Genomic DNA, 115,343 nt, shown 5'->3' with positions numbered 1-115,343 from the left:
ATACGGCGAGCAGCCCCAGCGGTCGCGGACATTGTGCAAGCTTGCTACGTGGTCCACTAATTGGTGGCGGTGGTCCACGAGTGTCGAGAATAGGCTGCCAAGCCGCGGCTCAGTAGCTTTCTCGTTGCGGGTGATCGAGCGGATCAGCTGGGACTTGATCTGTTGCGGACCAGTTTGTGCGCTCAATTGCAGCAACAGCGAATCAAGGTCCATCTCACCAAGCTTTTGGGCCAGCTCATTCAAGGTGCTGCGGCGCTCTCCCACCACCAAGACACTCTTGCCGTCATGTACCAGCTCCGCAATAGCGTTGATGGCCGTCTGGGTTTGACCCGTTCCGGGAGGTGTGGACACCAACACCGACTCGCCCGTGCGAATCAGGTCAAGTACGTATTGCTGCTGCGGGTCGGCGTCGCACACAAGGATTTCGTCCTCGGGAAGCCTGTCATCGAGCGCCGTGAACTTGGCGAAATCGGGTTCGAGCTCCACCGGCAGGACGTCGTCGTCGCTGTGGCGTTGCAGTTTCTCCAACAGTTCCGAACCCGCCAGCAAAGCGGGATCACGCAAGTTCTCTGCCAGGAAAGCAAACGAGGAAACCAAAAGTTCGTGCTCCACGGAGGCACCGTCAATGGGTGCCAGGAGTGCGCGGAGTTTGTCCAACACAGGTGCCGGGTCAAAGCGGGCGGTGCTGTAGGCGAGCCTGCCCAGGGCGTCGGCGTCGACCCTGATGTTGGCGTGTTTGTTGAGATACTTCACCAGGGCAGGGTTCACCTGGGCCTGCTCCATGAGCTGGAGTTCGTAGTCGTCCTGGCCTGCCCGAACTGTCAGTGCGACGCCGGCCAACAGCACAGGCGCGCACACGTCACCGCTGTTTTGTCCCCCCACAACGGACCACCGGGCAAGCCCGGCGGCAAGGTAGCCGACGTCGATCCCGCGATCGGTGCTCAGTTCAAAGATTTTGGTCCGCAATGATGCCGCCGCGCGTTTGGCGGAGGAATAGTGGTCCGGCTCCCGGATGAGTGTGGACAACCGGGTTTTCCGGCCCGCGAGCAGCTGCGCCAGCCCAGACGGGTGCGCGTGGGTGAGGTCGATACAGCCTGCATCGCTTTTCACGAAGGCCAGAGCGGTGTCCACACCGGCGTAGGAATCCAACCCTGCAAGCCATGTTTGGAGCTCGGCAGAGCTCTTAGCGGGACCTGCGACTTCGGACACGGGTGCCTTCTTCTCTGCATTTGAGCGGAACGGTCTTGACCATACTGACATGCATTTTAGGCTATCTCGCTCAGCCCATTAATGCCCGAACGGCGCACTGGGGAGCACCAAAAAAGCCAGAAATTAGGCTAATTCGATACTCCCCAGTGTTCCTGTGGGAATTACTCCCACTCAATGGTTCCCGGTGGCTTGGACGTGACGTCCAGAACAACGCGGTTGACACCCTCCACCTCATTGGTGATTCGGTTGGAGATGCGAGCCAAAAGATCGTACGGCAGGCGTGACCAGTCGGCCGTCATGGCGTCCTCGGAGGAGACAGGACGGAGCACAATGGGGTGACCATAAGTACGGCCATCGCCCATGACGCCAACACTGCGCACATCGGCAAGCAGCACAACCGGCATCTGCCATACCTCATTGTCCAAGCCAGCTGCGGTCAGTTCGGCGCGCGCAATGGCGTCGGCCTTGCGGAGCAGTTCCAGACGCTCGCCGGTGATCTCACCAACGATGCGGATTCCCAGGCCGGGGCCGGGGAACGGCTGGCGGCCAACGATTTCGGGCGGCAGGCCCAACTCGGCGCCAACAGCGCGGACCTCGTCCTTGAACAAGGCACGCAACGGCTCAACGAGCTCAAAGCGCAGGTCCTCGGGCAGTCCACCAACGTTGTGGTGGCTCTTGATGTTGGCTGCGCCTTCACCACCGCCGGATTCCACGACGTCGGGGTACAGGGTGCCCTGGACCAGGAACTTGATCTCTTCGCCCTCGGAGGCGGCCTCGGCCATGATGGCACGTTCGGCTTCCTCGAAGGCACGAATGAATTCGCGGCCGATGATCTTGCGCTTGGTCTCCGGATCGGAAACGCCGGCAAGTGCGTTCAGGAAGCGGTCCTGCTCGTTGGCAACGTACAGATTGGCTCCGGTGGAGGCTACGAAATCGAGCTCCACCTGCTCGGCCTCGCCCTGACGGAGCAGGCCATGGTTGACGAATACGCAGGTGAGCTGATCGCCCACGGCGCGCTGCACAAGTGCGGCGGCCACGGCGGAGTCAACGCCGCCGGAGAGTCCGCAGATGACCTTCGCGCTGCCGATCTGCTCACGGATACGGTCGACCTGCTCGTCAAGGATGCTGTTGGCAGTCCAGTTCTTCTCCAGCTTGGCGCCGTTGAACAGGAAGTTCTCCAACACCTTCTGGCCGAACTCGGAGTGCTTGACTTCGGGGTGCCACTGCACGCCGAAGAGGCATTTTTCCTCGTTCGCGAAGGCAGCAACGGGGGCGCCTGCGGAGGAGGCGAGGACGTCGAAGCCCTCGGGTGCCTTCTGCACGCTGTCGCCGTGGCTCATCCAGGTGGTCTGTGCTTCGGGGGTGGACGCCAGGATGGAGCGGCTTTCGCCGATCAAGGTGACGTCGGTTGCGCCGTATTCACGCAAACCTGTCTCGGCAACGGTTCCGCCCAAGGCTGCCGCCATGGCTTGGAAGCCATAGCAAATACCCAAGACCGGGATACCGGCTTCAAACAGGTCTGCGCCAACGTTTGGCGCACCCTCTGCGTAGACACTTGACGGTCCACCGGAGAGGATGATGGCAGCTGGGTTTTTAGCCAGCAACTGCGCAGTTGTATAGGTATGCGGAACGATTTCCGAGTACACATTGGCCTCACGCACACGGCGCGCAATCAACTGGGCGTACTGGGCACCGTAGTCCACAACCAGGACGGGCTTCTGGGAAGTCTGGGCCGTAGCGGGATTAGTCACTCTTCAATCTTAACCCACCGCGCCAGCGCGAGTCCCCGGCAGGCTCCCTGGCGTGAGCAGAACCTCTTAAATCTGCCGTGGAGCTCGCCGAAATTAGTATCTTTTAGCGGCTTTGGGGTTCGCGGCAACCTCGGCCAAGACTTCCTTGTGGACCCTGCCTTCAACGATGAATGACAGGAACGGAACCACGCCTCCCAAGGCGATGAGGACAAGCTTGCCGAACTGCCAGCGCATCAGTGTCCACAGCCGGAAATCGGCGATCAGGTAGATCACATACATCCAGCCGTGCACAATGAGCACCATGGTGGACAAATTCAGGCCACCTGTAATTGCCATGACGCCGCCGTCAATGTTGACCATGCCGAAGCCATGCGAGGCGCCCGTGGTGGAGTCGGTGCCACCGGCCACCAGCACACTGTGGAAGCCATAGCGCAATACCAGCTCTGCAACCAGCAGCAGCAACATGGTGCCTGTTGCATATGCCAGTATTTTGTAGAATTTCAGAGCACTGAGGATCTGTGCCGGGGTTCCACCAAAGCGTCGCTTCGGAGCGGCCTTGGGCACCGTCTGATCCGACGCCGTGTTCGTGGGTTCCGAGGTGTTGCTTTCAGTCACTTTGCTTCACTTTCCTAAATCTGGGTTTACGGCATCGTCTTCGTCGTCATGGTCGACGTCGAACAGCTCGTCTTGTTCCCGGCGGTAATCATCAGCCACTAGACGCCACCACAGGAAAACGGCGAATCCGGCGAACACTACCCACTCGATGGAGTAGAAAATGTTCAACCAGTTAATCTTGTTGTTCTGGTCGGTGGCAGTGACAGTAATGGGGACCAGGTCACCATGAGTGGCGTTTGCACCAACGTTGTTGCCGTTGACCTCTTCTTGGAATGACACCACGAACGCGGCGTACGTGGTGGTTTCCCATAGATTGGTCAGCTCTGCCGAGGACAGCGCACCAACTTGGCCTGCGGGGAGGTTTTGCTTCAGGATGGGGCCTTCGGAGTTGAGCAGCCGGCCTTCCAGGGTGAGGTTGCCTGCCGGTGGAGCCTGCGCATGGCTCGGATCCGAGATCCAGCCTCGGGCCACAGGGATCACTACTTCCTCGGTGGCACCGACGCCGCTCAGTTTGGGCGCGCCGTCGACCACAAACGCCGTGACCACCCAGTAGCCAACGTTGCCGCCCTGAACGCGGGACTGCACGATGACCTGTTTTGTGGTGTCAAAATGCCCTGTTGCGCTGATCAACTGCCCTTCTGCGGAACCGAGCAACGGTTCGCCGGGCTGCAGGGTTTTCAGTAGCGGCTGCACCTTCTCAGTGACGGAAGGGGGTGCAACATCCTTCTCGAGGGAACGCGAAAATTGCCATTGACTCAACAAGACAAAGACGGCAGCTACGGCCAGCGCAAATACCAAGGCTGCGATCCATTTTGGTTTTACGGCAGTTTTCAACACCCTCTAACGGTACTTCGTAACCCTGTAGAACAACGAATGCGCCGTTGGCGAGAAGCGAGCGTTGGTAGGGCGTGGGGCCTAGTGGTCGAAGAACACGAGGGAGGAGTTGATGAGTTCGGCGATAACCTCGGTGTCGTGGGCGCGGCGCAGTGATTCCCTGAAATTTTCCTTGAACAAGGAGCGTGCCATGGTGGCGAGGACTTCCAGGTGTTCGGAGAATGAGGTCGCAGGCGTGGCAATGAGCAAGATCACTGTGGCGGGCCCGTCCACGGCACCGAAATCCAGGCTGTGCCCGAATTTGGTGATGCCCACTGCGATGGAGGTTTGTGTGACATAGTCACTGCGCGCGTGGGGTAGCCCGATGCCGCCAGGCAGGCCTGTTGCCAGCTGGTGTTCACGGGCGTTCACGTGACGCAGGAATCCGTCTAGGTCGCTGATGCGCCCCTGTTCAAAGAGTTTCGTGGCTAGTTGTGCCGCGGCGTCCTCTTTTGAGCTGGCTTCCATCTCCAAAATGACCAGTTCAGGATTGGTCAGTTCGGTTTCGTACCGCTCGAGCGAACCGGGTGTCATTGAGTACCTTTCAGGTCCCTGTCGTGCAGGGGGTTATGAGTCCTACATGAGCGGAACAATTCCTGGCGCACCTAGCCGTGCGGCGTCAGCTGATTCGTCGTCGGGCTGTTGTTGGCTGAGTCGCTCGGCTTCAACCCGGGCCAGGTAGTTGGCAACTTCATTGTCCTTTTGGGTTTCACTCCACCCCAAAATATCTCCCATCAGTCTAGCGACTACGGGGGCCGCTGCGACCCCGCGATCCCAGGACTCGATGGAAATTCGGGTGCGTCTTGTCAGGACATCGGCAAGGTGCAACGCGCCTTCATGGGTGGTTGCGTACACCACTTCAGCACCTAGATAGTCGTCGGCACCGGGCAGCGGCTGCCCTAGGTCCGGTGTGGCGACCACCAGCTCTAGGACGTCTTGCGCCATGGAGCCGTAGCGGTTGAGCAGGTGCTCCACCCTCTCAACGTGGACACCCGTTTCCTCGGCAGTCTTGTTGCGCCGGTTCCACGCCGCCTTGAATCCGGTGGCCCCCAGCAGCGGGATGGTTTCCGTGCAGCTGACGGGCACTTTTTCGTCCAGTGTCCGGGTGGCCTCGTCCACCGCGTCTTTGGCCATGACCCGGTAGGTGGTGAACTTTCCGCCCGCAACCACCACCAGTCCGGGGACGGGGTGGGCGACGACGTGTTCCCTGGACAATTTGGCCGTCGAGTCATTTTCGCCCGCCAGCAGGGGTCGCAGGCCGGCGTAAACGCCTTCGACATCTTCCCGGGTGAGTGGGCGCTTGAGTACCTTATTGACGTGTTCGAGCAGGTAGTCGATGTCCTTGCTGGAGGCGGCAGGGTGTGCCTTGTCCAGCTTCCAATCGGTGTCTGTAGTGCCGATGATCCAGTGCCTGCCCCAGGGAATCACGAATAGCACGGACTTTTCGGTCTTCAGAATCAGGCCAACCGTCGATTGGAACCTGTCACGTGGCACCACCAGGTGGATCCCCTTGGAGGCCCGAACCTTGAGCTGGCCACGGTCCGTAACCATGGCCTGCGTCTGGTCCGTCCAAACCCCCGTGGCGTTGATGACCTGCTTGGCCCGAATCTCAAACTCGGTCCCGTCCTCCAGATTGCGCACCTTGGCCCCCACCACCCGCTCACCTTCTCGCAGGAAGTCAATCACCTCGGTCTGGTTGGCGACATGGGCCCCAAAGCTGGCGGCAGTGCGAATCACATTCGCAACCAGCCGCGCGTCGTCCACTTGGGCGTCGTAGTAGCGGATGGAGCCGATCATCGCGTCGTCTTTCAGACTGGGGGCAGCTCTTAGGGTTCCCCTGCGAGTGAGGTGTTTGTGCATGGGAACGCCGCGGCTGTTGCCGCTGGTCAGGCCCAAGGTGTCATAGAGCAAAATGCCGGCGCCTACGTAGGGGCGCTCAATGAATCTCTTACTCAGGGGGTACAGGAAAGGCACCGGGCGCACCAGGTGTGGCGCGATGCGTTGAATGAGCAGACCCCGTTCCTGCAATGCTTCCTGCACCAGGGCGAAGTCAAGCATCTCCAGGTAGCGAAGACCGCCGTGGATCAGTTTTGACGAGCGCGACGACGTCCCTGCAGCCCAGTCGTTGGCTTCCACGAGTCCCACGTTCAGACCGCGGGTGACGGCGTCCAGGGCCGATCCTGCACCGACCACCCCGCCGCCAACGATCAGGATATCTAGTTCCTTGCCGGGCCCCGTGGTGGCTTTCAATGCTTGGAGCGACGCTTCACGAGCCGCCGGGCCCAAGTTGCCGTTGGGCTGGGTTGAGATTGTCATTCGATTCCTCCTGGAGGGCGCCATCAACTGATAGGAAAACCCTACGCGGTTAGCCAGCAGAAAGGCAGGGGGAAACTCATTGTGCGAATTTGTCGCATCGAGTCTGCTGACTATCTTCCAGAGATCGTCGATGCCCTAGCATTGCCGCCACGCCCTCCTGGCTCCTGTGGAGCGTGACAAAGGTGTCAAGCGCAAATGTACGATCGACGATCATAACCGTTCGATTTTGTTCGATTTGTTGACTCGCACATTCTCGATCCCTAGGTTGAAGGGACATCACAGCCAAATCAAGGAGGATTTGTATGCGTTTACGCGCCAAACCGACATCAGCATTGCTTTTGTCCGTAGCGATGGCCGCAGCAACCCTGGCTTCAGGGCCAGCGGCTGTAGCCGACGAACAACCGACGCTAACCGGAATTGTCCAGGTTTCAGACCTTCCATGGACGAGCATGAGCAACGGGTGGGGGCCCGTCGAACGCGATATGAGCAACGGCAGCAAAGAAGCAAACGATGCCAATCGCCAACCGTTGACCGTTGGTGGCGTCGTTTATGCCAAGGGTCTGGGAACGCATGCAACATCCGAGATTACCTACGACCTGAACAAGGCTTGCCGCCAGTTCCTGTCCTATGTCGGAATTGACGACACTCAGGGCAGCAAGGGACGGGTGGACTTCAAGGTGCTTGTCGACGGAATCGAAAAGTTCTCGGCCGAAAGTCGCGGCTCGGACGGACCGATCCTCGTCAATCTTGATGTGGCAGGGGCAAGCACGCTCACCTTGCGCGCCAATGAGGGCTCTGAAGGCAACGGCAATGATCATGCCGATTGGGGCGACGCGAAACTCAACTGCACCGACGCCTACATTGCCAATCCGCTCCAGATTCGGGCAGCCTCCGATACCAGGCTGGACTCCTTGGTTGCCGGTGATCTGGCAACCGTCGTAGTCTCCGGGGTTTTGCCGCAGTCTGCAGTTCAACTCTCCTTCCGCGGAACGAGTGTCAGCACGGCCGTTGCGAATGACTTTGGTGAAGCAACGGCAAAATTTGTTGTCCCGGCCGGCGCTGCTGTCGGTGCAGGCGAGATTCTGGCGACCGGGGTGGGAAAGTTCAACGCTCCAACCAGCGGAACTATCACGGCAGCAGTGACATCCATCTCCACCGGTCAGTACTTCGTTGATTGCTCAGCCGCCATTGAAGGCGACGGAACCAAGGAGGCCCCATATAACTCCTTGAGCCAAGTGAACAGCCATGGATCATTCCTGCCCGGTGAATCCATTAGATTCCGGGCGGGGGTGGACTGTGTTGGACAGCTGGCACCTCAGGGCTCTGGCCTGAAAGGGCACCCAATTTCCGTGCTCGGATACGGCGACGGGGCAATGCCAACCATCAACGGCAACGGGGCAGTCGCTGCCATTCAAATTACAAACGCTAGCTACTGGACCATCAGCGGACTCCACGTGATCAATCCGGCTACCGACCACGCCCGCCGGGTGGGAATCTTGTTCAACGCGACCACCGCAGCCGATCAGGGCGGGGTTGTTGTCACGGAGAATCACGTTGAGGATGTTGCCGGCTGGTCGAACAAGACGGGATCCCAATCGGCAGATTTTCCACTGTCTGCAGGAATCATGGTTCAAGTCCAGTCCGGATCCGGCGCCTATGCAGGAATCACCATTACTAATAACCGCGTCAACGACACCGGTGGCGGCGGCATCAAGCTCGCCGCCGACACAAACAAATACCACACCAACGTGCTGATCTCGGGAAACAAGATCGACTCGGTCGGCGGCGACGGAATCGTCGTGCACAACGCCGACGAACCTTTGGTCGAATACAACTCCGCTCTGAACCTTGGCATGGGAAAGCACCCCTTCGTAGCCGGCAACTTCGCGGGCATGTGGCCTTACAACTCGCGCAACACGATGTTTCAATACAACGTGGTCGGAAACAGCGTCACCTCTACCTATGACTCCACCGCTTGGGATTGCGATATCCAGACGGTGGGAACCTGCACGTTCCAATACAACTACTCCTACGGCAATGCTGGTGGCTTCTATCTCAATTGCGTGTCCGGTTGTGGCAACAGTTCCACCACAACAAAGGTGATCCTGCGCTACAACGTGTCCCAGGATGATTGCCGTCTAGGTGGCGCCAGCGGCGGACCCGGCGTCCATTACATTTACAACAACACGTTCTACTGCCCCTCAAGGGATTTCCTCGACGACATGTCTGGGCCCCGCTATTTCGCTAACAATGCGATCGTCGCGCCGTCAGGAAATCTCAAAAGCGGCTTAGGGACAAACCGGAACAATGCTTACAGCGGTGGGATCAAGCCGCCGTCGGACGAGGTCGGCGCCGTCATTGGTGATCCGAAGTTCCTGGCAGGCGGCAGCGGTCAAACGACGCTTTCCAACAATGGATACCAGCTGCTGGAAGGCTCGCCACTGATCGGCGCAGGCACACCCATGGCTGACAACGGTGGGCGCGACTACTTCGGCAACCCGCTGTCCGACGGCGCCCCCAACATCGGAGCCTACGCTGGTCCAGGCGTTGCTCGGCAGGCACTGACCATGGAGCAGGCGTTTAACCAAACAGCCGTCGCCAGAAGTGCAAATCCACGCAATGGTGCTGTCACCGTGGACCGGCGAACCTTTTCGGCAGAGTCTTTGGCCGATGCCGGCCTCACGATCGGGCAGAGCCGGACCGCCAATGGTGTTGACTTCATCTGGCATGGGACAGCGGTGGGTACGCCCGACGTCGTCAAGGCTGCCGGTCAGCGCATCGCCATCACCGGCCAGGGAAAAACCCTGCTGGTAGTTGGCTTTTCCACCGGTACAAAGGCCGAAGGTGAAGCGACCGTCAACTACACGGATGGGTCTAGCCAGAAGGTCACCATATCCTTGCCCAATTGGCTCAGTACAAACAAATCGGCAAGCACCGGTGTCCTCGCACAATCGGCGTTCCATCAGCGGCATACACAGTCATATGTTGGTGGAGCGGCAACCATTGTCAAGATCACCGAGCCTGCATCGATCTTCACCAACGCAATCCCCCTTGCAGCGGGCCGAACAGTTGCAAGCATCGACCTTCCGGAAGGTAGTCCCCTGGTTGATGAAGGGCTAAGTATCTTCAATTTGGCCGTCGGTAACGCCGCACTGGCTCCGACTGTTGTCGCGCCAGAATCAGCGGTCGCAGGTCAAAGCACCACCTTCACAGGCAAGGGTTTCGCTCCTAACGAGACCGTCAAGGTCTCGTTGTCGACTTCAAACCTCGACCTTGGCACGTTCATCGCGGACAACGCCGGAGTGGTTATAGCCAGCTGGGCCGTACCCGAGGCATTTGCCGCTGGCAGCCAAACAATTCAATTCGAAGGGGTGAGTTCGGGCCTGCGAGGCGAGGCCAGCTTCGTGGTCACCGGTGCGCAAGTCGAGTCGCAGAAGCCCACAGGTCCAACTCCTTCGGGGACAACCAATCCAACGAAAGTTCCAACAAATGGGGCAGACGATCTGGCTGCGACAGGAGCACTGACCGCAGCGCCCTTGGTTCTGGCTCTGCTCCTGCTCCTGGCTGGCGGAGGAGCTTTCGCACTCAAGAGGAGACGGCTAAACAAGCACTAAACCGAAAAGTGCCCCGGTCCGCAAAGGACCGGGGCACTTTTTAATTCGCAAGTTACGGGGAAACCAGCACTTCAACGCGCTGGAATTCCTTCAGATCCGAGTAGCCCGTGGTGGCCATGGAGCGGCGCAAGGCACCAATCAGGTTGGACGTGCCATCGGACTGATGTGCCGGGCCGTGCAGTACCTCGGCCAGCGTTCCCACTGTGCCCATATTCACGCGGTGTCCGCGGGGCAGTTCCTGATGGTGTGCCTCAGCACCCCAGTGCCAGCCCTGTCCGGGAGCCTCAGCTGCGCGGGAGAGCGCAGCACCGAGCATGACGGCGTCGGCGCCCATGGCGATGGCCTTGACGATGTCACCACTGGAGCCCATGCCGCCGTCGGCGATCACGTGAACATACCGTCCACCGGACTCATCCATGTAGTCGCGGCGCGCTGCAGCGACGTCGGAGATGGCGCTGGCCATGGGTGAGCGAATGCCCAGGGCGCGGCGTGTGGTGGTGGACGCGCCGCCTCCGAAGCCGACCAGTACACCGGCTGCTCCGGTGCGCATCAGGTGCAGTGCGGGTGTGTAACCGGCCGCGCCACCAACAATGACGGGCACATCGAGTTCGTAGATGAACTGCTTCAAATTCAACGGCTCGGTGGTTTTGGAGACGTGTTCAGCGGAAACCGTGGTCCCGCGGATGACAAAGACGTCAACGCCCGCTGCAACAACGGTCTTGTAGAACTCCTGGGTGCGCCCCGGCGTCAATGAACCGGCCACGGTCACGCCCGCGGCCCGGATCTCGGCCAGGCGTTGGGTGATGAGTTCGGGCTGGATCGGCGGGCTGTAAAGCTGCTGCAAGCGCAAGGTCGTCTCCGGGTTAACCACGGAGCCCTCTAGCTGTGCGATCTCATCGAGCACAGGCTGCGGATCCTCGTACCGGGTCCACAAACCCTCCAGGTCCAGTACGCCCAGGCCGCCCAGCTTGCCCAAGGCGATGGCAGTCTCCGGGGACATGACGGAGTCCATGGGGGCGCCGATCACCGGCATCTCAAACTGGTAGGCGTCGATCTGCCATTTTACTGACACATCCTTGGGGTCACGGGTGCGTCGGGAAGGAACGATCGCAATGTCATCCAAAGAGTACGCACGACGTCCACGCTTGCCACGGCCAATCTCAATCTCATAAGTCACGCCCCTAGCCTATCCCAGCCACGCGCTTTGGCCTTAAAGCAGCTACGAACTCAGGACTTCTGCAGCGTCCTTGCCGCCTCGGCCTCCAGATCGGCGATGACTTCCACGGCGTTAGCCATGGGAACAAAATCGGGTTCCCCTGCGGCACCAACCAAGGCCGTGAGGTCATCCCAATGCGCAGCGAGCTGGCGGTATTGCACGGCCGCATCGTCCAGAGTGGACGTTTCGACGCCGGATCCGCCGTACGCAGTTGCACCCACCTCCTGCAAAAAATCGGCGTACAAGGGGCGCAGCGCTCCCGGACCAGAGAACCGTCGCCCTGCGAGCTGCCCGTGCAACATGCCCAATCCGGCGGCGGCACGGTCCGGGTCGCCAAACACCCGAGCCCACCCGCGCTTTGAGGAGGTATCTGCCAGCCATCGCGCCCAGGACCTCATGCCGGCAATTCCAAAGTTCTTGGAATAGCCTGGCGGGATCCCTGGAGGGGCACTCGTGGCCAGAAGCGCATCAGCTGTCTGGGCAATGGACTCCCTAAGCACCTCACGAGTCAGCACGGTTCCGACGCCGGGTTCCACGTGCGCCTGCCAATACTTGTCTGCCTTCCGGCTACCCCTCGCCGCGGCCAGGGCAACTGCACTGATGCGCTCAAGGTGGCCGCCGCCGTCGTCCACCAGATAGGTCTCGCCGTCTCGGGCCACCACGGCAATGTCCAGCGAGTCCATGTCGGCCAGTGGGTCCTCGGCGACCCAGGGCAGCTGTCCACGGACCACCCGAACGACGGCGGGCACTCCGGTTTCCAGGGCAGCGTCAAGTCGCGCACGGGCCAATTTGGCACTACTTGTTTGGGCGATAGCGACCGATGCGCCGCTGCGGGCAAGCAAATTCTCCACGTATGGGCCTGGATGAAAGCGGGTGACGACTGAGGCGGTAGTGATGTCTTTGTACTCAAAAGTGAAGATCATGAAGCCAATGCCGCCGCCCAGGCCCGCCAGCATGGCCTCGGTAAAGGGGTCGTCGGTGAAGGGATTCAGGGTGCCCGACGCCGCCAGGACACGGCTCCACATGCCGGAATCCCAATGGGAGATCGGAGTGGCTGGATCATAGGTGGCAGGCATGGCTTGATTGTATCGGGCAGGCCTCCACGGTGTTGCGTGGGGAGGCCTGCCCATGGCAGGTTCCGGATGCCGACTTTATGCTTGTTGATACCGCCGAGGACGCACTCTTGGCGGGGCGATAGGGAAAGATCATCATGGCTAAGAAGCAAGAGCGGGATACGTTGGCGTTTTCTTACGGCACCATAACAGCCCAGCCCGCGCCCATCCCGGAAGTCATCACCCCAACAACTCTGGCGGAGCTTGCCATTCCGGTGGCGCGCCGGCTGGCCTTTGTCCGAGTGGCGTTGACCTTCGGTGTGGCACTTCTTCTTATTTCGGCGGGCCTACTGGTCAGTGGCTACCTTGATCAGGGCCCCGGTTCTGCCGGAGCCTTCGGAGTTCTGGTGACATTCGGGGCTCTCATTCTTGGCACCGCATTGGCGTGTTCATGGATTTTTGGGGCCAAAAAGACCCTGCGACGACCCTCATTCATTTGGCCTGCTAAGACCCCTGAAACTGTTCCCGACGCATGGCTGGGCACGGGAATCATGGCCGCCGTATCGATTGTCATCCTGATATTGGTCGCCATCTTTGGCGGCGACAGCTGGGGAACGAAAATGACCTCTGTGCAGGCCGCACTGCCATTTGCCACTCTTGGGCCGGGGATCATCGCGGTGATTTTTCTGATCACCGGATACACCATGGGGAATCGAGATGCGATTTTTCAGCGCTGGCTACGCAAGCGCCCCCTCGCTGCCGCCGAGTATGACGAACTCCGCAGCCGTATCCAAGACCAGACCGCACAACCGTAAGAACCTTTCGCACTCCCCCGGAGTGATGTTCCGGACAGGGCCCGTATCAGCCTTCGTTTGGGAACTGGCCCAGACCTGTTCGAAGTACGCTTACCGTCCACCCAAGCCTGATACTTTGGGCTTGGAATCCCTAATACGCAACTCTCGCAGAGGTCCACAAAGAATGAACTATTCCAACTATTGGCCCGCCATGGACGGCAGACCCCTCGACTACTGGCTGGATTCTGATGTGGCACGCATGGCCCCTGTACAGACTCAGTCCGCATTACGGGACATCGCTTGGGCGTACGGCCAGTGGCTGGGCTTCAGGGCAGCCGTGGGTGGGTTAGGAGCCACGCTGGTTGGCGCAGGCTTCCTATCCCTAGCCGTAATGGGCGAATCCGTTACCCTCTGGCTGACACTGATCTTGGCAGGTCTCGCGTTGACAACCACCGCCGGGCTGGTAGGGCGGGTGAAACTTGCCAACATAGCGCACGGCAAACAGCCCAGAAGCTCCCGTGCGGCTGGAACTTCAGCGTCCGGAATTGGCCTTGCTCTCTTTATCTCCGCGATCATGTCCGCCATCATGTTCTCGGGATTCTCAGGCTGGCTGTCGCAGGGCCCCGGGCCGGCATTTTCCTTGTTTGCCATTTGCCTGTTGATCCTATGTGGCAGCCTGAGTGTTTTTGCCGCCCCCGGGTACTGTGCCCAGCATGGGCGGCGCTTTTTCCGCAGTCGCATAGACAGCGACCCGAAACTGCGCCAGGAACTCGAAGCAATGTCACTGGCCTGGCGCGACCCAGTGGCCAACAATAGCTTCGGCTCCCTGTAGCTTCCGTCCTCCCCAACCTCCCACGCTCGGCTGGGGCCCCTCGGCCGATAGCGCCTTCCGTCCTCCCCAACCTCCCACGCTCGGCTGGGGCCCCTCGGCCGATAGGCTTAGCCTCATGACTGAGACGGAACTTCGCATGACCGACCACGAACTCCTGGCCTTGCTTTCCATGGCACCCACGGAATCCGCGGCCACCACGCTGGGGCTGTTTCGGCTGGACAAGCTCGCAGAGAACCAACTACTGCAGAATGCTGGTCTCACAACTCTTCTAGTCAGGGGCTTGGCGCAGTCGCAGGGCGAAAAAATTGTTCCTGTCGGGCACTGCGCAGTAGTTGGCACTGTGCTCGCCCAGGCCCAGGAATGGTTGGAAATCTCACTCACCACCCCCACGGCTGAGCATGTTCTTTTCACCGCAGGTTCTAATGTTGGAGCAGTGTTGTTGAGCCTGAGTCCTTTGGGCGTTCACGAAATTCAGCCCATTGAATCCGGTCCCGCAATGCTGGCCCTGGCCCTGCACCTGTGCCGCGAATACCTGACGAGTGCAGCAGAAGGCTTGCCCGCAACGGCCGCCGTCCGGCGCTTGCGCACTGGGCAGGCGCCCGTGGCCGTCACCCTCACGGCGACAGATTCCGGAGATTGGTCGCTAAGAACCGGCCCCGACTCCTTAGCGGTTCCCGTAACCTCCGCTGAAGCGCTGGATCATTTCGAAGCCGCCCTCAACGCATGATTGAGAGCGACTGCCCGGCTCAGCCCTGCTCCAGGGCGACTTTCCGCCGTTGCTCCAACACTGCAACGTTCCGCTTCACATCACGCGGGTAGTAAACGTAAAGGGCGGAGAGCACGGCCGCGTTGATCAGCATGAGGACTACCAAGACCCAGAAAAATACGGTCTGGATGCCAAGTGTGGCAGCCAGAAGTCCCGCACCGATGGAGAACACGGCCCATCCGAACGTTTCAAAGACGTTTAGGAAGATGGCGAAAGCTTGGTTACGCAGTTCCGGGGGAACCACCGCGGCGACGATCGGCCGGTTGGCCGGAGGATTCGAGCCCTGGGCGAAGCCGAGAAAGGCCATGAAGACGGCGTACACGGCAATGCCGTCGTAGCGGTACTGGGTTGCGAAGAATGCTATGACAGCGAAAAGGATTTGAGCCCCTTGCAAGTACACAACACGCCCTTTATAGGGAATCAACTTGTCAAGACGCGCTATGAACAAACCGCCGCCAACCGTCCCAGCAAAATACCCCAAACCAAAGGGAAGTAGAACCATGGCGGCAACTGCGTTGCTGAAGCCGCGCTCGGTTACCAGGAACTGAATGCCGAAGACCGCTATCAGCAGATGCCCCGAGAGCAGTCTGGATAGCATCATGATGGAGAAGGACGGGATCCGGAACAGCGAAAGTACGGATTTCAGAGTGACCTTGGGCGCGATGTTCTCCCGCCCGGAAAGGTCCGCCAGCTGACTTTCGGACGCCCCAACGCCTGGATCCTTGAGCAGGAATGCGACTGGCAGACTAGCAACGATACAGAAGGCGCCGATGGTCCACATGCCATAACGCCACCCCTCCGTCAGACCCGTAAAAAGGGCGATGAGCGGGCCAAGGAAGGAACTGATGAGGCTGACGAAGCCGTAAAAATAGCCGGCGGCCTTGCTCCGCTGGGAGTCTTCAAAGGAGTCGGCGATGATGGCCATGGCGATGGGGCCACCTCCGATGAGTGCCGCCGACATGAGCGAGTTGAAAATTAGCAGCTGAACGAAATTCTGGGAGAAGCCAGCCGCGATGCCGAACACCCCGCCGACAATACTTGTCACGATGAGAGTCTCGCGGCGTCCAATACGTCCGGCCAACCATGCCCAGGCCGGCCCGGCGGGTACCGCAATGAATTTGCCAAGGGCCGCAAGAATGCCCAGATGGCTGCTTTGCAGGTGGAGTGCCGCGGCGATGGTCGGGAACAGCGTGGTGGTTAGCCCTTGTTCGGTGTTGTCGACAACCGTGATACCCGTGAGGGTCGCCAAGTTCCGCCACCGGTGCCGAACCTGTTGTCCTTGCGCGGATCCGGAGGCTTTGTTGGGTGCTGTCGTTGCGGTGTTCATAAGCGGGCTCTGTCTTCTTTGGCAGTTGAATGGAAGTGCGTTGTGGCTGCCCGGAGGCAGCCACAACACCGTGACTATGGCTTAGCTGCCCTTAACAAGTTCTAGAAGTCCATCCAGATCGTCTTCGGCGACCGGGATCATAGGAAACTGGACCAGCTGGCCCAAGCGTGTGCCCATGATCATCCGGTCTCGCGAAGATCCTTCTGGTGCGCCTGATCTAAACGCCAGAAGAACCGGCTCAAGCAGACGCCGCAGGGCGGGCCCACCCACGGGGTGACTGAACCAGTCCCCAATGGTTGACTCCCGGTCAACCATGGCAACGAAGTCCTCACCGTGGATCGCAAGGGTCGAGCTGAGCCTCAGGTCGCGGATTGAGGCCCCAACCTCAAAACTGTACTCCAGCTCCTCCACCAGCCATGCGGCGGCAGCGGAGTCGTAGTACGCAAATTCGCCTCTTGGTACTGTGATGAGAACCTCGGCAGATTCGCCGGGCTGCAAGTGGACGCTGGCGAACCCCTTGAGCTCGCGCTCTGGTCGTTGCACGCGGGATCCGGGGGCTTTCACATAGGCCTGGACCACCTCGCGCCCGGCCCTTGCGCCGCTGTTGCGCACAGTCACTGTCAACTGGGCGCCGCCGTCGGCATCGATGACCCGAAGGTTGGAGTATTCAAAGCTTGTGTAGCTCAGCCCGTGACCGAAGGGGAAGGAAACTGCCAGTTTACGGGCATCGTAGTGGCGATAGCCTACAAACAAGCCCTCACCATAGGTGACGTGGCCGGCCTCCCCCGGGAAGTTTAGATATGCCGGGGTGTCTTCGAGTCGCAGCGGAATGGTTTCCGTCAGCCTGCCAGAGGGGTTGGCCATACCGAACAGCAAATCTGCGATTGCCGAGCCACCTGCCTGCCCGCCCAACCAGCCCTCCAGGATTGCCGGAACGTTATCCGCCCAGGCCGATACCCGCACCACGGAACCGTTGGCAAGCACAACCACCACATTGTTGTTAACTGCAGCAACAGCGTGGATAAGCTCCGTCTGCTCTTGCGGCAATTCGATGTGCTGTCTGTCAAAGCCCTCGGATTCAAAGCTCGCGGGAAGTCCCACGAAGAGAAGAACGACGTCGGACGCCGCGGCGAGCGCCACCGCCTCCTCACACAATGCGGGGTCCACTGCGGCTTCCGGTTCGCCATCAACTGTGAATCCCGCGGCAAAGGCAATACCCGCGTCGCCGGCCAGCCCCCTGATGGCGTCCAGCGCGTTGTCGAGCCGTGTGGGAACCACGGTTGAGCTACCTGCCCCCTGGTATCGCGGAGTGCGTGCGAATTCGCCAATCACGGCAATTTTCTGCCCGGCGGATGGATCCAAAGGCAGGAATGCGCCGTCGTTCTTCAGAAGCACAGCGCCGTTGATTGCGGCTTCACGGGCCAGCGCGTGGTGTTCGCTGGCGTCAAAAGTGGTGCCCGGGCGGGAACCTAGTTCACTCTTCGCAGCCAGCTCGATTAGCCGGCTTGCGCTGCGATCCACGAGTGCCTCATCCAATGCCCCGGACCGGACGGCAGCCGCCACTTGGGCCGGTCCTGCGCCGGACGATGAAGGCATCTCCAGATCCAGGCCGGCGGACAGTCCTTTGACCCTGTCCACCACTGCACCCCAATCGGAGACCACTACGCCGTCGTACCCCCACTCATCACGCAAAACGTCGGTGAGAAGCCACGAGTTTTGAGCCGCATGCAGGCCATTGATCCTGTTGTACGAGCACATGACCGTCCACGGCGTTGCTTCCATGATGACCCGGCGGAAGGCACGCAAGTAGATCTCCTGAAGCGGGCGTGGCGCAATATCTGCACTGACAGTCATGCGCTCAGATTCCTGGTTGTTGGCGGCAAAGTGCTTCAACGAGGCACCCACGCCTTGGGACTGGATCCCGTTGACCCAGGCCACACCCAGTTCCCCGCTGAGCATCGGGTCTTCGGAGAAGTACTCAAAGTTGCGCCCGCACAAGGGGCTGCGTTTGATGTTGATGCCGGGGCCAAGAAGCACGTTGACACCAAAAGATTGGGACTCAATACCCAAGGCAACACCAACACGGTGAGCCAAACCCGTGTCCCAGCTTGAAGCCAGTGCGACGGCGGGCGGGAAACAGGTTGCGGGTGCACTCACAGACAGGCCCAGATGATCCGCGTCAGTTTCCTGGAACCGGAGCCCGTGTGGGCCATCGGACATCACGACGGCGGAAATTCCGGCATCCGGATAGGCGACGGTATCCCACCATCCGGCCCCCGACGTGAGAGCGGCTTTCTGTTCGAGATTGAGAGAGGTGACCTTGTTGACAGTCATGATTGCGTTTTGTCCTTGCTGGGGTTTTCGAAGAATTGATTCGCGGAGGGCTATTTAACCGATTTGACCGGTATCACCGCCAAGGCGCCGAGAACGCCTATGAGTGCGCCGATGGGAAACAACAGCGCGTAGCCGAAGGTGAGCACGATGAGACCGGCGAAAGCCGGGGCAAGGATCTGCGGGAGCGTCACCGCCATATTCACCACGCCCAGATCCTTCGCATAGGATCGGTCCGACGGAAGAACCTCAGAAATCAAGGCGGCGTCTACGGCCTGGAAGCAGCCGAAGCCGAAGCCCGCCAGGCCCGCCAGCAGCAACATTCCAGTCAGAGTTGGAAGAACCAAAGGAATGAACAAGGCAATGGCAACCACAATGCCGGAGACCAGGACGAATACTTTCCTACGTCCCAGATGGTCCGAGAGCTTTCCTGCGGCGATGGTGCTCAGCAGCAGCCCCGCCAAGGAAACGAGTCCGACGATCGGGATCAAGGCAATCGCATCCTTGCCCAGCCCGATGTAGTCCTGGAGGATGTAAAGCTTGTAGCCGACCACCACGAAGTATCCCGTGTACGTCAGCAGCCTGCTGGTAAACGCCCAAAAGAAGTCAGGGTGCTTGACGGGGCTGACCCAAAAGGTGTGGGCAAAGCTTCGCATGACGAACGGTTCCACCACCGCGTCTTTGCTGGAGCGGTCGGGGTTCAAGACGACGAAAAGTGTCAGAACAATGACCGCGAACCCGCCAAGCAGCAGATAAGCCGCAGGGATGTTCTTCGAGAACGAAGAGGCCAAGATTTGGCCACCCAGCGAGCCGAACATGCCTCCAAGGCCGAGGATGGCAGCGAAGGTTCCTCGGAAGGTGCGGGGTACTCTATCGGGCATGATGGCGCTGAGTGGGCCTTGGGCGAAGTTGTAGCTGATCTGCACCATCACCCAGGCGATGATCAAGAAAACAATGTTGCTGGCGAAGGCCATACCAACCAGGGAGAGCCCGCCGCACAGTGCGCCCAAAACTATCCACGGGGCACGCTTGCCGAAACGGCTCCGGGTGCGGTCGGACAGGGCCCCGGCAATAGGCTGGGCGATCATTGCTGCGAAGGCACCAAAGGTTGAGACGAGGGCCAGTATTGCAACCTTGGCGTCGTCGCCGAAGGATTGCTGCACTTGCAGCGCCAACAGGATCGAAGGGACAGCACCCCAGATGAGGGAAATGCTCAAATTGGCCGGGGCAATCGTGGCCATGAGACGGCGGGGAGCTCTGGTCACGGAATCGAGCTCAGACTGATGTGGCAACGGCGATGTGCCGACTGTGGTGTTACCTGACGACGATGTCATGGCGTGGTCCTTGAACGGTTGGGAGGGTGGCTTACGGGGTTTCTTTCGCTAGTTTGCGCTGTCAACGCCCAGCTCAATGGATCTGTTTTGGCCTGCCGCTCCCAGCCATGATGCCGATGGTTTGGGTGTCCGGACGAATGTTTTTCGATCGACGGCGATCAGCCCAAACGTCGGAATGTAGCTTCCCCATTCGTAGTTGTCCAAGGCGCTCCAGTGGTAGTAGCCACGCACGTCGATCCCGTCACCCAGGGCTCCGCGCATTCCCTCAAGGGCACCTGAGGTGTAGGAAATCCTCCGAGTGTCATCGTTTTCGGCAATCCCGTTCTCGGTCACGATAATGGGAGTTCCCGGCACCAGTGCGGCCACCGTGTGGAGTGCTTCGCCCAGTGCGGGCGGGTAGTATTCCCACCCGGTCAACGTCTTGGGCGCCTCGTCGGGAACGGGCAGCACACCTTGAGCGCCGACAAACACCCGGGCGTAGGACTGGACCCCGATCCAGTGATCTCCCTCCGATGCGCGGACAAAGACATCGCGGGCTTGTAGTGCAATCTCGGCAGCAATGTCCTCCCCGCCACCCACCACGTGGTGATTTGCGATTGCGACAGACCAGCCGGTTTGGATGTGCGGGGCGATGTGGCCGAGCACGTCAACGGCCTTCTTGTGTGCCTTGATCAGTGCCTGGGTGGTTGCGGAGTCGTAGCCGTGGTCGGATGCTGCCACGTCCCCGTCTGCACCTGTGATCATCTTGCGCAGGGTGGCGAATCTGGCCACCATGTTGGGTTCATTGATGGTGCAGATACGCTCTACCCCATCTGTGAAGATTGGGGCCGCCGCCTCAACAAAACGCCCAAAGAGCTCAACGGCGTCGTGGGCCAACCAGCCACCCCGCTCATCGAACCACAGGGGAACGGTGAAGTGGTTTAGTGTCAGCATCGGGCGAAGCCCACGTTCGACGGCGCCCTCCACCATGCTGCGGTAGTGGGCAATCTCCGCGTCGGAGAATTCCCCCGGCGCCGGTTCAATCCGGGCCCACTCGATGCTGAATCTGTAGTCGGTAAATCCAAACCCCGCCAGGAGGTCCATATCCTCCGGCCAGCGGTGGTAGCTGTCGCAGGCGTCACCACTTTTATCCTTGAACCGTCCAGCCAGCAGCTCGTTGTGTTCATGGGCCCAAAAGTCGCTGTTGACGTTCATTCCCTCGATCTGGTGTGCGGCGGTCGACGCGCCCCAGAGGAAACCTTCTGGAAGTTCGAAGCTGTTGGACATGGGGTCCTCTCAGTAAATTTGGGCCAATGTCGGCTCTGGCCATTCCCGGAAGTCCGGGCCAGCTGCCGTGAAACGCAAGTGTGATGCGAGACACAAGCGCGGTGTTTTTGAAAACATTACAGTGGTAAGTTTTGATTCACAAGTGGCTTCTCAAGTATTTCCTCAAGAGAATCTCGGCATCCGAGATCCGGGCAGCGCTGCTGGCCTTAAAGAAAAAACGGCTTGCTCCGAACCCAAAGGTCCGGACCAAGCCGTCGTCGCCGCGTTTCCAAAATGTGCGACGGACTTCTAATTCTTATGACAGTGGTCAGCTAGAGGTTTCGACCTTGGCCTCGTCCACCAAGCCAAAGGCCTCAAGCATGTATCCAATGAGCCCCGGCATATCCATATCCCGGTCATAGAGCCACTGCAGTTGCAAGCCATCCGCGGCTGCCAGAATCAGTGCCGCGATCCGCTCCGCATCCAGACTGGCAGGCAACCTTCCCACCGCCTGAAATGCGCGAATCTGTTCCGTCGCAACTTTTCTCAGCTCACGGAATCGCTCTGCAAAGAATTCATGAGCCGCGTTGCCGTCCTCACTCGCTTCCGCGGAAAAGCGAACATAAAGCTGCACCAGTCCGGGGACCTCGGCGTTGGAACGGATTGTTGTCGTTAGATGTTCGGGCGTCCCGACACCGATGCCGGCCTGCTCCGAGCGACCGCGTGAGAGCTCGTCGCGTTTGCGCAAAACCTCCCGAAACAACACGTCTTTCGATCCAAAGTGGTGCATCAGACCCGCGTGGGTGACGCCCGCCCCTTCGGCGATTTCGCGCACCGAACTTCGTCCGTACCCAACTCGACCGACCACTTCCAACGCCGCCGCGAGCAGGTCTTCCTTCGTAGCGACGCCCTTGGCGTACGAACCCCTCTTAACCATGCTCTTGATCGTACCGGCTTGCCCGCTGCCGACTAACCGTGCCGAAAACCCACCCCTCTAGGCCCAGCAACGACGTCGGCCCCGCCTCGAGTTTCGAGGCGGGGCCGACGTCGTTGCTGGGCCCACAGACCCGAGGGTCCCACCCCGATGAACAAGGGAATGGGAGGGTCTGGCTGGGGACTACTTCGTGAGGTAGTTCGGTGCCTCAACCGTCATTTGGATGTCATGCGGGTGGGATTCCTTCAGACCGGCGGCGGTGATGCGCACAAACTTGCCGCGGGCTTTCAATTCCGGAATGGTTGGGGAGCCAACGTAGAACATGGTCTGACGCAGGCCACCCACCAACTGATAAGCCACTGAAGCCAGCGGTCCGCGGTATGCAACTCGGCCTTCGATGCCTTCGGGGATGAGCTTGTCATCGCCGGAGACGTCAGCTTGGAAGTACCGGTCCTTGGAGTAGGAGGTGTTCTTGCCGCGCGATTGCATGGCACCCAGGGAGCCCATGCCACGGTAAGTCTTGTACTGCTTGCCGTTGACGAAAACCAGCTCGCCGGGGGATTCCTCGGTGCCGGCCAGCAGCGAGCCAAGCATCACGGTGTCAGCTCCTGCAACGAGCGCCTTGCCGATGTCACCCGAGTACTGCAGTCCGCCGTCGGCGATCAGCGGCACACCGGCGGGGATCGCGGCCTTGGCGGATTCGTAGATGGCAGTGATCTGCGGGACCCCGACGCCGGCAACCACACGAGTGGTGCAGATGGAGCCCGGTCCCACACCCACCTTGATGCCGTCGGCACCGGCGTCGATCAGGGCCTGAGCACCCTCACGTGTAGCAGCCTGGCCGCCAATGACGTCAACGTGAGCTGCGGACTTTTCGCTCTTCAAACGGGCGATCATTTCCAACACACCCTGGCTGTGACCGTTGGCAGTGTCGACGAACAAGGCATCCACGCCGGCGTCGACAAGTGTCATGGCTCGCTCAAAGCCGTCGCCGAAGAAGCCGATGGCTGCGCCAACACGCAGGCGTCCGGCGTCGTCCTTGGTAGCCAGCGGGTACTGCTCGGCCTTGGAGAAGTCCTTGACCGTGATCAGGCCGCGAAGCACGCCTGCGTCATCGACCAGCGGGAGTTTTTCAATCTTGTTCTTCGCCAGCAATCCGGAGGCGTCTTCGCGGCTTATGCCCACGCGGCCGGTGATCAGCGGCATACGGGTCATGACGTCGCGGACAAGACGCTGGGAGTATTCGCTTTCCGGGATGAACACGGTGTCGCGGTTGGTCACAATGCCCACAAGACGGCCGTCGGCGTCGACAACCGGCAAGCCGGAGACACGGAAGCGTGAGCAAAGCTCATCCAGGTCGGCCAGGGTAGCGTCCGGGCCCACAGTCACGGGGTTGGTGATCATGCCGGACTCGCTGCGCTTGACCAGATCAACTTCTTCGGCCTGGCGTTCGATCGAGAGGTTGCGGTGCACTACACCCAAACCGCCCTGGCGTGCCATGGCAATGGCCATGCGCGACTCTGTCACGGTGTCCATGGCGGCGGACAGCAACGGTGTTTGCACCGTGATCCGCTTGGACACCCGTGAGCTGGTGTCGGCGTCGGACGGGATGACGTTGGTGTGCCCGGGGAGGAGCAGAACGTCGTCGTACGTCAGGCCAACAAAGGCGAACGGATCATGAATTTCGGGCTGGGACACGAAGGCTCCTTGGCGGGGGTAGAACCATTTAGGGGTGTGCATCCGATGACCTGTTCCGTGATTACGGAGCTGGCCTGTGCGTTGGCTACAGTCTAAAACGAAAGCGGCGCAGGCCCTATTCCCGTTCGCTACGTCACAGTGATGGCCTGTGCCATCGCGCGACCATAGTAGTCTCACGATTGAAACACCACGTTTCGTCAGAGAGGCGCTCATGGCATTGCAAATCCGGGTCGTCGCACCCGCCACCCTGCGTGAGTCCGTCCTTACGGCGGCCCGGGACGAGCCGGGCGTTGCCGAGATTACCCTTCTCGAGGGTGCATCGGTGGTGCCCCCGGGCGATGTCATCACCATCTCGGTGGTACGTGAATCAGTTGACGGCCTGCTGCAGACCTTTCACAAACTGGAAATTGCGCGTGTTGGGTCAGTGACCGTCACGGCGCCGGAACTTGTCATCTCCCAGCGTCTGGAGGCCGCAGACAAGGCAGTTCCGGGCGACGGTGCCGATGCCATCATCTGGGACGAAGTGGAGAACGACACCAGCGAAGACGCGAAGCTGACGTGGAGTTTCCTTGCCCTTTTGACAATCGCGGTGCTGCTCGCGGGGATTGGAATTGTCACGGATTCCACTATTGCCATTGTCGGCGCCATGGTGGTGGGCCCCGAGTTTGGACCGTTGTCGGCCTTGTCCCTGGCTCTGGTTAGCCGCAAATGGTCATTGGCGCGGCGGGCCATCGTGACGTTGCTAGTGGCATTTCCCATTGCTATGGCGCTCACAGCGGTGGCGGCGCTGGTGTCCAGGGGATGGGGTTTGTTTGACCCGGCCGACGTCCTCAACGCAGACACCGCCACCGAGTTCATCTACCACCCGGGCCCGTATTCGTTCATTGTTGCTGTTCTTGCAGGCGCCGCCGGAATGCTGTCGCTGATTGGACGCCGTTCGGCAGCCCTGGTGGGTGTGTTCATCTCGGTGACCACAGTGCCCGCTGCCGGATACATTGCAATAGCGATTGTCCTGGATCAGGCTGACCGGGCAGCCGGTTCATTGGCCCAGCTGGTACTTAACATTTCAGGCATCATTGTCTCCGCCGTCGTCGTGCTCTTGATTTACCGGCTGGTGCGGTACATTCGCCCTGCCCCACACCGTCACTCCGCCGAGCACGTAGCGAAACGGGTGCAGCAGCTGGGGATACGCAGCCCGTTCAGACGCTGACTTTTGCAACCGGAAACGAAAAGAGACGGCGCTTGCGGTTAGGGCCGGCGTAATACCGCCGTCTTTAACCGCAAGCGCCGTCTCTTTTCGATGGCAGCTGCCGTTAGTGCTGGTGTGCTGCTTCTTCGTCCTCGGCAGGCTTGTCCGTCACGAGTACCTCGGTGGTCAACACCAAAGCTGCGATGGAGGCCGCGTTGCGCAGGGCCGAACGGGTGACCTTGACCGGGTCAATGACGCCGTCAGAGATCAGGTTGCCGTAGACACCGGTGGCTGCGTTGAAGCCGAAACCGTCTTCGAGCTCGCCAACCTTGTGCACTACAACGTAGCCGTCGTGGCCGGCGTTCTGGGCGATCCAGCGCAGCGGCTGGGCAACAGCCTTGCGTACCAGTTCGATGGCCGTTGCGGCGTCGCCGGTCAGGGCGGCCACGGTGGCGTCGTCGTCGAGAGCCTTGGCGGCCTGAACCAGTGCGGAACCGCCACCGGCCACAATGCCCTCTTCCAAAGCGGCACGCGTTGCGGACACGGCGTCCTCAATGCGGTGCTTCTTCTCCTTCAGCTCAACCTCGGTGGCTGCGCCAACCTTGATCACGCCGATGCCGCCAGCCAACTTGGCCAGGCGTTCCTGCAGCTTTTCCTTGTCCCAGTCGGAGTCGGTGCGCTTGAGCTCAGCATGCAGCTGGGCCACGCGGTCGGCAACGTCCTCGGACGTGCCGGCACCGTCAACAATGGTGGTGTTGTCCTTGGTGACAGTGATGCGGCGAGCCGTACCCAGCACCTCAAGGCCAACCTGGTCCAGGGACAGGCCGATCTCCGGGGAGACAACCTGTGCACCGGTCAGGATTGCAATATCCTGCAGCATGGCCTTGCGGCGGTCACCGAAGCCCGGAGCCTTGACAGCAACAACGTTCAAGGTGCCGCGCAGGCGGTTGACGATCAGCGTGGACAGAGCCTCGCCGTCAACATCCTCGGCAATGATGAACAGCGGCTTGGCTGCGGCCAGTGCCTTCTCCAACAGCGGCAAGAAGTCCTGCAGTGAGGAGATCTTGCCCTGGTGGATGAGGATGAGGGCGTCTTCCATGACAGCTTCCTGGCGTTCTGCGTCAGTGACGAAGTACGGGGACAGGTAACCCTTGTCGAACTGCATGCCCTCGGTGAGGACCAGTTCGGTGGAGGTGGTGGAGGACTCTTCGATGGTGATGACACCATCCTTGCCGACCTTCTCGAATGCCTCGGCGAGCAGGTCGCCGATTTCCTGGCTCTGCGCGGAGATGGCGGCAACTTCTGCCACCTGTCCACCGCCGACCGGGCGGGCATTCTCCAGCAGGCGCTTGGCAATGGCTTCAACCGAAACCTGGATGCCGCGCTTGAGCTCGCCGGGTGCTGCACCTGCGGCTACGTTGCGCAGGCCTTCCTTGACCAGTGCCTGTGCCAAAACGGTGGCCGTGGTGGTGCCGTCGCCGGCAACATCGTTGGTCTTCGTGGCAACTTCCTTGGCCAGCTGGGCGCCAAGGTTCTCGTAGGGGTCTTCTAGCTCCACCTCGCGGGCGATCGTGACGCCGTCGTTGGTGATGGTGGGAGCGCCCCACTTCTTATCGAGCACTACGTTGCGACCGCGCGGGCCGAGCGTCACCTTGACGGTGTCGGCGAGCTTGTCGATACCGGCCTCGAGGGCCTTCCGTGCGCTGTCATTAAATGCAAGCTGCTTTGCCATGCGTTTTTGTCCTTTCACGCAAAGACCCCACGCCGATTCTCGACTTACTCGATGACGGCGCGGGGCTTTACAAAAGTGGTTACTTTACGACGATGGCCAGCACGTCGCGGGCCGAGAGAACCAGCAGCTCTTCGCCACCGGTCTTCACTTCGGTTCCACCGTACTTGGAGTAGATGACGACGTCGCCAACGGCAACATCGATCGGGACGCGGTTGCCGTTGTCGTCAACGCGGCCGGGTCCTACTGCCACAACTTCGCCCTCCTGGGGCTTTTCCTTGGCAGTATCCGGGATAACCAGACCGGAAGCGGTGGTCAGCTCTGCTTCGAGCTGGCGAACAACAATACGATCCTCAAGAGGCTTAATAGAGACCGACACTCGGACCTCTCCTTCACATGAGTAAATTCTATGGATGACTAGAGAGCTTTGCGGCCATGTTGTGAGGATCCCAACCGTCGTCGCGGTGCCGGTGATGATCCCATGGCCAAAAGTTCTGCAAGTTAGCACCCTCATGGTGAGAGTGCTAACACAGACTCTATTGAATCCATTAGCACTCGGTCAAGGCGAGTGCTAAGTTTCTTTACTCTCACCATCGCTCTTTCCCCGCATTCTTGCGGTTGATGGACGACGGCGGCGCCACCATTTTCGCTGTTGGCGCACCCGGGTGCGGGCCGGATTGGGCCTACGCGGCCGTGACTGCGCAGCTGATGCGACTTCCGGCGTTGGAAGTCGCATCAGCTGCCCACTCAGCATGGTTGACGCAGAGAAACAGCTGGCTAGCGCGCTCCGGCGTTCACCAGCAGCTGCGCGACGGCGCCCTGACCTGCTGCCTGCGCGTGTGCCAGCGGTGTGATTCCGTTGAAGTCAGCCAGATTGACGTTTGCACCGGCCGCGATCAGCATCCGGACGACTTCCTGGTGGTCGGGACCGCCAGTTCCAAGAATTACAGCCTCCAATAGACCCGTCCAGCCCAAGTTGTTCACATGGTCAACCGGGACTCCCGCTGCCAAGAGGATGGCCACTGTGCTGACATGGGCATGTTCGCAGGCCGGGATCAGGGCTGTCCCGCCGTAACGGTTGGTACTTTTGACGTTGGCGCCGTGGGTAAGTGTCACCGCCAGGATCTCATCAAGACCCTCAGCGCCCGCGTAGAGGAACGCCGAATCTTGCAAATCATCTTGGGCGTTGACGTCGGCACCTGCCTCCATCAATACTTTCGCTGCCGCCGTCGCGCCGGACTTCGTTGCGGCAACCAAGGGTGAGCGTCCGTAAGCACCTCTAAACTCCAGCCCGGCACCGGCCGCCACTAGGCGGGAAGTTTCGGAGACGTTGTTGCCTTCCGCCGCTGTTATCAATTGTTCGTTCAAGACTGCTTGCTCCTGCGGGGTGGGCGGTTTCTTGCTCGCTATCGGGGAGGGCGCAGGCGAACCATTGGGTGTCGACGTTGGCGCCGCAGTCGGCGTCGCCAGGGCGTCTTCTGGGACATCGCACCCGGACGTGGCCAGTGAAACGGCGACCAGCGCTGTCAGGGCGAGCCGTGTTCCAGTATTGCCGCGGCGCCGGTATTGCACTCGATCCATGCCCGCCAGCCTACCGGTTCACTATGAGGCCACCTTCTGAAGGGTGTTGGGCAAGGGCTGTTGGCAAACACCCAATGGTGCGACGATAGGGCCATGACGAGTACAACAGCACTGGTCCAGGTGCGGGAGTTAGAGAAATCCTATGGCGGCGTCAACGTGGTGGACGGCGTCAGTTTCGACATCCACGAGGGGGAAACGTTCGCCCTGCTGGGCCCCAACGGTGCCGGCAAAAGCACCACCATTGAAATCCTTGAGGGCTACCGGGACAGGAGTGGCGGAGACGTCAGCGTGCTCGGCGTGGACCCCCACCACGGTGGGCTCGACTGGAAAGCTCAACTAGGGATCGTCCTGCAATCCACGGGAGAGAGCGGCAACGTCACGGTGCACGAACTGCTCACCCACTTCGCCAACTACTACCCCCACCCCCGAAAGGTGGGCGAGGTGATCGAGGCGGTGGGTCTTGGCGAAAAGGCGAAGACACGCATCGGCAAACTTTCCGGCGGACAGCGGCGGCGGGTGGACGTTGCGCTGGGAATTATTGGACGTCCCAGGCTGCTATTCCTGGATGAACCCACCACCGGTTTTGACCCGGAGGCAAGGCACCAATTCTGGGGGCTGATCAACCAGCTCAAGGATGAGGGCACCACCATCTTGCTGACCACCCACTATCTGGATGAGGCCGCGACCCTCGCCGACAGGGCGGGGGTCATCATGGGTGGGAAACTGGTGGACATCGGCACCGTGGATGAAATTGGTGGGGACAACGCAAGGATTCCACTCGTGCGATGGCGGCAGGCCGGCGTCGTGCGGGAAGTGCGCACTCAAGAACCGGCAGCACTTGCAGCCAGGCTTTTCGCCGAGTCCGGCGGAGAGGTCGATGGGCTGGAAATAACCCGCCCAAGCCTAGAAGATATTTACCTGCAACTGGTCGGCAGCAACGCGACCCCTGAGGATCAGCCATGAGAACGCTTGCTCTGGGCGCCTCCCGGATCCGGTATGAACTGAGGATCTACTTCCGCCAAGGCGATTCCGTGTTCTTCACCTTCTTGTTCCCCATCTTGATGCTGTCCGTCTTCGCCGTGGCCTTCAGCACCAGCCCAAAGCTGGGAGCCGCCCCTGACGGAAGCGGGGGCATCACCTTTGCCGCGTTCTATTTGCCAGGCATGGTGGCCGCCGGCATGTTGCTCAGCGGCGTGCAGAACTTGGGTGTGGACATTGCCGGGGAAAAGGGTGATGGGACCCTCAAGCGTCTGGGCGGCACTCCCCTACCCGTTTTTTCCTATTTCATGGGCAAGATTGGCATGGTGCTGGTCAGCTCCGTGCTCCAGGTGATCCTGCTGATGCTGGTGGCCCGCTTCGCCTTTGACGTTGCCCTGCCCACTGAAGCCGGAAAGTGGCTGACCTTTGCCTGGGTCTTTTTGTTCGGCGTCATCACTAGCTGTGTCCTGGGCATTGCCCTATCGGCGTTGCCCCGCACCGGCAAAAGTGCAACGGCAGTAGTCATCCCGATCGTATTGCTGCTTCAGTTCATATCCGGCGTCTACCTAAACTTCGCCCAGCTGCCGGGCTGGCTGCAAAACGTGGCCAGCATTTTCCCGCTGAAGTGGATGGCGCAGGGGATGCGCAGCGTGTTCTTGCCTGCGTCGTTCGAGTCCGCCGAACCCGGCGGCGCCTGGAATCTGGGCCTCGTGGCCCTTGTTATGGGGCTGTGGTTGGTGGTCGGATTGGTCCTGTGCAAGATGACGTTCCGTTGGATTCGCAAGGACACCTAGGCGTCGCCGCCGACGACGTCGCAGCTTAGGCGAAGTAGACACCGATCCGGTTGCCGTCGATCTCTTCGATCCGAATGTCAATGTCGTAGACCTCGCGCAATACTGAGCTATGCATCAGCTCGGCAGGTGTGCCCTGCGAGATCAGCTTGCCGTCCTTCATGGCCAGGATGTTATCGGAATAGCAGGAGGCAAAGTTGATGTCATGAATGACCAGAACAATGGTCTTGCCCAGCTCGTCGGCCATTTTCCGCAAGGTGCGCATCATGTGCACCGAATGCTTCATGTCCAGATTGTTCAGTGGCTCATCGAGCAGCAGGTACTTGGTGTCCTGAGCCAACACCATGGCGATGAAGGCGCGCTGACGCTGGCCGCCCGAGAGTTCGTCGACGAACCGGTCTGCCAGAGGTCCCAGGTCAAGATAGTCCAGGGCCTGGTCGATATGCACCTTGTCTGCGGCTGTGGATCGTCCACCATTGTGAGGGAAACGGCCAAAGCCCACCAGGTCCCGTACCGAGAGCCTGACGCTGAGTTGATTTTCTTGGCGCAGGATCGCCATAGTCTGGGAAAGCTCCCGACTGGGCGTGGCGGTCACGTCCAGGCCTCCAACGCTCACGGCACCTGAGTCCATGGGCAGCAAACGGCTGATCATGGACAGCAGGGTGGACTTACCAGCACCGTTGGGGCCAATGATGGAGGTGATGCCGCCTGCCGGGATGGTGGCGCTCACGTTGTCCACCACATTTTGTGCACCATAGGACTTGCTGACGCGGTCGATCTGAATCATTTAAGCGAGCCTTTCAACAGCAGCCCGATGAAAACCAGGCCGCCAATAAATTCAATGACAATGCTCAGGGCACTGTTGAAATCGAAGATGCGTTCAAGCACCAGTTGCCCGCCCACCAGGGAGATAACGCCCAGCAGCACGGCCACGGGAAGCACAGTTGCGTGCTTGAACTTCGGCACCAACTGGTAGGCCAGCGAGGCGACCAAGAGACCGAAGAAGGTGATCGGGCCAACCAGGGCCGTGGAAACGGCTACCAGCACCGAGCAGATGACGAGCGTCTTAGTGACGGCCTTGCGGTGGTCCACACCAAGGTTGATGGCCGTTTCGCGGCCAAGTGCCAGCACGTCGTATTCACGGCGAAGGCGCCAGGCCGGGATGGAGACAAGGGCGACGGCGGCAATCGCCACGAGCAGCAAGGTTCCATCCACCTGATTGAAGGAAGCAAAGAACAGATCCTGCAGGATCAGGAATTCGCTGGGGTCCATGAGTCGCTGCAACAACGCCGAGAAGCCGCGAAACAAGGTTCCGAAAACGATGCCGACCAGCAGCATCAAATGCAGGCTCTTGCCATTGCCTGTAAACAGCCACCTATAGAGGACCAGAGAGAAGGCAACCATCAACACCACTTGGATGCCGAATTTCAGCGGGGTTGCCATGGACAGCAAAACCTGCCCACCCAGCACAAACGTCAGCACTGTTTGTAACAGGATGTACAGCGCGTCAAAGCCCATGATCGACGGTGTCAGGATGCGGTTTGCCGTCACTGTTTGAAACAAGACCGTGGACAAGCCCACGGCGTAGGCAACCAGGATCATGGAGCCCACCTTGATGGCCCTGCGCGGGAGAATGTAGCCCAAGTTTCCGCGCAACTCGATGGTCATGAAAACCACTACCAGCGCAGCGGCTATTACTGCCAAAACTGTCAGGAGGACACCGGAGGACAATTCCAGTTTCCGTCGGCCAGGCTTGCCGGTGTTGATGGACAGAGCCGCCGGAAGCGGATTAGTTGCCATTATTCTTCTTCCTTCCCAGGAGCAAGTACAGGAAGATCAAGCTGCCCACGGCGGAAACAATAATTCCCACCGGGATTTCAAACGGGTACCGGATACTTCGTCCGATGATGTCGCACACCAAGACAAAGGATGCACCGAAGATGGCCACCCACGGGATGGATCGCCGGACGTTGTCGCCGAAAATCATGGACACCAGGTTCGGAACTATCAGGCCCAGGAAGGGAATGGCCCCCACGGAGACCACCACCACGGCACTGATCAAGGACACGATCACCAGGCCCAGGGCCATGATGCGGTTGTAGTTCATCCCCAGGTTGGTGGTGAACTCCTCACCCAAACCGATGACAGTGAATCTGTCAGCGCAAATGTAGCCAACTGCGGTTAGTGCCCCAACAATGTACAGCAGCTCGTAGCGGCCCTGGAGTACGCCGGAGAAATCGCCCACCATCCACGAGTTCAGCGTTTGTAGCAGGTCAAAGCGGTAGGCGAAGAACGTGGTGACGGCCGCGATGACGCCGCCAAGCATGATGCCCACGAGGGGAACGATTAAGGTATTTCGCAGAGGCATGCGGCGCAGGATCAGCAGAAACAGTGCGGTTCCTGCCATGGCAAAAATACTGGCCACACCCATCTTGGTAAACAGGGAGGCGGCAGGAAGCGTCACAGTTACAACCAGGATCCCTAGAGACGCTGACTCCACGGTGCCGACCATGGACGGTTCCACGAACTTGTTCCGTGCCATGAGTTGCATGATCAATCCGGCCACACTGACAGCGGCACCGGCCAAGATCACCGAGATTGTCCGCGGGAAGCGGCTGATCCACAGTACGTGCCAGGCTGCCGGGTCCCCTGCCAGCAAGGCGGGGAGTGAGACGTCACTGACGCCAACAAACATGCTCACAACCGCCAGTACCAACACGGCAGCCCCACCGAGCGCCAGCGTAAAGCCGGGCCTGATGGGGCGTCGTGAAGGGTTCATCTTTTGCACGGTTACATCCGTTGCAAGTGACACAGGAAATCCTTGGGTTTTGTCATTTCTTTCGTTGAGGCAGTGTGCACCAACGGTCGGGGTGTGCCGGGCCAGGCTAACTAGGCTTTGGCTACCGAATCGGAAATGGCGCCAACCATCGCGTCTACGTTGTTCAGGCCGTAGCCCACCAGGTACCAGCTGGCGGGGTCAAGGTAGGTAATGCGATCATTCTTGGCTGCGTCAGTTCCCTTGACAAGTGCGTTGTCCAAAACTGCCTTGGCCGCTCCCGCGGATTCGCCCGTGGCGACGTCGCGGTCAATGACGTATAAGCTACCGGGGTTTGCCTTGGCGATAAATTCGTGGGAGATGGCCTCGCCGTGCGAACCTTCAGCCTTGACGTCGCTCGCCGTCGGCACACCCAGGACGTCGTGGATCAGGCCAAAGCGGGAGCCTGCTCCGTAGGCTGTGAGCTCGCCGCCGCTGGTCAGCACGATCAGGCCTGTTCCGGCCGCTGGGGCCTTCGCCTTGGTGTCAGCGATCTTGGCGTCGATGGCCTTGATCTTCTCGGAGACTACTGCTTCCTTGTCAAAGATCTTGCCCAGGCTCGTGGAAACGGTTTTGAAGGATTCGATCGGAGACTTCGCATCAACGCTCAGGTCGATGGTCGGGGCAATTTTGCTCAGTTCAGCGTAGGAGCCTGCGGTCCGTCCGGAGATGATGATCAAATCTGGGGCGCCGGCGCTGATCGCTTCAAAGTCCGGTTCCTTCATGGTGCCAATGTTGGCAATGTCCTTGGAGCCGTATTCCTTCAGGGCCGCCGGAAGATTGGCCTGCGGAACACCGGCTACGGGTACATCCAAAACATTCAAGGTGTCGAGGACGCCGAGGTCAAAGGTATAAACCTTCTTCGGGTTCAGCGGGACATCCGAGGTCCCCTGGGCATGCGTGATGGATACGGTCCCTGCAGCCTTGTCCTGCGAGCCGGCTGTGGCACCCTGGCCACAAGCGGTCAAGGCAAACACGGCGGCGGTGGCGGCGAGCGTCAGCAGGCGCTTCTTCAACATCAGGTAATCTCCAGAAGTAGGTTAGCTAAGGTAATCCTTACAAGCAGTCCTAAGAATCTATTACGTCAGGGAATAATTACGCAAATCATTAATGAGCTAATACCTGTGACGCTCGCCACTAGCGCATTGACCGCTACGCTTTATTCATGGTTCCTGACGTGATTTCCCCTCTCCTTACCGTCGCAGGCTGGGAACTTTTAGCTTCCCTGGGCCCCTATAGGGAATCCGAGTCACTAAAGCTCAACGAATCGCTGCGGAAGGCCGGTCACTCCCCCGAGCTAGTGGCCGCCGCCCTGACCCAGTCACGTCTAAGGGCTAAAGCGGAGGCGAAGTTTGGCGAGTTTGCCCACCAGATGCTTTTCACGCAGGCCGGGCTGGAGCAAGCCACCCGCTTGAACATCGCGGCGCTCCACGCCCAACGTTTTACGACGGCGGGCATCACCAATGTGGCTGACCTTGGCTGCGGCATCGGCGCAGACTCATTGGCCATGGCCAGCCTTGACATCAACATCACCGCTGTGGAGATGGACGAGACCACGGCCGCTTGCACCACGATCAACTTGATGCCGTTCCCTCATGCAAAAGTTATCTGCGGCCGGGCCGAGGACACCGATCTCGAGGGCATCGAGGGCGTCTGGCTCGACCCCGCCCGCCGTACCACCAACACCTCCGGCACCACCCGCCTTTTTGACCCGGAGGCGTTCTCCCCACCCCTGTCATTCGTGGAAAAACTGGCCGATTCGGGCAAGGCTGTTGGCGTCAAAATGGGCCCCGGTATCCCGCACGACGCCGTTCCGGACACCGCCGAGGCCCAATGGATCTCAGTAAGCGGCGATGTGGTGGAGGCGGGCCTGTACTTCAACGCCCTGGCCCGCCCTGGTATCCGCCGCGCCGCCCTGGTGGTGGGATCGCACGGGATGAACGAGCTCACCAGCGCCGTCGCGTACGACGCCGCCCACCAGGACGTTGAAGTGGGCCCCATTGCCGGGTACCTTTATGAGCCCGACGGCGCCGTCATCCGCGCCGGGCTGGTTGCGGATCTAGCCGCCACCATGGGAGCCCACCTCATTGACGAGCACATCGCCTACATTTGCTCCGACCACCCGGTGGATACCCCGTTTGCGCGCGGCTACAAGGTCCTGGAGGTCAAACCCTTCAATGTCAAGGCACTCAAGGCGTGGGTCAAGGCCAGCAGGATCGGTGTCCTTGACATCAAGAAGCGGGGTATTTCAACCACTCCGGAAGAGTTGCGCCGCCAGTTACTGACCGGCTCGGGCAAGGGCCCCAACAAGGCCACCCTGATCCTGACGAGGATCGGGGATGACCGCGTCGCCGTCGTCGTCGAACCCTATGGCCCCGTTGACGGACCCCGAGCGCTCTAGCAAAACATAGGCAACTGGGTTCGTCAGCTTCGGGAGAATTCCGAGGCGGCCCGGACCAGTTCTGGGCTGGGACGGACCCCTGTGTAGAGCACAAACTGCTCCTCGGCTTGGATGGCAATGACCTCGGCACCGGTGATGACGGGCTTGCCTGCGGCACGGGCCGCCTTGATCAACGGCGTCTCGGAGGGTAGTGCGACGACGTCGAAGACCAGCTGCGCGGCGGCCACCGTTGCGTCTGCAAAGGATTGCACGGACTCGTCGGCTCCGGCCATCCCCAAAGGGGTGACATTGATGAGCAGGTCAGCCGTGGCAGCGTCGACGTCGGACAGCCAGGCAAAGCCGTAGAGCCCGGCCAGGGCTTTCCCGGCGCTTTCATTGCGGGCAACGATCGTCACGTTCACCATTCCGGCGTCGCGCAAGGCGGACGCGACAGCCTTGGCCATGCCGCCGGAGCCTCGCAACAACACCGTAAAGTCGGCGGGGACCTGGTGTTCGGCCAGGAGCCGGGCGATTGCCAGGTAGTCGGTGTTGTACGCGGTCAGGATGCCGCCGTCGTTAACAATGGTGTTGACGGAATCAATGGCGGCGGCGGAGGCGTCCATGACGTCGACCATCGCGATGACCTGTTCTTTGTAAGGCATCGACACCGCAGCTCCGCGAATGCCCAGCCCCCGGATCCCCAATACGGCCTGGGCTAGGTCTACAGGGGCGAATGCCTTGTACACAAAGTTCAGGTCCAAGGCATCGTAAAGGTAGTTGTGGAAGCGCGTGCCGATATTGCTGGGGCGCGCGGCCAGGGAGATACATAACGTCATGTCTTTGTTCAAAATAGGCACACCTCCATTCTGCCCCTATTTCCTGCATTAGAATCAAGAAGCATCCGGCGCCATGCCGTGGACGCGATAATTAGCAGTAAGTAGAGGGGGAAACCACAGTGAAAATTGATTTCGCTAAATCTGAGCAATCCACCCTCGGCCTAGAGTGGGAAATCGCCTTGGTGGACAGTGAGTCCGGCGACCTCACCCCCGCGGCCAACAGCCTTTTGGCCAATGTTGCCCAGGCCCATCCAGAGGTCATGAACGACGGCGAACATCCCCACATCAAGGGTGAAATGCTCTTGAACACGGTGGAGCTTGTCACCGGCATCTGCCACACGGTGGCCGAAGGCACCGAGGACCTGCGCCGCAACCTGAACATTGTCCGCGAGGCGGCCAGGCCGCTGGGGCTGGACCTGCTCAGCGCCGGCACCCACCCCTTCAGTAACCCGCGCACCCAGGAAGTCACCGACAAGGAACGCTACGCGAAACTTGTCGATCGAACCCAGTGGTGGGGCAGTCAGATGCTCATCTACGGTGTTCACGTTCATGTTGGGCTGGACCACGTCTCCAAGGCCATGCCGGTTCTGGACGGACTGGTGAACTACTTCCCGCACTTCCAAGCACTGTCAGCGTCCTCACCGTTCTGGAACGGCGAAGACACCGGCTACGCCTCCCAGCGCGCCCTGATGTTCCAGCAACTTCCCACCGCAGGCTTGCCGTTCCAATTCCCCAATTGGGCCGCCTACGAATCCTATGTGCAGGACATGTTCACCACAGGGGTCATTGACGCCACCAATGAAATCCGTTGGGACATCCGCCCCGTCGCCGGATTGGGCACCATTGAGATGCGCATCTGTGACGGCATGTCCACCTTGGAAGAGATCGGCGCCATTGCCGCACTCACCCAATGCCTAGTCGAGGACTTCTCGAACACCCTGGACGACGGCGGCACCATCCCCACCATGCCGCCCTGGCACATTCAGGAAAACAAGTGGCGGGCCGCCCGCTACGGCATGGACGCCATCATCATCTTGGACGCAGCAGGCAAGGAACAGCTAGTCACCGAGCACACGGTTGAATTGTTGAACAAGCTTGAACCCATTGCCGCCAGGCTCGGCTGCGCCGACGAACTGGCCAACGTGGAAACGATCATCGCCAACGGAGCCAGCTACCAGCGTCAACGCGCAGTGGCCGCCACCGCTGATGGTGACCTGCGCGCCGTCGTTCGGAACTTAGTGGCGGAGATGTCCACCAACTAATCCCCACGCCCTCCCACCGCTCGCAAGCTCGCAGCGGGCCGGGAAATCTTAGTAAGTTCTTAATCGGTGTGCGGAACAGTGGAAGAAAGGCCCCTAAGGCCTTTCCACTGTCCGCCACGATTCGGAGCAACACGTGTCCCATCCCGCCCCGGCCCGCCATGTGCAGGAGCCGACAAATCCATTACACCCCCGGTCCGCCGAGCCAGAGCGGACTCTCCGTTTGGCCGTGTTGCCGCAACCTCGGGCCTGGTTCCTGTGGGTCGTTCTTCTCTCGGCGGCCGTTCTGACACTGGGACTGGTTGCCAAAGACCTGCCCGGATTTACCTCCGGAGAGTTTTCTCTCGACCAGGAGCTAAGCAGGACCCACAACACGGCACTGACCGGCGTAGCGATGACGTTGAACTACGTGTTCTCTCCCCTGGGCGGGTTTGTGATCATTGCGGCCGTGGCGCTCTACTTGCTGGTGGCCCGCAAATCCCCCATAAACGCCTTTGCATTCGGCGGGGTTGCCGCCGCAGGGTGGCTCTCGAGCCAACTCTTCAAGATGATTGTGGAACGCCAGCGACCCAACCCTGCCTTGCTCTTTGACCCCCTGGCCCCGGAAACGGGGTCCAACAGCTTCCCCAGCGGACACGTGGCCCTTGCCGTGGGTTTGGCGTGGGCCTTCTACTTTCTGGCCAGAAACAGCAGGTGGGCCAGAACCGCTGTCATCCTCGGCGTCGGCCTACCCGTCATCGTGGCCTGGTCGCGCCTGTACATTGGCGTGCACTACCCCAGCGACGTGCTGGCATCCTTCCTCGCGGCCACCGCCATGGTGTTTCTCTTCGCAGGCCTGTGGAACCGCTACCAGGAACGCATTTTGCCGCGCATACCGCTGGTGGCTCGTTTTGGCCCCATCACTTCCCCCAACAATTCCTGAAGGGATACCCTATGCATTTGCTTACCAGCGCGCCAGCATTGACTTCAGTCCTTGACCCGGCAGCCCTCCTACAGGGGCTCGGCCCCGCCACCCTCGGCGTGGTGGCCTTGATCATCTTCATAGAATCCGGTGTCCTTTTCCCTTTCCTGCCAGGTGACTCCCTCTTGTTCACGGCAGGTCTGCTGCACCAGCAGTTGAACCTGACCTTGCCCCTACTGATCGGTGTGGTCTCTGTGGCCGCCATCGCCGGGGATCAGGTGGGCTACATGCTGGGCCGAAAGTTTGGCCGGCGCTGGTTCAAGGACGACGCCAAGATCTTGAAGACCACCTACCTGGTACGCACCGAGGAATTCTTTGCCAAGCAGGGTGGCAAGGCGATCGTGCTGGCCCGCTTCGTTCCAGTTGTACGTACCTTCGCCCCGCTTGTGGCCGGCATTGCGAGGTACAACTACAAGAAATTCACGCTCTGGAACATCGCCGGAGCCGTGGGCTGGGCGACCTCAGTGGTGCTACTGGGAACCTGGCTGGGCCACTTTGAGTTCATCGCCAAAAACATTGACGCCATCGCCATCCTCATGGTGCTGATTTCGGTGCTGCCTGGCGCGATCGGGCTACTTCGCTCGCGACGCAAGACCCGGATCGCCGGTCAGGACCCAACGCAGGGTTCCACGCGAGACAATAAGGAACATGCACACCAATGAGCGCCCGCAGCTCCTGCTCGTGGAAGACGATCCCGTCCTGGGGCCGCTCATTGCCGAGTTACTGGCTGCCGACTACCGTGTGACACTGGCTCCGGACGGGCAGGCTGGGCTGCATCTTGGCCTGACGGGCACGTGGGAGGTGATGGTCATTGACCGCGGCCTGCCAGGCATGGACGGGGTGGAACTGGTTCGGGCGATGCGGCGCCAGGGAATCGCCACGCCTGCGCTGATCCTGACTGCGTTGGGCGCCACGGTGGAGAAGATCGAGGGGCTCGACGCCGGTGCCAACGATTACATGACCAAACCGTTCGACGCCGGCGAACTGCGGGCCCGCCTGCGCGCAATCTCCCGCATCTACGCGGCCTCCCCCAACGTGTTCACCATAGGTGATTGGGATTTGGATCCGGCCACCCGGACTATGCGTTCACCCTACGGGGATCATGTTTCACTCACGGCCAAGGAGGCGGAGTTGTTGGGATTGCTTGCCGGGGACCCCGATCGGGTTTTACCCGCCCGGAGATGATGGCGGCCCTGTTCCATGCCGATGATTCACAAACGGTCATTGATACTTATGTGCATTACCTGCGCAAGAAGATCTCAAAGTCGGTGATCAGGACGGTTCACGGAATGGGCTACCAGATCGGGGATGCCTCGTGAATTCAAAAAACACAACACCCGATGCGGATCAATTGCGACGCGCCGCACTGACGGTGGGACTGCGCATTGCCATAGCGTGCGCCGCCATGGTGGTTGTTGTCATTCTCGCGGCGGCCCTTTACATGCTGTACCTGTCGGGGCACCCGGAATCCTCGGCAACGGACCCGTCGTCGGCCCGTGTTTACGTTGAATCCAATGACATGCTCAAGGCCATGGCCGTCGCGGGCCTTGGCGGGATTCTCGCAGCGGGTGCCATCGGCTGGCTAAGTGCGCGCAGCGCCATCCGACCATTGGGCAGGGCCTTGGCCCTGCAGCGCCGGTTCATTCAGGACGCCAGCCACGAGCTGCGTACCCCGCTGACCATTCTTGATGCCCGCGTGCAATTGGCCGAACACAAGGTCGCGGCGGGCAGTGACGCCGCCGCACTGCTGGCCCAGGTTCGCCAGGACACGGCGGCCCTGACCGCAACCGTCCAGGAGCTGTTACTGGCGGCAACCGGGGACGCGCAGTCTCCGGCAGATCCTGTGCATGTCGACGCCGTCATCGACACCGTCATCGCTGATTTACAGGACTTGGCTAGCTCCCGCAGAGTGCATCTTGACGTGAGGCACCACGGCGCCGCCAGGGTCCGGATGCAGGCCAACAGCCTGCGCCGGGCCGTCCTCGGGCTGGTGGACAATGCCTTGAACCACACGCCCGAAGGCGGTCAGGTCACGGTGCAGACGGCGAGCACGGGCCCCGACGTAGTCATCACCGTCAGCGACACCGGCGCCGGTATCTCCGGTATCGACCAGGGGCGGGTTTTTGAACGTTTTGCCCGAACCAGCGAGCCGCTGCCCTCCGGCCGGCGCAGCTACGGCCTGGGCCTGGCGCTGGTCCGGGAGATCGCCGTCGCCGCCGGCGGAACCATCGAGATCCGCTCCACCGGCTCCACGGGCACAATCATGGAACTGACGCTTCCGGCTGCGCGGTAACGGCCGCCACCGCGCTGGCCGGGCAGCTAGAGGCTGATGCTGCTGACCGGCATTGAGGAGTCGGGGGCGAAGTCCAGGTCGCTGGGGGCCACGCCGTTCATCACCAGCTGGGCGCCGAGTGCTGCCACCATGGCCCCGTTGTCCGTGCAGAGCGAGAGTTTGGGCACCAACAAGGTGATGCCGGCTGCCGAGGTGCGCTGCGCCGCCAGTTCGCGGAGCCGTGAATTGGCGGCCACTCCCCCACCCAGCAACAAGGTGGTGATGCCCTGCTCCTTGCACGCAAGCACCGCTTTGGCCGTGATGACATCCAGCACTGCTTCCTGGAACGACGCCGCAACGTCGGCCATCGGAATCTCCTCGCCTCGTACCTCGTAGCCTTCAACGCACCGTGCCACTGCAGTCTTCAGACCTGAGAACGAGAAATCGTAGCGGTGTGGACCGGGAGCTTCGGCGGTTCCCATGTACTTAGGCACTGTTAGCCCCCGCGGGAACCGGATGGCTTTGGCGTTGCCTTGCTTGGCCAGCGCGTCGATGGCTGGCCCTCCCGGATAGCTCAGGCCCAGTATTCTGGCCACCTTATCGAATGCCTCACCCGCGGCGTCGTCAATGGTGGCGCCCAGCAGTTCCACGTCGGAGGCGATGCTGCGCACCCGCAAAATTTCGGTATGCCCCCCGGAGACCAGCAGAGCCCCCAGGTTTGGCGGCAGTGCGCCGGCTCCAATGTTCAGGTCCGCAGCCTGGGCTGCGATTGATTCATCCAGCAGCCCCACCCCCACATGGGCGACCAGGTGGTTGATGGCGTAAAGCGGCTTTCCTGTGGCCAGTGCCAGCGCCTTGGCGGCGCTGACGCCCACCATCAGGGCCCCAGCCAGCCCCGGTCCGCTGGTGACGGCGATTGCGTCCACGTCCTCCAGCGTCACCCCCGCGTCGGCAAGGGCCTGTTCAAGTGTGGGCACAAAGGCGTCCAGGTGGGCGCGGGAAGCGATTTCCGGGATGACCCCACCAAAGCGCACGTGTTCGTCCATGGAGGAGGAGACCGTGTTGGTCAGCAGCTGTGTCCCACGCACCAGGCCTACACCTGTTTCATCACAGGAGGATTCAATCCCCAAAATCAGCGGGTTGCTCTGGTTCATGAGGGGTCCTTTTGGGGTGTTTCCGTTGCTGGTGGTTCGGTCAGTCGTAGACGCATGATCAGCCCGTCTGATCCGTCCCGGTAGTACTTGCGCCGCGTATGGATGTGCTCAAAGCCAAAACGTCGGTAGAGTTCTTGCGCCCGAGGATTGATGGAGCTGACCTCCAGCATCACATCCTGGGCCCCCCGCCGTCGGGCGTCCTCAATGAGTTCTACCATCATTGCCCGGGCGTACCCGCGCCCCTCATACTGTGGGAGCACACCAATGGTCTGGATATCGCCAATCGGTGGCAGGCACATCAGCCCGGCATATCCTGCCATGACCAGGTGCCCGCTCTCGTCCGGCACCTCCACGATGATGTACCGCCGGGTTTCACGTTGCGCCAGCTCGTCAACAAACATGTGCCGCGGCCAGCTGTCCACACCGAAGAGTGTGGCGTCCATGGCGGTGATCGCGTCAATATCCGCCGGGGTCATCTCCCGCAAGACCACATTAGTCTGCGGTGTGGCGTCACCGGCGTCGGCGCTCACAGGGCCCGCTTTCGGGGTCCAGGCACCTTGGCATCGGATTCCCGCAAGTACAGTGGCGTGGTGTCCAGCAGCCCGGCAGCTTCCAAGGACCCAGCCGCGCCGATCCTGCGCACGGCGGACCTGCCCAGCTCAAGGGCCGTGGGCTGAATCTGCGCAAACCCGGCGTCCACCTCGCAGCCGTTTGCGGTCAGCTCGGCCGCGTACAGTCCGGCCCCCGCACCAAAGACCTGCACTGCCGTGATCGCGTCGGCCGGCCCCACGTGCGGACCGTCCAGCAACTGCGCCGCGGCGCTGTACCGGGCCCAGTAGACCTCCTTGCGGCGGGCGTCCGTGGCGACCACGAACTCGCGCACAGCCAACGGCGCCACCGCCCGTCCGGCGTCGTACCGGGGGGTATCAAAGACCTGCTGGGCCAGTGCGTCCAGGCTCATCAGGCCGTACAACGGCACGCCCCAAGTGAAGGCGAGTGTGCGGGCCATGGTGATGCCCGAGCGCAGTCCGGTGAACGGGCCCGGGCCTGTGCCAACAATGATGGCATCCAGGGCGGGGCCCTCCGTGGGCGGATCCTCGAAGAGGGATTTCACTCCGGGGGCAAGCACCTCGGCGTGGCTGCGGGTGTCGGCGGTGGCAAAGTTCGCCTCAACCCTCAAGCTCCGCACCGCGTCCGCAAGGTCAAAGCTCAGTACTGCGGCACTGGCCACGGCCGAGGTGTCAATCGTCAAAATTCGCACTGTGCCAGTCTATTCTGTTGTTTTTGAAGGCCGGTCAAGCCCGGTGAAATCGATCCCAGCCCAGCGTGGACCGACGGCCCGCAGGCGTAAAACGCGGGGTTCGTCGTCGTCTTCATCGTCGAAATCAAAGGTGCCGGCATCGTCCTGCGGGTTTTGCGCCACCACATTCGACGCCGGTCGATCCCCAGCGGGGTGTTCTGGGGTTGGGCTCCCTAGTGCGCGCACCAGCTCTATTTCCAGCCTGCTCGGGGCCAGATGCTCCACCCTGTCGGCACCCCATTCCACCACGGTGACCGAGGAATCCATGGTGTTTTCCAAGTCGATGTCATCAATCTCCGCGGCTGAGGCCAGCCGGTACGCGTCCACGTGCACCAGATCGGGACCACCGGGGTTGGGACCATCGGCGAGGTTCGGGTGGATACGGACGAGTACAAAGGTGGGTGAGATGATGCCAGGACGTACACCCAGGCTTCGTCCCAAGCCCTGGGTGAACGTGGTCTTCCCCGCCCCCAGTTCGCCACTGAGCACAATCAGATCCCCGGCCCGCAAGAGCTTGGCCAGGTTCCCGGCGAGGCGCTGCGTGGCCTCGGCGGTGGTGGTGGAAAATTCCCAATTGGTCATGATGCGCATTTAGTCGCGTCGGCCGGGGCCAGCTCACCAAGGTCGAAGCCGGTGCCGGCGGGTCCACCCACGTAGGTCCTGGGCACGCGCGGGCTGATCCGGGTGACCACCTCATAGTTGAGCGTCCCTGCCGCGGCGGCCCACTGCTCAACGACGGGGCCACCCTTGGCGCCGTCACCGAACAACACGGCTGTAGCACCCAACGCGGATCCTGGGATTTCGGCACCATCAAAGTCCTTGTGGGCGCCTGGCCCTAAATCTATGACCATCTGATCCATGGCGATCCGCCCCACCACCGGGTAGGTTCGGCCATTGACTCGCACCGGACCCCCGGTGGCGACGCGAGGGACGCCGTCGGCGTAACCCAAGGGGATCAACGCCAGCGTGCTGGGATCCGCCGTGACATAGCCCAGACCGTAGGACACGCCCTGGCCGGCAGGGACGTCCTTGCACAAGGCAACCCGGGTTTGCAGCGTCATGGCCGGAGTAAGACCCAATTGCGCCGACGTCTGATCCGCAAAAGGGGACAAGCCGTAGATCCCCAGCCCCACCCGAACCATGTCAAAATGTGCATCCGGGCGTGAAAGGGTTCCAGGGGTGTTGGCAATGTGTCGCACCTCCAAATCGGCGCCTGCATCCTCGGCAATGGCCACCGCCTCGCGGAAGACTTGGAGTTGTTCATCGGTTTCGGGGCGGTGTGGTTCATCCGCCACGGCAAGGTGGCTGAACACGCCGACAACACGCAGCAGCCCCTCATCCTGGAAGGCGATAGCTTCAGCCACCAACGCGTCCCAGTCGGCCATGGTGCTGCCGTTGCGGCCAAGTCCGGTGTCGATCTTCAGGTGAATGCGTGCGGGGCGCTCCTGGGCGCGGGCCGCCTGGGCAATGTGCTGCAATTCCCAGCCCGAACAGCCCAGGTCGATCCCCTGGGCGACCGCGGCGAAGAAGTCAGTGGAGGGTGTGTGCAGCCAGGCGAGGACGGGCACCTCCAAACCTGCTTCCCGGAGCGCCAACGCTTCACTGACGTGGGCTGTGCCCAGCCATTGCGCGCCGGCAGCAACGGCGGTGCGAGCCACCGGCACCGCGCCGTGCCCATAGGCGTCGGCCTTGACCACGGCCATCAGCTTGGCTGGGGCGGCAATGGAGGCAAAAGCTGCGATATTGTGCGAAATCGCGGAAAGGTCAATGATGGCTTGCCGTTCGGGGGCGGTATCGCGGGCCTGAATCGGAGCAGCAGTGGAGTTCACAGCTTCATTTTAGGCCTTCCGGGCCCACCCTCCGGGACAACCACAACGCGCCGCCACCATTTTGCGGCACTCCTCACAGCAAAATTGTCACGCAACCGTGCTGTGGGTGGAAAGATAAGTACGTTATATCCGCTGCAGCCGAGAGGACAATCTGTGCACCAGGTTCGACGCGTTGCCATGCTGTCCCTTCATACCTCGCCCCTGGAGCAGCCAGGCGGGGGCGATGCTGGCGGCATGAACGTCTACGTCCGGCAATTGGCGTTGGAGCTTGCCGCCGCGGGGGTGATGGTGGATATTTACACCCGTCGCACCTCAGCCGGGCAGCCCGACACGGTGGTCATGGCCCCTGCCGTCAGCGTTCACCACATTACTGCGGGCCCCTTTACGAAGGTCTCCAAGGAGGCACTTCCCGAGCTTGTCACCGAAATGGCCGACGCCGTCGCTGCCCACATTTCTGCGCTCACCCCCGCCATCCCGGTGAGCGTGATCCACTCCCACTATTGGGTCTCTGGCATGGCCGGAATTCTTGTGGCCAAGACCCTGGATCTGCCCTTGGTGCACACCATGCACACCATGGCCCGGGTTAAGAACAAGCATCTACAACCGGGGCAGAGCGCCGAACCGGGCATCAGAGAAGACGGCGAACAGCACATCGTGGCGGCTGCCACCCGGCTGATCGCCAACACCACAGCGGAGGCAGCCGAGCTTGAGGGCCACTACGACGGTTGCGAGCAGCGCATCGACATTGTCTCCCCGGGGGTTGACCTGAAAGTGTTCAAACCAGCTTTTCGTGACAGATCCCGGCGGGCGTTGGACATTGCCGACAATGACTTCCATGTGGTGTTTGCCGGCCGCATGCAGCGGCTGAAGGGCCCCCATGTTTTGGTCAAGGCGGCCGTCATTTTGCGCCAGGAACGCCCCGATATCCCTTTGCGCATGACCTTTTTGGGCGCCAGCAGCGGCAGCGATAAATATGATCTACCCCAGTTGCTTGCCGACGCCGAACTCAGCGCGCAGGCCGCAGTACTCCCACCCGTCGGTCCGGAAGATCTGGCGAATTGGTACCGCAGCGCCGACCTTGTGGCCGTCCCCTCAGCGAGCGAATCGTTTGGACTGGTGGCACTTGAAGCACAGGCCTGCGGCACAGCCGTTATCGCCACCAATGTGGGAGGCCTCCCCCAAGCCGTGAGTGACGGGCGTACGGGGCTGCTGGTCGACGGAAGATCCCCACGGCTCTGGGCCGCAGCCATCGCCTCCCTCTACGACTTCCCTCAAACCAGGATCGACATGGGCCGGGCAGGCTCCGTGTTTGCCGAGTCATTTGGCTGGGCGAGAACGGCAGCACAGACCATGGCTAGCTATGATCTTGCGCTGACTTACCAGTACGTCGTCCCACCTGGCTGCTAGCAGGGATTTAGAAGCGGAACGCCTGCGCCTGAATAGCCACCGCCGCCGCGCCCCGTGCCCACTCGGTAAAGTCCGCCGAGGCGACCCGGATGTTGACCGAACCTGCCTCCGGGTCCCTGTCCACTTGCAGCGCGTCCCGCACCGTTGATTCGGTGGCGGCGAAGAGGGCAACCCCTTCACCTCCTAGCACAACTGTGTTAACCATTGTCAGGTTCACCGCCGCGGCCATCAATTTGCCCAAGGCCTTTCCTGCTGCCGTAAGGACAGCAACTGCCACCTTGTTGCCAGAAGCGGCAAGCGCCAAGGCCTCATCGTAGTCAACGGGTCTGCCCAAAGCGGTGGAAATCTGCGCACAGACGCTGGGGATGGACAGCATGGCGGTCGAACAGCCCCTGTGCCCATCCATGCACAGCGGACCGTTGACATCCAGCGGGAAGTGGCCGCCCAAGCCCAGTCCGGTGTCGGGCGTGCGAATGACATGATCGCGGATGACTATGCCGTAGCCCACGCCAGCACCCACGGTGATGACAGCAAAATTCTGGGTGTCCTTTCCTGCGCCGAACCACTGCTCGGCGGCGGCCAAGGCGGTCACGTCGTTATCAACCACCACGGGCATGCCGAGTCGTTCCGCCAGAAGCGCACCGAGGGGAACGTCCTTCCAGGCAAGGAAAGGGGCCCGGTGCACCACGCCGTCGGGCCTGACCTGCCCGCCCAAGGAAACGCCAACCCCCGTGACCGTGACATTTTCCTGAACACCAAGGGCCTGAGTCAGTTCGACAATACCGTCCACCACGGTGTCAACGGTTGTATCGGACAGCTCCTTGGTGGCAACCGCCAAGACCGTGGCCCTGACATCTGTCACTGCCGCCTGAAGGAGATCCCCGGCGATCTTGACGCCCACAAAGTGGGCACTGTCGGCGCGCACATCAAGGAGCCTGACGGGACGGCCCACCGTCCCGTCAACCAAAAGCTCACCTTCAATGAGCAGCCCGGAATCAAGCAGCGGCTTGCTGAGCCGGGTCAGGCTCGCAACGCTCAGCTTCAATTCCCGGGCAAGATCCCCCCGGGAAATCGGCCCGCGCACCAGTACGAGCCGCGCAAGTTCCAGGGCTGAATCTGCGAGCGCAGCGTGGGTTTCGGCGTGCCTGGAATGGAGCACAGCCACGGGGAGGACAGAGTTCATAAGGGCAAGTTTATTGCAGAACGAAGATAATTCCAGTTCAACACCGTCAAACAGCGGTAGGGAGCCGCAAATATGTGATCCTTGACATGGTAATTACTTTTGCGATAAAACTATTCAATGAACTTGTCACCTCTTCCTTTCCCCCAGCAGATGCAGCTGCACCGCGGAGGGACGTCCGTCATCGTCGACCTCGCCACCGCAGGTTTGCCCGCCATCATCCATTGGGGGCCAGACACCGGCGAATTGTCCGCTGACGAACTTGCATCCTTGGCCATCGCCAGCAGCCCCCAGCGGGTATCGGGTGGCATCGACGTCCCGGCCCGGTTGACACTGCTGCCGCAGGAAGTGTTTGGCTGGCAGGGCTCACCAGCACTCACGGGACAGCGCAGTGGTGCCGCCTGGTCCAGTGCGTTGAGTACGACGTCGGCCACAGGGGACGGGCATTCCCTCACCATCAGCTCGGCGGACCAAGCGGCGGATCTGCAACTTGTCAGCGAACTGTCCCTGACTGGTTCCGGGGTCCTGAAACAGCGGCACACCCTGACAAACAGCGGCGCGACTGACTACCAGCTTCACCAACTCATCACAGTCTTCCCGCTGCCCGCAACGGCAGCTACCGTTCAGGACACCACCGGCAGGCATTTGAAGGAGCGCACCGCACAGCAACGCCCCCTGACGGTTGGCGCCCATGTGCGTGAAAGCCGCCGCGGCCGCCCAGGAGCCGACGCCACACTTCTGATGCTGGCGGGATCGGCCGGCTTTGGCCACCGCACTGGCCTGGTCCACGGCGTTCACGTCGCATGGAGTGGGAACCACAGGACCAGCGCCGAACGCACCATCACCAGCGACAACTTCCTAACCGCCGGGGAACTACTGCTGCCTGGCGAGGTGGTTCTGGCGCCAGGCGAGAGCTATTCCACACCCTGGGCATTGGGCTCATGGGGTACCGGGCTGGATGAACTCGCAGCACGCTTCCATCAGGACCTGCGGGGACGCGAACAGCACCCAACCCGGCCCCGCCCCGTTACCCTCAACACTTGGGAGGCCGTCTACTTTGACCATGATCTCTCAACGCTGGCGACGCTGGCGGACAAGGCAGCCGCCATTGGGGTGGAGCGTTTTGTGCTCGACGACGGCTGGTTCCTTGGCCGCCGCGACGACACCGCCGGCTTGGGCGACTGGTTTGTTGATCCTGGCGTTTGGGCAGACGGGCTGGGTCCCATCATCAACCACGTCCGTGGGCTCGGCATGGAGTTTGGCTTGTGGTTTGAGCCGGAGATGGTCAACCCCGACAGCGAACTCGCCCGCAACCACCCCGACTGGATTCTGCACACGGCTGGCAGGTGGCCCGTCAGCGCACGGCAACAACAGGTGCTCAATCTTGCCCACCCCGACTGCTTCGACTACCTCCTGGCCCGCATCGACGCCATCCTGAGCGAGTACCCCATCAGCTACATCAAGTGGGACCACAACCGGGATCTGCTCGATGCTTCCGATCCCCGAACCGGCCGTGCAGCCGTCCGTGACACCACCTTGGCGTTGTACCGTTTGCTGGCCGAATTGAAAGCTCGGCACCCAGGTTTGGAAATTGAAAGCTGCGCCTCCGGCGGAGCCCGTGTAGATCTGGGCATTCTGGACTACACGGACAGGATCTGGACCAGCGACTGCATCGACCCCCTGGAGCGCCTCGACAACCAGGCCAACACCTCCCTCCTTGTCCCCTACGAGCTCATGGGCGCCCACATTGGCGGCCCCAAGTCTCATTCCACCCGCCGCCAACACAGCCTGGGTTTCATGGCCCGCACAGCCATCTTTGGCCATTTCGGCATCGAATGGAACATCGCTTCCATCAGCGATGCGCAAACGGCCGAGCTTGCCGGCTGGGTGGAGTTCCACAAAGAAAACCGTGACCTGTTCCACACCGGAACCTCGGTTCACGCCGATCTGCCCGACCCTGCCCTTGATGTGCGCGGTGTGGTGGCAAAAGACGGCGAGCGCGCCATCTTTGCCCTTACCCAGCGGGTTGCCTCCACCACCTACCCATCGGGGCGAATCACCTTGCCCGGACTGGTACCCGAGCTGCGTTACAGGGTGGCGCTGTCCCATCCTCTCGACGACGAATTAGGCAACGGGCAATCCCCCCTTGCCTGGCCCCTGCACCAGACGGTGCTCCCGGGCATCGTCCTGGGCACAGTGGGGATCGCCGCCCCCGTCCTTTTCCCCGAACAATCAGTGCTCATCACGCTCACCAGGGTCGACGTCGATCCTGCGCAGGCCATCTAAGGAGTCCACATGAGAGAACCACAACGCCAGCGTCAGCGGAACAGACCGCTGACGGCCCTGGCAAGTGCCGCCGTCGTCCTGTCCCTAGCCCTGAGCCTGAGCGGTTGCATCGGTGCAGGTGACGGCCGCGTCAAACTCGATTTCTTCCAGTACAAGCCCGAGGCAGTGGGCCAGTTTGAGAAGATTGTTGCCGATTTTGAGACTGCGAACCCGGGCATCGACATTGTCATCAACAACGTCCCGGACCCGGATACCGCCATCCGCACCCTGCTGGTAAAAGGCAAGACACCCGATGTTCTGACGCTCAACGGCAACGGAAATTTTGGTGACTTGTCCAAGGCTTGTGTCTTCGCGGACCTGTCCGATTTGCCGTCAGCGTCGCGAGTAAACTCCTCGGTGCAGGGAATCCTCAACGGCCTGGGCACGTGTCACGACGATGAAACGAACGGACTGCCGTTTGCCAACAACGCCAGCGGGATTCTGTACAACCCCGAAATATTCGCCAAGTACGGCGTCAGCGTTCCACAAACCTGGGATCAACTCATCACGGCCGCCGACACGTTCAAGGCCAACGGCGTGAACCCGTTCTTCATGACCTTGAAAGACGCCTGGACTGTGCAACCGTCATACGTGAACCTAGCAGGCAACCTCATGCCCGCCACCTTCTTTGACGATGTTCGGTCGGCTGGCTGGACCCCCACCACCGGCAAATTCAGTTTTGAAAAGAACGGCACCGAAGCCGCCACCAAACTGGCAAAGCTGTTCAGTTACGCTCAGCCGGGTGCCGAAAGTGCAGGCTACAACGACGGCAACGCCGCCTTTGGCGCCGGCAAGTCCGCAATGTACCTCCAGGGGAGCTTTGCCATCCCCGCCATCCGTGCAGCGAACCCCCATGCCTCGATCAAGTCCTTCCCGTACCCCACCACCAACGATCCTGCCAAGAACACCCTCGTCTCGGGTGTGGACGTGGCGCTGGCCATCGGCAAGGAAACCAAACATCCGGCCGAAGCCAAGAAATTCGTTGAGTACCTCATGTCACCGGCAGTCCTGAATTATTATTCGGCAGCCCAGTCGTCCTTGACCCCTGTCAAGGATGCGGCGCCGAGCACGGACCCGGCGCTTGCCGGCATTCAAGGCTTCTTCAATGAGGGGCGGATCATCGGCTACTTCGACCACCATGTGCCTCCCAGCATTCCGCTGGGTCCGCTTCTGCAGCAGTTTGTTCTGGACGGTAATGAGCAGGCCTTCCTCTCCCGCATGGACCACGAATTTGAAAAGGTCGCCGCCCGCACCATTACCAAGAAAGTGGACTAGATCATGACCACCACCGCGGCCAAGGCAATGAAGCCCCGCACCACGGCCGGACTCCAACGCCGGCGCCCATCCCGGGCACACAAAACGTTTTACTGGATGGTTGTTCCAGCCCTGGTGCTGTTCGTCATCTTGCACACCATCCCCACACTGACAGGCATGTTCTTTAGCTTCACCAACTATGCCGGCTACGGCGAGTGGGATTTTGTGGGGCTCTCCAACTATGTGAACTTGTTCAAGGACGACCGCATCATGGCGTCCTACGGTTTCACGTTCCTCTTTGCCGTCACCACCACCATTGTGGTGAATGTGGGCGCCCTGTTCATCGCCATCTTGCTCAACTCTAAGATCAAGTTCCAGACAACGTTCCGCGGGATCTTCTTCATTCCCAATATTCTCTCGGTACTGATTGTTGGCTACGTCTTCAACTACTTGCTCTCCAACAACCTGCCCCTGATCGGCCAGGCGCTGGGCATCAAATGGCTCTCCACCTCAATCCTGGCCAACCCGGACCTGGCCTGGCTGGGCATCGTCGGGGTGACCGCCTGGCAGTCCATCGCCTTCAGCGTCATCATCTACCTGGCAGGACTGCAAACAGTTCCCGGCGAACTCTACGAAGCCGCGGGACTGGATGGAGCATCTCCGTGGCGCCAATTCTGGTCCATCACGTTCCCGCTCATCTCCGGCTTCTTCACCATCAACATGGTGCTGGCCCTGAAGGGCCTGTTGCAGGCCTTCGACCAAATCGTGGCCCTGACCAACGGCGGTCCCGGCACGTCCACCGAATCGGTGGCCATGGTCATTTACCGCGGCGGCTTCCAAGGCGGGGAATACGGCTACCAAATGGCCAACTCCGTGGTGTACCTGGTGGTCATCGTGGCTCTGTCCCTACTGCAGATGCGCGTCCTTGGGCGCAAGGAGGCTGACTTCTCATGAGCACACTCACCCAACACACCCCCGAACTGGCAGCGGGCACAGCACCCAAGAAACGCCGTCGTTCCTCGGTAAACGTGCCGCTAACCCTCCTGGTAACGGTGCTGTCGCTGACAGTACTGATCCCGCTGTACTTCACCATCGTCACGGCGCTCAAGTCCCCCGACCAGCTGGGTGGCAACGGTTTGGCCCTTCCCACAAGCATTCACTTGGAGAACTTTTCCAACGCCTGGAAGCTGACGAATTTCCCCAATGCGCTGCTGATTTCCGGCATCGTTACCTCCGTCGCCGTGGTGCTGACCATCCTGACGAACTCTCTGGTGGCCTATGCGATTGCCAGGAACATGCACCGCCCATTCTTTAAGGCGTTGTACTACTTCTTCATCGCCGCCTTGTTTGTGCCGTTTCCGATCATCATGTTGCCGGTGACCAAGGAAATGGCCGTGCTGGGTCTAGACAACCCCGTCGGGCTATTCCTGCTTTATACGGTGTACGGCTTGAGCTTCAACGTTTTTGTATACACGGCGTTCATTAAGTCGATCCCGGCTGAGCTGGAAGAGGCCGCCATCATGGACGGTGCCAGCGTCTGGACAACGTTCAGAAAGGTCATCTTCCCCATCCTGACGCCCATCAACGCCACCGTGGGCATCCTGACCTGCCTGTGGGCGTGGAATGACTTCCTGCTGCCGCTGGTGATCCTCTCGGACCCCAACACCCGTACCCTGCCCCTTGTCCAGTACGTCTTCCAGGGCCAATTCAACACCGACTACACAACAGCCTTTGCTTCCTACCTCATGGCCATGGCACCGTTGCTCTTGGTCTACCTATTCGCCCAGCGCTGGGTCATCTCCGGCGTCATGAGAGGATCCATCAAATAATGTCCACACTTTCACCCGATTCCGCTTGGTGGCGCCAGGCCGCCGTCTACCAGATCTACCCGCGCAGCTTCTCCGACGCCAACGGCGACGGCATGGGTGATCTGCCCGGCGTCACGGCCCGGATGGGCTACCTTTCAGCCTTGGGAATCGACGCTATTTGGCTCAGTCCCTTCTACCCGTCGGCGCTGGCTGACGGCGGGTACGACGTCGACGACTACCGCAACGTTGATCCGCGCCTTGGGTCACTGTCCGACTTTAATGCCATGGTCTCAGCTGCGCACGCCTCCGGTATTCGCGTGATTGTGGACATTGTCCCCAACCACTCCTCCAACCGCCACGAATGGTTCCAGGCAGCCTTGGCGTCCGCCCCCGGTTCCCCGGAACGGGCCCGTTATCACTTCCTTGACGGGCTGGGAGCCGACGGCGAGCTTCCGCCGTCGGACTGGCCCTCCCACTTTGGCGGGCCAGCCTGGACCCGGGTACCCGACGGCCAGTGGTACCTCCACCTGTTCGCCACCGAGCAGCCCGACTTCAACTGGGACCACCCCGAGGTGCGCGAGGACTTCCACACCACGCTGCGGTTCTGGGCGGACCGCGGCGTGGACGGCTTCCGCGTGGACGTGGCGCATGCGCTCATCAAGGACATGTCGCTGCCGTTGCGTTCCAAGCCTGCGTTGGAGATCCTGGTCGACGACGGCACTGACCCGCTCTTTGACAGGGACGAGGTGCATGAGGTCTTTGCCGGCTGGCGTTCCGTACTCAACGAATATGATCCGCCGAAGGCCGCAGTGGCCGAGGCGTGGGTGCCGTTCACCAACCGCCGCCTGAAGTACGCCCGCCCCACCGAACTGGGCCAGGCGTTCAACTTTGACCTGTTGCAGGCCCCGTTCTCGGCCGTCGAATTCCGTTCAATTGCCGAAAAGTGCCTGTCCGAGGCCGACGCCTCCGGGGCATCATCCACCTGGGTGTTTTCAAACCACGACGTCGTCAGGCACCCCTCCCGCTATGCATTGCCCGACGGCAGCACTTTGGCGGACCTTGAGGCGTGGCTACTGGCCGACGGCGCCACCCCCGTGGTGGATCTTGCCCGCGGTCTGCGACGGGCACGGGCCGCAACACTGTTCATGCTGGGTCTACCGGGCTCCGCATACCTCTACCAGGGCGAGGAACTGGGACTCTTTGAGGTGGCAGATCTGCCAGCCAGCTCCTTGCAGGACCCCACCTGGTTCCGCACCGGGAACAAGGTCAAGGGCCGTGACGGCTGCCGGGTGCCCCTTCCTTGGTCGGCTTCAACGGCCAACTTTGGTTTTGGCGGCACGCCGTGGCTGCCCCAGCCGGAGTGGTTTGGCGAGCATGCTGCGGACGTGCAGGACGGCGTTGCAGGGTCCACGCTTGAGATGTACCGTGCGGCCCTGAAGCTGCGCGGCACGCTGCAAACGTCTGAGTCCCTTGAATGGCTCAGCTCGCCCGGGGCCTCCGTGGTCCACTATCGGCGACCCAACGGCTGGGAAGTACTAACCAACTTTGCCGCGGTTCCCGCTGCGCTGCCGGCCGGCGTCGACCTATCCAAGGTGGTGCTCAGCTCCGGTGCCCCGGCAACAGAAAGCATCCCTGCCGAAACCACCCTCTGGCTCGCCCCCTAAAGACGCGGTATCACTTTTGGCGCGTTTCCCACCAACGCCGTATCACTTTTGGCGCGCTATGGGCCAACGCCGTATCACCATTGGCTGTGGCTGTTCCCGGTCACAGCCAATGGTGCTGGCTCGCCTGTGGATAACTTCCGGCGCGGAATCCTAATGTGCGCCAGACTAGCTTCATGGCACCCCATGGAGCGTTCGGCATCCCCGAAATCCCCTTCACCGCGGGCGAGGCTCGTGCCCGCGGCCTTACGCGTGCGGAACTCCGGGGTCACGCGGTCACGGGTGTCAGCCATGGCCTGTACCGTCCGGACGGGTGGGACTTCACGCTGCGGGAGGCGGCCCGGGCCTTGTGCGCGGCCACCCCTGGTGCATGGATTTCGCATTCCACTGCAGCCAGGTTGCACGAACTTGTCCTGCCGCCCTGGTTGGCAGATTCAAATGAGTTGCACTTCAGTAAGGCTCGAAAACTGCCGCAAATACGCCGGAAAGGCATTACCGGCCACAGAGTGACGTCCTTCAGCAACGAGGTGGAAACTGACGGGGAGTTCCACATCAGTACCAGGGCGCGCACTTGGCTAGATCTGGCACGTATCCTGCCCACTAGCGACCTAGTGTGCATGGGCGACCAGCTCATCCGCATCCCACGCCCGGAATTTGAGAGCCGGCAGATGCCCTACGCCACGATGGAATCCCTCCGGGACATGGTGGGGTGGCACCGAAACCTGCAGGGAATCGTCCGGGCGAGGGAAGCGCTTGAGCTCATGCGCGTTGGCGCCGATTCACCGCCTGAAACCCTCCTGCGTCTGGCTATGGCCGACGCCGGCCTGCCGGAACCCGAATTGCAACTCACCCTAAGGAAAGGTCGTGGCGCCCCCTCTGCCGATGCCGGCTACCGGTCACGGCGCATCGCACTTCAGTACGACGGTGCCCATCACCTGGACGAGGTGCAGCGGCGCAGTGACCGGCGCAGGGACAAGGCATTTGAGGCTGCCGGCTGGACCGTGCTCATTTTCACCGAGGCGGATCTTGCCGACGGGTTTGAAGCCGCAGTCCGCCGCATCAAGGCCGCCCGCCAGCATGCCTGGACGGATCCCGCCATCGAGTCTGGTTTCGCATCAGGCAACTGATGTCCTGGCAGAAGACCGTTAAATGCCGAACGCCCCCTCAACAAATGAGAGAGCGTTCGGCACTAATCAACCAAAGGTGATACCGCGTTCAGGAAAAACGCACCAAAGGTGATACGGCGTCTAGACGTCGCCGCGGATGAAGGCCTCAACCTTTTCGTGTGCGATGTCGTCCGCGTACTGCTCCGGCGGGGACTTCATGAAGTAGCTGGACGCGGAAAGGATGGGTCCGCCGATGCCACGGTCCAGGGCGATCTTCGCCGCACGGATGGCGTCGATGATGACACCTGCCGAGTTGGGTGAGTCCCAAACCTCAAGCTTGTATTCCAGGGACACGGGGGCGTCACCGAAGTTGCGGCCTTCGAGGCGGACAAAGGCCCACTTGCGGTCGTCCAGCCAGGCAACGTAATCGGACGGGCCGATGTGAACGTCGTCGGCTGCCAACACTGCAGAGGTGTTGGAGGTGACGGCCTGAGTCTTGGAGATCTTCTTGGATTCCAGGCGCTCACGCTCGAGCATGTTCTTGAAGTCCATGTTGCCGCCAACGTTGAGCTGGTACGTGCGGTCCAAGATCACACCGCGGTCCTCGAACAACTTCGCCATGACACGGTGCGTGATGGTGGCACCGATCTGGCTCTTGATGTCATCGCCCACGATCGGCACGCCAGCGGCGGTGAACTTGTCGGCCCACTCCTTGGTGCCGGCAATGAAGACAGGCAACGCGTTGACGAAGGCGACGCCGGCGTCGATGGCGCACTGGGCGTAGAACTTCGCGGCAGCCTCGGAGCCAACGGGCAGGTAGCAAACCATCACGTCGACCTGGGCGGCCTTGAGGGTGGCAACAACGTCCACCGGCGACTCATCGGATTCCACGATGGTCTCACGGTAGTACTTGCCCAGGCCGTCCAGGGTGTGTCCACGCAGCACGGGGACGTCCAGGTTCGGCACGTCCGCGAGCTTGATCGTGTTGTTCTCGCTGGCGCCGATGGCATCGGAGAGGTCGAGCCCCACCTTTTTGCTGTCGACGTCGAACGCGGCCACGAACTGCACGTCATTGACGTGGTACTGGCCAAATTCAACGTGCATCAAGCCCGGGACCTTCACGGTCGGGTCGGCGTTGTGGTAGTACTGGACGCCCTGCACCAGGGACGAGGCACAGTTACCCACACCGACAATGGCAACCCGAATAGGATGATTGGACACGGAACTCCTTCATAAAACTCACACGGGTCCGGCTCTCACACATTGCGGTGATGGGTCGGCGCATGTCTTCATTTCTTACACAAAGACACAACGCACGGCTATTCAACCGGACCTGACGCCCCAACGGCGCCCTTAACCATTCTAGTCAACTCCCCTTGCCTCGGAATTGTTCCCTCAGGCAAGGAATGTCTCGCAGTTTTGTCACACAAGCGTGCCCACGGCACGCAAAAGGCTACTTTTGCGCCCACCTATTGATATCGGATTCGACGGCGAACTCGTCGATTGCTGTGAGTTCGGCATCCGTGAAGTCCAAGTTGTTGATAGCGGCCACATTGTTTTCCAGCTGCGCAACGCTTGAAGCGCCGACCAGGGCCGAGGTCACGGGTGTCCCCTTGACCTGGTCCCGGAGGATCCAGGCGATTGCCATCTGGGCCAGCGATTGCCCGCGGGAGGCGGCGATGTCGTTCAGTGCCCGCACACGGCCCATCTTGTCCTCGGTGAGGTCGTGCTCGTGCAGGAAGTGCTCCTTGGCGGCCCGGGAATCCGACGGGACACCATTGAGATACCTATCGGTCAGCATTCCTTGTGCCAACGGTGAGAACGCAATAGAACCCGCGCCCACGGCGTCGAGGGCTTCATAAAGGTTCGGCTCCCCGTTCTCCGTCCAGCGGTTCAGCATCGAGTATGACGGCTGGTGGATGAGCAGCGGCGTGCCCATTTCCTTCAGGATCCGGGCGGCCTCCAGGGTTTGGGCTGGCGTGTAGGAGGAGATGCCGGCGTACAGGGCTTTACCCGATCGAACCGCGGTGTCCAAGGCGCCCATGGTTTCTTCCATGGGGGTCTCCGGATCGGGGCGGTGGCTGTAGAAGATGTCCACATAGTCCAGTCCCATGCGGCCCAGCGACTGGTCCAGGCTGGCGAGCATGTACTTGCGGGAGCCCCATTCGCCATACGGTCCCGGCCACATGTCGTAACCGGCCTTCGTGGAAATGATCAGCTCGTCACGATACGGCGCGAAATCGTCCTTCAGGTGGCGGCCAAAGTTCGTTTCGGCGCTCCCAGCGGGCGGGCCGTAGTTGTTGGCCAGGTCAAAATGGGTAACGCCAAGGTCGAAGGCGCGGCGCAAGATGGCGCGCTGGGTCTCAAAATTCTTGTCGTCACCAAAGTTGTGCCATAGGCCCAGCGAAATGGCAGGCAATTTCAGCCCGCTGCGCCCAACACGGCGGTAGGGCATGGTCTCATAACGGTCGTCCGCTGCATGAAAAGTCATGCTTCTTATCTTGCCACCCTGGCGACTGTGACTGCAGCCATATGGGTGGCCCTGCCAGACACCCCCTTAGCCGCTCAGGCGGAGGGCGCGACGGCGGCACTCAGCTGCGATCTGGAGCCCGCAACACCAGCACCGACCGCCCGGCGACGGCCACCACGTTTCCGGCCGCAAATTCCGCGGCGCTGACACCGTCCGTATGGATCTCCACCACCCACTTCTCGGCATACTCATCGCCTGGAAGAGTGAAGTCCACGGCGTCCTCGCCGGCGTTGAACAACAGCAGGAAGCAGTCATCCACCACTTCCCTGCCCTGGGCATCGCAATCGGGGATGCCGTCACCATTGAGGAACACACCAATGCTGCGGCCAAATCCGCTGTCCCAGTCGGCCCCGGTCATCGCCGCCGAATCCGGCCGCAGCCAGATTATGTCCGCCAAAGCGCCGTCGTCCCCGCGTTCCACGGGGTGGCCGTCGAAGAAACGACGACGCCGGAACACCGGATGGGCTGCGCGCAACCGTCCCAGCCGGGAGACAAAGTCCACGAGTTCCAAATCGGCCGTGTCCCAGTTGATCCAGGTCAGCGGCGAATCCTGGGCATAGGCGTTGTTGTTGCCGTTTTGGGTGCGTCCGAGCTCGTCACCGTGCAAGATCATCGGGACTCCCTGGGACAAAAGCAGCGTGGTCAGGAAATTGCGTTTCTGTCGGGCACGCACCGCCAGGATTGCTGCGTCGCCGGTAGGTCCCTCGACCCCGAAATTCCAGGAGCGGTTGTGGGACTCACCGTCGCGATTGTCCTCACCATTAGCCTCGTTGTGCTTGCTGTTGTAGCTGACAAGGTCTGCCAGGGTAAAGCCGTCGTGGGCGGTGACAAAGTTGATGGAGGCCACCGGACGCCGGCCCGAGTGGCCGTAGAGATCCGATGATCCGGTGAGGCGGGAGGCGAACTCGCCCAAGGTTGCGGGCTGACCGTGCCAGAAGTCTCGGATCGCGTCCCGGAACTTGCCGTTCCATTCGGTCCATTGCGGCGGGAAGTTCCCGACTTGGTATCCGCCGGGTCCCAGATCCCACGGTTCAGCGATGAGTTTGACCCGGGATACCACCGGATCCTGTTGCACCATTTCAAAGAAGGTGGAGAGCTTGTCGACGTCGTAAAATTCCCTGGCCAGGGTTGCTGCCAGGTCAAATCGGAAGCCGTCCACGTGCATCTCGCTCACCCAGTACCGTAGCGAGTCCATGATCAGTTGCAGTGCGTGCGGTTGCCTGACGTTGAACGAATTTCCCGTGCCGGTGTAGTCAAGATAGTGTTCCTTGTCCTCGTCCATGAGCCGGTAGTATGCGTCGTTGTCGATGCCCCTAAATGACAGTGTGGGACCAAGATGATTCCCTTCGGCCGTGTGGTTGTAGACCACGTCCAGGATGACTTCCAGCCCGTTGCGGTGCAATTCCTTGACCATCGCCTTGAATTCGCGAACCTGCTCGCAGGGGTCGCTGGCGGCCGCGTACTCATTGTGGGGTGCAAAGAATCCAATCGTGTTGTAGCCCCAGTAGTTGCGCAGGCCCCTGGCTGCGAGCGCGTCATCCTGGACGAACTGATGAATCGGCATCAGTTCGACGGCGGTCACGCCCAAGTTCTTCAGGTGGCTGACAACGGCCGGGTGGGCCACACCGGCGTAGCTGCCTCGCTGGTGCTCCGGGACTTCCGGGTGTAGCGCGGTCAGCCCCTTGACGTGGGCCTCGTAGATAACGCTCTGGTGGTAGGAAACGTCCGGGCGTACTTCCGGTCCTCCATTCTCGCCCGACCAGTCGAAGGTGTCGTCGGTGACCACGGAACGGAAAGTCTGGGGCGCGGAGTCTTCGTCATTGCGGGTTAGCGGTTGCCCGAAGTCATAGGCGTAGAGTGGCTGGCCCCAGGAGATCTGACCGCCCACGGCCCGTGCATACGGGTCAAGCAGCAGTTTGTTGGCGTTGAAGCGCAGACCTTGGGTAGGGTCCCACGGCCCCTCCACCCGGTACCCATACTCCTGCCCCGGCCCTATTCCCGGGACGTATCCGTGCCACACATAGGCGTCCACCTCGGTCAGTGGGAGCCGGCTCTCAAGACCGTCTGCGTCAAAAAGACACAAGTCCACTGCCTGTGCGCCGTCGCTAAACAAGGCGAAGTTGGTGCCGTTACCATCGGAGTGGGATCCCAAGGGATGCTGCCGGCCGGGCCAAAGTTCCACAGGGTCTCCCTCGGGTTAGTGCGCAAGCCCTGCCCAGATGGCTGGGATCCGCGCGGCCAACTGGCCGGCGTTCAGGGGCGCGTCGTCCTGCGCCAGTCTGCCATGCAAAACTGCTGCCAGTGCCGCGGTTATGGCCAGTGTGTCCGCCGCGCCGCCGTCCAAGCCTTCTAGATGTGGACGTTCGGCCCGCATGGCGAGCAGTGCCACCAAGATCCCGGCCAGGGTGTCACCGCTTCCTGCCGTAGCTAACGACGGCGCGCCGTCGGCCTGGGTGAAGACCCTTCCGCTGGGTGCCGCCACCACTGTGGTGGGGCCTTTCAGCAGCACCGTGGAGCCCGTGACGCGTGCGGCCAGGCGGGCCGCGGCCAGCGGTGCAGCCTCGATCTCGGCGCGAGATTTGGCAATTCCGTGCCGAGCAAAGAGCGAGGAAAGTTCTCCTGCGTGCGGGGTCAGGACAAGCTGCGTGTTGTGCGGGCTCCCGGCTCCCCCCGTCGCCGCTTCCGGTTTTTCCGTTGGTCTCCCGCTGCCAAGGAGTGCCAATGCCGCGGCGTCCACCACCGTGGGAACCCCGGAATCCATGGCTTCCCTAGCCCGTCGCAAAGCGTCGTCGTCGCCGTCTATCCCCGGACCTACCAACCACGCTTGGACCCGAACGTTGGTGGGAAACTCTTGGGAACAAACTACCTCGGGGTTGCGCACATGGATCGCGGCGCACACTTCGGGCGCTCCGAGATACCGAACCATCCCCGGCCCACAGGCGGAAGATGCCGACACCGCGAGGAGACCCGCCCCGGGGTACCTCGCCGAACCGGCCACAATCCCGGCCACACCCCGGGTGTACTTGTGATCGGCCGCAACAGGGCGGGGCAGCAGCTTCGCTACATCGCAGCTTTCAAGTCGGAGAACATCGGCATCTCCGAGGAACTCCGTGATACCGATGTCCACCACGGCCACGGTGCCGCAAAGCTGTTCGGCCGGGGCGGTGAGCAACCCGGTTTTGGCCGCCCCGAAGGTGACAGTGAGATCTGCTGGGAGCACGGGGGACATGACTTCACCGGTTGTGGCGTTGACTCCGCTGGGTAGATCGCAGGCCACCACTGCCGGCCCATCAACGCCCGCCACTATCTCGCACAGCTGCGCTACAACGGCTGCCACCGGCCCCTGCAGCCCGCCATGCCCTCCGGTCCCCAGCAAGCCGTCAACGATGACGTCGGCGGAGTCTGCTTCCGCAAGGAAAGCCTGCTGGGCGCCTTCTCCCCTAGCGGGGTACGACGGCGGCGCCTGGCCGGGACTCGAAGCTGGCACTGTAGCGGGAAGCGGCATGTTCATGGACCGCCCACCCGCTTTGATGAACGCAGCTAAGGCGTCAGGATGGGTTCGTTCACTGGCAAGCAACGCCGTCGCACGCACCCCGCGGGAGGCAAGGTAAGCACCCGCGTAAAGCGCGTCGCCGCCGTTGTTTCCGGAACCGATCAGCAGCACCGCGCGTGAACCATAGACTCGTTGCCCGCGAGAACGCAGCACGGAGACCACACCGAGCGCCAGCCCATACGCAGCCCTCCGCATCAGGGCGGGGCCATGTCCGGCGTCAAGGAGTGGCTGTTCCGCGACTCGGACGGCCACGGCAGTGTAGGCGCGGAGCATGTCAGCTCTCGGCTATCACCATGGCGGTGGAGATGCCGCCGTCGTGGCTCATCGACAAGTGCCAGTGCTTGATGCCTTTCGCCTTCGCCACGGCAGCCACTGTGCCCTTGACGTTGATCGTTGGACCGTTTTCATCCAAGCCAATCCAGCAGTCCTGCCAGTTCATGCCGGCAGGGGCGCCGAGCGCCTTGGCCACAGACTCTTTGGCGGCAAACCGAGCCGCCAACGACTGGGTGTTCAGTCCCCGTTCGGCCGGTACGAACAGCCTGTCGCGCAGACCGGGAGTGCGCTCCAGCTGCCGGCCGAAGCGTTCAATGTCAACAACGTCCACACCAATGCCAATAATCATGATCCCAGCCTATTCCCCAGTTGCTCCCCCGGCTCGCAAGCTCACCGCGGGACCCTCGCAGCTGTGGGCCCAACCAGTTGCCCTCGGCTCGCAAGCTCACCGCGCCTAGGCATAAACGCAAAGGGACGGCGCTTGCGGTTGAGGCCGGTGGTCTACCACCGGCCTCAACCGCAAGCGCCGTCCCTTTTCACAGGCGGACCGTTCTGGCTACTCGACGGTGACCGACTTGGCCAGGTTGCGGGGCTGGTCGACGTCGTAGCCTTTGGCGGTGGCAAGCGCGAGTGCAAAGATCTGCAGCGGCACGGTGGTCAACAGCGGCGCCAACAACGGGGTCGTCTCGGGGATGTAGAAGACGTGCTCGGCATGCTCGCGCACTGACTCGTCGCCTTCCTCGGCGATCACGATGGTCTTTGCGCCGCGGGCCCGGACTTCCTGGATGTTGGAGACAACCTTAGAGTGCAGGGAGTCGCGGCCACGGGGCGAGGGAACCACCACGATGACCGGCTGGCCCTCCTCGATCAGGGCGATGGGGCCATGCTTAAGCTCGCCAGCGGCGAAGCCTTCGGCGTGAATGTATGCCAGTTCCTTCAGCTTAAGGGCGCCTTCCATGGCCACGGGGTAACCCACGTGGCGGCCCAGGAACAACACCGTGCGGGTGTCGGCCATACTGGTGGCCAGTTCTTTGATTTGCTCGGCGTTGTCCAGGACCTTGGCGATCTTGGCCGGCACCTTGGCGAGATCAGCCAGGATGTCCTTGATCTGTCCCTGGAACAAATTCCCGCGCAGCTGTGCCAAATACAAGCCCAGCAGGTAGGCGGCGGTGATCTGGGCTAGGAACGCCTTGGTGGAGGCCACCGCGATTTCCGGACCGGCGTGCGTGTACAGTACGGCGTCGGACTCGCGCGGGATGGTGGAGCCGTTGGTATTGCAGATCGAGACCGTCTTGGCGCCCTGTTCCTTCGCGTAACGAACGGCCATGAGCGTGTCCATCGTCTCCCCCGACTGCGAGATGGAGACAATGAGCGTCTTCTCATCCACGATGGGGTCCCGGTAGCGGAATTCGTGGGAAAGTTCCACCTCGGTAGGAATGCGGCACCAGTGTTCGATGGCGTACTTGGCAACCTGCCCGGCGTAAGCGGAGGTCCCACAGGCCAGCACAATGATCTTGTTGATGGTCTTGAGTACTTCGGCGTCGATCCGCAACTCATCCAGGATCAGTTTGCCGTCAATGTCAGAACGGCCAAGAAGTGTCTGGGCCACAGCCTCAGGCTGGTCGTTGATTTCCTTCTCCATGAAGGACGGGTAACCGCCCTTCTCAGCGGCGGCCGCATCCCAGTCAACCAGGTACTCCTTGCCCTGGGCAGGCGCACCATAAAAGTCGGTGATCTCCACAGAGTTCGCAGAAATAGTGACAACCTGGTCCTGCCCCAGCTCCACGGCGCGGCGAGTGTAGTCGATGAAGCCTGAAACATCCGAGCCGAGGAAGTTCTCGCCGTCGCCCAGACCCACTACCAGCGGCGAATTGCGGCGTGCCGCAACAACAATTCCGGGCTGTCCTGCATGCGTGGCCAGGAGGGTAAAGGCGCCCTCTAGACGCTGGGCCGCAAGCTGCATCGCCTCAGTCAGAAGCGCTCCGGTGCCCTCGCTCCCCGCGGCGCCTTCCACCTCTGTGAGCGATCGGTAAATGTCGCCGAGCAAGACGGCAGCCACCTCCGTGTCAGTCTCGGAGACAAAGGTATAACCCTGCTTCAGAAGATCTGCCTTGAGCGGAGCGTAATTTTCGATGATGCCGTTATGGATGACGGCCAGTTTTCCATCGTCCACAACATGAGGATGGGCGTTCTTGTCGGTGGGTCCACCGTGGGTCGCCCAGCGGGTGTGGCCAATTCCCGTCATGGACGCAGGCAGAGGGTTGGCGGCAAGCTCGGCGATGAGGTTGGCAAGCTTGCCCGACTTTTTGGCCATGGAGATGCCGTCAGCAGTCACCACGGCAACGCCTGCGGAGTCATAGCCGCGGTACTCAAGCCGCCGCAAGCCTTCCATCAGAACGTCCAAGGCTTGATGAGAGCCAGCAGTAAAACTTCCATTGGCCGGGGCAGTACCGACGTATCCCACAATTCCACACATGAAAAACAATCATAATGCCTTGCGAATTCAGAGGACGTTCTACCTCCTGCGGGGAAATGGTCGTGAAAATGTGTCACGTGCGATTCTTCGCTGGCGCACGATTATTTCGCGCTCAACAACAAACAGGGCAGAATCGAGTGTGTGACATCGCAAAAATCCGAGTCCAGCAATGGCGAAGGCGCCTCCCCTTTTGTGGAACTGGACCGCCAAACATGGTCGCGTCTTGCCAACAAGATTGAGCAGCCCCTCAATGAAGAGGACGTCCAACGGCTCCGCGGGCTGGGTGACCAGCTCAACATGCGTGAGATTCGCGATGTTTATCTCCCGCTTTCACGGCTGCTGAACCTCTATGTGGGCGCCGCAGGTCATCTTCATAGTGCCACCACCACATTTTTGGGTGAACGCGGCAGCCGCACACCCTTTGTTATCGGCGTGGCCGGTTCCGTCGCCGTGGGTAAGTCCACCACTGCCCGTGTGCTCAAGGAGATGCTGCGCCGCTGGCCAGACACGCCCAACGTGCAGTTGGTGACCACAGATGGCTTCTTGTATCCGAACGCCGAGCTGGAGCGCCGCGGGCTCATGGGCCGCAAAGGTTTCCCCGAATCTTATGACCGCCGGGCGCTGCTGCGATTTGTCAGCGCCGTCAAAAGTGGAGCCGACGAGGTGCGGGCACCCATGTACTCTCACCTGACATACGACATCCTGCCCGGCAAGGAAGTGGTGGTCCACCGCCCGGATGTGCTGATTGTGGAAGGGCTGAACGTGCTGGCCGCTGCCCGTCCACGCACCGATGGTCGTTCGGGTCTTGCAGTGAGCGACTTCTTCGATTTTTCCATCTACGTTGATGCCAAGACCAAGTACATCGAGCAGTGGTACATCGACAGGTTCCGGTCCCTGCGCAGCGGTGCGTTCTCGGACCCGGATTCATATTTCCGCCGCTACGCCGACCTCTCTGATGTCGAGGCTGCCGCCACAGCGGCCCGGATCTGGAAGAGCATCAACGAGCCCAACCTGCTCCAGAACGTGCTCCCAACCCGGGGCCGCGCCCAGTTGGTGCTCACCAAGGACTCCGACCACTCCATCCGACGGATGCTGCTGAGGAAAGTCTAAGTGCCCGACGCCGGTTCCCAGCAGGCCCATCGTCCGCGCCGAACACGCGCAGACCGGCTGCGGGCAACGCTGTCGTGGCCAAACCCTGCCGGCATTCTCATCTCAATCGTCGGGTCAGCCGTGGTGTTCATGGGCGCCATGTCGATTGCTGAGGAGCCCGCAGAACCCAGTACGACGACGGCCAGCAGCGCGGTGTCAGCAACCCTGCCGTCATCTCCCGAAAGCACCGCCCGCGGCGACGCACCGACGGCGCAACCGGAAAGTTCGCCGTCGACCATTACAGCCAGCCCGATGCCCCAGCCAACGCCCGCCCCATTGATTCAGGGGGCCAGCTCCGATGCGCCCATCCAACAGCTCTTTGCCACTGGCACAGCGGCACCCACCGATCGCCTGCTGTGGAACATAGCCAACCCCACCAGTCCCCTGGTGTTGGTGAACAAGCACAATCCCATGGTGCCGGCAGACTACCTGCCTGCTGACCTCCGGGCACCAAATGTTCCGCTCGGCAGCGGGGAACCAGCGCTGCTACGGTCCGAGGCGGCGGCCGCCGTGGGGCGCATGTTTGCCGCAGCTAGCGCCGACGGCGTGCACATCACCATCATGAGCAGCTTCCGCTCTTATGAAACGCAAAGTACCGTCTACAACGGTTACTTGGCGCAAAAGGGGCAGGACCTTTCGGATACCTCTTCCGCCCGGCCTGGATTCTCTGAACACCAGACCGGTTTCGCCCTGGACATTGGCGACGCAACTGTCAGCGCAGCCTGCGAATTCACTTTCTGTATGGCCGACAGCCCCGCAGGAAAGTGGGTGGCTGCCCATGGCGCAGACTACGGCTTTGTCATCCGCTATCCGATGGGAGAAGAACCTGTCACAGGGTACGCCGCCGAGCCGTGGCACCTGCGTTTCCTGGGAATTGCAGTGGCCCAGGACATGAGTGTTAGGGGTATTTCCAGCTACGAGGCATACCTGGGCGTTCCCGCTGCCCCGGATTATAAGTAGCCGCGTCAAAACCCGCTCGAGAAAGATTCCTTAATTCTGTGCTTAGTCCACTAATTTGCGGTACTTTTGGTGCATGTTAAAGGGATTTAGAGATTTCATAATGAAAGGCAATGTCGTAGACCTTGCCGTCGCAGTCGTCATCGGTGCAGCGTTCGGGGCCGTCGTCACTTCCTTGGTGGGAAACATACTCATGCCGCTTATTGCAGCATTGGTGGGCTCCCCCAACTTCGACAGCTTTGGCAAGGTCACCATCAATGGCAACGACATCCTTTTCGGGTCGTTCCTCACCGTTCTGGTTAATTTCATTCTGGTAGCAGCCGCCATCTATTTTGTGGTGGTTGTGCCTATGAACCACATGATCGCCCGCCGCAACGCCAAGCTGGGCATCAAGGAAGAAGCGCCGCCTGTGGATCCTCAGATAGAACTTCTTACCGAAATTCGTGACGCACTCAGGTCCGCCCCATCACACGGGCAGCACTAGCACCGAGTACTCATACGAAGAGGGCGGCAACTCCATTGGAGTTGCCGCCCTCTTCTCGTTAGATCTTGTCCGGGCTAGAGCGTGAGTTCCGCTCGCACCACATCGACGAGGTCGTCACAGATTCGCTGGGCGGTTTCAAGGTCTCCTGCTTCCACCATGACCCGGACCAGCTGTTCGGTTCCTGAGGGTCGCAACAAGACACGGCCGGTGTCGCCAAGCTCGTTCTCCGCTTTGACTACGGCCGCCTTGATGGCGGGCACGATCCCCGCACGGGTCTTGTCTACGTCCTTGACGTTGATCATGACCTGCGGCAGCTTGGTCATCGCAGACGCCAAGTCCTTAAGCGACTTACCGGTCTTGGCGAGCTGCGCGGCAAGCTGCAAACCCGTCAACAGTCCGTCACCGGTGGTAGCAAATTCGGAGAAAATGACGTGCCCGGACTGCTCGCCTCCGAGCGAATAGTTGCCCCGGCGCATTTCCTCAAGGACGTAGCGGTCACCCACAGCGGTTTCGCGGATGGTGATACCGGCCTTACGCAAGGCAATCTTAAGGCCAAGGTTGCTCATGACGGTGGCAACCAAGACGTCGTCCTTGAGCTGGCCCGCTTCTTTCTGGGCCAAGGCGAGAACTGCCATGATCTGGTCGCCGTCAATAACATTGCCCTCATGGTCCACGGCCAGGCAGCGGTCGGCGTCACCGTCGTGGGCTATGCCCAGATCTGCGCCGGTGGCAAGAACCTTCTCCTGCAACTTCTCCAAGTGGGTGGAGCCAACACCGTCGTTGATGTTCAGCCCGTCGGGGTCGGCACCAATGACATGAATTTTGGCACCGGCATCGGTGAAGACCTGCGGCGAGCAGCCGCTGGCGGCACCGTTGGCACAGTCAAGGACAATTGTCAGCCCATCAAGCCGGTTCGGCAGGGTTCCCAGCAAATGCAAAATATAGCGGTCCTCAGCATCGGAGAAACGCTGGATACGGCCAACTTCCACACCTGTGGGCCGGAAAGCATCCCGCTGGAGTTGTTCCTCGATAGCGTCTTCGAGGGCATCATCAAGCTTGGTGCCGCCACGGGCAAAGAACTTAATCCCATTATCGGGAGCGGGATTGTGCGAGGCAGAGATCATGACGCCGAAGTCTGCGCCCAGGTCGGCGATCAGGAACGCGGCGGCGGGGGTGGGCAGCACGCCTGCGTCATAGACGTCGACGCCGGCACTGGCAAGCCCCGCTTCCACGGCAGCAGAAATGAACTCACCACTGGCGCGGGGGTCGCGGGCCACCACGGCGCGGGGACGTTTGCCGTCCGCAACCTGGTCATGGCCAAGCACTATGGCGGCCGCTTGGGCCAGTGACAAGGCAAGTTCTGCCGTCAGCAAGCCATTGGCCAAACCGCGGACACCGTCTGTTCCAAATAATCTAGACATCCTGACAAGTCTAAATCATTCGAGTGTAAATAATGTCCTCACGCGATTTCGCACTGCTGATCCGGCATTTATGCCCTGAAGGCAAAAAACCCCGATCGCAAGCGAACCGGCGGCCCTTTTTGTGAGAACATCCGATCCAGCGCTTGTGGAGCCAAGCGCTAAATCCAGCGCCGGGACCCAAAAAATCCCCGGCTCGCAAAGCGAGCCGGGGATTTTTAGGGGAGCAACTAATCTAGCGCGGATGGAGCCAAGCGCTAGGACGAGCCGAGGGCCCCGTGCCGAGGCACGAGGCCCGGGAAGGCTTGGATTAGCGCTTGGAGTACTGCGAAGCCTTACGAGCCTTCTTGAGACCGGCCTTCTTGCGCTCGATGACGCGAGCGTCACGAGTCAGGAAGCCTGCCTTCTTCAAGATGGCGCGGTTGTTCTCGACGTCGATCTCGTTCAAGGAACGAGCAACGCCCAGACGCAAGGCACCGGCCTGGCCGGAGGGGCCGCCACCGTGGATGCGGGCCCAAACGTCGTAAGCACCTTCGAGGTCCAGAAGGCGGAACGGGTCGTTAACTTCCTGCTGGTGCAGCTTGTTCGGGAAGTAGTTGGACAGCTCGCGGCCGTTCACAATCCACTTACCGGTGCCGGGTACGACGCGAACGCGGGCAATTGCCTGCTTGCGACGGCCAACAGCAGCGCCGGAAACCGTCAGGGCCGGGCGCTCCTTTTTGGGAGCTGCATCGGATGCAGCTGAGCTTTCGCTGGTGTAGCTGGTCAAAACTTCTTCCTCAGCCACGACGGCTTCGGTGTTCAGCTCTTCAGTATTCTGAGCCACGATTCTCCTTGATAAAATTTAGGTTGGTGGCCAGGACTACTGGGCGACCTGGGTGATTTCAAACGTCTTGGGCTGCTGCGCGGCGTGCGGGTGCTCAGCACCGCGGTAAACCTTCAGCTTGCCGATCTGGGCTGCGCCCAGCTTGGTCTTCGGGAGCATGCCAGCGATGGCCTTCTCCACTGCACGAACCGGGTTTTTCTCCAACAGTTCGGCATAGTTCACGCTGGACAGACCGCCCGGGTAACCGGAGTGGCGGTATGCACGCTTCTGCTCGAGCTTGGCGCCGGTCAGGGCAACCTTCTCGGCGTTGATGATGATGACGAAATCGCCCATGTCCATATGGGGAGCGAAGGTCGGCTTGTGCTTTCCACGCAGCAGTGTTGCGGTCTGGCTGGCAAGACGGCCCAGGACAACGTCATTGGCATCAATAATGTGCCACTGACGGTCGATATCGCCGGGCTTCGGGGTATACGTACGCACGGTTTTTGCCTTCGTTTCTTGTTCTAGGTGGTGTCACAGATGGTTGACACCTGCTATCTATGCGTTTACCGGAACAGAGGTGAGGGCTCTAACACCAGTTATCCATACACTTCCCGATCACGCCTGCCGAGGTGGTGATCCTGCAACCGGATCTTCAGCGGGCGCGTGGTATCGAGATAGGACACGCACAACGACTACCTACGATACCGTTAATACAGCCACCGGGTCAAAGCGAGGATCGAATACGCTCCCGGCCCTGTCAAGACGCTACTTCAGGTGTGGCCCTCCGCGCCCGAGTCAGCGACGCCCTATCAAGCATTGCGGTCTCGTGCGGATAGTGCACTTCCTCTAGAATCAGCGGATGCGGGGCCGATAAGACGGACTTCGCATCCCTGACGCCGGCGAGTAAACGCTGATGCATCCACTCGGGAGCCTCTTGCCCCTCCCCCACCCGCAGGGATGCCCCAATCAGGGCACGAACCATGTTGTGGCAGAACGCGTCGGCCTGGACGTTGACATTAATCACACCGTCATCCTCGAGGCCAAAGTCAAAACGCTGCAAGGTTCGTACAGTGGTGGATCCTTCCCGCGGCTTGGCAAAGGCACGGAAGTCCTGCAGCCCCAGCAGGGGTAGCGCGGCCTGGTTCATCAGATCGACGTCGAGCTCGCGCTCGTGCCACAGCGTCACGGCACGCTGCAGGGGGTCCCGGCGGGTAACGCCGTCGGCAATGCGATAGCTGTAGCGTCGCCATAAGGCGGAGAATCGGGCGTCGAAACCCACGGGCGCCCGTGTGGCGCCAAGGATCTCCACGGTGCCCCGCAGCTCCCTCAGAACCATCCCCAAGGCCCCGTTGAGGCGCCGCTTGAGTGAGTCTTCAGGTACGACGTCGTGGCCTCGCCTTAGTCCGTCCCACTCCTCGGGTGTGACGTCAAAATGGGCTACCTGACCGCGCGCGTGCACTCCGGCGTCCGTTCGCCCGGCCACGGTAAGCCGGACGGGTCGGCGCAGGATCGTGGCCAGCGCTTCCTCGATGACGCCTTGGACCGTGAGTTCAACGGTTTGGATGCCCCAACCACTGAAGGGGCCGCCGTCGTACGCTATGTCCAGGCGTGCACGAATCAGGCCAAGATATTCGGGCGCCAGTTTTGGGTTGTGCATGAGCTCAATTCTATTGGGATCACGGGTGACTAAGGGGCAAGCAAAAGGACCCGCCCCCTAGTAGGGAGACGGGTCCAAAAGCGAAAGACTAAAGCTAGAGCTTAGGCCTTACTTGGTTTCTTCGGCAGCAACCTCAGCCTCGGGAGCAGCTTCAACAGCCACTTCCTCGGTCTCGACAACTTCCTCAACCGGAGCAGCCTTGACAGCAGCAGCGGTAGCTTCCTTCACAACGGCCTGCTTGGCGCTGACCGGCTCCAGAACGAGTTCGATGACAGCCATGGGAGCGTTGTCGCCCTTACGGTTGCCGATCTTGGTGATGCGGGTGTAGCCGCCGTCGCGGTTCTCTACAGCCTTGGCGATGTCGGTGAACAGCTCATGGACGATGCCCTTGTTGCTAATCAGGCCGAGAACGCGGCGACGTGAAGAGAGGTCTCCACGCTTTGCGAAAGTTACCAGTCGCTCTGCGTAGGGGCTCAGGCGCTTGGCCTTGGTCAACGTGGTGGTGATCCGCTTGTGCTCGAACAGAGCAGCGGACAGGTTCGCGAGCATCAAACGCTCGTGAGCCGCTCCGCCTCCGAGGCGGGGACCCTTGGCGGGTGTAGGCATGGTGTTTCTCCTCAAGTGTCAGCCGGACCGAGTGCAAGCACATCTGGCGTGTTTGCCTCGGCCGGCTAAGAAAAATGTTGTTCGTCTTTAGAGTTCGTCGTCGCCGTAGGCGTCGTCGTTCTCATCAATGGCTGCGGCACGGGCGGCCAGATCAAACCCTGGAGGGGAATCCTTCAGGGACAGACCCAGCTCAACCAGCTTTGCCTTTACCTCATCGATGGACTTCGCACCAAAGTTACGAATATCCATCAGGTCAGCCTCGGAGCGAGCAACGAGTTCACCCACAGAGTGGATGCCCTCACGCTTGAGGCAGTTGTAGGAACGAACCGTCAGGTCCAGGTCCTCAATCGGCAGGGCCATGTCTGCGGCAAGAGCGGCATCCGTCGGGGACGGGCCAATCTCAATACCTTCGGCGGCTGTGTTCAGCTCGCGGGCCAGACCGAAGAGTTCAACCAGCGTGGTGCCGGCAGAGGCGATGGCATCTCGGGGAGAGATAGCCTGCTTCGTCTCTACATCAACAATCAGCTTGTCAAAGTCAGTGCGCTGCTCGACACGGGTAGCCTCCACGCGGAAGGTCACCTTCAGAACGGGAGAGTAGATCGAGTCAACCGGGATACGGCCGATCTCTGCATCTACGTTCTTGTTCTGTGCGGCCGAAACATAGCCGCGACCGCGCTCGATGGTCAGCTCGAGTTCGAACTTGCCCTTCGAGTTCAGTGTGGCAATGTGCATGTCCGGGTTGTGGAATTCCACACCGGCCGGCGGGGCAATGTCTGCAGCCGTAACGACGCCGGGACCCTGCTTGCGCAGGTAGGCGACGACGGGCTCGTCATGCTCCGAGGACACTGACAGGCCTTTGATGTTCAGGATGATCTCAGTGACATCTTCCTTCACACCGGGAACCGTGGTGAACTCGTGCAGCACGCCATCCAAGCGAATGCTGGTGACAGCAGCGCCGGGGATGGAGGACAGCAGGGTTCGACGGAGGGAGTTTCCCAGGGTGTAACCGAAGCCGGGCTCCAGGGGTTCAATAACGAACCTGGAACGGTTTTCGGAAACTACTTCTTCAGATAAGGTGGGGCGCTGTGCAATGAGCACTGGGGTTTCCTTTCAGCGAGCATCCGCTATATGACGCAACACAGGTAGTGGAAATGGCGGCTAACGATGTTAACGGCGGCGAAGTTGGCCCCCGGTGAACGCTTGCCGGAAGTACCGGAAACGTTCACCCGAAGGCCAACCAACGCAACATGTCCTCGTTAGACGCGACGGCGCTTGGGCGGACGGCAACCGTTGTGGGCGCTGGGGGTGACATCCTGAATGGAGCCAACCTCAAGACCAGCAGCCTGCAGCGAACGGATAGCCGTTTCGCGGCCCGAGCCCGGACCCTTTACAAAAACGTCAACCTTACGCATGCCGTGCTCCTGTGCGCGCTTGGCAGCTGCTTCAGCAGCCATCTGTGCAGCGTACGGAGTCGACTTGCGAGAGCCCTTGAAGCCAACTTCACCGGCGGATGCCCATGAGATGACTGCACCGGACGGATCCGTGATGGAAACGATGGTGTTGTTAAAGGTGCTCTTGATGTGCGCCTGGCCCAGCGCAATATTCTTTTTATCCTTGCGACGCGGCTTACGAACCGCTCCACGAGTCTTTGGGGGCATTTTATTCTCCTACGAAAGTTTATTAAGGGCGGTGGGCGCTTGGGCCCACGCTAGCCGGGTTCCTAAGGAATTGCTCAGCAATTAACTAGGAAGGTAGTGGTGACTACCTGCCGGCCTTCTTCTTGCCTGCGACGGTGCGCTTCGGGCCCTTGCGGGTACGAGCGTTGGTCTTCGTGCGCTGGCCATGCACGGGCATGCCACGACGGTGGCGGATACCCTGGTAGCTACCGATTTCAACCTTGCGGCGGATATCAGCTGCAACCTCGCGGCGAAGGTCACCCTCAACCTTGTAGTTACCCTCGATGTTGTCACGCAACTGAACGAGTTCAGCGTCGGTCAAGTCCTTGACGCGGACGTCCGGGGAGATCCCCGTGTCGGCCAAGACCTTTGTTGCACGGGTCTTGCCCACGCCGTAGATGTATGTAAGCGCTACTTCCAACCGCTTTTCGCGGGGAAGGTCTACGCCAGCGAGACGTGCCATAGTGGCTGCTCCTTGTGTAAACCGGAGGTCGTAGACAGTACACCCGCATTAGTGACTAATGCGGCCCCGGCCTCCGACCGGGGGTCCGTTGGCCGGTTGCGGATTGCTCCGCCTTCGTCCAACTTGTGCTGCCTTATTTATTGTCTTACGTGAGCAACTGCTCAGGGATTTCCTCTAAGAGGAAATTAGCCCTGGCGCTGCTTGTGGCGCGGGTTCTCGCAGATCACCATGACTCGACCGTTACGGCGAATCACCTTGCACTTGTCGCAGATCTGCTTGACGCTCGGCTTAACCTTCATGGCGTTCCTTTGCGTGATTACAGTTGTGGTTATTTGTAGCGGTAGACGATACGACCACGGGTGAGGTCGTAAGGGCTGAGCTCCACCACAACTCGGTCCTCAGGAAGGATACGAATGTAGTGCTGGCGCATTTTTCCTGAGATATGGGCAAGAACGATATGCTTGTTCGTCAGCTCAACACGAAACATCGCGTTGGGCAGCGCTTCAGTCACAACGCCCTCGATCTCAATGACCCCGTCTTTCTTGGCCATATCCTCCGCTAACTTTGTTGCGCCAACCCCGCCCTGTCCGGAATGGACACAACAAGATCAGCATTGGCTTTACTACTAATTTATTGCTCGTCTGAATTTTCGGTGCTGCTCCCGGCGCTAGGCCGATCACGGCACCACACCCCAAAACCTAGCGGGCACAGACAACCAACAACCTACTCTACGTCAAAGCGCGAATTAAGTTAAATTGGGGCGCCGGTTTGTGCTGTGAGTTTAAGCTCAGGCGGCGGGGAACGGATCCCATTGGCCAGCCGGCGTTTTCACACTCGTGGCACTGGCGACACCATCACAGATTGCCAGCCTGACGGCTTCGGCGGCAGCGCTTTGCATCTCGATCATTGCCGCGACAGGTACCTGCGGGTTGGGGATGAGCCTCTGGGTTCCCGTAGCCAGGGTGAAGATGGTGTCACCGTCTGCCAAGGTATGGACGGGGTTAAGGGCGCGCGCCATGCCGGCATGAGCCGCCGTGGCCGTCCGTTTTGCTTCGGCCACGGTCAGAACTGCGTTGGTTGCGACCACCACCAAGGTGGTGTTCAACCCTGCACCCGGTGATGGCGGCACCGCACCCGGTCGCCAAGGGACGCCAGCGGCATTGACCACTGCCAGGGCACCCACTACTACAGCGCTGTTTTCCCCGGAAAGCCTGACGGAGGCGGTGCCCACCCCGCCCTTAAATGTCCCTGCCCCAATCGCAGCGCCGGTTCCGGCACCAACATTGCCGCGTACGACGTCGGCCCCTTCCGCGCTGCCTGCTGCGTCTAGTGCCGCCTCATAGCCCATCTGCGCGCTGGGCCTGGCCGCAAAGTCGCCTCCCCTGCCAAGGTCAAAGATGGCGGCGGCTGGCACGATCGGCACCACTCCCCCGGGAACGGCGAACCCCCTGCCATTTTCCTCGCACCACCGTTGCACGCCGCCGGCAGCGGCAAGCCCGTAGGCGCTCCCGCCCGTCAACACCACGGCATCGACGGTGGGGACCATGGTGGATGGGTCCAGCGCGTCGGTCTCATGAGTTCCGGGGCCGCCGCCGCGAACGTCCACCGAGCCGATGGTTCCCGGGGGCGGCAGGACCACGCTGACTCCTGTCAGCCAGCCGTCGTCCTGCCGCTGGGTCTGTCCGACCCGGATGCCGGGGACATCGGTAATGGAACCTGTCCCGGCTGCTTCATGGTGATCTGTCATGCTCGGCACCCATTCTCGTCTCGTAGCCATTGCCTTCTACGATTATGGATGGCCGGGAGCCCATTTCGCATCCAGGTCCCGGCAGGCGTGCTGGATCAGCTCTTCAGCTTGGGCTTCACCGTCTTGTTGTAGATGCCATCAAGCTTGTCTTGGAGGGCGCCGAGGGTGGTGGCGACATCGGCCTTTTCGTTCATGATCTTCGCTGCGGCGTTGGCCATTTCCAAATCCGCGCCGGGCAAAAATACCCGGCCGTAGTCTTGGCTGCGCGTGACCTTCAATTGGTCCAGTGCCACCTGAATCTGTGGCGTGGTTGCCAACACCGCCGACATGTCCGCATCCGTGCGCACCGGCATGTAGCCTGTTGCGGCGGAGAATTTTGCGGTGTTGGCGGCGTTGGTCATAAAGGATACGAACGTGGCTGCGGCCAGCTGCCGTTCGGGAGACGTCTTGGCGGCGATGACCAGTCCGGCACCGCCCGTGGGGCATACTGGCGAGGCTGATACGGAGCCGCCGGGCAGGAACCCGACACCGATGTTCATGTTGGCCGTTTGGGCCGCCTTGAGGGTTCCCACCAGGTCGCCGGTGGAGCTTACGGTGGCACTGATTGCGCCAGCTGTCATGTCCGAGACGGCGTCCTTGGAGGACACCCCGGCCCAGCCGTCTTTGACGATGGTGTCCTGCACCCAAGTCATCGCCTTCACAGATGGTGCCGAATTTGCCGTCAAGTCCCATTCCTTGGACCAGCCGCCGCCTTGACCCCACAACACGTTCTGGAGTGTCCATCCCGCATAGCCGGCCAGCGCAGGGTACTGGTAGGCGTGCTGGTAGCCCGGCTTGCTGGCATTTGCGGCCTGAATCTTGGGTGCCCAGGTAGCAAATTCGTCCCATGTGGTGGGGGCGCGGTCCGGCAGGCCGGCGGCTTTGAAGTGATCCTTGTTGTAGTAGAACAATGGGGTGGAGCGCGCGTAGGGTACGGCCCAGTGCTTGTCGGTGTAGTTGTAGTCACCGAAGAGTGTTGCATTGAATCCTGCAGTCTTGTCCCCTACTGCCTTCAGGAGATCATCCATCGGCACCACGGTGTCGGCAATGGCGTAGCGGAACCACCAAACATCTGAAGCCACGACGACGTCGGGCACGTTGTTGCCTGCCTGGGCAGTCTGGAACTTCTGGGCGACCTCCTCGTAGTTGGCGCCACCGGTTACCAGATCGACCTTGATGCCGGGGTTGGCCGACTCAAAGTCCTTGATGAGTGCCGCCTCGATGTCCGCTGACTTGCCGGGGTGGCTGGACATGAACGTGATTTTGGCGGCGGGTGTCACCTTGGACCAATCGGTGCCCGCTGAGGTGACAGCGGTGCCTGCTGTGCTGGGGCCTCCACAGGCAGCCAACGCAGCGGTGCCGAGACCAAGGCCTGTGACGGCGAAGAAGTTTCGGCGATTTAGAGTTCGTGACATGGTGAATTTCTCTTTCTTTAAGGAACGGCTTGCGGGAAGGGAAAATTGGTTTTTGTTATCCGGTGACGGAGCCCTGAGTGAGCCCGTCGACGATGAATCGCTGGAGTGCGGCGAAAACGATCAGGATGGGGACGATCACAATCACGGCCCCCGCCATGAGCACACCCCATGCCTGTGCTGTGGAGTCGCTGTTGGCGAGCAGTGTCAGGCCCACGGGCAGGGTCATCATCTCCGGCTTGTCGGTGACGATGAGCGGCCAAATGTAGTCATTCCATTCGCCCACCACTGTCACCAACGCCACTGTTGCGATGCTGGGCCCGGAGATGGGAACCACCACCTGCCATAGGCGGCGCAGGTGTCCAGCCCCGTCTATCTCGGCAGCCTCCAAGATGGAGGGCGGCAATGTCAGGAAGTGCTGGCGCAGCAGGAAGGTGCCAAATGCGGTGCCCAGTCCGGGCAGGATGATTCCCCAATACGTGTTCAATCCGTCCAGTCCGGCAATGAAGATGTAGTTGGGCAGCACCGACACCTGGGGCGGAACCATCAGAGCCACCAGAATGGCCAGGAAGATGGCCCGTTTGAACGGGAACCGAACAAAGACCAGAGCGTAAGCGGTCAGAATCGCCAGAAGGCATTTGATGGTTGAGCCGACTACGGTGACCACCACGCTGTTGATGAAGAATCGGACAAATGGCACAGTGGTGGCCGCTTGCGCGTAGTTATCAAGCGTTGGATTGCGTGGCAGCACGGTGAGATCCGTGGTGATGATCTCGCCGGGCCCCTTCAACGAAGAGATCACCATCCAGGCCAGTGGCGCCACGACTACCAGCGTGGCAAGGATGAGGGGCAGATAGCCGGTGGCAATTGTCCGGGCCAGATTGCCCCATGAAAGGGCATGCGAGCGACGGCCAGTCCCCCGCGGTCCCGAAGGTCCCGGCAGGCTTTGGGCTTCGCCAGAGGGGCCTCGGGCGTTGTGTTGGCGAACCAGGGGCCCGACGTCGGCGCTGACAGTGATTTGGGTGCTCACGCGTAGTGCACCTTTCGTTCAACGAAGCGTAGTTGTAACCCCGTCATGACCAGCAGCAGCACAAACAGCACCACCGAGATGGCGGCCGAATAGCCGGCCCTGTTGTAGGCGCCGAATGCCTGCAGGTACGCCTCGAAGATCAACGTGCCCGTTCCGTTGCCAGTGGGCGTCATGATCTTGATGATGTCGAAGGCCTGAAGTGAGCTCAGCAAGCTGGTGATGAGCAGGAAAAAGGTGGTCGGCGATAGCAGTGGGAAGACGACCAGGAAGAACCGCCGGATGGGGCCTGCCCCATCGAGGGCTGCCGCCTCCAGGACGTCCTGTGGCATGGATTGCAGGCCTGCCAGGTACACGATGGCGCAATAGCCCAAGTTCTTCCAGACGTAGACAATGATGACCATCAGCAAGGAAAGATTGGGGTCGTTGATCCACTGTGGGCTGGCCAGCCCAACTCCCCGCAAGACCCACGAGAGAACACCGTAGACGGGGTCAAAGATGAACAGCCAGACCATGCCCACGCCGACTCCCGAGAGGACATAAGGGGCGAACACGGCCGACCGTGCCACTGTGCGGCCGGGTATCTTCTGATTCAGGGCCACGGCAACGGCCAGGCCCAAGATCATGGACCCGCCTACTGTGGCAAGTGTGAATACGGCCGTGGTGCCCAGCACCGATCCGGCGTCGCCGGAGGTGAAGAACTCCAGATAGTTGCCCAGCCCCACCACTGTGGCGTCTGTGGAGCCCAGGGTCCAATCCAGGGTGGAGTAGTACATGTTCACGAGCAGGGGCCGATATGTGAAGAACGCAATCAGCAGCAGATTCGGCAGGGCCAGGGCCAAAAACACCCAGGCCTCCCTGCGCACACGCGCTGAGTGATGCTTCTTAGGTGGCGGTGCGGGCAGGCTGCCTGTACCGCGGGCGGCGCTGTGTGTAACGACCATTACCGGCCCAGCGGCAGTGTTGCGAGCGAGTTGCGAATGAGGAGGGGATCATCGGTGCAGAGGGCATCAACGCCGAGATCCAAAAGTTCTCTGGCTCGGGCGGGGTCGTTGACAGTCCATGCCCACACCTCCAAGCCTCGCGCGTGGATTCCCTCAATAGTCCTGAGATCAAGGCACCCTTCCCAAACGGACACCCCGGTTCCCTTGAGTCTGGCAGCGAACTCCGCCGCGTCTTCGAGCGTTCCTTGGCCATCGGGGTTGACTGCCACGCCTAGGGTGGTCGGGTAGCAATCGGCGCCGGGGGCCAGCCGCGCCATTTCGGCCAGCGCATCCCAGTCACTCGAGGACGCAAACCAGTCAAGGTCTGGGTGGGCGGATCCCACTTTCAACACTGGGCCGACGGCGGCAATGTCCTTGAGTTCAATGTTGACCCGCACCTTGCCTGCCGCGAGGGCCAGGACAGCCTCCAGAGTGGGCACGTGCTGCCGGTGACCGGCGTCGAGCAGACCGAGCTGCTTGGCGGTAAAGTCCGACACCGAGCCAATCCCGTTGGTGGTCCGGTCCACGCTCTCGTCATGGATGACAACTGCAATCCCGTCACCGGAGACGTGGACATCTAGTTCAATGCCCTCAACTCCAAGATCGATCGCCTTGGCAAAGGCCGCCAGAGTGTTCTCTGGGTAGTGTGCGGAAACCCCTCTGTGGGCATAGATGCGCATATGCTTTGGCACCCTCTCGAATTGGTGCCACGGCGGTCCGGCCTGCTGTGTTGCAGTGCCTGCCGTGGTCTCATTGACCACGGTAGGCAACCTTCTTCGGCCTTTGGTGTCCGGAAAGTGGACGGAAGTGAACGAGAGGTTAAACAGTTGTTCCCCAGACCTGGCGAAAAATTCGCAAGATCCGGGGAACACGATGTTGGAGCCGACTTCTGGGCCCACACGCCAGAGGGACCCAATTGTCTGTACCGAATTGTTGGGCCCCCGCTTGCCAGGTTCCCAAAGAAATCGCGCCAGCGATTTATTTGGGCCGGCAAGTGGGGACTATCCCAGTGGCACCGGGACGACGCCTAACGGCGCAAGGCGCTCCGCCCCGCCGTCGGCCGCGGTCAGCACCCAAATGCCCTTGGCATGGACCGCGACTGAGTGCTCCCAATGCGCGGCGCGGGACTTATCGACCGTTACCACTGTCCAATCATCGGCGAGGGTCTTGGTTTCCAGTCCACCGCGCACCAGCATGGGCTCCAGGGCAAGGCACATGCCGGGCTTGAGCTTGGGCCCGCGGTGCTTGGAGCTGTAGTTGAGGACATCCGGAGCCATATGCATGGCCGAGCCAATTCCGTGGCCCACATAGTCCTCAAGGATGCCGAGTTCTGGCCCCTGCTGTGAGGTGACATATTCGTCGATGGCGTCTCCGATGTCCCCAATGTATTTGGCACTGGCCATCGCGGCGATCCCCCGCCACATGCTTTCCTCGGTGATGTCGCTCAGGCGGCGGTCCTTCGGGTCCTCAGCGGCGGCTCCACCGACAATGGTGGTCCGGGCGGAATCCGAGTGCCAGCCTTCCACAACTGCACCACCGTCGATGGAGATGATGTCTCCGGCCTCCAGGACGCGGGCGCCAGGAATGCCGTGAACGACTTCCTCATTGACCGAGGCGCAGATCGATGCCGGGAAGCCGTGGTAGCCGAGGAAGTTCGAGGTGGCACCGGCCTTTTTCAGCAGGGCGGCGAAGATTGCGTCAAGCTCCCCTGTGGTGATCCCGGGACGAACGGCAGCAATGGTTTGGTTCAGGGCATCATCAAGGATGAGGCCACTGCGATGCATGATGCGCATCTGGTCAATGGTTTTGTATTCAATCCGTTGCTGGCCAAACGCCATGGCGGGATCCCTTCACTTGAAAAAGTTTGAGGGCTCCTTCCCATACTGCGGGAAGGAGCCCTCCTATCAGGTCGGTACAACGTTCGTACCGGCAAAACTGTGGTGCACGTTAGCTAGACGTTCTTGATGGCTTCCATGATGCGCTTGGTGACATCATCCATGTCCCCGAGCCCGTCGACCTTGGCAAGAATGCCGCGCTCCGCATAGCGGGCAACTACCACTTCGGTCTGCTCACGGTAGAGGTCAAGCCGGTGACGGATGACCTTTTCGTTGTCGTCGGTGCGTCCGGTTTCCAGGGCCCGGCCCAACAGACGCCGTACCAGTTCCTCGTCGTCGGCGGTCAGCTGGACAACTACGTCAAGTTTCACGTGCGCCTGCGCCAAAATGTCATCGAGTTCGTCCACCTGGCCGCTGGTGCGCGGGTAGCCGTCCAGGAGGAAGCCATTTGCGACGTCGTCCTGGGCAAGCCGGTCACGAACCATCCGGTTGGTCACGCTGTCAGGAACAAAGTCACCGTTGTCGATGTACTTCTTTGCTTCCAGGCCCAAGGGGGTTTCGCCCTTGACATTGGCACGGAAGATGTCGCCGGTAGAAATGGCAACAATCCCCAGTTCGACGCAGATGCGCTCGGCCTGTGTTCCTTTACCTGACCCGGGAGGTCCAATGATCAGCATTCTTGTCATCGCAATAACCCTTCGTAGTGGCGCTGCTGGAGCTGTGCATCAATCTGCTTGACCGTCTCCAACCCGACTCCAACAATAATCAGGATCGACGTGCCGCCGAACGGGAAGTTCTGGTTTGCCCCGATCAAGACCAAGGCAATGAGCGGGATCAGGGCAACGATGCCCAGGTAGAGCGATCCCGGCAGGGTGATTCGAGAAATAACGTACTGCAAGTAATCTTGGGTGGGCTTGCCGGCACGAATACCGGGAATGAACCCGCCGTACTTCTTCATATTGTCGGAGACCTCTTCAGGGTTGAAGGTGATCGCGACATAGAAGTAGGTAAAGCCAATGGTCAGCAGGAAATACATCAACATGTAGACCGGGTGATCGCCACGTGTGAGGTAGTTGTTGATCCATTCAACCCAGCCCGGAACATTTCCACCGTTTTTTGGTGTGGCGAACTGAGCCAGCAACGCTGGCAGGTACAGCATCGAGGAGGCAAAGATGACAGGAATAACGCCGGCCATGTTGACCTTGATCGGGATGTACGTGCTGGTGCCGCCCATGGTGCGGCGACCGATCATGCGCTTTGCGTACTGAACAGGGACGCGGCGCTGAGACTGTTCAACAAACACTACGAGGGCAACAACCACTAGGCCGATGGCCATGACAAGCAGGAATGTGCCCCAGCCCTGAGTCTTCAAGATTGCACCCAAGGAGGTCGGGAACTGAGCGGCGATGGCCGTGAAGATCAGCAAGGACATGCCGTTTCCGACACCCTTTTCGGTGACGAGCTCGCCCATCCACATGATCAGTCCGGATCCTGCTGTCAAGGTGATGATCAGCAGCAAGATCGTAATCAGGCTGTCATTGGGAATCAACGGGGTGGCGCTGCCAGCAGCACCACAACCGGCAAACAGCTGACCGGAGCGGGCAAGCGTTACCAACGTGGTGGCATTGAGGAGACCCAAGGCAATTGTCAGGTAGCGCGTGTACTGGGTTAGCAGGCCCTGGCCCTGGGCACCTTCAAGGTGAAGTTCCTGGAACCGGGGAATAACCACGCGCAGGAGCTGAACAATGATGCTCGCGGTGATGTAGGGCATGATTCCCAAAGCGAAGATGGAAACCTGAAGCAAGGCGCCGCCGCTGAACAAATTCACAAGCTGGTAAATACCCTGGCTTGTGTCAGCAGCATTCACGCACTGTTGGACATTTCGGTAGTCAACTCCGGGCGAGGGGATAAACGCACCCAAGCGGAAGATAGCGAGGATTCCCAGCGTGAACAACAACTTGCGTCGCAGATCAGGCGTGCGAAAGGCGCGGCCAAATGCGGTAAGCAAGCGTCCTCCTGATGTGTAGTGATGAAGGTGGGTTCACAATTGAAGCCCAAGGAAAGATTCTAGTGGGTGATCTGTCTCGCACTGAAACCGGAATTGAAATCCGTCCAGAAACGATGGCGGCAAAAAACCACCGGATACGCAAAAGACTCCTGGCGGGCGGAACTTATGCTCCGCCCGTCAAGAGTCTAATCGCTAGATCTGCACATCTTGAACTTTTTACAGTCCGGTGGTGGTTCCACCTGCGGCAGTGATCTTTTCAACGGCACTGGTGGAGAATGCATGAGCGGAGATATCAACCTTGACGGTGATGTCGCCGGTGCCCAGCACCTTGACGAGCTGGTTCTTGCGAACGGCACCCTTCTCAACCAGAGTCTCGACGGTGACAACGCCACCCTCGGGGAAGAGCTCGTTCAGCTTGTCCAGGTTTACAACCTGGAACTCAACGCGGAACGGGTTCTTGAAGCCACGCAGCTTCGGCAAGCGCATGTGCAGCGGCAACTGGCCGCCGGCAAAGCCAGCCTTGATCTGGTAGCGAGCCTTGGTACCCTTGGTACCGCGGCCTGCGGTCTTACCCTTGGAACCCTCACCACGGCCAACACGGGTTTTAGCCGTCTTGGCGCCGGGTGCGGGACGCAGGTGGTGGACCTTCAGTGCATTCTGCTTCTCAGCAGTTTCTACAGTCTTCTTCTCAGCAGCCACTTTACTTAGTCTCCTCAACCTTGATCAGGTGCGGAACCGTGTTGACCATGCCTGCGGTCACTGCGTCAGCGGTGCGAGTCACGGTGTGACCGATACGCTTGAGACCCAGTGAACGAAGGGTGTCCTTCTGGAACTGCTTGGCGCCAACGACGCCCCGGATCTGAGTGATTTCCAGCTTGTTCTCGGAAACCTTAATGTTCTTCGGTGTAGTCATTACAGACCTGCCTTTTGCATGTTGCGCAACAGAACGGCCGGAGCAACCTCGTCCAAGGGCAAGCCGCGGCGAGCCGCAACAGCCTTGGGGTCTTCCAAACGCTTCAGTGCATCAACGGTTGCGTGAACAATGTTGATGGCGTTGGAGGAACCGAGTGACTTCGAGAGCACATCGTGAATACCAACGCATTCCAGGATGGCGCGAACCGGGCCACCGGCGATAACGCCGGTACCGGCTGCAGCCGGACGCAACAGGACGACGCCGGCAGCGGCTTCACCCTGTACGCGGTGCGGAACAGTCTTGCCGATGAGCGGAACGCGGAAGAAGGACTTCTTAGCTTCTTCAACACCCTTGGCAATGGCTGCGGGAACTTCCTTAGCCTTGCCGTAGCCAACGCCAACCATTCCGTTGCCGTCGCCGACGATTACCAGAGCGGTGAAGCTGAAGCGACGACCACCCTTGACAACCTTGGCAACGCGGTTGATGTTAACAACGCGCTCGATGAACTGGTTCTTCTCAGCCTCGCGGCCACCATCGCGTCCACGGCCACGGCCGCCGTCGCGACCGCCTTCGCGGCCTCCACGAGCACCGTCGCGGCCACCGCGGCCACGGCCGGCGTCAGCTGCTGCGGCGTCGGTCTTTGCAGCCGCTCCGTCAGTTGCAGTTGCTTCTGACACAGTGTTCTCCTTGTTAATGTTTTCGGTCACAGTGCCAGACCGCCTTCACGTGCGCCGTCAGCGATAGCTGCAACACGGCCGTGGTAGCGGTTACCACCGCGGTCGAAAACGACAGCTTCAATGCCAGCAGCCTTGGCGCGCTCGGCAACGAGCTCACCAATGCGCTTGGCCTTGGCAGTCTTGTCGCCGTCGAAGGCGCGCATGTCTGCTTCCAGGGTCGATGCCGAAGCCAGGGTCAGACCCTTGGTGTCATCGATGACCTGAACGAATACGTGACGGGCAGAGCGGTTAACTACCAGGCGCGGACGCGCGGTGGTGCCGCTGACGCGCTTACGAACGCGCAGGTGACGACGGCCGCGTGCTGCGGCCTTGGACTTTCCTCTAACGGACAGTGCCATGGTTACTTACCAGCCTTTCCGACTTTACGACGGATAATCTCGCCAGCGTAGCGAACACCCTTACCCTTGTACGGGTCAGGCTTACGCAGCTTGCGGATATTGGCAGCAACTTCGCCCACCTGCTGCTTGCTAATACCTGACACGGAGAGCTTCGTGGGGCTCTCTACGGCCAGTGTGATGCCTTCCGGGGCCTCAATGAGGACCGGGTGGCTGAAACCGAGAGCGAACTCAAGGTCCTTGCCCTTGGCAACTACGCGGTAACCGGTACCAACGATTTCCAGCTTCTTCTCGTAGCCAGCAGTGACACCGATGATCAGGTTGTCAATGAGCGTACGAGTCAAACCGTGGAGAGCACGTGAATTGCGCTCGTCGTTGGGGCGGCTAACCGTGATGGTGTTTTCTTCAATGGCTGCCGTGATGGGGCTGGCGATCGTGAGATCCAGCGTTCCCTTCGGGCCCTTGACGGAAACAAGGCTGTCTTCAATCTTGACCTCAACGCCGGCAGGCACGGAGATGGGGAGACGTCCAATACGTGACATAAGTTCTTTCCCTTCTCTCTCTGCTACCAGACGTAGGCGAGGACTTCCCCACCCACGCCCTTCTTGGCAGCCTGACGGTCGGTCAAAAGACCAGAAGACGTCGACAGGATTGCGACACCCAAACCACCCAAAACGTTGGGGAGGTTCGTGGACTTCGCGTAAACGCGCAGTCCCGGCTTGGAGATACGGCGCAGGCCAGCGATTGAACGCTCGCGTGCGGGGCCGTACTTCAAGTCGATGGTCAGCTTCTTGCCAACCTCAGCGTCTTCAACCTTCCAGGCAGCAATGTAACCCTGTGCCTTGAGGATGTCGGCGATGTGGCCTTTGAGCTTGCTAAACGGCATGGACACGGTGTCGTGGTGTGCCGAGTTTGCGTTGCGCAGACGCGTAAGCATGTCTGCGACAGGATCTGTCATTGTCATTTGGGCGCTTGCCCTTCCTCGAAACGGTTTCCTTCGCGGCGATTAGAAGCGCTGGCAGCAAGTGCCAACCCTTCATACCCGCAGAACGGACCTGTTACGTAGATTATTTATCTTCGGATTTGAACGGGAAGCCAAGCGCCTTAAGCAGCGCGCGGCCTTCGTCATCGGTCTTTGCGGTGGTCACGACAGTGATGTCCATGCCGCGAACGCGGTCAATGTTGTCCTGGTCGATCTCGTGGAACATAACCTGTTCGGTCAAACCGAAGGTGTAGTTTCCGTTGCCGTCGAACTGCTTGCCGCTCAAGCCGCGGAAATCGCGGATACGGGGCAGTGCCAACGTGACCAAGCGGTCCAGGAATTCCCACATGCGGTCTCCACGCAACGTAGCGTGGCAACCGATCGGCATGCCTTCGCGCAGCTTGAACTGTGCGATCGACTTGCGGGCCTTGGAAACCTGAGGCTTCTGGCCGGTGATGGCTGTGAGGTCGCGGACGGCGCCGTCAATGATCTTGGAGTCCTTAGCGGCTTCTCCAACACCCATGTTGACAACGACCTTGACCAGGCGCGGAACCTGGTTGACGTTCGCGTACTTGAATTCCTCAACCAGCGACGCCTTGATTTCCCCTGCATAGCGGGTCTTCAGGCGAGGCGTGATCTTAGGTGTGTTCTCTGCAACTACGGCGCTCATGCCAGATCCTTCCCCGAGGTCTTGGCAACACGGATGCGTACTTGACGCTCGCGGCCGTCGCGCTCAACGGTTTCGGTGCGGTAACCAACGCGAGTCGGCTTCTTGGTGGACGGGTCCACCACAGCAACGTTTGAGATGTGAATGGGAGCCTCGACGATTTCAATGCCACCAGTGTTGGTGCCACGTTCCGTCTGGCCAGCCTTGGTGTGCTTGGTGACGCGGTTTACGCCTTCAACCAACACGCGGTTGGTCTCGGTGTATACCTTCAGGACTTTGCCCTGCTTGCCACGGTCGCCGCCACGTTCGGCCTTGCCACCTGTGATGACCTGAACCAGGTCACCCTTTTTGATTTTCGCCATGAGTTACAGCACCTCCGGGGCCAACGAGATGATCTTCATGAACTTCTTGTCCCGAAGTTCACGGCCAACCGGGCCGAAGATACGGGTTCCACGGGGGTCCCCGTCGTTCTTGAGAAGCACAGCGGCGTTCTCATCGAACTTGATGTAGGAACCGTCTGAACGACGACGTTCCTTCTTGGTGCGAACGATGACAGCCTTGACGACGTCACCCTTCTTTACGTTTCCGCCGGGAATTGCATCCTTGACGGTAGCGACGATTGTGTCGCCAATGCCTGCGTAGCGGCGCCCAGATCCACCGAGAACGCGGATTGTCAAGATTTCCTTGGCACCCGTGTTGTCGGCGACCTTAAGCCGCGACTCCTGCTGAATCACTAGTGTCTCCTGTTCGTCGCGCCGGTTCTTGGCCATAAACCATCTATGGATAAGCCTTGCGGAACGTATTGATCGGGATGTCTCTCGACGTGCCTGGATTTTGCCAAAACACGCCTAAATACTTCATGCCAACTGCACTTTCCGTACCGGTTGTGCGGATAATTCCGCAGTCCGAACGGCAGTTTGTAGTGGCACGAACATTTACGAGGTAATTGCGCACCCACTGCCACTGCCGAAAACGGCGGCACAGAAAAGGCGCAGCAATAAACAATCCTAGCACGACGGCGTTACCACACGGCACGCTGCCAGCCCGCCAAATGAGTTACTTCGCGCACATCACGCACCTGCGGTGGTATCGGCATTCTCGCGGCGGCGGGGCGGGTGTTCTCGTAGGCTGCGTCAGGGAGAGCCGAGGCCGCCCGCGGCCGAGGCTCGGAAAGCAGCCGAGAGAATGCCGGCTTCGCCGCCGGTGGCCAACCACCGCAGGAGAGCAACGCCGTCGGACATTGAGGGTTAAGCCGTCGGACGTTGAGGGTTAAACGGCGTTGGGCCCGCCGCCACAAGTGGCAACGGGCCCAACACTTTAGTAATCAACCACGCACAAGTGCGTGAGTGGCTTACTTAGCCTTCTCTACGATCTCAACCAGGCGGAAACGCTTGGTTGCGGAGAGCGGGCGGGTCTCGGCGATGATGACCAGGTCGCCGATGCCGGCGCTGTTCTCTTCGTCGTGAGCCTTGATCTTCTTGTTGCGACGCAGAACCTTGCCGTACAAGGCGTGCTTCACACGGTCTTCGACCTCAACAACGATGGTCTTTTCCATCTTGTCGGAGACGACGTAGCCGCGAAGCTTCTTGCGCTCGTTGCGGACAACTGCATCCGCGCCTTCTTCAATGTTGTTTACAGAATCGCTCACTTGGCGTCCTCCTCAGATGTTTCAGCCTTCTTGGAGGCCTTCTTGGCTTCCTTGTCAGCCTTCTTGGAGGCCTTCTCCACGGGTGCTGCGGCAACGACGTCCGGGCGAATGCCCAGCTCGCGCTCACGCATCACTGTGTAGATACGGGCGATGTCACGCTTTACAACGCGCAGGCGACCGTGGCTTTCCAACTGACCGGTGGCCGACTGGAAGCGCAGGTTGAACAGCTCTTCCTTAGCCTTGCGGAGTTCTTCAACAAGACGCTCGTTGTCGAACCCGTCAAGCTGTGCGGGTGCAAGATCCTTAGATCCAACTGACATCTCTACTCACCACCTTCGCGACGCACGATGCGTGCTTTCAACGGCAGCTTGTGAATTGCCAGGCGCAATGCCTCGCGAGCTACCTCTTCTGATACACCGGAGAGTTCAAAGAGAACGCGACCGGGCTTGACATTCGCAATCCACCACTCGGGCGAACCCTTACCGGAACCCATGCGGGTTTCGGCAGGCTTCTTCGTCAAGGGACGGTCAGGGTAGATGTTGATCCACACCTTTCCGCCACGCTTGATGTGACGAGTCATGGCGATACGAGCGGACTCGATCTGGCGGTTGGTGACGTAAGCAGGCGTCAGGGCCTGAATGCCCCACTCGCCAAACGAAACCGTGGTGCCGCCAGTAGCCTGACCGGAACGACCCGGGTGGTGCTGCTTGCGGAACTTTACTCGACGTGGGATAAGCATTTAAGCCTGTCCTCCTTCTACTACCGGAGCTGCAGTCTCTGCAGCTACAGGAGCCTCAACCGCGGCAGCAGCTTCGGGGCGGTCGTTACGACGACGGTCGCCACCGGCGCGGGGAGCGCGAGCTCCACGGTCATCGCCGTCACGACGCGGGCCACGGCCACGGGCAGGGGCTGCGGCTGCCTGAGCAGCCAATTCCTTGCTCGTGACATCGCCCTTGTAGATCCAGACCTTGACACCAATACGGCCGAACACGGTCTTGGCTTCGAAGAAGCCGTAATCGATGTTGGCACGCAGGGTGTGCAGGGGCACACGACCTTCGCGGTAGAACTCGGTGCGTGACATTTCAGCGCCACCCAAGCGACCGGCACAAGCGACACGGATGCCCTTGACGCTGCCAGTGCGCTGTGCGGACTGCATGGCCTTCTTCATTGCGCGGCGGAAAGCCACACGTGAAGTCAGCTGCTCTGCGATGCCCTGGGCAACGAGCTGAGCGTCAGCTTCCGGGTTCTTGACTTCCAAGATGTTCAGCTGAACCTGCTTGCCGGTGAGCTTTTCGAGCTCGCCGCGGATGCGGTCTGCTTCTGCGCCACGACGACCGATAACGATACCGGGGCGTGCGGTGTGGATATCCACACGTACACGGTCACGGGTGCGCTCGATCTCAACCTTGGAAATACCGGCGCGGTCCATGCCCGTGGACATGAGTGCGCGGATCTGGATGTCTTCTTTTACGAAGTCCTTGTAACGCTGACCGGGCTTGTTGCTGTCCGCGAACCAATGTGAACGGTGGTCCGTGGTGATCCCGAGACGGAACCCGTGCGGGTTTACTTTCTGTCCCACTTAGCGAGCCTCCTCTTTCTCGGGTGTAGCGACAACCACTGTTACGTGGCTGGTGCGCTTCTTGATCTGGAACGCACGACCCTGAGCACGCGGTTGGAACCGCTTCATGGTCGGGCCTTCGTCAACGAAGATCTCGCTGATGTACAGATCATTTTCGTTGAACGCGATGCTGTCGCGATCAGCCAGAACGCGGGCGTTAGCCACTGCGGACTGTACTACCTTGAAAACTGGCTCCGAAGCTGCCTGGGGGGCAAACTTCAAAATCGCCAATGCCTCATTCGCCTGCTTGCCACGAATCAGGTTGACGACGCGCCGGGCCTTCATAGGCGTAACGCGCAGATGACGCGCACTTGCCTTGGCTTCCATTGCTATCCTTCTCTCGTCTTAGCCGTATGAGCCAAGCGCCTAGCGGCGCTTGCCCTTACGGTCGTCCTTGACATGGCCGCGGAATGTCCGCGTAGCGGCGAATTCGCCGAGCTTGTGCCCGACCATCGACTCAGTAACAAACACGGGGATGTGCTTGCGACCATCGTGTACGGCGATCGTGTGTCCCAGCATGTCCGGGATGATCATCGATCGACGTGACCAGGTCTTAATAACGTTCTTGGTGCCCTGTTCGTTTTCCCTAGCTACCTTTACAAAGAGGTGCTGGTCAACGAAGGGACCCTTTTTCAGGCTACGTGGCATGTCTCCAGGCTCCTATCGCTTGTTCTTGCCAGTACGACGGCGACGAACAATTAGCTTGTCGCTCTCTTTGTTGGGACGGCGGGTACGGCCTTCGGCCTTACCGTTCGGGTTGACCGGGTGACGTCCACCGGAGGTCTTACCTTCACCACCACCATGAGGGTGATCAACCGGGTTCATGGCTACACCACGGACGGTCGGGCGTACGCCCTTCCAGCGCATACGGCCAGCCTTACCCCAGTTGATGTTGGACTGCTCAGCGTTACCGACCTCGCCGATCGTCGCGCGGCAGCGGACGTCAACGTTGCGGATTTCGCCGGAGGGCAGACGCAACTGAGCGAAGCGGCCTTCCTTGGCGACGAGCTGAACGGATGCTCCTGCGGAACGGGCCATCTTGGCACCGCCGCCGGGACGCAGCTCCACAGCGTGGATAACAGTACCCACGGGGATGTTGCGCAACGGCAGGTTGTTGCCAGGCTTGATGTCCGACTCGGGGCCGGCTTCAACAAAGTCGCCCTGCTTGAGCTTGTTCGGAGCGATGATGTAACGCTTGGTGCCATCAACGTAGTGCAGCAGCGCAATGCGAGCGGTGCGGTTGGGATCGTATTCGATCTCAGCAACGCGAGCGTTTACGCCATCTTTGTCGTGACGACGGAAGTCAATGAGGCGGTACTGGCGCTTGTGGCCACCACCCTTATGACGTGTCGTGATACGACCGGTATTGTTACGGCCACCCTTTTTGGGCAGGGGACGAACCAGAGACTTCTCCGGAGTCGACCGCGTGATTTCAGTGAAGTCGGCAACGCTCGAGCCGCGACGGCCCGGGGTTGTCGGCTTGTATTTACGGATTCCCATAGTATATTTCCTCGTTAAAGTGGTCTCCGCTTAAGAAAGCGGACCGCCGAAGATGTCGATTGTGCCTTCTTTGAGGGAGACAATGGCGCGCTTGGTGCTCTTGCGCTGTCCCCATCCGAATTTGGTGCGCTTGCGCTTACCGGCACGGTTGATGGTGTTGACTGAGTCGACCTTGACGGAGAAAATTTTCTCCACGGCCAGCTTGATCTCGGTCTTGTTTGAGCGGGGGTCAACCAAGAAGGTGTACTTACCTTCGTCGATCAAGCCGTAGCTCTTTTCCGAGACGACGGGTGCAAGCACTACGTCGCGCGGATCCTTGATGGTGACGGCGCTCACTTAGCGTCCTCCTCAATCGTCTGGGCAGCTTCGCCGCCGGCGGGAACAAAGCCTGCGGCCTTGGCTTCCTCAACGGTTGCGAACCAAACCTCGGCCACAGTGGCGTCATACCAGCGTGAACCAGGCACGTGGTACTTCATGGAGTCCTTGTTGCCCTTGATGGTGCCTTCGGCATCATCGGCATCGCTCTCGAAGATCACTTCTTCGACCAACAGCATGCTGGAAGCAAATGCTTCAGCAGCGGCGCGGCCGGAGACGAAAACGTCGTAAGCTGCCTGGGTGAAGACGATGTCATCAGAAACAAGCACGTCGTAGGTGTTGAGCTGGTCAACGTACAGAACGTGGATGTTCGTGATGTTGCGAACGCTCAATGCTGCAACGTCGTTGGCGCGCTCGATAACAACCAAGAGGTTCTTACGATCGGAAACGCCGGCGAGAGCAGCCTTGGCAGCCTTGGTGGACGGCGTGGTGCCGGAAACCAATTCAGCAAGAACGTGGATACGGCCGTTGCGAGCCCTGTCGGAGAGAGCGCCGCGCAGTGCAGCAGCCTTCATCTTCTTGGGGGTGCGCTGGCTGTAGTCGCGAGGGGTCGGACCGTGGACAACGCCACCGCCGGTCATGTGAGGGGCGCGGATGGAACCCTGACGGGCACGGCCGGTACCCTTCTGTGCGAACGGCTTGCGGCCTGCACCGGATACTTCGGCGCGGGTCTTGGTCTTGTGGGTACCCTGGCGTGCAGCAGCGAGCTGAGCAACGACGACCTGGTGCAACAACGGCACGTTGGTCTGAACGTCGAAGATCTCTGCAGGCAGATCAACCTTTACAGTAGCCATTTACTTATGCTCCCTTCACGGCGGTGCGTACCAGGACGACCGAGCCGCGGGCGCCGGGAACGGCACCCTTGATCAGCAGCAGCGACTTCTCGGCGTCTACACCGTGAACCGTCAGGTTCATGGTCGTGACACGCTCAGCACCCATACGGCCAGCCATACGGACACCCTTGAAAACGCGGCCTGGGGTGGACGCGCCACCGATGGAACCGGGCTTACGGTGGTTCTTGTGGGCACCGTGAGATGCCGGAGCACCCTTGAAGCCGTGACGCTTCATAACACCGGCGAAACCCTTACCCTTTGAAGTGCCGACGACGTCGACCTTCTGGCCGGCTTCGAAGATCTCAACGGAGAGCTCCTGGCCGAGGGTGTAGGTGTCGGCGTCTGCGGTGCGCAGCTCAACGACGTGGCGGCGAGGCGTAACGCCAGCCTTTTCAAAGTGACCAGCCAACGGCTTGGTGACCTTGCGGGGATCGATCTGGCCGTAGCCGATCTGAATGGCGACGTAGCCATCAATATCTGCGTTGCGCAGCTGTGTGACAACGTTTGAGTCAGCCTGGACGACGGTTACAGGAACAAGCTTGTTGTTCTCGTCCCAGACTTGGGTCATGCCGAGCTTCGTGCCCAGGATGCCCTTAGAATTTCGGGTCGCGGTCATAGTTTCTCAGCACCTCCCTACAGTTTGATTTCGATGTTCACGTCGGCCGGCAGGTCGAGACGCATAAGCGAATCCACCGCCTTGGGCGTGGGGTCAATGATGTCGATCAGACGCTTGTGCGTGCGCATTTCAAAGTGCTCGCGGCTGTCTTTGTACTTGTGAGGCGAACGAATTACGCAGTAAATGTTCTTCTCGGTGGGCAGCGGCACGGGGCCAACTACTGTTGCGCCTGCGCGCGTGACCGTCTCAACGATCTTCCGAGCCGAAACGTCAATGACCTCGTGGTCATATGACTTCAGCCGGATGCGGATTTTTTGTCCCGCCATGGCGTCGTGACTCTCTTTCCTGTAACGAAGCATCCTGATAGGAGCGATGCTGTTGACGTAAACGCTGTTTACTTTTCCTGTTCAAATGTGGCACTTCCAGCCACGCTTCCAATCGACTGAATCCGGATAGTTCCGGGTTCCTCAATCAACCGAAGCTCCGACCCCCGCGGTCGGGCGTGTCGCGATCAGATCACGCACGTACCCGCATGTTTTGCGAAGGTGGGTTATGTTTGGGCTTCAACTTGGACCCTGCATCGAGCATTATCTCGACCGGGACACGAAAAAGCACTTGAACAACTCAATAAGTATGCCGGAATATCGGCGCAAACGCCAACTGCCGGGGTTGTAGGCTCCCCAACTCCGCACAGTCGGCCCTGTATTGACGGGCATGAGAAGCTACAGGAGTGAGCAATGTCACCAATAGTGATGCGGTGTTTGATCCCGCGCAAATGAAGTCGCTGTCCGCCGTTCCCACCCGAAGGGTCAGCGGCCGATGGATCACACTCTTCGCGCTGAGCTGGCTTGGCGTTTGGATTGCGCAGCTGACGCCGGTGCAGCTGCTCCTGCCCTTGCAAGTTGAGCGCTTCCTGGACGCTTCTGACTGGGTTCAAAATGTTCTGGGTTTCGGCTACATTTCGGGTATCGCCGGGGCGTTCGCGCTCATTGCGTACCCGCTCACCGGCGCGCTTTCGGACCGCACCACATCCCGCTTTGGACGACGACGGCCCTGGATTGCGTTCGGTACCGCGGGCTTCGCCGCCGCGCTGATCATTTTGGGCCTACAGACCTCGCTCCTGGGCATCGGGATTTGCTGGGTCGTTGCCAGCACGTTCTTTTGTGTGCTGACGGCGGCGTTGACGGCGACCATCTCGGATCAGGTGCCCGTCACCCAACGAGGCTACGTCTCAGGTTGGATTTCCGCGCCGCAGGCAATAGGCATCATCGCCGGATTGGTCCTTGTCACCGCACTGGCCTTGAGTACCTTTGCCGGCTACGCCCTCATGGCGGGTCTGGTGGTGCTACTGGGGCTTCCGTTCCTCTTGCTCGTCCCTGATGCGGTTCTCCCCCGTGGTCTCATGGCGCCGTTGACCTTTCGCTCGCTAATCGACGGCATGTGGATCAGCCCGCGCCGGTTCCCCGATTTTGGCTGGACCTTGCTTAGTCGCGTGCTGGTCAATCTTGGCAACGCCTTTGGTACGAGCCTGCTGCTGTACTTCTTGATGTACGGGCTCCATATGGACGACGCCGAGAACTCGCTCATCATTCTCACGCTTGTTTACATGGTGTTCGTCATTGTTGCCTCGCTGTGGCTTGGCAGGTTGTCGGACCGTTTGGGGCGACGGCGCTCCTTTGTCTTCATCGCATCGGTGCTGCAGGCTGTGGCCGCCTTGATCCTGGCCTTTGTGCCCACCTTTGGAGCTGCCACCGTGGCGGCCGCGCTGCTAGGTCTTGGCTATGGTTGCTTCCTCTCGGTGGACCAGGCCCTGGCCACGGAAGTTCTGCCAGATCAACTCTCCCGCGGCAAGGACCTTGGCATTATGAACATTGCTTTGACAGTTCCCCAAGCGTTCGCGCCCATGCTGGGGGCCTTGGTGGTCAGCGCTACTGGCGGATTCACCTGGCTATTTCTGGTCTCCGGCATCACGGCGCTGGCTGGAGCCATCGCCGTGGGCCAAGTCAAGGGCGTCAAATAGCGTCTCCGGGACTCTGCCCGCTGGGAACGGTCCCGGGCGGCGGAGTTCCGGTGACGGCGTCGTGCGGCTTCTTCCGATTCAGGCGCCAGACGGCCAAGCCAATCAGAGCCAGGGCCAGTACTGCCAACAGAACAAAGGTGAAGCCCCGCCAGTACCAGAGCACGGACACCACAACACCTATTGCGCCCCATATTGTGAACATACGTTCATCCACGCTCAGGCCCACCACCAGAAGTGCCACGAACAATAGCAGCGACACTAGCTGCGGGAGTGGCTCGCCGCTAAACATCGTCAGCAACCCACCAAAGGACGCCAGCGATCCTGATGCCATCAGCAAAGCCCGTCCGGCCCGGGGTTGCTTGGCTACATACCGCAGGAGCGCGAGTGCGCCGAGGGCCACGGCGCACCACTGGACAAACCAAAACACACCAAGGTCAACGTAGACGGTACTGGCAATGAACCAGATCAACGCCGTTGCAACAATAGAAATATCAATAGTGGTTTTACGCCACAGCGGTGGCGCCTCAAAGCAGGCCAGGACGGCCACGGCCGTGAAAGCAACGGCACCGCCAAGGATCACACCCCGATCGGCCATGGCGAGAACAGCGAAGATCACACCTCCACCCAGCGCAACCACCACCAGGCTCCAGCGCTGCGCCGGCACAGCCGTGGGCAGATCCCAGAGAAGCAGCCTAGCCATGTACAGCCCGCCCACCACCATGACAAAGCCCGCCAATGCGGCCACGCCCAAGGCCTGGCCCAGTTCAAGTAGCTGCCCACGCACCAGGATCGCAGCGAGAAAGACCATCACGGCTCCCGGTAGCGTCAACCACGGCAGCCGTTGGACCTGCTCGGCGGCAACAAAAGCCAGCCCTGAGACAAACCACATGACCGCAAAGGCCCCGGGCGGAGCCCCGCTGTCCACAACCACGGCAGTGAGCAAGAATGCCGCCGTGGCAGCCAGCCAATACCAACGCATCTCCGTGGTGGTGGGCACGTGGAGGCAACGCCACACGATCGCTGCCACACAAATACCAGCCAATATCAACGTGGTGATACCCGGCCAGAGCACCGGAGCCATGACGGACGCAGCGCCCACCACCGCGAGGATACCCAGGTATGACGCTCCACGCTGGCCAAACGCAGACTGGGCCATGAGAGCTGAGACGGCCATAAGGATCAGCTCCAAGACGACCACCCAGCGGTAGCCGGAGCCTTGGGGTTCAAGTCCTCCAGTGGCAGCAACATAGGCAATGGGGGCAATCACCTGCGCGGCCAAGAGCAGCCACAAACTTATTCGCACTACCCGGGGCTCCCCCACGACGGCTGCCACGGTTGGAACTACAGCCATCCGCTGCGCACCCAGCTGGACAAGCATCACGGCACTGAACACCAGGGCGGCTGTGGTGGGACTGTCCGTCATCGCGGTGGCCACAACAACAATCAGTGCGCTCGCCACGGCCCTTGCCAACAGGAAGTGGACACTGCGGATCCGGTGACCGAGTCCGCGGCGAGCACAGAGGGCGGAGGCCGCCACCATGAGTGCCGCAGCAATCTCGAAGGTGAAGGTGGTCTGCAACGTCATGGATGCGACAGCTACCGTGGCCAGAGGTGCCACCCACTGGGCCGGGTCAGGACCCGGTGAACGCAGCGCGTAAGCGCAACTCAGCAGGCCCAGAGCAGCCACGACTAGACCGATCGAAAGCGTTTCGCTCCATTGGCCACTGACGCCGAACACGATCTGCGTCCATGCCACCACCACTGTCAGGGCAGCGGTGAAGAAAACATCGAAGGAGAACGCATCGTTTGTGCGGGAGTTCCACTTCGCCGCGGCCAAGATCATCAGCTGCCCCGCAAGGACAGCCAAGAGCAGCATGCCAAGGGAAACGTCAGCGTTTCCTATTGATGGTGCTCCTTCGTGCTCTTGCCACAGCGCGAACATGGCGACTGCCAACAGCAAAGAGGCCGCCCTAGCTCCCCACCAATACAACCATCGATGCATGGGCATTGCCTCCGCACGCAGGCGCCATCCTGCGGTCGCCAGGAACAGCGTCAAACCACCCACGCCAATGCTGGCCCCGGCGGCGCCGAAGACAGCTCCTGCACTGAAACTGGCCACCACCAAGAACACCGGAGCCATGATCTCGGCAACGGCATACCGTCCATCCCGTGGCAGGAACACCGCCGAGTGTGTGCAGACGGCGGCGCCCATGGCGAGAACGGCCAGCAAAAAAGCGAGCTGGAGTGCAAGCCCCAAAGAACCAGCGCTGGCCAGCGTTACTGCTGTAGCGGCACCAGCTAGGCCCACCACCAGAACAGTGCCCAACACGGCCCAAACAGTGCCGGAGACTGCCGTCACTGGATTCGCAATGCCATATTTTCCAATCAAGGTATCTGCAACGAGCTGGCCGGCAGCGATTACCGCGATCACCGCAACGATGACCTCAGTCTTGCCCGCCTGCGCTGGTATCAAGGCAGCCATGGAGGAGGCTATCAAGCCTGTGACAAGAATCCGGGCAGCAAATAGCATCGTGCGCCGGATCCAGACGACCGAGGACGTCAGGAACCGGGTCACGGTGTATACCAAGGCGATAGCCAAAATCAGTGCCCAATCTTGAGCACTCAACATGTCACTAACCAGGATTGGAGCGGCCAGCGCCGGTAAGGGTAGCCACTCTCCTCGGGGCAACCAGGCCGGAACGGCCGCCATGACCGCAAGCAAGCCAACGACCAATGGCACTGCGGGGCTCCAGACCCAAGTGCCGGCGTCGTTCGCAGAATGTCCAATCCCGATGCTCCAAACAACTGAGAGTACCGCTGTCAGCGGAACGCAAAGATAGACGTCGTACCTAGGCCAACTCGGTGTCCCCAAGCCACTACCTATGGCTTTGCGCAGATACGAAACGATCACCAGCTGTGCAGCCAATCCAAGCGTCGCGGCACCTGCAGCGAACACGAAAGACCCACCAAGCATCCACCCGATAAACGGGGCAACCAGCGTCAAGGAGAAACGAAGGCCAAGATAGTTCCAGCGGCGCAGCGCCGGAGCATCCACCCAAATCATGACTGCGTAATAGAGCGCACCAGCGAGCAGGACCAGGGCGTGATCGGCCGCGTTCAGGGTCAGAGAGAACACGAGGGAACTCACTAGGCCCACGGGGGCAAACCACGGTCCAAGCTCGGAAAGCGGCTTAGTCAAGAAGCCGATCCTTGACGACCCGCCGCCCGTGCGCTTGTTCAGAATGTGCCCGGTCAAGGACAACAACGCCGAGATGAGGATCAGTGCAGTGAAGTACCAGGAAAGGGCCGCGCCCAGCACGGCGCCTGAAGACCACGCAGTAGATACCAGAAACGCCATGGACAGGTAAACAACGAGCCGACTTTCCAACTTCACCGCAGCCGCGAAGTACGCCGCCGTTCCGATCACGGAGGTGAACAGCCAGACACCGGGGGCGTTGGGGAAACCCAAATCATAGGTGGCCAGTCCGGCAAACGGGACAATCGCCAGTGCAGTCCCAACAAACGCGACGGCCGCGGGGCGCAAGCGGGCGACGCTCGAATGGAGCACCAGACCGGCCCCATAAAAAACTGCTGTCCCGAGCCAGACTCCCACCAACCTGGCCGGCACTGGCAAGGAACTTGCCACAAAGAGCGCTGCGGCAGCAACCATGAACAGGCTGGCAATGTACAAGGTGATATTGATGTTCTGGGTTTCACGCTTGGACTTCGCAGCAGCCAGTGCGGCCGAATCCGCGGCGGCAGGTGGCGTGACAAAAGACTGTGGCTGTGGCTGTGGCTGTGGCTGTGGCTGTGGCTGTGGCTGTGGCTGTGGCTGTGGCCGAAAACTATGCGGCTGTTGGCCTTGGAAGAACGGCTGCTGCATGGGGGCGGGCTGGTAGTGCTGGGGCCGTGCCGGGATCGGCACCGTGGTTCCTGGCAGCCTCTGCTGTGCCTGTGCAGCTTTCACGGCTTGGAGTGCGGAGGGTTTTGGTGCAACCGCGTCCCGCCAGCCAGCCAGGTGCCCGTCGAGATAGCCACGGCGATACGCCTCGTTGAGCTGTGCCGAGGATAAGCTCGCGGCTGGTAGCCGTGGCTCTGGCGGTCGTTGGCTCATTCTTCATCCCCTTGTTAAGACTGCAGCGCTAGCTTGGGTCTTTCAACCCGCCAAACACCATAAGACTATCAAGTGGAGTAAAGCCCGCGGATCACCTTCGACTCACTCCATGTCTGCCTATTCCAGCGCCTTGAACTCTGCCACGAGGACCGGGTTCTGGCACGCCCTGGCAAACGCCGTCATACGCCGTTCAATCTCCCGGCCAAGCAGCCAGGCACCCACGGGCTCGGCGACCCAACGCAGCCAAGCCGGCCGGCAGGAGAAGGTGTATTTCCAGACGGCCTTGGTGCCACCCTTGGCGGGCGTGAACCGCCATCCCCCACCGAACTGTTCAAAGAACCAGGGGCCCTGGACCATCTTCATGCCGACATTCTTGGGCGGAAGGTAGGAAACGTACTCGCTCACCATCAGCAGCCCCATCCTCGAACGCGTCCGGGTGCGCACACCCTTGCCCGCCTTGGCGGCACCGTCCAGGAAGCCCTGCGCATGGATGAAGGGATCCCATCGCAGTCGAAAGGCCCCTGTGGTTTGGGAGAGCGCGAAAGCAGTCTCCGGGTCTATGTCAATGAAGCGTTCTGCCACTACTTGGGGCATCACAGGGTCCTTATCTCAAACGGTTGCATGGGCCACGGAATTCTTTGCCATCAGTTCCAGTTGGCTCGCGATGGGCAAAAAAGTAGGGTCCCCAGCCGGAGCTGGGGACCCTACTTTAGCGATCTAAGTAATTAATTACTTGATGATCTTGGTGACACGACCTGAACCAACGGTGCGGCCGCCTTCGCGGATAGCGAAGCCGAGGCCCTCTTCCATGGCGATCGGCTGGATCAGCGCGACAGTCATTTCGGTGTTGTCGCCAGGCATAACCATTTCCGTGCCCTCAGGCAAGGTGATGACGCCGGTAACATCCGTGGTGCGGAAGTAGAACTGCGGGCGGTAGTTGGAGTAGAACGGGTTGTGACGCCCGCCCTCATCCTTAGCCAAGATGTAGACGTTGGCTTCGAAATCGGTGTGCGGGGTAATGGAACCCGGCTTCACGATAACCTGGCCACGCTCTACGTCTTCGCGCTTGATGCCGCGGAGCAGCAGACCACAGTTCTCGCCGGCCCAAGCCTCGTCGAGCTGCTTGTGGAACATTTCGATACCGGTAACCGTGGTCTTCTGGACCGGACGGATTCCGACAATCTCAACCTCAGAGTTGATCTGAAGGGTTCCACGCTCGGCGCGGCCCGTAACAACGGTTCCACGACCGGTGATGGTGAAGACATCTTCGACCGGCATCAGGAACGGCTTGTCCTTGTCGCGGATCGGGTCCGGAACGTGGTTGTCCACTGCATCCATCAAGTCCTCAACGGACTTGACCCATACGGGATCGCCTTCGAGAGCCTTCAAGCCGGAAACGCGGACAACAGGTGCCTCGTCGCCGTCGAAGCCCTGTGAGGAAAGAAGTTCGCGAACTTCCATCTCCACGAGGTCCAGGAGCTCTTCGTCATCAACCATGTCGGACTTGTTCAGTGCGACCAGCAGGTAGGGAACGCCAACCTGGCGGGCCAACAGAACGTGCTCGCGAGTCTGGGCCATCGGGCCGTCAGTCGCAGCAACCACCAGGATAGCGCCGTCCATCTGGGCAGCACCGGTGATCATGTTCTTGATGTAGTCAGCGTGGCCGGGGGCGTCTACGTGTGCGTAGTGGCGCTTCTCGGTCTGGTACTCAACGTGGGAGATGTTGATCGTGATACCGCGCTGCTTCTCCTCGGGAGCCGAGTCGATGGAGCTGAAATCACGCTGCTCGTTGAGTGTCGGGTACTTGTCGTACAGTACCTTGGAAATGGCAGCCGTCAACGTGGTCTTACCATGGTCAACGTGACCGATGGTGCCGATGTTAACGTGCGGCTTGGTCCGCTCGAACTTTGCCTTTGCCACAGGTTCCTCCTAGAACATTTTAGAAAACTTACTCTCAGTAGCGCTGTTCGCCACTGAAATCAAAATAAGTCTACTGGGGGCTTTTGATATTTAAGAAATTGCTTGGTGTTGGGGTCTGTTTCGGCCTAGGCCTCAACAGACCCCAACAACAGGTGCGACTACTCGCCGCGTGCCTTCTGGATGATTTCGTCGGCTACAGCCTTCGGAACCTCAGAGTAGCTGTCGAACTTCATCGAGTACACGGCACGACCCTGGGTCTTGGACCGCAGATCGCCGATGTAGCCAAACATGCCGGACAACGGAACCAGGGCCTTGATGACCTTGACACCGCTGGCGTCCTCCATGGACTGCATCTGGCCACGACGAGAGTTGATGTCACCGATTACTTCACCCATGTATTCCTCAGGGGTGCGGACTTCAACTTCCATCAACGGTTCAAGCAGAACCGGGTTGGCCATCCGAGCGGCTTCCTTGAACGCCATGCGACCGGCGATCTTGAAGGCCATTTCGGAGGAGTCAACATCGTGGGACGCGCCGTCGAGCAGCGTGGCCTTGATGCCAACCATCGGGTAGCCGGCCAGCACGCCATCAGGCAGTGCGGACTGGATGCCCTGGTCAACGCTGGGGATGTATTCGCGAGGAACACGGCCACCGGTGACCTTGTTCTCAAACTCGTACATTTCGCCTTCAGCAGTATCCATCGGCGCAATAGCGATCTGGATCTTAGCGAACTGACCTGAACCACCGGTCTGCTTCTTGTGCGTGTAGTCGTGCTTGGCGACGGCGCGCTTGATGGTTTCGCGGTACGCAACCTGCGGCTTGCCAACGTTGGCTTCAACGTTGAATTCGCGACGCATGCGGTCCACAAGGATGTCCAAGTGGAGCTCGCCCATGCCGCCAATTTCGGTCTGGCCGGTGTCTTCGTTGAGGTTGACGGTGAACGTCGGGTCCTCAGCGGAGAGCTTCTGGATAGCCGTGGAGAGCTTCTCCTGGTCACCCTTGGTCTTCGGCTCAATGGCAACGAAGATCACGGGAGCGGGGAAGGTCATCGACTCAAGAACGATCTGGTTTGCCGGATCGCACAAGGTGTCACCGGTGGTGGTGTCCTTGAGGCCGATCACTGCGTAGATGTGACCCGCGTGGATCTCATCTACAGGCATTTCCTTATTGGCGTGCATCTGGAAGAGCTTGCCAATACGTTCCTTCTTACCCTTGGTCGAGTTCATCAACTGGGTACCGGAAGTTGCCTTACCGGAGTACACGCGGATGAAGTTCAACTGGCCGAAGAACGGGTGCGTGGCGATCTTGAAAGCCAAAGCCGAGAACGGCTCGGTTTCACTCGGCTCGCGCTTGATCTCGATGGACTCGTCGCGAGGATCGTGACCGATCATTGCGCCAACATCCAACGGGTTCGGCAGGAAGTCAATGACAGCGTCAAGCATGGGCTGCACGCCGCGGTTCTTGAAGGCAGAACCACAGAAGACCGGGTAGATCTCGGAGTTAACCGTCAGCTTGCGAATGCCAGCCTTCAGCTCCTCGATGGACGGTTCAATGCCCTCGAGGTACTTCTCCATGAGCTCTTCGGAGGACTCGGCAGCTGCCTCTACGAGGGCTGCACGGTACTCTTCGGCACGCTCCTGAAGATCGGCGGGGATCTCCTGGATTTCGTAGGCGGCACCCATGGTGACGTCACCCTTGGAGTCACCGGCCCAGACGAATGCCTTCATGGTCAGCAAGTCAACGACGCCGGTGAATTCGCTCTCGACGCCGATCGGCAGCTGCATAACCAACGGCTTGGCACCGAGGCGGTTGATGATGGTGTCTACCGTGAAGTAGAAATCAGCACCGAGCTTGTCCATCTTGTTGACGAAGCAAATACGCGGAACGTTGTACTTGTCAGCCTGACGCCAAACGGTCTCGGACTGGGGCTCAACGCCCTCCTTGCCGTCAAAAACAGCAACGGCGCCGTCGAGAACACGCAAGGAGCGCTCAACTTCCACCGTGAAGTCAACGTGGCCGGGGGTGTCAATGATGTTGATCTGGTTCTTGTTCCAGAAGCAGGTCACGGCGGCAGACGTGATAGTGATGCCGCGTTCCTTCTCCTGCTCCATCCAGTCGGTCGTCGAAGCGCCGTCGTGGGTTTCGCCGATCTTGTGGTTCACACCCGTGTAGAACAGGATGCGCTCAGTCGTAGTGGTCTTGCCAGCATCAATGTGGGCCATGATGCCAATGTTGCGGACCTTGTTAAGGTCTGTAAGCACTTCCTGTGCCACGTTGTCTCCCTTTTCTAGAGATGAGCTTGCGTGTGCCTACGGGGTCGCCGTAGGCACACATCCGGCTCTAGTTACCAGCGGTAATGGGCGAAGGCCTTGTTGGACTCGGCCATCTTGTGGGTGTCTTCGCGGCGCTTTACAGCGGCACCAAGACCGTTGGAGGCATCCAAAACTTCGTTGCGCAGACGCTCGGTCATGGTCTTCTCGCGGCGAGCCTTCGAGTAACCAACCAACCAGCGCAAGGCCAGTGCAGTCTGACGGCCGGGCTTGACCTCAACCGGAACCTGGTAGGTGGCGCCACCAACACGGCGGGACTTCACCTCGAGGCTCGGCTTGATGTTTTCCATGGCCTTCTTCAGAGCGGCAACGGGATCGCTGCCGGTCTTCTCGCGAACACCTTCGAGTGCACCGTAAACGATGCGCTCTGCGGTGGACTTCTTGCCGTCAACGAGAACCTTGTTGATCAGCTGAGTGACCAACGGGGAGCCGTATACGGGATCTACAACTAGCGGCCGCTTGGGGGCCGGACCCTTGCGAGGCATATTACTTCTTCTCCATCTTTGCACCGTAGCGGCTACGAGCCTGCTTGCGGTTCTTAACGCCCTGGGTATCCAATGCGCCACGGACAATCTTGTAACGAACACCGGGAAGGTCCTTAACACGGCCTCCACGGACGAGCACGATGGAGTGCTCCTGGAGGTTGTGGCCTACACCGGGGATGTAAGCGGTAACTTCCACGCCACCGTTAAGGCGCACACGTGCGACCTTACGCAGAGCCGAGTTCGGCTTCTTCGGGGTGGTGGTGTAAACGCGCGTGCAAACGCCGCGACGCATGGGGCTGCCCTTCAATGCGGGAGCCTTGGTCTTTGTGACCTTGGGTGTCCGGCCCTTTCGGACCAGCTGGTTAATCGTAGGCACTTTCGTGTTCTCCGTTGTTTTCTCGAGTTGTTTCTCGTGTCGCTTTCCCTCGGGTTCGAACAACCGCTACACACGGGGCGTAACCGTCACTAAACCGTCAAGGAAGAGCCATTTACTGGTAGTCGCAGACTCGGCGACTTCACAGCGCCTAGGCATGCAAAAATGTGGCATCTGCTGTACAAGAACCGTACAACCCGGACCCGTATCCGCTTTGAACGCCTGAGCGTCAAAACTAATACTCTTATCCACTGCCACACTAACAATTACTCACTACATTACCATGGCCTCACGCCACGGAGCGAATCGGTACCACAGATCTACTTGACACCTGACTCACACCGGCGCAGTCTCTAATTACTCCATGCCGCCGGCAGGCCTGGTTTGACGGCGACACCCCTCTATGGAGCGGCACAAAAGTAGAGCTCAGGTGCGTCATGGCTGATGCAGATTTGGTCCTTGAAGGCGGCGGAGTCAAAGGCTCCGGATTGGTGGGCGCGGTCACGGCCCTTGCCAACCACAGCGATCCTTACAATTTTCACCGTGTTGCTGGCACCTCAGCGGGTGCTATCGTGGCCAGTTTCCTGGCAGCCGGAATTAGCCCGGCCGGGGTGAAAGACATCATGGATCAGCTGGACTTTTCACAATTCGAAGACCGCGCCGGGCTTCTGAAGAAGGTTCCGCTGCTGGATGACGTGGCCGGGCTCCTCATCCATGAGGGACTGTTCGCCGGAGAATTCATGCACCAATGGATTTCCACAACACTGGCCGCGCATAATGTCCGCACGTGGGGAGATTTGAAGGACTCCGATCCGGGCAGTTCCCTACCCCCGGAACAGCAGTACCGGCTGGTGGTGATAGTCTCCGACGTTTCACGCGGCCTGATGCTACGCCTCCCCTGGGACTTCGCAACACTGCTTGGTGTCGACCCGGATTCCTTGCCCGTGGCGGACTCCATCAGGGCCTCGGCCTCTATCCCGTTCTTCTTCCGTCCGTGGCAGATGCTGGCGGATTCAGCCGTCACCGGTCACGACCACATTGTGTGCGTGGACGGCGGTCTGCTTTCTAACTTCCCCCTGTCCATCTTTGATCGAACGGACGGGAAGCCTGCACGGTGGCCAACTCTCGGGGTAAAGCTCGCCGGGCCAACCAGTATTCGCACCGAAGACTGGCGCCCGGACAGCAACAACATTGAGCTTGCCAAGTCATTGCTGAGCACCATGATGAGCGCCCACGACAGTGCCTATGTCGATAATCCGCAGGCCAGCTCGCGGACCATTTTCGTTGACACCTCCCCCTACCAGGCCACTGACTTTCATCTTGCTGCCAGCGACAAGTCCACCCTGTTCACCAAGGGCCTGGGCAGCGGCAACAAGTTCCTTGGCACCTGGGACTGGCAAAAGTGGCAGGCCGGCAATTACACCATGTAGCCGCCGGTGAGCCAGCGTTTTGTTAAAGCACGACGGCGGTGACCCACCCGCGAAGGGTGACTCACCGCCGTTCGTGCAACTGCTGGGCCCCGCGTCCTAAGAGGGCGTGTGGGCCCACAACTCCGAGGGGTCCCCGTTACTGGGTCGCTAGCGACCCAGTAACGGGGAGGAGTTGGGGACTAGCCGGAGAAGTTGGTTCCCAGATCGTAGTCATCCAGGGGGATGGCACGGAACTCGGCACCAAGATCGCCTGCGCCGCCCACGTAGTCGAAGTCGCTGAATGCGCTCGGACCGGTGAACAGATTGGCCTTGGCTTCTTCGGTCGGCTCCACCGTAACGTTGGTGTAGCGCGGCAGACCCGTACCAGCCGGGATCAGCTTACCGATGATGACGTTCTCCTTCAGACCCAACAGCGGGTCCGACTTGCCTTCCATTGCCGCCTGCGTCAGGACGCGAGTGGTTTCCTGGAAGGAAGCAGCGGAGAGCCAGGACTCGGTAGCCAAGGAAGCCTTGGTGATACCCATGAGCTCGTTACGGCCCGATGCCGGCTTCTTGCCCTCGGACACAACGCGACGGTTTTCCGTCTCGAAGCGGCCGCGCTCGGCAAGCTCACCGGGCAGCAGGTTGGAATCGCCGGACTCGATGACCGTCACGCGACGGAGCATCTGGCGCACGATAACTTCAACGTGCTTGTCGTGGATACCTACACCCTGGCTGCGGTAAACGCGCTGAACTTCCTCAACGAGGTGCTTCTGTGCGGCACGCGGGCCCAGGATACGCAGAACCTGCTTGGGGTCAACAGCACCCACAACCAACTTCTGACCAACCTCAACATGCTCGCCATCGACAACCTGCAGGCGGGCACGGCGCAGAACCGGGTAAGCGATCTCTTCGGTACCGTCGTCCGGTGTCAGGATCAAACGCATGGTGCGCTCGGACTCATCAATGTTGATGCGACCGGCAGCCTCAGCGATCGGCGCGACACCCTTGGGGGTACGTGCTTCGAAGAGCTCCTGGATACGGGGCAGACCCTGGGTAATATCCTCGCCACGGCTGGCAGAAACAGCACCACCGGTGTGGAAGGTACGCATGGTCAGCTGGGTACCGGGCTCACCAATGGACTGAGCAGCGATAATACCGACAGCCTCACCAATGTCAACCGTCTTACCGGTTGCCAAGGAGCGGCCGTAGCACAGTGCACAGGTTCCAACAGTTGATTCACAGGTCAGCACGGAGCGGACCTTGATCTCGGCAACACCGGCAGCGAACAGCTCGGCGATGAGAACGTCTCCGACGTCGTCGCCAGCCGAAGCCAGCACCTTACCGCTTGCATCCACAACTTCGGCAGCCAAGGTACGAGCGTAAACGCTGTTCTCAACTTCCTCGTGCAGCTGCAACTCGCCCATGGAGTCAACCACGGCGATCGGCAGAGTCAAGCCACGCTCGGTGCCACAGTCGTCTTCACGAACAATGACATCCTGCGAAACGTCAACCAGACGACGCGTCAAGTAACCGGAGTTAGCCGTACGCAGAGCCGTATCGGCCAGACCCTTACGGGCACCGTGAGTAGCAATGAAGTACTCCAAAACCGACAGGCCCTCACGGTAAGAGGACTTGATCGGGCGAGGAATAATTTCACCCTTCGGGTTAGCTACCAAGCCACGGATACCGGCAATCTGGCGAACCTGCATCCAGTTACCACGGGCACCGGAAGAAACCATCCGGTTAATCGTGTTGGACTCGGCGAAGGACGCACGCATCGCATCAGCGATCTCGTTCGTAGCCTGGTTCCAGATGTCAATCAGGTCCTGACGACGTTCCTCATCAGCGATGAGGCCCTTGTCGAACTGGGCCTGAACCTTAGCGGCCTTGACCTCGTAACCTTCAAGGATGGCCGGCTTGGATTCCGGAACCTTGATGTCGGAGATAGCAACGGTGACACCTGAGCGGGTTGCCCAGTAGAAACCGGCATCCTTCAAGTTATCCAATGTTGCAGCCACAATGACCTTCGGGTACCGCTCCGCGAGGTCGTTGACGATCTCGGAAAGCTGACCCTTGTCGGCAACTTCCTCAACCCACGGGTAGTCGGCAGGCAGGGTCTCGTTGAAGATAACCTGTCCCAGCGACGTCGCCACGATGGCCGGCTGACCGGGCTCCCAGCCTTCAGGGGCTTCCCATCCGGCGCTCGGCACAAAGTTAGTCAGGCGGATCTTGACCTGCGAGTTCAAGTGCAACTCACCGGCGTCGTGCGCCATGATGGCCTCGGCAGAGGTGGAGAAGATGCGGCCTTCGCCAACTGACCCAACACGCTTGGTGGTCAAGTGGAACAAGCCGATGATCATATCCTGCGAAGGCAGGGTAACCGGGCGGCCATCTGAAGGCTTCAAAATGTTGTTGCTGGACAGCATCAAGATGCGAGCTTCAGCCTGCGCCTCGGGGCTCAGCGGCAGGTGAACTGCCATCTGGTCGCCGTCGAAGTCAGCGTTGAAAGCACCACAAACCAGCGGGTGAAGCTGGATGGCCTTGCCTTCAACAAGCTGGGGCTCGAACGCCTGGATACCCAAACGGTGCAGGGTAGGTGCACGGTTCAGCAATACCGGGTGCTCGGTGATGATCTCTTCGAGAACATCCCACACCTGGGGGCGGAAACGCTCAACCATGCGCTTGGCGCTCTTGATGTTCTGTGCATGGTTGAGATCAACCAGGCGCTTCATCACGAACGGCTTGAAGAGCTCCAGGGCCATCTGCTTGGGCAGACCACACTGGTGCAGCTTCAGCTGCGGACCAACAACAATGACGGAACGGCCGGAGTAGTCAACGCGCTTACCCAGAAGGTTCTGACGGAAACGACCCTGCTTGCCCTTGAGCATGTCGCTCAAGGACTTCAACGGACGGTTGCCCGGCCCGGTGACGGGACGGCCACGACGACCGTTGTCGAACAGGGAGTCAACAGCTTCCTGCAGCATGCGCTTCTCGTTGTTGACGATGATCTCCGGAGCACCCAGATCAAGCAGACGCTTGAGACGGTTGTTGCGGTTGATCACGCGACGGTAGAGATCGTTCAAGTCCGAGGTGGCGAAACGGCCACCGTCGAGCTGAACCATGGGGCGCAGTTCCGGCGGGATGACCGGGACGGCGTCCAGGACCATGCCCAGCGGGCTGTTGTTGGTGGTCAAGAACGCGTTGACAACCTTCAGACGCTTCAGGGCACGCGTCTTGCGCTGGCCCTTACCGTTCTGGATGATGTCGCGCAGGATCTCGGCTTCGCCGGCCATGTCGAAGGTCTCGAGACGCTTCTTGATAGCTTCGGCACCCATGGAACCTTCGAAGAACATGCCGTAACGGTCACGCAATTCGCGGTACAGGGCCTCGTCACCTTCGAGGTCGGCAACCTTCAGGCCCTTGAAACGGTCCCAAACCTGCTCCAGGCGGTCGATGTCGGCATCCGCACGCTTGCGCACGTTTGCCATCTGACGGTCCGCAGAGTCGCGGGCCTTCTTCTTCTCGGCTGCCTTTGCGCCTTCGCCTTCAAGGCGCTGCAATTCGCCTTCCAGGTCGCGGGCGATCGTGGCAATGTCAGAGTCACGCATATCAACCATGCGCTTCTTCTCCAGGTCGTGCTCAGTCTGGAGGTTCGGCAGCTCGGCGTGACGGGCGTCGTCGTCAACACTGGTGATCATGTAGGCAGCGAAGTAGATGACCTTTTCAAGGTCCTTCGGTGCCAGGTCCAAGAGGTAACCCAAGCGCGAGGGAACGCCCTTGAAGTACCAGATGTGGGTTACGGGAGCGGCAAGCTCAATGTGGCCCATGCGCTCACGGCGCACCTTGGCGCGGGTGACTTCAACGCCACAACGCTCGCAGATGATGCCCTTGAAGCGCACGCGCTTGTACTTACCGCAGTAGCACTCCCAGTCGCGGGACGGGCCGAAGATCTTCTCGCAGAAGAGGCCGTCCTTCTCGGGCTTGAGCGTGCGGTAGTTGATGGTTTCCGGCTTCTTAACTTCACCGTGTGACCAGTCGCGGATATCAGCCGCGGTGGCCAGGCCGATTTGCATGAGGCCGAAGGAGGATTCGCTGGACATATGGGTCCTGTTCTCTCTAATTCTCTAAGTCTGAATGTCTAAGCGGGTACGGGAAGAAGTGAGGGTTCGACGGCGGTGGGCTGGCCACCGCCGCCGACTCACTAAACTTCTTCGACAGAGTTCGGCTCGGCCCGTGAAAGGTCGATACCCAGCTCTTCCGCGGCCCGGAAGACTTCTTCATCCGAGTCACGCATCTCAATCGTGGTTCCGTCAGTGGAAAGAACTTCCACGTTCAGGCACAGCGACTGCATTTCCTTGATAAGAACCTTGAAGGATTCCGGGATACCCGGCTCCGGGATGTTCTCACCCTTGACGATCGCCTCGTAAACCTTCACGCGACCGTGAATGTCATCGGACTTGATCGTGAGCAGTTCCTGCAGGGTGTACGCGGCACCGTAAGCCTCCAGGGCCCACACTTCCATCTCACCGAAGCGCTGGCCACCGAACTGTGCCTTACCACCCAGCGGCTGCTGCGTGATCATGGAGTACGGGCCGGTGGAGCGGGCGTGAATCTTGTCATCCACCAAGTGGTGAAGCTTCAAGATGTACATGTAACCCACGGAAACCGGGTCCGGGAACGGCTCGCCGGAGCGGCCGTCGAACAGACGGGTCTTACCTGAGGAATCGATCAGGCGTTCGCCGTCACGGGTCAGGTTCGTGGAGTCCAGCAGGCCGGTGATTTCCTCATCACGAGCACCATCGAACACGGGGGTGGCAACCTTGGTCTGACCGATTTCACGCGGCAGGTTCGGAAGCTTCTTGGCCCACTCCGGATCGCCCTCGATCTTCCAACCGGTCTTGGCAACCCAACCGAGGTGGATTTCCAGGACCTGGCCGACGTTCATTCGACCGGGAACACCCAAGGGGTTCAGAACGATGTCAACGGGGGTACCGTCGGCAAGGAACGGCATATCTTCGATCGGCAGGATCTTGGAAATGACACCCTTGTTACCGTGACGGCCGGCAAGCTTGTCACCATCGGTGATCTTGCGCTTGTTGGCAACGTACACGCGAACCAGCTGGTTCACGCCGGGAGGCAGGTCGTCGTCGGAGTCGCGATCAAAGACGCGGACGCCAATGACGGTTCCGGACTCGCCGTGGGGAACCTTCAAGGAAGTGTCGCGAACTTCGCGAGACTTCTCACCGAAGATGGCGCGCAGCAGACGCTCTTCCGGGGTCAGCTCGGTTTCACCCTTGGGGGTGACCTTACCTACCAGGATGTCGCCGGCTTCAACTTCCGCACCGATGTGGATGATGCCGCGCTCGTCCAGGCCAGCAAGGATTTCCTCGGAAACATTCGGGATATCCCGCGTGATTTCCTCGGCACCAAGCTTGGTGTCGCGAGCGTCGATCTCGTGCTCTTCGATGTGGATGGAGGAGAGTACATCCTCAGCAACAATGCGCTGCGAAAGGATGATGGCATCCTCGTAGTTGTGACCTTCCCAGGACATGAAGGCAACCAAGAGGTTCTTACCCAAGGCAAGCTCGCCCATGTCCGTTGCCGGACCGTCGGCGATGATGCCGCCAACTTCCAGGCGCTGGCCCTCAGAGGCCAGAACACGCTGGTTGTAAGCGGTTCCCTGGTTGGAACGCTGGTACTTGGCGATCGGGTAGTTGGTCTCGGTGCCGTCGTCGTTCAACATCACAACGATGTCTGCGGAGACCTCAGAAACCACACCGGCCTTCTTGGCGATGACGACGTCGCCGGCGTCAACAGCGGTGGCGCGCTCCATGCCGGTACCCACGAAGGGGGCCTCGGACTGGACCAGCGGCACAGCCTGACGCTGCATGTTCGCACCCATCAAGGCGCGGTTAGCATCATCATGCTCAAGGAACGGGATCAGGGCCGTAGCCACAGACACCATCTGGCGCGGGGAAACGTCCATGTACTCGACCTCGTCGGCCGGGATCAGGACGGGCTCTCCACCACCACCGCGCTGGCGAACCAGTACGGAGTCCTCGGAGAAGTGGTTGTCATCGTTCAACGGCGCGTTTGCCTGAGCAATCACGACGTCGACCTCATCGTCAGCTGTCAGGTAATCAACTTCGTCGGAAACGAAGCCGTTCTTGACACGACGGTAGGGGGTTTCGATGAAACCGAAGGGGTTGATGCGTCCGTAGGATGCCAAGGAACCGATCAGACCAATGTTGGGGCCTTCAGGGGTTTCAATGGGGCACATACGGCCGTAGTGCGACGGGTGAACGTCTCGAACTTCCATGCCTGCACGGTCACGGGACAAACCGCCCGGGCCCAGCGCGGACAGGCGACGCTTGTGCGTCAGACCGGCCAGCGGGTTGTTCTGATCCATGAACTGTGAGAGCTGGGACGTTCCGAAGAACTCCTTGATCGCTGCCACAACGGGACGGATGTTGATCAGTGTCTGCGGCGTGATGGCCTCGACGTCCTGCGTGGTCATACGCTCGCGAACAACGCGCTCCATACGGGACAGACCCGTGCGGACCTGGTTCTCGATGAGCTCGCCCACGGCGCGGATACGACGGTTACCGAAGTGGTCGATGTCGTCGACGTCGACGCGGAGGTCAACTTCGGCGCCGTCGCGCTGGCCCTTGGTGGTCTTGCCACCGGCATGCAGGGTGACCAGGTACTTGATCATGGCGACGATGTCGTCCACGCTCAGCACTGATGCCTTCTCATCGCTCAGCGGCAAATCGATGCCCAGCTTGCGGTTGATCTTGTAACGACCAACCTTGGCCAGGTCGTAGCGCTTGGAGTTGAAGTACAGGTTGTGCAGCAGCGCGTCGGCGGCGTCAACTGTGGGCGGCTCGCCCGGACGCAGCTTGCGGTAGATGTCCAAGAGCGCATCTTCGCGGCCGGTGGTGGCATCCTTTTCCAGCGTGGCACGGATGGAGTCGAACTCGCCGAACTCCTCCAAGATCTGGCCTTCGGTCCAGCCGAGGGCCTTCAGCAGTACGGTGACCGACTGCTTGCGCTTGCGGTCAAGGCGGACGCCAACCTGGTCGCGCTTGTCAATCTCCAGCTCGAACCATGCACCACGTGAGGGGATGATCTTTGCGGTGAAGATTTCCTTGTCACTGGTCTTATCCGCGGTGCGCTCAAAGTAAGCACCCGGGGAACGGACCAGCTGGGAAACAACAACACGCTCGGTGCCGTTGATGACGAACGTACCCTTGTTGGTCATGAGCGGGAAATCGCCCATGAACACGGTCTGTTGCTTGATTTCACCGGTGAGGTTGTTCATGAACTCAGCCTTGACGTACAACGGTGCGGCGTATGTGGCGTCGCGGTCCTTGCACTCGTCAACTGTGAACTTGGGGTCGGCGAACTCCGGTTCCGTGAAGGACAGGGACATGGTGCCCTGGAAGTCTTCAATCGGGGAGATCTCTTCGAAGATGTCAGACAGACCAGAGGTTACGGCCACGCTGTCATCGCCAGCATCCACAGCCGTCTGCATGCGGTTCTGCCAGCGCTCGTTGCCGACGAGCCAGTCAAAGCTCTCGGTCTGGAGTGCAAGCAGATTCGGCACGTCAAGCGGCTCGTGAATCTTTGCGAATGAGAGGCGACTCTTTGCACCGTCAGTGCTGTTTGAATCGATAGCGGTTGCAGCGTTATTTACATTAGAGGTGCTCGAGGCGACCAAGAGGGATCCTTCCACAGACCTGCAGGCTTGTTCTTGTGAACCCTCACCCGATTCGCCACTTGGTCATCAAACCAAGGCGAACGCTGGTCAAGTAACTTGTCAGCCACGCACCGAAAAGCGGCCAAAACGGCCCGTTCGATGCGTCTTTCCAAGCTCTTGTCCTAAGCAAAGCCCACCGCTATATGAAGGCTGAAGGTTAAGAGGGATACGCAAAGAACTACATTACAGGTAAAAGGGGTCGCGTGTCTACCCCACGTTCGAAAAATACGCAAGTATCAATGTTCACCCGCCGGTGCGAAGGATCTTTTCGCCGTCATCGAAGGCAATGCCCGAAGGCAATATTGTGGAAATTTTCTTCCCGCTCGTACTGTTAGATTCTATAGAAACCTATGCACACGTCAACGGTGATCTGTGCAGGTGATGCTTTAAGGAGTGGCTCGCAATGGCTGTAGCAGCAAACGATGTGGTAATCCTCGCAGGTGCACGCACCCCGCAAGGACGACTCAACGGCCAACTGGCGAGTTTCACCGCCGTCGAACTCGGTGCCAAGGCTATCGCAGCCGCACTTGAGCGATCGGGCGTTTCGGGCTCAGAGGTTGATCACGTCATCATGGGCCACGTCCTCCAGGCCGGGGCCGGGCAGAATCCGGCCCGTCAAAGCGCCGTGGGCGCCGGAATCAGTTGGAATGTGCCCGCCGTAACCATCAATAAGGTGTGCTTGTCCGGCCTGACGGCGGTGATCGATGCCGCCCGCATGATTCGCAGCGGCGACGCCACCGTGGTGGTGGCTGGCGGCCAAGAGTCCATGACACGCGCCCCCCACCTGCTTCCCGGCTCACGCCAGGGCTGGACGTACGGCTCAGTGCAGGCCCTGGACGTCGCAGCCCACGATGGTCTCACCGACGCCTTTGACGGTGAATCAATGGGTTTGTCCACCGAACGCGGCAACATTCGCCTGAACATTAGCCGTACGGCGCAGGACAAGGTTGCCGCAGCGTCCCACCAGCGGGCTGCCGCCGCCCAGGAAGCCAACGTGTTTGACGGCGAGATTGTGCCGGTTTCCGTGCCGCAGCGCAAGGGTGATCACGTGATTTTGACGCAGGACGAAGGCGTCAGGGCTGCCACAACTGTGGAAACCCTTGCCGGTTTGCGCCCGGCATTCACGGCCGACGGCGCCATCACCGCAGGCAACTCCTCTCCCCTGTCGGACGGCGCAGCTGCCCTGGTGCTGACTACCCGCGCCTACGCCGACGAACACGGCCTTGCCTGGCTTGCTGCCGTGGGCGCCCCGGGCCAAGTTGCCGGCCCCGATAACTCTCTGCATTCACAACCGTCCAACGCCATACTCAGCGCCCTGGCAAAGGCAGGCTGGAGCACCTCCGATCTCGACTTCATCGAGATTAACGAGGCCTTTGGCTCGGTGGCCGTCCAGTCGCTGCGGGATCTTGACTACCCCCTGGAGAAGTGCAATATCCACGGTGGCGCCATCGCGCTGGGTCACCCCATCGGTACCTCCGGCGCCCGGCTGGCACTGCATGCCGCGTTCGAACTGAGCCGCCGCGGCTCAGGCAAAGCTGCGGTGTCGCTCTGCGGTGGTGGCGGGCAGGGCGAGGCCCTGTTGCTGTTCCGAGACGCCGAGTGAGCGTGTCAGCAGAGGGTCACGCCAGAGTTGCTGCCGACGCGCAGGAGCGCGGCTTGGACGTGGAGATCTTCGCCCGCCCTGCGGCGAATTCTCTTGCGGAGGCCGCAGCCTTGATGGGCATTGAGCCGTCGGACATCGTCAAGTCACTCGTGGTCAAGCGCAGCGACGACACCTTCCTCTTTGCCTTGGTCCCTGGCGGCCGGTCAATCTCCTGGCCCAAGCTCCGCCAGGTGGTGGGCGTGAACAAACTCCAGCTGCCCAAGCCCGACGTCGCCTTGGC

Annotated in this window: 107 protein-coding genes and 1 pseudogene (2 of these 108 cut by a window edge); 28 read left to right on the top strand and 80 right to left on the bottom strand. The window is 60.4% G+C overall.

All coding sequences use genetic code 11. The features are described from left to right. The 6 genes from CXQ94_RS03005 to CXQ94_RS02980 all read right to left on the bottom strand — a co-directional run. A protein-coding gene (locus CXQ94_RS03005) for a DUF4011 domain-containing protein (RefSeq protein ID WP_104086714.1) crosses the window boundary here: on the bottom strand, nt 1-1,260 show its 5' portion. It extends 2,859 nt beyond the left edge of the window; only the first 1,260 of its 4,119 coding nucleotides appear in the window; its start codon is at nt 1,258-1,260; its stop codon lies beyond the left edge, outside the window. A 110-nt stretch (nt 1,261-1,370) separates the two neighbouring features. Continuing rightward, nucleotides 1,371-2,960: a glutamine-hydrolyzing GMP synthase gene (gene guaA, locus CXQ94_RS03000; RefSeq protein ID WP_104086713.1), complete on the bottom strand. Its 1,590-nt coding sequence runs from the start codon at nt 2,958-2,960 to the stop codon at nt 1,371-1,373. Nucleotides 2,961-3,053: 93 nt separating this feature from the next. Further along, nucleotides 3,054-3,524, bottom strand: coding sequence for a DUF3817 domain-containing protein (locus CXQ94_RS02995; protein ID WP_258066618.1), 471 nt, complete (start codon nt 3,522-3,524; stop codon nt 3,054-3,056). A gap of 57 nt (nt 3,525-3,581) precedes the next feature. Then, nucleotides 3,582-4,412: an SURF1 family protein gene (locus CXQ94_RS02990; protein WP_104086711.1), complete on the bottom strand. Its 831-nt coding sequence runs from the start codon at nt 4,410-4,412 to the stop codon at nt 3,582-3,584. A 78-nt stretch (nt 4,413-4,490) separates the two neighbouring features. Next, entirely contained in the window at nt 4,491-4,982 is a 492-nt protein-coding gene (locus CXQ94_RS02985; protein WP_104086710.1) for a PTS sugar transporter subunit IIA, read from the bottom strand. A gap of 42 nt (nt 4,983-5,024) precedes the next feature. Next, a complete protein-coding gene (locus CXQ94_RS02980; protein WP_104086709.1) occupies nt 5,025-6,764 on the bottom strand; it encodes a glycerol-3-phosphate dehydrogenase/oxidase in 1,740 nt (579 codons plus the stop codon). A 302-nt stretch (nt 6,765-7,066) separates the two neighbouring features. Here CXQ94_RS02980 and CXQ94_RS02975 point away from each other — a divergent pair, with 302 nt between their 5' ends. Next, nucleotides 7,067-10,378: an NPCBM/NEW2 domain-containing protein gene (locus CXQ94_RS02975; protein ID WP_104086708.1), complete on the top strand. Its 3,312-nt coding sequence runs from the start codon at nt 7,067-7,069 to the stop codon at nt 10,376-10,378. A gap of 52 nt (nt 10,379-10,430) precedes the next feature. On the opposite strand, the gene CXQ94_RS02970 is transcribed toward CXQ94_RS02975, so the two are convergent. Continuing rightward, on the bottom strand, nt 10,431-11,555 hold the full coding sequence (locus CXQ94_RS02970; RefSeq protein ID WP_104086707.1) for a GuaB3 family IMP dehydrogenase-related protein: 1,125 nt from the start codon (nt 11,553-11,555) through the stop codon (nt 10,431-10,433). 50 nt (nt 11,556-11,605) lie between these two features. Further along, entirely contained in the window at nt 11,606-12,670 is a 1,065-nt protein-coding gene (locus CXQ94_RS02965) for a BtrH N-terminal domain-containing protein (protein ID WP_181034048.1), read from the bottom strand. Nucleotides 12,671-12,804: 134 nt separating this feature from the next. Here CXQ94_RS02965 and CXQ94_RS02960 point away from each other — a divergent pair, with 134 nt between their 5' ends. The 3 genes from CXQ94_RS02960 to CXQ94_RS02950 all read left to right on the top strand — a co-directional run bounded on the left by CXQ94_RS02960 (nt 12,805) and on the right by CXQ94_RS02950 (nt 14,999). Continuing rightward, complete coding sequence (locus CXQ94_RS02960) at nt 12,805-13,461, top strand: hypothetical protein (RefSeq protein ID WP_104086705.1); 657 nt, start codon at nt 12,805-12,807, stop codon at nt 13,459-13,461. Nucleotides 13,462-13,624: 163 nt separating this feature from the next. Continuing rightward, the gene (locus CXQ94_RS02955) at nt 13,625-14,272 is read left to right on the top strand and encodes a hypothetical protein (protein WP_146070214.1); all 648 of its coding nucleotides are present in this window, start codon (nt 13,625-13,627) and stop codon (nt 14,270-14,272) included. 115 nt (nt 14,273-14,387) lie between these two features. Further along, a complete protein-coding gene (locus tag CXQ94_RS02950) occupies nt 14,388-14,999 on the top strand; it encodes a hypothetical protein (RefSeq protein WP_104086703.1) in 612 nt (203 codons plus the stop codon). A 19-nt stretch (nt 15,000-15,018) separates the two neighbouring features. Here the strand turns inward: CXQ94_RS02950 and CXQ94_RS02945 are convergent, their stop codons facing one another. The 6 genes from CXQ94_RS02945 to guaB all read right to left on the bottom strand — a co-directional run bounded on the left by CXQ94_RS02945 (nt 15,019) and on the right by guaB (nt 23,907). After that, complete coding sequence (locus CXQ94_RS02945; RefSeq protein WP_104086702.1) at nt 15,019-16,365, bottom strand: MFS transporter; 1,347 nt, start codon at nt 16,363-16,365, stop codon at nt 15,019-15,021. Between the two features lie 81 nt (nt 16,366-16,446). Further along, nucleotides 16,447-18,699, bottom strand: coding sequence for a glycoside hydrolase family 3 C-terminal domain-containing protein (locus CXQ94_RS02940; RefSeq protein ID WP_104086701.1), 2,253 nt, complete (start codon nt 18,697-18,699; stop codon nt 16,447-16,449). 50 nt (nt 18,700-18,749) lie between these two features. After that, entirely contained in the window at nt 18,750-20,030 is a 1,281-nt protein-coding gene (locus tag CXQ94_RS02935) for an MFS transporter (protein WP_104086700.1), read from the bottom strand. Between the two features lie 48 nt (nt 20,031-20,078). Next, entirely contained in the window at nt 20,079-21,296 is a 1,218-nt protein-coding gene (locus CXQ94_RS02930; RefSeq protein WP_104086699.1) for a glycoside hydrolase family 1 protein, read from the bottom strand. A 307-nt stretch (nt 21,297-21,603) separates the two neighbouring features. After that, on the bottom strand, nt 21,604-22,212 hold the full coding sequence (locus CXQ94_RS02925) for a TetR/AcrR family transcriptional regulator (RefSeq protein WP_104086698.1): 609 nt from the start codon (nt 22,210-22,212) through the stop codon (nt 21,604-21,606). A gap of 180 nt (nt 22,213-22,392) precedes the next feature. Next, nucleotides 22,393-23,907 carry an IMP dehydrogenase gene (gene guaB, locus CXQ94_RS02920; RefSeq protein ID WP_104086697.1) on the bottom strand — a complete coding sequence of 505 codons (1,515 nt, stop codon included), beginning with the start codon at nt 23,905-23,907 and terminating at the stop codon, nt 22,393-22,395. A gap of 211 nt (nt 23,908-24,118) precedes the next feature. Here guaB and CXQ94_RS02915 point away from each other — a divergent pair, with 211 nt between their 5' ends. Further along, nucleotides 24,119-25,117 carry a DUF389 domain-containing protein gene (locus CXQ94_RS02915; RefSeq protein WP_104086696.1) on the top strand — a complete coding sequence of 333 codons (999 nt, stop codon included), beginning with the start codon at nt 24,119-24,121 and terminating at the stop codon, nt 25,115-25,117. Nucleotides 25,118-25,220: 103 nt separating this feature from the next. On the opposite strand, the gene groL is transcribed toward CXQ94_RS02915, so the two are convergent. The 3 genes from groL to CXQ94_RS02900 all read right to left on the bottom strand — a co-directional run bounded on the left by groL (nt 25,221) and on the right by CXQ94_RS02900 (nt 28,406). Further along, nucleotides 25,221-26,828 (bottom strand): chaperonin GroEL, encoded by a 1,608-nt coding sequence (groL, locus tag CXQ94_RS02910; protein WP_104086695.1) that lies wholly within the window; start codon nt 26,826-26,828, stop codon nt 25,221-25,223. A gap of 79 nt (nt 26,829-26,907) precedes the next feature. Further along, nucleotides 26,908-27,204, bottom strand: coding sequence for a co-chaperone GroES (gene groES, locus CXQ94_RS02905; RefSeq protein WP_038464523.1), 297 nt, complete (start codon nt 27,202-27,204; stop codon nt 26,908-26,910). Between the two features lie 398 nt (nt 27,205-27,602). Next, on the bottom strand, nt 27,603-28,406 hold the full coding sequence (locus CXQ94_RS02900; protein WP_104086694.1) for an ankyrin repeat domain-containing protein: 804 nt from the start codon (nt 28,404-28,406) through the stop codon (nt 27,603-27,605). 93 nt (nt 28,407-28,499) lie between these two features. On the opposite strand from CXQ94_RS02900, the gene CXQ94_RS02895 reads away from it, so the two are divergent. Together CXQ94_RS02895 and CXQ94_RS02890 are read left to right on the top strand one after the other, a co-directional pair. Continuing rightward, nucleotides 28,500-29,369, top strand: coding sequence for an ABC transporter ATP-binding protein (locus CXQ94_RS02895; RefSeq protein ID WP_104086693.1), 870 nt, complete (start codon nt 28,500-28,502; stop codon nt 29,367-29,369). Continuing rightward, entirely contained in the window at nt 29,366-30,178 is an 813-nt protein-coding gene (locus CXQ94_RS02890; protein WP_104086692.1) for an ABC transporter permease, read from the top strand. The genes CXQ94_RS02895 and CXQ94_RS02890 overlap by 4 nt, the downstream gene beginning before the upstream one ends. A gap of 25 nt (nt 30,179-30,203) precedes the next feature. On the opposite strand, the gene CXQ94_RS02885 is transcribed toward CXQ94_RS02890, so the two are convergent. From CXQ94_RS02885 to CXQ94_RS02870, 4 genes are all read right to left on the bottom strand, one after another. Continuing rightward, complete coding sequence (locus CXQ94_RS02885) at nt 30,204-30,962, bottom strand: ABC transporter ATP-binding protein (protein ID WP_104086691.1); 759 nt, start codon at nt 30,960-30,962, stop codon at nt 30,204-30,206. Continuing rightward, entirely contained in the window at nt 30,959-31,975 is a 1,017-nt protein-coding gene (locus CXQ94_RS02880; RefSeq protein WP_104086690.1) for an iron chelate uptake ABC transporter family permease subunit, read from the bottom strand. Before CXQ94_RS02880 ends, CXQ94_RS02885 begins: the two co-directional genes overlap by 4 nt. Continuing rightward, nucleotides 31,965-32,987, bottom strand: coding sequence for an ABC transporter permease (locus CXQ94_RS02875; protein ID WP_306418890.1), 1,023 nt, complete (start codon nt 32,985-32,987; stop codon nt 31,965-31,967). Before CXQ94_RS02875 ends, CXQ94_RS02880 begins: the two co-directional genes overlap by 11 nt. A 77-nt stretch (nt 32,988-33,064) precedes the next feature. Continuing rightward, on the bottom strand, nt 33,065-34,009 hold the full coding sequence (locus CXQ94_RS02870) for a siderophore ABC transporter substrate-binding protein (protein WP_181034047.1): 945 nt from the start codon (nt 34,007-34,009) through the stop codon (nt 33,065-33,067). Nucleotides 34,010-34,155: 146 nt separating this feature from the next. Here CXQ94_RS02870 and CXQ94_RS02865 point away from each other — a divergent pair, with 146 nt between their 5' ends. Continuing rightward, on the top strand, nt 34,156-35,391 hold the full coding sequence (locus tag CXQ94_RS02865) for a class I SAM-dependent methyltransferase (protein WP_104086689.1): 1,236 nt from the start codon (nt 34,156-34,158) through the stop codon (nt 35,389-35,391). A 23-nt stretch (nt 35,392-35,414) separates the two neighbouring features. Here the strand turns inward: CXQ94_RS02865 and CXQ94_RS02860 are convergent, their stop codons facing one another. After that, nucleotides 35,415-36,227 (bottom strand): shikimate 5-dehydrogenase, encoded by an 813-nt coding sequence (locus CXQ94_RS02860; RefSeq protein ID WP_104086688.1) that lies wholly within the window; start codon nt 36,225-36,227, stop codon nt 35,415-35,417. 98 nt (nt 36,228-36,325) lie between these two features. Here CXQ94_RS02860 and CXQ94_RS02855 point away from each other — a divergent pair, with 98 nt between their 5' ends. From CXQ94_RS02855 to CXQ94_RS02835, 6 genes are all read left to right on the top strand, one after another. Beyond that, the gene (locus tag CXQ94_RS02855) at nt 36,326-37,468 is read left to right on the top strand and encodes a glutamate--cysteine ligase (protein WP_104086687.1); all 1,143 of its coding nucleotides are present in this window, start codon (nt 36,326-36,328) and stop codon (nt 37,466-37,468) included. Nucleotides 37,469-37,694: 226 nt separating this feature from the next. Then, nucleotides 37,695-38,387 (top strand): phosphatase PAP2 family protein, encoded by a 693-nt coding sequence (locus tag CXQ94_RS02850; protein ID WP_258066583.1) that lies wholly within the window; start codon nt 37,695-37,697, stop codon nt 38,385-38,387. Between the two features lie 11 nt (nt 38,388-38,398). Then, nucleotides 38,399-39,088 (top strand): DedA family protein, encoded by a 690-nt coding sequence (locus tag CXQ94_RS02845; protein ID WP_104086686.1) that lies wholly within the window; start codon nt 38,399-38,401, stop codon nt 39,086-39,088. Beyond that, nucleotides 39,075-39,611, top strand: a complete 537-nt coding sequence (locus CXQ94_RS02840; protein WP_258066582.1) for a response regulator transcription factor — start codon at nt 39,075-39,077, stop codon at nt 39,609-39,611. Before CXQ94_RS02845 ends, CXQ94_RS02840 begins: the two co-directional genes overlap by 14 nt. Next, on the top strand, nt 39,608-39,745 hold the full coding sequence (locus tag CXQ94_RS23020; protein WP_306418889.1) for a winged helix-turn-helix domain-containing protein: 138 nt from the start codon (nt 39,608-39,610) through the stop codon (nt 39,743-39,745). The genes CXQ94_RS02840 and CXQ94_RS23020 overlap by 4 nt, the downstream gene beginning before the upstream one ends. Next, nucleotides 39,742-40,719 carry a cell wall metabolism sensor histidine kinase WalK gene (locus CXQ94_RS02835; protein WP_258066581.1) on the top strand — a complete coding sequence of 326 codons (978 nt, stop codon included), beginning with the start codon at nt 39,742-39,744 and terminating at the stop codon, nt 40,717-40,719. The genes CXQ94_RS23020 and CXQ94_RS02835 overlap by 4 nt, the downstream gene beginning before the upstream one ends. Nucleotides 40,720-40,745: 26 nt before the next feature. Here CXQ94_RS02835 and tsaD read toward each other — a convergent pair whose 3' ends face one another. Genes tsaD through alr form a run of 5 tightly spaced genes read right to left on the bottom strand, consistent with a single transcriptional unit; the run spans nt 40,746 to nt 44,981 of the window. Then, nucleotides 40,746-41,852, bottom strand: coding sequence for a tRNA (adenosine(37)-N6)-threonylcarbamoyltransferase complex transferase subunit TsaD (gene tsaD / locus CXQ94_RS02830; protein ID WP_104086685.1), 1,107 nt, complete (start codon nt 41,850-41,852; stop codon nt 40,746-40,748). Then, complete coding sequence (gene rimI, locus CXQ94_RS02825) at nt 41,849-42,382, bottom strand: ribosomal protein S18-alanine N-acetyltransferase (RefSeq protein ID WP_258066580.1); 534 nt, start codon at nt 42,380-42,382, stop codon at nt 41,849-41,851. The genes tsaD and rimI overlap by 4 nt, the downstream gene beginning before the upstream one ends. Continuing rightward, nucleotides 42,379-43,113, bottom strand: a complete 735-nt coding sequence (gene tsaB, locus CXQ94_RS02820; RefSeq protein ID WP_104086684.1) for a tRNA (adenosine(37)-N6)-threonylcarbamoyltransferase complex dimerization subunit type 1 TsaB — start codon at nt 43,111-43,113, stop codon at nt 42,379-42,381. Before tsaB ends, rimI begins: the two co-directional genes overlap by 4 nt. 9 nt (nt 43,114-43,122) lie before the next feature. After that, on the bottom strand, nt 43,123-43,734 hold the full coding sequence (gene tsaE, locus CXQ94_RS02815; protein WP_104086683.1) for a tRNA (adenosine(37)-N6)-threonylcarbamoyltransferase complex ATPase subunit type 1 TsaE: 612 nt from the start codon (nt 43,732-43,734) through the stop codon (nt 43,123-43,125). Then, nucleotides 43,731-44,981, bottom strand: coding sequence for an alanine racemase (alr, locus tag CXQ94_RS02810; protein WP_104086682.1), 1,251 nt, complete (start codon nt 44,979-44,981; stop codon nt 43,731-43,733). The genes tsaE and alr overlap by 4 nt, the downstream gene beginning before the upstream one ends. Before the next feature lie 153 nt (nt 44,982-45,134). Between alr and CXQ94_RS02805 the strand changes: the two genes are divergently transcribed. Next, on the top strand, nt 45,135-46,388 hold the full coding sequence (locus tag CXQ94_RS02805) for a glycosyltransferase (RefSeq protein WP_104086681.1): 1,254 nt from the start codon (nt 45,135-45,137) through the stop codon (nt 46,386-46,388). Nucleotides 46,389-46,395: 7 nt separating this feature from the next. Here the strand turns inward: CXQ94_RS02805 and CXQ94_RS02800 are convergent, their stop codons facing one another. Then, complete coding sequence (locus CXQ94_RS02800; RefSeq protein ID WP_104086680.1) at nt 46,396-47,571, bottom strand: ROK family transcriptional regulator; 1,176 nt, start codon at nt 47,569-47,571, stop codon at nt 46,396-46,398. 117 nt (nt 47,572-47,688) lie between these two features. Between CXQ94_RS02800 and CXQ94_RS02795 the strand changes: the two genes are divergently transcribed. The 6 genes from CXQ94_RS02795 (at nt 47,689) to CXQ94_RS02770 (ending at nt 55,743) form a co-directional block, all read left to right on the top strand. Continuing rightward, nucleotides 47,689-49,854, top strand: a complete 2,166-nt coding sequence (locus tag CXQ94_RS02795) for an alpha-galactosidase (protein ID WP_258066579.1) — start codon at nt 47,689-47,691, stop codon at nt 49,852-49,854. 9 nt (nt 49,855-49,863) lie between these two features. Further along, nucleotides 49,864-51,168 (top strand): ABC transporter substrate-binding protein, encoded by a 1,305-nt coding sequence (locus CXQ94_RS02790; protein WP_104086678.1) that lies wholly within the window; start codon nt 49,864-49,866, stop codon nt 51,166-51,168. A gap of 3 nt (nt 51,169-51,171) precedes the next feature. Further along, nucleotides 51,172-52,101: a carbohydrate ABC transporter permease gene (locus CXQ94_RS02785; RefSeq protein WP_258066577.1), complete on the top strand. Its 930-nt coding sequence runs from the start codon at nt 51,172-51,174 to the stop codon at nt 52,099-52,101. Then, the gene (locus CXQ94_RS02780; protein WP_104086677.1) at nt 52,098-52,976 is read left to right on the top strand and encodes a carbohydrate ABC transporter permease; all 879 of its coding nucleotides are present in this window, start codon (nt 52,098-52,100) and stop codon (nt 52,974-52,976) included. Before CXQ94_RS02785 ends, CXQ94_RS02780 begins: the two co-directional genes overlap by 4 nt. Then, entirely contained in the window at nt 52,976-54,619 is a 1,644-nt protein-coding gene (locus CXQ94_RS02775; protein ID WP_104086676.1) for a glycoside hydrolase family 13 protein, read from the top strand. The genes CXQ94_RS02780 and CXQ94_RS02775 overlap by 1 nt, the downstream gene beginning before the upstream one ends. A gap of 173 nt (nt 54,620-54,792) precedes the next feature. Further along, nucleotides 54,793-55,743, top strand: coding sequence for a DUF559 domain-containing protein (locus tag CXQ94_RS02770; protein ID WP_104086798.1), 951 nt, complete (start codon nt 54,793-54,795; stop codon nt 55,741-55,743). Nucleotides 55,744-55,863: 120 nt separating this feature from the next. Here CXQ94_RS02770 and CXQ94_RS02765 read toward each other — a convergent pair whose 3' ends face one another. The 6 genes from CXQ94_RS02765 to glmS form a co-directional block, all read right to left on the bottom strand. Then, on the bottom strand, nt 55,864-56,943 hold the full coding sequence (locus tag CXQ94_RS02765; protein ID WP_104086675.1) for an inositol-3-phosphate synthase: 1,080 nt from the start codon (nt 56,941-56,943) through the stop codon (nt 55,864-55,866). Between the two features lie 232 nt (nt 56,944-57,175). Beyond that, nucleotides 57,176-58,213: an L-glyceraldehyde 3-phosphate reductase gene (gene mgrA, locus CXQ94_RS02760; RefSeq protein WP_104086674.1), complete on the bottom strand. Its 1,038-nt coding sequence runs from the start codon at nt 58,211-58,213 to the stop codon at nt 57,176-57,178. A gap of 100 nt (nt 58,214-58,313) precedes the next feature. Continuing rightward, nucleotides 58,314-60,434 (bottom strand): glycogen debranching protein GlgX, encoded by a 2,121-nt coding sequence (gene glgX / locus CXQ94_RS02755; RefSeq protein ID WP_104086673.1) that lies wholly within the window; start codon nt 60,432-60,434, stop codon nt 58,314-58,316. Between the two features lie 15 nt (nt 60,435-60,449). Beyond that, nucleotides 60,450-62,078 carry a bifunctional ADP-dependent NAD(P)H-hydrate dehydratase/NAD(P)H-hydrate epimerase gene (locus CXQ94_RS02750; protein WP_104086672.1) on the bottom strand — a complete coding sequence of 543 codons (1,629 nt, stop codon included), beginning with the start codon at nt 62,076-62,078 and terminating at the stop codon, nt 60,450-60,452. A gap of 1 nt (nt 62,079) precedes the next feature. Then, nucleotides 62,080-62,427 (bottom strand): holo-ACP synthase, encoded by a 348-nt coding sequence (locus tag CXQ94_RS02745; RefSeq protein WP_104086671.1) that lies wholly within the window; start codon nt 62,425-62,427, stop codon nt 62,080-62,082. A 207-nt stretch (nt 62,428-62,634) separates the two neighbouring features. Then, nucleotides 62,635-64,554, bottom strand: a complete 1,920-nt coding sequence (glmS, locus tag CXQ94_RS02740; protein WP_104086670.1) for a glutamine--fructose-6-phosphate transaminase (isomerizing) — start codon at nt 64,552-64,554, stop codon at nt 62,635-62,637. 141 nt (nt 64,555-64,695) lie between these two features. Between glmS and coaA the strand changes: the two genes are divergently transcribed. The 3 genes from coaA to mscL all read left to right on the top strand — a co-directional run bounded on the left by coaA (nt 64,696) and on the right by mscL (nt 67,144). Beyond that, nucleotides 64,696-65,664, top strand: a complete 969-nt coding sequence (coaA, locus tag CXQ94_RS02735; RefSeq protein WP_104086669.1) for a type I pantothenate kinase — start codon at nt 64,696-64,698, stop codon at nt 65,662-65,664. Next, nucleotides 65,665-66,663: a M15 family metallopeptidase gene (locus CXQ94_RS23015; protein WP_258066574.1), complete on the top strand. Its 999-nt coding sequence runs from the start codon at nt 65,665-65,667 to the stop codon at nt 66,661-66,663. A gap of 73 nt (nt 66,664-66,736) precedes the next feature. Beyond that, nucleotides 66,737-67,144, top strand: coding sequence for a large conductance mechanosensitive channel protein MscL (gene mscL, locus CXQ94_RS02725; RefSeq protein ID WP_104086668.1), 408 nt, complete (start codon nt 66,737-66,739; stop codon nt 67,142-67,144). Nucleotides 67,145-67,218: 74 nt separating this feature from the next. Here mscL and glmM read toward each other — a convergent pair whose 3' ends face one another. From glmM to rpsJ, 38 genes and pseudogenes are all read right to left on the bottom strand, one after another. Next, the gene (gene glmM, locus CXQ94_RS02720) at nt 67,219-68,565 is read right to left on the bottom strand and encodes a phosphoglucosamine mutase (protein WP_104086667.1); all 1,347 of its coding nucleotides are present in this window, start codon (nt 68,563-68,565) and stop codon (nt 67,219-67,221) included. Nucleotides 68,566-68,872: 307 nt separating this feature from the next. Then, a complete protein-coding gene (rpsI, locus tag CXQ94_RS02715) occupies nt 68,873-69,388 on the bottom strand; it encodes a 30S ribosomal protein S9 (protein ID WP_104086666.1) in 516 nt (171 codons plus the stop codon). Between the two features lie 36 nt (nt 69,389-69,424). Beyond that, the gene (gene rplM, locus CXQ94_RS02710) at nt 69,425-69,868 is read right to left on the bottom strand and encodes a 50S ribosomal protein L13 (protein WP_104086665.1); all 444 of its coding nucleotides are present in this window, start codon (nt 69,866-69,868) and stop codon (nt 69,425-69,427) included. 259 nt (nt 69,869-70,127) lie between these two features. Next, nucleotides 70,128-71,027 (bottom strand): tRNA pseudouridine(38-40) synthase TruA, encoded by a 900-nt coding sequence (locus CXQ94_RS02705; protein WP_104086664.1) that lies wholly within the window; start codon nt 71,025-71,027, stop codon nt 70,128-70,130. Between the two features lie 108 nt (nt 71,028-71,135). Continuing rightward, on the bottom strand, nt 71,136-71,633 hold the full coding sequence (rplQ, locus tag CXQ94_RS02700; protein ID WP_104086663.1) for a 50S ribosomal protein L17: 498 nt from the start codon (nt 71,631-71,633) through the stop codon (nt 71,136-71,138). Nucleotides 71,634-71,720: 87 nt separating this feature from the next. Continuing rightward, the gene (locus CXQ94_RS02695) at nt 71,721-72,731 is read right to left on the bottom strand and encodes a DNA-directed RNA polymerase subunit alpha (protein WP_062007535.1); all 1,011 of its coding nucleotides are present in this window, start codon (nt 72,729-72,731) and stop codon (nt 71,721-71,723) included. 158 nt (nt 72,732-72,889) lie between these two features. Continuing rightward, nucleotides 72,890-73,291 carry a 30S ribosomal protein S11 gene (gene rpsK, locus CXQ94_RS02690; protein WP_104086662.1) on the bottom strand — a complete coding sequence of 134 codons (402 nt, stop codon included), beginning with the start codon at nt 73,289-73,291 and terminating at the stop codon, nt 72,890-72,892. A 103-nt stretch (nt 73,292-73,394) separates the two neighbouring features. Beyond that, the gene (gene rpsM, locus CXQ94_RS02685) at nt 73,395-73,772 is read right to left on the bottom strand and encodes a 30S ribosomal protein S13 (protein ID WP_062007537.1); all 378 of its coding nucleotides are present in this window, start codon (nt 73,770-73,772) and stop codon (nt 73,395-73,397) included. Between the two features lie 185 nt (nt 73,773-73,957). Then, complete coding sequence (rpmJ, locus tag CXQ94_RS02680; protein WP_011775570.1) at nt 73,958-74,071, bottom strand: 50S ribosomal protein L36; 114 nt, start codon at nt 74,069-74,071, stop codon at nt 73,958-73,960. A 29-nt stretch (nt 74,072-74,100) separates the two neighbouring features. After that, a complete protein-coding gene (infA, locus tag CXQ94_RS02675; RefSeq protein WP_009358723.1) occupies nt 74,101-74,322 on the bottom strand; it encodes a translation initiation factor IF-1 in 222 nt (73 codons plus the stop codon). Nucleotides 74,323-74,559: 237 nt separating this feature from the next. Beyond that, nucleotides 74,560-75,519: a P1 family peptidase gene (locus CXQ94_RS02670; RefSeq protein WP_104086661.1), complete on the bottom strand. Its 960-nt coding sequence runs from the start codon at nt 75,517-75,519 to the stop codon at nt 74,560-74,562. Nucleotides 75,520-75,614: 95 nt separating this feature from the next. After that, nucleotides 75,615-76,973, bottom strand: a complete 1,359-nt coding sequence (locus tag CXQ94_RS02665) for an ABC transporter substrate-binding protein (RefSeq protein ID WP_104086660.1) — start codon at nt 76,971-76,973, stop codon at nt 75,615-75,617. 55 nt (nt 76,974-77,028) lie between these two features. Further along, nucleotides 77,029-77,913, bottom strand: a complete 885-nt coding sequence (locus CXQ94_RS02660; protein ID WP_258066613.1) for a carbohydrate ABC transporter permease — start codon at nt 77,911-77,913, stop codon at nt 77,029-77,031. 83 nt (nt 77,914-77,996) lie between these two features. After that, nucleotides 77,997-78,941 carry a carbohydrate ABC transporter permease gene (locus tag CXQ94_RS02655; RefSeq protein WP_181034046.1) on the bottom strand — a complete coding sequence of 315 codons (945 nt, stop codon included), beginning with the start codon at nt 78,939-78,941 and terminating at the stop codon, nt 77,997-77,999. Beyond that, entirely contained in the window at nt 78,941-79,741 is an 801-nt protein-coding gene (locus CXQ94_RS02650; RefSeq protein ID WP_104086659.1) for a glycerophosphodiester phosphodiesterase family protein, read from the bottom strand. Before CXQ94_RS02650 ends, CXQ94_RS02655 begins: the two co-directional genes overlap by 1 nt. Before the next feature lie 240 nt (nt 79,742-79,981). Then, nucleotides 79,982-80,818, bottom strand: a complete 837-nt coding sequence (gene map / locus CXQ94_RS02645; RefSeq protein ID WP_104086658.1) for a type I methionyl aminopeptidase — start codon at nt 80,816-80,818, stop codon at nt 79,982-79,984. 113 nt (nt 80,819-80,931) lie between these two features. Continuing rightward, nucleotides 80,932-81,492: an adenylate kinase gene (locus CXQ94_RS02640; protein ID WP_181034053.1), complete on the bottom strand. Its 561-nt coding sequence runs from the start codon at nt 81,490-81,492 to the stop codon at nt 80,932-80,934. A gap of 5 nt (nt 81,493-81,497) precedes the next feature. Next, nucleotides 81,498-82,823 (bottom strand): preprotein translocase subunit SecY, encoded by a 1,326-nt coding sequence (gene secY, locus CXQ94_RS02635; protein ID WP_104086656.1) that lies wholly within the window; start codon nt 82,821-82,823, stop codon nt 81,498-81,500. A gap of 216 nt (nt 82,824-83,039) precedes the next feature. Continuing rightward, a complete protein-coding gene (gene rplO / locus CXQ94_RS02630) occupies nt 83,040-83,522 on the bottom strand; it encodes a 50S ribosomal protein L15 (RefSeq protein WP_104086655.1) in 483 nt (160 codons plus the stop codon). Nucleotide 83,523: 1 nt separating this feature from the next. Further along, complete coding sequence (gene rpmD, locus CXQ94_RS02625; protein WP_104086654.1) at nt 83,524-83,736, bottom strand: 50S ribosomal protein L30; 213 nt, start codon at nt 83,734-83,736, stop codon at nt 83,524-83,526. Next, entirely contained in the window at nt 83,736-84,443 is a 708-nt protein-coding gene (rpsE, locus tag CXQ94_RS02620) for a 30S ribosomal protein S5 (protein ID WP_104086653.1), read from the bottom strand. The genes rpmD and rpsE overlap by 1 nt, the downstream gene beginning before the upstream one ends. Beyond that, the gene (gene rplR, locus CXQ94_RS02615) at nt 84,440-84,811 is read right to left on the bottom strand and encodes a 50S ribosomal protein L18 (protein ID WP_104086652.1); all 372 of its coding nucleotides are present in this window, start codon (nt 84,809-84,811) and stop codon (nt 84,440-84,442) included. The genes rpsE and rplR overlap by 4 nt, the downstream gene beginning before the upstream one ends. Nucleotides 84,812-84,813: 2 nt before the next feature. Then, on the bottom strand, nt 84,814-85,350 hold the full coding sequence (gene rplF / locus CXQ94_RS02610) for a 50S ribosomal protein L6 (RefSeq protein WP_104086651.1): 537 nt from the start codon (nt 85,348-85,350) through the stop codon (nt 84,814-84,816). Nucleotides 85,351-85,373: 23 nt separating this feature from the next. Further along, nucleotides 85,374-85,772, bottom strand: a complete 399-nt coding sequence (rpsH, locus tag CXQ94_RS02605) for a 30S ribosomal protein S8 (protein ID WP_104086650.1) — start codon at nt 85,770-85,772, stop codon at nt 85,374-85,376. A gap of 103 nt (nt 85,773-85,875) precedes the next feature. Next, the gene (gene rplE / locus CXQ94_RS02600) at nt 85,876-86,460 is read right to left on the bottom strand and encodes a 50S ribosomal protein L5 (RefSeq protein WP_104086649.1); all 585 of its coding nucleotides are present in this window, start codon (nt 86,458-86,460) and stop codon (nt 85,876-85,878) included. After that, on the bottom strand, nt 86,457-86,819 hold the full coding sequence (gene rplX, locus CXQ94_RS02595) for a 50S ribosomal protein L24 (RefSeq protein ID WP_104086648.1): 363 nt from the start codon (nt 86,817-86,819) through the stop codon (nt 86,457-86,459). Before rplX ends, rplE begins: the two co-directional genes overlap by 4 nt. 3 nt (nt 86,820-86,822) lie before the next feature. Beyond that, the gene (gene rplN / locus CXQ94_RS02590; protein ID WP_104086794.1) at nt 86,823-87,191 is read right to left on the bottom strand and encodes a 50S ribosomal protein L14; all 369 of its coding nucleotides are present in this window, start codon (nt 87,189-87,191) and stop codon (nt 86,823-86,825) included. A 617-nt stretch (nt 87,192-87,808) separates the two neighbouring features. After that, complete coding sequence (gene rpsQ, locus CXQ94_RS02585) at nt 87,809-88,084, bottom strand: 30S ribosomal protein S17 (protein WP_306418891.1); 276 nt, start codon at nt 88,082-88,084, stop codon at nt 87,809-87,811. A gap of 17 nt (nt 88,085-88,101) precedes the next feature. Continuing rightward, nucleotides 88,102-88,425, bottom strand: coding sequence for a 50S ribosomal protein L29 (rpmC, locus tag CXQ94_RS02580; RefSeq protein WP_104086647.1), 324 nt, complete (start codon nt 88,423-88,425; stop codon nt 88,102-88,104). 2 nt (nt 88,426-88,427) lie between these two features. After that, on the bottom strand, nt 88,428-88,844 hold the full coding sequence (gene rplP / locus CXQ94_RS02575) for a 50S ribosomal protein L16 (protein WP_104086646.1): 417 nt from the start codon (nt 88,842-88,844) through the stop codon (nt 88,428-88,430). Beyond that, nucleotides 88,845-89,684, bottom strand: coding sequence for a 30S ribosomal protein S3 (gene rpsC / locus CXQ94_RS02570; RefSeq protein WP_104086645.1), 840 nt, complete (start codon nt 89,682-89,684; stop codon nt 88,845-88,847). Next, complete coding sequence (gene rplV / locus CXQ94_RS02565; protein WP_044576432.1) at nt 89,685-90,050, bottom strand: 50S ribosomal protein L22; 366 nt, start codon at nt 90,048-90,050, stop codon at nt 89,685-89,687. A gap of 39 nt (nt 90,051-90,089) precedes the next feature. Beyond that, nucleotides 90,090-90,371, bottom strand: coding sequence for a 30S ribosomal protein S19 (rpsS, locus tag CXQ94_RS02560; RefSeq protein WP_104086644.1), 282 nt, complete (start codon nt 90,369-90,371; stop codon nt 90,090-90,092). 12 nt (nt 90,372-90,383) lie between these two features. After that, complete coding sequence (gene rplB / locus CXQ94_RS02555; RefSeq protein WP_104086643.1) at nt 90,384-91,223, bottom strand: 50S ribosomal protein L2; 840 nt, start codon at nt 91,221-91,223, stop codon at nt 90,384-90,386. A 30-nt stretch (nt 91,224-91,253) separates the two neighbouring features. After that, a complete protein-coding gene (gene rplW, locus CXQ94_RS02550; protein ID WP_104086642.1) occupies nt 91,254-91,559 on the bottom strand; it encodes a 50S ribosomal protein L23 in 306 nt (101 codons plus the stop codon). A 239-nt stretch (nt 91,560-91,798) separates the two neighbouring features. Then, a pseudogene (gene rplD, locus CXQ94_RS02545) lies at nt 91,799-92,392 on the bottom strand (50S ribosomal protein L4); the annotation flags it as partial. Between the two features lie 4 nt (nt 92,393-92,396). Beyond that, the gene (rplC, locus tag CXQ94_RS02540; RefSeq protein ID WP_104086640.1) at nt 92,397-93,047 is read right to left on the bottom strand and encodes a 50S ribosomal protein L3; all 651 of its coding nucleotides are present in this window, start codon (nt 93,045-93,047) and stop codon (nt 92,397-92,399) included. Between the two features lie 17 nt (nt 93,048-93,064). Next, nucleotides 93,065-93,373: a 30S ribosomal protein S10 gene (gene rpsJ / locus CXQ94_RS02535; RefSeq protein ID WP_038464699.1), complete on the bottom strand. Its 309-nt coding sequence runs from the start codon at nt 93,371-93,373 to the stop codon at nt 93,065-93,067. Between the two features lie 404 nt (nt 93,374-93,777). Between rpsJ and CXQ94_RS02530 the strand changes: the two genes are divergently transcribed. Beyond that, a complete protein-coding gene (locus CXQ94_RS02530; protein ID WP_258066563.1) occupies nt 93,778-95,067 on the top strand; it encodes an MFS transporter in 1,290 nt (429 codons plus the stop codon). Here the strand turns inward: CXQ94_RS02530 and CXQ94_RS02525 are convergent. The 6 genes from CXQ94_RS02525 to rpsL form a co-directional block, all read right to left on the bottom strand. Continuing rightward, nucleotides 95,060-99,181, bottom strand: a complete 4,122-nt coding sequence (locus CXQ94_RS02525) for a hypothetical protein (protein ID WP_181034044.1) — start codon at nt 99,179-99,181, stop codon at nt 95,060-95,062. The genes CXQ94_RS02530 and CXQ94_RS02525 overlap by 8 nt on opposite strands. A 117-nt stretch (nt 99,182-99,298) precedes the next feature. After that, entirely contained in the window at nt 99,299-99,775 is a 477-nt protein-coding gene (locus CXQ94_RS02515; RefSeq protein WP_104086637.1) for an SRPBCC family protein, read from the bottom strand. Nucleotides 99,776-99,910: 135 nt separating this feature from the next. Further along, complete coding sequence (gene tuf / locus CXQ94_RS02510) at nt 99,911-101,101, bottom strand: elongation factor Tu (RefSeq protein WP_104086636.1); 1,191 nt, start codon at nt 101,099-101,101, stop codon at nt 99,911-99,913. A 158-nt stretch (nt 101,102-101,259) separates the two neighbouring features. Further along, nucleotides 101,260-103,374, bottom strand: coding sequence for an elongation factor G (gene fusA / locus CXQ94_RS02505; RefSeq protein ID WP_104086635.1), 2,115 nt, complete (start codon nt 103,372-103,374; stop codon nt 101,260-101,262). A 71-nt stretch (nt 103,375-103,445) separates the two neighbouring features. Further along, the gene (gene rpsG, locus CXQ94_RS02500) at nt 103,446-103,916 is read right to left on the bottom strand and encodes a 30S ribosomal protein S7 (protein WP_062007566.1); all 471 of its coding nucleotides are present in this window, start codon (nt 103,914-103,916) and stop codon (nt 103,446-103,448) included. A gap of 1 nt (nt 103,917) precedes the next feature. Beyond that, entirely contained in the window at nt 103,918-104,292 is a 375-nt protein-coding gene (gene rpsL / locus CXQ94_RS02495) for a 30S ribosomal protein S12 (RefSeq protein WP_038464715.1), read from the bottom strand. A 434-nt stretch (nt 104,293-104,726) separates the two neighbouring features. Here rpsL and CXQ94_RS02490 point away from each other — a divergent pair, with 434 nt between their 5' ends. Next, a complete protein-coding gene (locus CXQ94_RS02490) occupies nt 104,727-105,719 on the top strand; it encodes a patatin-like phospholipase family protein (protein ID WP_104086634.1) in 993 nt (330 codons plus the stop codon). A 179-nt stretch (nt 105,720-105,898) separates the two neighbouring features. Here CXQ94_RS02490 and CXQ94_RS02485 read toward each other — a convergent pair whose 3' ends face one another. Together CXQ94_RS02485 and rpoB are read right to left on the bottom strand one after the other, a co-directional pair. Further along, a complete protein-coding gene (locus CXQ94_RS02485; RefSeq protein ID WP_104086633.1) occupies nt 105,899-109,801 on the bottom strand; it encodes a DNA-directed RNA polymerase subunit beta' in 3,903 nt (1,300 codons plus the stop codon). A gap of 101 nt (nt 109,802-109,902) precedes the next feature. Beyond that, complete coding sequence (gene rpoB / locus CXQ94_RS02480) at nt 109,903-113,421, bottom strand: DNA-directed RNA polymerase subunit beta (protein ID WP_104086632.1); 3,519 nt, start codon at nt 113,419-113,421, stop codon at nt 109,903-109,905. A gap of 442 nt (nt 113,422-113,863) precedes the next feature. On the opposite strand from rpoB, the gene CXQ94_RS02475 reads away from it, so the two are divergent. Together CXQ94_RS02475 and CXQ94_RS02470 are read left to right on the top strand one after the other, a co-directional pair. Continuing rightward, nucleotides 113,864-115,063 carry an acetyl-CoA C-acetyltransferase gene (locus tag CXQ94_RS02475; protein WP_104086631.1) on the top strand — a complete coding sequence of 400 codons (1,200 nt, stop codon included), beginning with the start codon at nt 113,864-113,866 and terminating at the stop codon, nt 115,061-115,063. Further along, on the top strand, nt 115,060-115,343 hold the 5' portion of the coding sequence (locus CXQ94_RS02470; protein ID WP_104086630.1) for an aminoacyl-tRNA deacylase. Its footprint extends 196 nt past the window's final position; only the first 284 of its 480 coding nucleotides appear in the window; its start codon is at nt 115,060-115,062; its stop codon lies beyond the right edge, outside the window. Before CXQ94_RS02475 ends, CXQ94_RS02470 begins: the two co-directional genes overlap by 4 nt.

Source organism: Arthrobacter sp. GMC3 (genome assembly GCF_002929305.1).
Classification (GTDB): Bacteria; Actinomycetota; Actinomycetes; order Actinomycetales; family Micrococcaceae; genus Specibacter.
The sequence above is the reverse complement of the archived record's forward strand: the minus strand, read 5'-3'. Positions and strand labels throughout refer to the sequence as shown.

Coding starts and splice junctions, on each gene's coding strand:
- CXQ94_RS02985 (WP_104086710.1), bottom strand. CDS start 4,982: ATGACACCCGGTTCGCTCGAGCGGTACGAAACCGAACTGACCAATCCT.
- CXQ94_RS02980 (WP_104086709.1), bottom strand. CDS start 6,764: ATGACAATCTCAACCCAGCCCAACGGCAACTTGGGCCCGGCGGCTCGT.
- CXQ94_RS02975 (WP_104086708.1), top strand. CDS start 7,067: ATGCGTTTACGCGCCAAACCGACATCAGCATTGCTTTTGTCCGTAGCG.
- CXQ94_RS02965 (WP_181034048.1), bottom strand. CDS start 12,670: ATGCCTGCCACCTATGATCCAGCCACTCCGATCTCCCATTGGGATTCC.
- CXQ94_RS02960 (WP_104086705.1), top strand. CDS start 12,805: ATGGCTAAGAAGCAAGAGCGGGATACGTTGGCGTTTTCTTACGGCACC.
- CXQ94_RS02955 (WP_146070214.1), top strand. CDS start 13,625: ATGAACTATTCCAACTATTGGCCCGCCATGGACGGCAGACCCCTCGAC.
- CXQ94_RS02950 (WP_104086703.1), top strand. CDS start 14,388: ATGACTGAGACGGAACTTCGCATGACCGACCACGAACTCCTGGCCTTG.
- CXQ94_RS02945 (WP_104086702.1), bottom strand. CDS start 16,365: ATGAACACCGCAACGACAGCACCCAACAAAGCCTCCGGATCCGCGCAA.
- CXQ94_RS02940 (WP_104086701.1), bottom strand. CDS start 18,699: ATGACTGTCAACAAGGTCACCTCTCTCAATCTCGAACAGAAAGCCGCT.
- CXQ94_RS02935 (WP_104086700.1), bottom strand. CDS start 20,030: ATGACATCGTCGTCAGGTAACACCACAGTCGGCACATCGCCGTTGCCA.
- CXQ94_RS02930 (WP_104086699.1), bottom strand. CDS start 21,296: ATGTCCAACAGCTTCGAACTTCCAGAAGGTTTCCTCTGGGGCGCGTCG.
- CXQ94_RS02925 (WP_104086698.1), bottom strand. CDS start 22,212: ATGGTTAAGAGGGGTTCGTACGCCAAGGGCGTCGCTACGAAGGAAGAC.
- CXQ94_RS02915 (WP_104086696.1), top strand. CDS start 24,119: ATGGCATTGCAAATCCGGGTCGTCGCACCCGCCACCCTGCGTGAGTCC.
- groL (WP_104086695.1), bottom strand. CDS start 26,828: ATGGCAAAGCAGCTTGCATTTAATGACAGCGCACGGAAGGCCCTCGAG.
- CXQ94_RS02900 (WP_104086694.1), bottom strand. CDS start 28,406: ATGGATCGAGTGCAATACCGGCGCCGCGGCAATACTGGAACACGGCTC.
- CXQ94_RS02895 (WP_104086693.1), top strand. CDS start 28,500: ATGACGAGTACAACAGCACTGGTCCAGGTGCGGGAGTTAGAGAAATCC.
- CXQ94_RS02890 (WP_104086692.1), top strand. CDS start 29,366: ATGAGAACGCTTGCTCTGGGCGCCTCCCGGATCCGGTATGAACTGAGG.
- CXQ94_RS02885 (WP_104086691.1), bottom strand. CDS start 30,962: ATGATTCAGATCGACCGCGTCAGCAAGTCCTATGGTGCACAAAATGTG.
- CXQ94_RS02880 (WP_104086690.1), bottom strand. CDS start 31,975: ATGGCAACTAATCCGCTTCCGGCGGCTCTGTCCATCAACACCGGCAAG.
- CXQ94_RS02870 (WP_181034047.1), bottom strand. CDS start 34,009: ATGTTGAAGAAGCGCCTGCTGACGCTCGCCGCCACCGCCGCCGTGTTT.
- CXQ94_RS02865 (WP_104086689.1), top strand. CDS start 34,156: ATGGTTCCTGACGTGATTTCCCCTCTCCTTACCGTCGCAGGCTGGGAA.
- CXQ94_RS02845 (WP_104086686.1), top strand. CDS start 38,399: ATGCATTTGCTTACCAGCGCGCCAGCATTGACTTCAGTCCTTGACCCG.
- CXQ94_RS02840 (WP_258066582.1), top strand. CDS start 39,075: ATGCACACCAATGAGCGCCCGCAGCTCCTGCTCGTGGAAGACGATCCC.
- CXQ94_RS23020 (WP_306418889.1), top strand. CDS start 39,608: ATGATGGCGGCCCTGTTCCATGCCGATGATTCACAAACGGTCATTGAT.
- tsaD (WP_104086685.1), bottom strand. CDS start 41,852: ATGAACCAGAGCAACCCGCTGATTTTGGGGATTGAATCCTCCTGTGAT.
- tsaE (WP_104086683.1), bottom strand. CDS start 43,734: ATGACCAATTGGGAATTTTCCACCACCACCGCCGAGGCCACGCAGCGC.
- CXQ94_RS02800 (WP_104086680.1), bottom strand. CDS start 47,571: ATGAACTCTGTCCTCCCCGTGGCTGTGCTCCATTCCAGGCACGCCGAA.
- CXQ94_RS02795 (WP_258066579.1), top strand. CDS start 47,689: ATGAACTTGTCACCTCTTCCTTTCCCCCAGCAGATGCAGCTGCACCGC.
- CXQ94_RS02790 (WP_104086678.1), top strand. CDS start 49,864: ATGAGAGAACCACAACGCCAGCGTCAGCGGAACAGACCGCTGACGGCC.
- CXQ94_RS02785 (WP_258066577.1), top strand. CDS start 51,172: ATGACCACCACCGCGGCCAAGGCAATGAAGCCCCGCACCACGGCCGGA.
- CXQ94_RS02780 (WP_104086677.1), top strand. CDS start 52,098: ATGAGCACACTCACCCAACACACCCCCGAACTGGCAGCGGGCACAGCA.
- CXQ94_RS02775 (WP_104086676.1), top strand. CDS start 52,976: ATGTCCACACTTTCACCCGATTCCGCTTGGTGGCGCCAGGCCGCCGTC.
- CXQ94_RS02770 (WP_104086798.1), top strand. CDS start 54,793: ATGGCACCCCATGGAGCGTTCGGCATCCCCGAAATCCCCTTCACCGCG.
- mgrA (WP_104086674.1), bottom strand. CDS start 58,213: ATGACTTTTCATGCAGCGGACGACCGTTATGAGACCATGCCCTACCGC.
- CXQ94_RS02750 (WP_104086672.1), bottom strand. CDS start 62,078: ATGCTCCGCGCCTACACTGCCGTGGCCGTCCGAGTCGCGGAACAGCCA.
- CXQ94_RS02745 (WP_104086671.1), bottom strand. CDS start 62,427: ATGATTATTGGCATTGGTGTGGACGTTGTTGACATTGAACGCTTCGGC.
- glmS (WP_104086670.1), bottom strand. CDS start 64,554: ATGTGTGGAATTGTGGGATACGTCGGTACTGCCCCGGCCAATGGAAGT.
- mscL (WP_104086668.1), top strand. CDS start 66,737: ATGTTAAAGGGATTTAGAGATTTCATAATGAAAGGCAATGTCGTAGAC.
- glmM (WP_104086667.1), bottom strand. CDS start 68,565: ATGTCTAGATTATTTGGAACAGACGGTGTCCGCGGTTTGGCCAATGGC.
- CXQ94_RS02705 (WP_104086664.1), bottom strand. CDS start 71,027: ATGCACAACCCAAAACTGGCGCCCGAATATCTTGGCCTGATTCGTGCA.
- rplQ (WP_104086663.1), bottom strand. CDS start 71,633: ATGCCTACACCCGCCAAGGGTCCCCGCCTCGGAGGCGGAGCGGCTCAC.
- rpsK (WP_104086662.1), bottom strand. CDS start 73,291: ATGCCCCCAAAGACTCGTGGAGCGGTTCGTAAGCCGCGTCGCAAGGAT.
- rpsM (WP_062007537.1), bottom strand. CDS start 73,772: ATGGCACGTCTCGCTGGCGTAGACCTTCCCCGCGAAAAGCGGTTGGAA.
- rpmJ (WP_011775570.1), bottom strand. CDS start 74,071: ATGAAGGTTAAGCCGAGCGTCAAGCAGATCTGCGACAAGTGCAAGGTG.
- infA (WP_009358723.1), bottom strand. CDS start 74,322: ATGGCCAAGAAAGACGGGGTCATTGAGATCGAGGGCGTTGTGACTGAA.
- CXQ94_RS02670 (WP_104086661.1), bottom strand. CDS start 75,519: ATGACAGATCACCATGAAGCAGCCGGGACAGGTTCCATTACCGATGTC.
- CXQ94_RS02665 (WP_104086660.1), bottom strand. CDS start 76,973: ATGTCACGAACTCTAAATCGCCGAAACTTCTTCGCCGTCACAGGCCTT.
- CXQ94_RS02655 (WP_181034046.1), bottom strand. CDS start 78,941: ATGGTCGTTACACACAGCGCCGCCCGCGGTACAGGCAGCCTGCCCGCA.
- map (WP_104086658.1), bottom strand. CDS start 80,818: ATGGCGTTTGGCCAGCAACGGATTGAATACAAAACCATTGACCAGATG.
- CXQ94_RS02640 (WP_181034053.1), bottom strand. CDS start 81,492: ATGCTGATCATTGGACCTCCCGGGTCAGGTAAAGGAACACAGGCCGAG.
- rpmD (WP_104086654.1), bottom strand. CDS start 83,736: ATGACTACACCGAAGAACATTAAGGTTTCCGAGAACAAGCTGGAAATC.
- rplR (WP_104086652.1), bottom strand. CDS start 84,811: ATGGCACTGTCCGTTAGAGGAAAGTCCAAGGCCGCAGCACGCGGCCGT.
- rplF (WP_104086651.1), bottom strand. CDS start 85,350: ATGTCACGTATTGGACGTCTCCCCATCTCCGTGCCTGCCGGCGTTGAG.
- rpsH (WP_104086650.1), bottom strand. CDS start 85,772: ATGACAATGACAGATCCTGTCGCAGACATGCTTACGCGTCTGCGCAAC.
- rplE (WP_104086649.1), bottom strand. CDS start 86,460: ATGAGCGCCGTAGTTGCAGAGAACACACCTAAGATCACGCCTCGCCTG.
- rplX (WP_104086648.1), bottom strand. CDS start 86,819: ATGGCGAAAATCAAAAAGGGTGACCTGGTTCAGGTCATCACAGGTGGC.
- rpmC (WP_104086647.1), bottom strand. CDS start 88,425: ATGTCAGTTGGATCTAAGGATCTTGCACCCGCACAGCTTGACGGGTTC.
- rplP (WP_104086646.1), bottom strand. CDS start 88,844: ATGCTTATCCCACGTCGAGTAAAGTTCCGCAAGCAGCACCACCCGGGT.
- rplV (WP_044576432.1), bottom strand. CDS start 90,050: ATGGAAGCCAAGGCAAGTGCGCGTCATCTGCGCGTTACGCCTATGAAG.
- rpsS (WP_104086644.1), bottom strand. CDS start 90,371: ATGCCACGTAGCCTGAAAAAGGGTCCCTTCGTTGACCAGCACCTCTTT.
- rplB (WP_104086643.1), bottom strand. CDS start 91,223: ATGGGAATCCGTAAATACAAGCCGACAACCCCGGGCCGTCGCGGCTCG.
- rplC (WP_104086640.1), bottom strand. CDS start 93,047: ATGACCGCGACCCGAAATTCTAAGGGCATCCTGGGCACGAAGCTCGGC.
- rpsJ (WP_038464699.1), bottom strand. CDS start 93,373: ATGGCGGGACAAAAAATCCGCATCCGGCTGAAGTCATATGACCACGAG.
- CXQ94_RS02525 (WP_181034044.1), bottom strand. CDS start 99,181: ATGAGCCAACGACCGCCAGAGCCACGGCTACCAGCCGCGAGCTTATCC.
- CXQ94_RS02515 (WP_104086637.1), bottom strand. CDS start 99,775: ATGCCCCAAGTAGTGGCAGAACGCTTCATTGACATAGACCCGGAGACT.
- rpsG (WP_062007566.1), bottom strand. CDS start 103,916: ATGCCTCGCAAGGGTCCGGCCCCCAAGCGGCCGCTAGTTGTAGATCCC.
- CXQ94_RS02490 (WP_104086634.1), top strand. CDS start 104,727: ATGGCTGATGCAGATTTGGTCCTTGAAGGCGGCGGAGTCAAAGGCTCC.
- CXQ94_RS02485 (WP_104086633.1), bottom strand. CDS start 109,801: ATGTCCAGCGAATCCTCCTTCGGCCTCATGCAAATCGGCCTGGCCACC.
- CXQ94_RS02475 (WP_104086631.1), top strand. CDS start 113,864: ATGGCTGTAGCAGCAAACGATGTGGTAATCCTCGCAGGTGCACGCACC.